98 protein-coding genes, 3 tRNA genes and 1 pseudogene are annotated in these 112755 nt (G+C 61.4%); 62 read left to right on the top strand and 40 right to left on the bottom strand.

Going from position 1 to position 112755, the window contains the following annotated elements; genetic code table 11:
* Window positions 1-297 precede the first annotated feature (297 nt).
* The gene (locus OCW50_RS22540) at window positions 298-918 is read right to left on the bottom strand and encodes a LysE family translocator (RefSeq protein ID WP_262299036.1); all 621 of its coding nucleotides are present in this window, start codon (window positions 916-918) and stop codon (window positions 298-300) included.
* Window positions 919-1039: 121 nt separating this feature from the next.
* On the opposite strand from OCW50_RS22540, the gene OCW50_RS22535 reads away from it, so the two are divergent.
* Window positions 1040-1732: a helix-turn-helix transcriptional regulator gene (locus tag OCW50_RS22535; RefSeq protein ID WP_262299035.1), complete on the top strand. Its 693-nt coding sequence runs from the start codon at window positions 1040-1042 to the stop codon at window positions 1730-1732.
* A gap of 101 nt (window positions 1733-1833) precedes the next feature.
* Here OCW50_RS22535 and glnA read toward each other — a convergent pair whose 3' ends face one another.
* Window positions 1834-3243 carry a type I glutamate--ammonia ligase gene (gene glnA, locus OCW50_RS22530; RefSeq protein WP_262299034.1) on the bottom strand — a complete coding sequence of 470 codons (1410 nt, stop codon included), beginning with the start codon at window positions 3241-3243 and terminating at the stop codon, window positions 1834-1836.
* A gap of 69 nt (window positions 3244-3312) precedes the next feature.
* Entirely contained in the window at window positions 3313-3651 is a 339-nt protein-coding gene (locus OCW50_RS22525; protein WP_036360409.1) for a P-II family nitrogen regulator, read from the bottom strand.
* Between the two features lie 179 nt (window positions 3652-3830).
* Between OCW50_RS22525 and OCW50_RS22520 the strand changes: the two genes are divergently transcribed.
* The gene (locus tag OCW50_RS22520; RefSeq protein WP_262299033.1) at window positions 3831-5318 is read left to right on the top strand and encodes an NAD(P)H-hydrate dehydratase; all 1488 of its coding nucleotides are present in this window, start codon (window positions 3831-3833) and stop codon (window positions 5316-5318) included.
* On the opposite strand, the gene OCW50_RS22515 is transcribed toward OCW50_RS22520, so the two are convergent.
* Window positions 5311-6651, bottom strand: coding sequence for a multicopper oxidase family protein (locus tag OCW50_RS22515; RefSeq protein ID WP_262299032.1), 1341 nt, complete (start codon window positions 6649-6651; stop codon window positions 5311-5313). The genes OCW50_RS22520 and OCW50_RS22515 overlap by 8 nt on opposite strands.
* A gap of 173 nt (window positions 6652-6824) precedes the next feature.
* On the opposite strand from OCW50_RS22515, the gene OCW50_RS22510 reads away from it, so the two are divergent.
* From OCW50_RS22510 to OCW50_RS22480, 7 genes are all read left to right on the top strand, one after another.
* Window positions 6825-6909 (top strand) — tRNA-Leu (locus tag OCW50_RS22510).
* 112 nt (window positions 6910-7021) lie between these two features.
* A complete protein-coding gene (gene tig / locus OCW50_RS22505) occupies window positions 7022-8389 on the top strand; it encodes a trigger factor (protein ID WP_262299031.1) in 1368 nt (455 codons plus the stop codon).
* A gap of 77 nt (window positions 8390-8466) precedes the next feature.
* Window positions 8467-9099 (top strand): ATP-dependent Clp protease proteolytic subunit, encoded by a 633-nt coding sequence (locus OCW50_RS22500; RefSeq protein WP_183450534.1) that lies wholly within the window; start codon window positions 8467-8469, stop codon window positions 9097-9099.
* A gap of 223 nt (window positions 9100-9322) precedes the next feature.
* The gene (clpX, locus tag OCW50_RS22495; protein WP_262270699.1) at window positions 9323-10591 is read left to right on the top strand and encodes an ATP-dependent Clp protease ATP-binding subunit ClpX; all 1269 of its coding nucleotides are present in this window, start codon (window positions 9323-9325) and stop codon (window positions 10589-10591) included.
* Window positions 10592-10821: 230 nt separating this feature from the next.
* Window positions 10822-13248 carry an endopeptidase La gene (lon, locus tag OCW50_RS22490; protein ID WP_262270700.1) on the top strand — a complete coding sequence of 809 codons (2427 nt, stop codon included), beginning with the start codon at window positions 10822-10824 and terminating at the stop codon, window positions 13246-13248.
* Window positions 13249-13442: 194 nt separating this feature from the next.
* Window positions 13443-13721: an HU family DNA-binding protein gene (locus tag OCW50_RS22485; RefSeq protein WP_036352717.1), complete on the top strand. Its 279-nt coding sequence runs from the start codon at window positions 13443-13445 to the stop codon at window positions 13719-13721.
* Between the two features lie 83 nt (window positions 13722-13804).
* Window positions 13805-13880 (top strand) — tRNA-Val (locus OCW50_RS22480).
* 39 nt (window positions 13881-13919) lie between these two features.
* Here OCW50_RS22480 and OCW50_RS22475 read toward each other — a convergent pair.
* Window positions 13920-14438 carry a DUF1003 domain-containing protein gene (locus tag OCW50_RS22475; protein ID WP_262270741.1) on the bottom strand — a complete coding sequence of 173 codons (519 nt, stop codon included), beginning with the start codon at window positions 14436-14438 and terminating at the stop codon, window positions 13920-13922.
* Between the two features lie 317 nt (window positions 14439-14755).
* The gene (locus tag OCW50_RS22470) at window positions 14756-15373 is read right to left on the bottom strand and encodes a DUF4142 domain-containing protein (protein ID WP_262299030.1); all 618 of its coding nucleotides are present in this window, start codon (window positions 15371-15373) and stop codon (window positions 14756-14758) included.
* An 829-nt stretch (window positions 15374-16202) separates the two neighbouring features.
* Here OCW50_RS22470 and OCW50_RS22465 point away from each other — a divergent pair.
* From OCW50_RS22465 to OCW50_RS22450, 4 genes are all read left to right on the top strand, one after another.
* Window positions 16203-16694, top strand: coding sequence for a hypothetical protein (locus OCW50_RS22465; RefSeq protein WP_262299029.1), 492 nt, complete (start codon window positions 16203-16205; stop codon window positions 16692-16694).
* Window positions 16681-17259 carry a hypothetical protein gene (locus OCW50_RS22460; protein WP_262299028.1) on the top strand — a complete coding sequence of 193 codons (579 nt, stop codon included), beginning with the start codon at window positions 16681-16683 and terminating at the stop codon, window positions 17257-17259. Before OCW50_RS22465 ends, OCW50_RS22460 begins: the two co-directional genes overlap by 14 nt.
* A 276-nt stretch (window positions 17260-17535) precedes the next feature.
* The gene (locus tag OCW50_RS22455) at window positions 17536-18075 is read left to right on the top strand and encodes a neutral zinc metallopeptidase (protein ID WP_262299027.1); all 540 of its coding nucleotides are present in this window, start codon (window positions 17536-17538) and stop codon (window positions 18073-18075) included.
* 315 nt (window positions 18076-18390) lie between these two features.
* Window positions 18391-19446, top strand: coding sequence for a hypothetical protein (locus OCW50_RS22450; RefSeq protein ID WP_262299026.1), 1056 nt, complete (start codon window positions 18391-18393; stop codon window positions 19444-19446).
* Between the two features lie 258 nt (window positions 19447-19704).
* Here OCW50_RS22450 and OCW50_RS22445 read toward each other — a convergent pair whose 3' ends face one another.
* From OCW50_RS22445 to OCW50_RS22430, 4 genes are all read right to left on the bottom strand, one after another.
* Entirely contained in the window at window positions 19705-20241 is a 537-nt protein-coding gene (locus OCW50_RS22445) for a hypothetical protein (protein ID WP_262299025.1), read from the bottom strand.
* A gap of 126 nt (window positions 20242-20367) precedes the next feature.
* The gene (locus tag OCW50_RS22440; protein ID WP_262299024.1) at window positions 20368-21531 is read right to left on the bottom strand and encodes a tyrosine-type recombinase/integrase; all 1164 of its coding nucleotides are present in this window, start codon (window positions 21529-21531) and stop codon (window positions 20368-20370) included.
* Between the two features lie 543 nt (window positions 21532-22074).
* Complete coding sequence (locus tag OCW50_RS22435; protein ID WP_262299023.1) at window positions 22075-22353, bottom strand: hypothetical protein; 279 nt, start codon at window positions 22351-22353, stop codon at window positions 22075-22077.
* A gap of 11 nt (window positions 22354-22364) precedes the next feature.
* Complete coding sequence (locus OCW50_RS22430; protein ID WP_262299022.1) at window positions 22365-22898, bottom strand: DUF3102 domain-containing protein; 534 nt, start codon at window positions 22896-22898, stop codon at window positions 22365-22367.
* A gap of 71 nt (window positions 22899-22969) precedes the next feature.
* Between OCW50_RS22430 and OCW50_RS22425 the strand changes: the two genes are divergently transcribed.
* From OCW50_RS22425 to OCW50_RS22415, 3 genes are all read left to right on the top strand, one after another.
* A complete protein-coding gene (locus OCW50_RS22425) occupies window positions 22970-23773 on the top strand; it encodes a hypothetical protein (protein WP_262299021.1) in 804 nt (267 codons plus the stop codon).
* 579 nt (window positions 23774-24352) lie between these two features.
* Entirely contained in the window at window positions 24353-25090 is a 738-nt protein-coding gene (locus OCW50_RS22420) for a hypothetical protein (RefSeq protein WP_262299020.1), read from the top strand.
* A 342-nt stretch (window positions 25091-25432) separates the two neighbouring features.
* Complete coding sequence (locus OCW50_RS22415) at window positions 25433-25840, top strand: hypothetical protein (protein ID WP_262299019.1); 408 nt, start codon at window positions 25433-25435, stop codon at window positions 25838-25840.
* A 737-nt stretch (window positions 25841-26577) separates the two neighbouring features.
* On the opposite strand, the gene OCW50_RS22410 is transcribed toward OCW50_RS22415, so the two are convergent.
* Complete coding sequence (locus tag OCW50_RS22410; protein WP_262299018.1) at window positions 26578-27621, bottom strand: hypothetical protein; 1044 nt, start codon at window positions 27619-27621, stop codon at window positions 26578-26580.
* Window positions 27622-28061: 440 nt separating this feature from the next.
* On the opposite strand from OCW50_RS22410, the gene OCW50_RS22405 reads away from it, so the two are divergent.
* From OCW50_RS22405 to OCW50_RS22380, 6 genes are all read left to right on the top strand, one after another.
* Window positions 28062-28487: a very short patch repair endonuclease gene (locus tag OCW50_RS22405; RefSeq protein WP_262299017.1), complete on the top strand. Its 426-nt coding sequence runs from the start codon at window positions 28062-28064 to the stop codon at window positions 28485-28487.
* 22 nt (window positions 28488-28509) lie between these two features.
* Complete coding sequence (locus OCW50_RS22400) at window positions 28510-29967, top strand: DNA cytosine methyltransferase (RefSeq protein ID WP_262299016.1); 1458 nt, start codon at window positions 28510-28512, stop codon at window positions 29965-29967.
* A gap of 318 nt (window positions 29968-30285) precedes the next feature.
* Complete coding sequence (locus OCW50_RS22395) at window positions 30286-31806, top strand: ATP-binding protein (RefSeq protein WP_262299015.1); 1521 nt, start codon at window positions 30286-30288, stop codon at window positions 31804-31806.
* An 8-nt stretch (window positions 31807-31814) separates the two neighbouring features.
* Complete coding sequence (locus OCW50_RS22390) at window positions 31815-34679, top strand: Z1 domain-containing protein (RefSeq protein WP_262299014.1); 2865 nt, start codon at window positions 31815-31817, stop codon at window positions 34677-34679.
* On the top strand, window positions 34676-35689 hold the full coding sequence (locus tag OCW50_RS22385) for a PD-(D/E)XK motif protein (RefSeq protein ID WP_262299013.1): 1014 nt from the start codon (window positions 34676-34678) through the stop codon (window positions 35687-35689). The genes OCW50_RS22390 and OCW50_RS22385 overlap by 4 nt, the downstream gene beginning before the upstream one ends.
* The gene (locus tag OCW50_RS22380; RefSeq protein ID WP_262299012.1) at window positions 35686-37767 is read left to right on the top strand and encodes an AIPR family protein; all 2082 of its coding nucleotides are present in this window, start codon (window positions 35686-35688) and stop codon (window positions 37765-37767) included. Before OCW50_RS22385 ends, OCW50_RS22380 begins: the two co-directional genes overlap by 4 nt.
* 3 nt (window positions 37768-37770) lie before the next feature.
* Here OCW50_RS22380 and OCW50_RS22375 read toward each other — a convergent pair whose 3' ends face one another.
* Both OCW50_RS22375 and OCW50_RS22370 read right to left on the bottom strand, forming a co-directional pair.
* Window positions 37771-41307, bottom strand: a complete 3537-nt coding sequence (locus OCW50_RS22375) for a sigma factor-like helix-turn-helix DNA-binding protein (protein ID WP_262299011.1) — start codon at window positions 41305-41307, stop codon at window positions 37771-37773.
* A gap of 365 nt (window positions 41308-41672) precedes the next feature.
* Window positions 41673-42011, bottom strand: a complete 339-nt coding sequence (locus OCW50_RS22370) for a hypothetical protein (RefSeq protein ID WP_262299010.1) — start codon at window positions 42009-42011, stop codon at window positions 41673-41675.
* Window positions 42012-42708: 697 nt separating this feature from the next.
* Between OCW50_RS22370 and OCW50_RS22365 the strand changes: the two genes are divergently transcribed.
* A complete protein-coding gene (locus OCW50_RS22365; protein WP_262299009.1) occupies window positions 42709-43479 on the top strand; it encodes a hypothetical protein in 771 nt (256 codons plus the stop codon).
* Between the two features lie 55 nt (window positions 43480-43534).
* Here OCW50_RS22365 and OCW50_RS22360 read toward each other — a convergent pair whose 3' ends face one another.
* Complete coding sequence (locus tag OCW50_RS22360) at window positions 43535-45295, bottom strand: phospholipase D-like domain-containing protein (RefSeq protein ID WP_262299008.1); 1761 nt, start codon at window positions 45293-45295, stop codon at window positions 43535-43537.
* Between the two features lie 26 nt (window positions 45296-45321).
* Window positions 45322-48816: an AAA domain-containing protein gene (locus tag OCW50_RS22355; protein ID WP_262299007.1), complete on the bottom strand. Its 3495-nt coding sequence runs from the start codon at window positions 48814-48816 to the stop codon at window positions 45322-45324.
* A gap of 563 nt (window positions 48817-49379) precedes the next feature.
* Between OCW50_RS22355 and OCW50_RS22350 the strand changes: the two genes are divergently transcribed.
* From OCW50_RS22350 to OCW50_RS22320, 7 genes are all read left to right on the top strand, one after another.
* Window positions 49380-50576: a tyrosine-type recombinase/integrase gene (locus OCW50_RS22350; protein WP_262299006.1), complete on the top strand. Its 1197-nt coding sequence runs from the start codon at window positions 49380-49382 to the stop codon at window positions 50574-50576.
* On the top strand, window positions 50573-51259 hold the full coding sequence (locus OCW50_RS22345; protein WP_262299005.1) for a hypothetical protein: 687 nt from the start codon (window positions 50573-50575) through the stop codon (window positions 51257-51259). The genes OCW50_RS22350 and OCW50_RS22345 overlap by 4 nt, the downstream gene beginning before the upstream one ends.
* Before the next feature lie 63 nt (window positions 51260-51322).
* Window positions 51323-51586, top strand: a complete 264-nt coding sequence (locus tag OCW50_RS22340) for a helix-turn-helix domain-containing protein (protein WP_262299004.1) — start codon at window positions 51323-51325, stop codon at window positions 51584-51586.
* Window positions 51583-51807 (top strand): helix-turn-helix transcriptional regulator, encoded by a 225-nt coding sequence (locus tag OCW50_RS22335; protein ID WP_262299003.1) that lies wholly within the window; start codon window positions 51583-51585, stop codon window positions 51805-51807. Before OCW50_RS22340 ends, OCW50_RS22335 begins: the two co-directional genes overlap by 4 nt.
* A 121-nt stretch (window positions 51808-51928) precedes the next feature.
* Window positions 51929-52285, top strand: coding sequence for a hypothetical protein (locus OCW50_RS22330; RefSeq protein WP_262299002.1), 357 nt, complete (start codon window positions 51929-51931; stop codon window positions 52283-52285).
* A 1-nt stretch (window position 52286) separates the two neighbouring features.
* A complete protein-coding gene (locus OCW50_RS22325; protein ID WP_262299001.1) occupies window positions 52287-53822 on the top strand; it encodes a hypothetical protein in 1536 nt (511 codons plus the stop codon).
* Complete coding sequence (locus tag OCW50_RS22320) at window positions 53806-55566, top strand: DUF3631 domain-containing protein (protein ID WP_262299000.1); 1761 nt, start codon at window positions 53806-53808, stop codon at window positions 55564-55566. The genes OCW50_RS22325 and OCW50_RS22320 overlap by 17 nt, the downstream gene beginning before the upstream one ends.
* Window positions 55567-55857: 291 nt before the next feature.
* On the opposite strand, the gene OCW50_RS22315 is transcribed toward OCW50_RS22320, so the two are convergent.
* Window positions 55858-56697: a hypothetical protein gene (locus OCW50_RS22315; protein ID WP_262298999.1), complete on the bottom strand. Its 840-nt coding sequence runs from the start codon at window positions 56695-56697 to the stop codon at window positions 55858-55860.
* A gap of 882 nt (window positions 56698-57579) precedes the next feature.
* On the opposite strand from OCW50_RS22315, the gene OCW50_RS22310 reads away from it, so the two are divergent.
* Window positions 57580-58719 carry a hypothetical protein gene (locus OCW50_RS22310; RefSeq protein ID WP_262298998.1) on the top strand — a complete coding sequence of 380 codons (1140 nt, stop codon included), beginning with the start codon at window positions 57580-57582 and terminating at the stop codon, window positions 58717-58719.
* Here the strand turns inward: OCW50_RS22310 and OCW50_RS22305 are convergent, their stop codons facing one another.
* The 3 genes from OCW50_RS22305 to OCW50_RS22295 are packed head-to-tail and all read right to left on the bottom strand — an operon-like array spanning window position 58720 to window position 62518.
* Window positions 58720-59613 carry a polymorphic toxin type 44 domain-containing protein gene (locus OCW50_RS22305; protein ID WP_262298997.1) on the bottom strand — a complete coding sequence of 298 codons (894 nt, stop codon included), beginning with the start codon at window positions 59611-59613 and terminating at the stop codon, window positions 58720-58722.
* Complete coding sequence (locus OCW50_RS22300) at window positions 59610-61934, bottom strand: hypothetical protein (RefSeq protein ID WP_262298996.1); 2325 nt, start codon at window positions 61932-61934, stop codon at window positions 59610-59612. The genes OCW50_RS22305 and OCW50_RS22300 overlap by 4 nt, the downstream gene beginning before the upstream one ends.
* Window positions 61934-62518, bottom strand: coding sequence for a hypothetical protein (locus OCW50_RS22295; RefSeq protein ID WP_262298995.1), 585 nt, complete (start codon window positions 62516-62518; stop codon window positions 61934-61936). Before OCW50_RS22295 ends, OCW50_RS22300 begins: the two co-directional genes overlap by 1 nt.
* A 987-nt stretch (window positions 62519-63505) precedes the next feature.
* Between OCW50_RS22295 and OCW50_RS22290 the strand changes: the two genes are divergently transcribed.
* The 4 genes from OCW50_RS22290 (at window position 63506) to OCW50_RS22275 (ending at window position 66006) form a co-directional block, all read left to right on the top strand.
* Window positions 63506-64126, top strand: coding sequence for an HNH endonuclease (locus OCW50_RS22290; RefSeq protein WP_262298994.1), 621 nt, complete (start codon window positions 63506-63508; stop codon window positions 64124-64126).
* Between the two features lie 234 nt (window positions 64127-64360).
* Window positions 64361-65303 (top strand): IS630 family transposase gene (locus OCW50_RS22285; RefSeq protein WP_262298993.1). Its coding sequence is split into 2 segments (ribosomal slippage): window positions 64361-64695 and window positions 64694-65303, totalling 945 coding nucleotides; the frame shifts between segments, so codons are not numbered across the junction.
* A 93-nt stretch (window positions 65304-65396) separates the two neighbouring features.
* Window positions 65397-65675, top strand: a complete 279-nt coding sequence (locus OCW50_RS22280; protein ID WP_262298992.1) for a hypothetical protein — start codon at window positions 65397-65399, stop codon at window positions 65673-65675.
* Window positions 65676-65727: 52 nt separating this feature from the next.
* Complete coding sequence (locus tag OCW50_RS22275) at window positions 65728-66006, top strand: hypothetical protein (RefSeq protein WP_262298991.1); 279 nt, start codon at window positions 65728-65730, stop codon at window positions 66004-66006.
* 21 nt (window positions 66007-66027) lie between these two features.
* Here OCW50_RS22275 and OCW50_RS22270 read toward each other — a convergent pair whose 3' ends face one another.
* Both OCW50_RS22270 and OCW50_RS22265 read right to left on the bottom strand, forming a co-directional pair.
* Entirely contained in the window at window positions 66028-66792 is a 765-nt protein-coding gene (locus OCW50_RS22270) for a hypothetical protein (RefSeq protein ID WP_262298990.1), read from the bottom strand.
* A gap of 1 nt (window position 66793) precedes the next feature.
* The gene (locus OCW50_RS22265; RefSeq protein ID WP_262298989.1) at window positions 66794-67225 is read right to left on the bottom strand and encodes a hypothetical protein; all 432 of its coding nucleotides are present in this window, start codon (window positions 67223-67225) and stop codon (window positions 66794-66796) included.
* A gap of 147 nt (window positions 67226-67372) precedes the next feature.
* Between OCW50_RS22265 and OCW50_RS22260 the strand changes: the two genes are divergently transcribed.
* Window positions 67373-71158, top strand: coding sequence for an SIR2 family protein (locus OCW50_RS22260; RefSeq protein ID WP_262298988.1), 3786 nt, complete (start codon window positions 67373-67375; stop codon window positions 71156-71158).
* A gap of 256 nt (window positions 71159-71414) precedes the next feature.
* On the opposite strand, the gene OCW50_RS22255 is transcribed toward OCW50_RS22260, so the two are convergent.
* On the bottom strand, window positions 71415-71555 hold the full coding sequence (locus tag OCW50_RS22255) for a WGR domain-containing protein (protein ID WP_262298987.1): 141 nt from the start codon (window positions 71553-71555) through the stop codon (window positions 71415-71417).
* A gap of 42 nt (window positions 71556-71597) precedes the next feature.
* Here OCW50_RS22255 and OCW50_RS22250 point away from each other — a divergent pair, with 42 nt between their 5' ends.
* Window positions 71598-72110, top strand: coding sequence for a hypothetical protein (locus OCW50_RS22250; RefSeq protein ID WP_262298986.1), 513 nt, complete (start codon window positions 71598-71600; stop codon window positions 72108-72110).
* Between the two features lie 518 nt (window positions 72111-72628).
* Here OCW50_RS22250 and OCW50_RS22245 read toward each other — a convergent pair.
* The 6 genes from OCW50_RS22245 to OCW50_RS22220 form a co-directional block, all read right to left on the bottom strand.
* Entirely contained in the window at window positions 72629-73069 is a 441-nt protein-coding gene (locus OCW50_RS22245; protein WP_262298985.1) for a hypothetical protein, read from the bottom strand.
* A gap of 139 nt (window positions 73070-73208) precedes the next feature.
* Window positions 73209-73286 (bottom strand) — tRNA-Pro (locus tag OCW50_RS22240).
* Between the two features lie 143 nt (window positions 73287-73429).
* A complete protein-coding gene (locus OCW50_RS22235) occupies window positions 73430-73642 on the bottom strand; it encodes a hypothetical protein (RefSeq protein ID WP_262270704.1) in 213 nt (70 codons plus the stop codon).
* Window positions 73643-73938: 296 nt separating this feature from the next.
* Window positions 73939-74295, bottom strand: a complete 357-nt coding sequence (locus OCW50_RS22230) for a lysozyme inhibitor LprI family protein (protein WP_262298984.1) — start codon at window positions 74293-74295, stop codon at window positions 73939-73941.
* 115 nt (window positions 74296-74410) lie between these two features.
* On the bottom strand, window positions 74411-75067 hold the full coding sequence (locus OCW50_RS22225) for a LysE family translocator (RefSeq protein WP_262298983.1): 657 nt from the start codon (window positions 75065-75067) through the stop codon (window positions 74411-74413).
* 34 nt (window positions 75068-75101) lie between these two features.
* Window positions 75102-76067, bottom strand: a complete 966-nt coding sequence (locus OCW50_RS22220; RefSeq protein ID WP_262298982.1) for a threonine ammonia-lyase — start codon at window positions 76065-76067, stop codon at window positions 75102-75104.
* Between the two features lie 186 nt (window positions 76068-76253).
* Between OCW50_RS22220 and argE the strand changes: the two genes are divergently transcribed.
* From argE to OCW50_RS22175, 9 genes are all read left to right on the top strand, one after another.
* The gene (gene argE / locus OCW50_RS22215) at window positions 76254-77408 is read left to right on the top strand and encodes an acetylornithine deacetylase (protein WP_262298981.1); all 1155 of its coding nucleotides are present in this window, start codon (window positions 76254-76256) and stop codon (window positions 77406-77408) included.
* 153 nt (window positions 77409-77561) lie between these two features.
* Complete coding sequence (locus OCW50_RS22210; RefSeq protein WP_262298980.1) at window positions 77562-79160, top strand: ABC transporter substrate-binding protein; 1599 nt, start codon at window positions 77562-77564, stop codon at window positions 79158-79160.
* A 106-nt stretch (window positions 79161-79266) separates the two neighbouring features.
* Window positions 79267-80247 (top strand): ABC transporter permease, encoded by a 981-nt coding sequence (locus OCW50_RS22205; RefSeq protein WP_262270710.1) that lies wholly within the window; start codon window positions 79267-79269, stop codon window positions 80245-80247.
* A 10-nt stretch (window positions 80248-80257) separates the two neighbouring features.
* Window positions 80258-81214: an ABC transporter permease gene (locus tag OCW50_RS22200; RefSeq protein WP_262270711.1), complete on the top strand. Its 957-nt coding sequence runs from the start codon at window positions 80258-80260 to the stop codon at window positions 81212-81214.
* Between the two features lie 14 nt (window positions 81215-81228).
* The gene (locus OCW50_RS22195) at window positions 81229-82221 is read left to right on the top strand and encodes an ABC transporter ATP-binding protein (RefSeq protein ID WP_262270712.1); all 993 of its coding nucleotides are present in this window, start codon (window positions 81229-81231) and stop codon (window positions 82219-82221) included.
* A gap of 71 nt (window positions 82222-82292) precedes the next feature.
* The gene (locus OCW50_RS22190) at window positions 82293-83222 is read left to right on the top strand and encodes an ABC transporter ATP-binding protein (RefSeq protein ID WP_262299038.1); all 930 of its coding nucleotides are present in this window, start codon (window positions 82293-82295) and stop codon (window positions 83220-83222) included.
* A gap of 78 nt (window positions 83223-83300) precedes the next feature.
* On the top strand, window positions 83301-84239 hold the full coding sequence (locus OCW50_RS22185) for a bifunctional helix-turn-helix transcriptional regulator/GNAT family N-acetyltransferase (RefSeq protein ID WP_262298979.1): 939 nt from the start codon (window positions 83301-83303) through the stop codon (window positions 84237-84239).
* Window positions 84236-85129 (top strand): DMT family transporter, encoded by an 894-nt coding sequence (locus OCW50_RS22180; protein ID WP_262298978.1) that lies wholly within the window; start codon window positions 84236-84238, stop codon window positions 85127-85129. The genes OCW50_RS22185 and OCW50_RS22180 overlap by 4 nt, the downstream gene beginning before the upstream one ends.
* 299 nt (window positions 85130-85428) lie before the next feature.
* A complete protein-coding gene (locus OCW50_RS22175; protein ID WP_262270716.1) occupies window positions 85429-85869 on the top strand; it encodes a hypothetical protein in 441 nt (146 codons plus the stop codon).
* A 122-nt stretch (window positions 85870-85991) separates the two neighbouring features.
* Here OCW50_RS22175 and OCW50_RS22170 read toward each other — a convergent pair whose 3' ends face one another.
* Together OCW50_RS22170 and OCW50_RS22165 are read right to left on the bottom strand one after the other, a co-directional pair.
* On the bottom strand, window positions 85992-88268 hold the full coding sequence (locus OCW50_RS22170) for a CDC48 family AAA ATPase (RefSeq protein ID WP_262298977.1): 2277 nt from the start codon (window positions 88266-88268) through the stop codon (window positions 85992-85994).
* 298 nt (window positions 88269-88566) lie between these two features.
* Entirely contained in the window at window positions 88567-89076 is a 510-nt protein-coding gene (locus tag OCW50_RS22165; protein WP_262298976.1) for a hypothetical protein, read from the bottom strand.
* A gap of 184 nt (window positions 89077-89260) precedes the next feature.
* Between OCW50_RS22165 and OCW50_RS22160 the strand changes: the two genes are divergently transcribed.
* Together OCW50_RS22160 and OCW50_RS22155 are read left to right on the top strand one after the other, a co-directional pair.
* Window positions 89261-89980, top strand: coding sequence for an extensin-like domain-containing protein (locus tag OCW50_RS22160; protein WP_262298975.1), 720 nt, complete (start codon window positions 89261-89263; stop codon window positions 89978-89980).
* Window positions 89981-90044: 64 nt separating this feature from the next.
* The gene (locus OCW50_RS22155) at window positions 90045-91031 is read left to right on the top strand and encodes a L,D-transpeptidase family protein (protein ID WP_262298974.1); all 987 of its coding nucleotides are present in this window, start codon (window positions 90045-90047) and stop codon (window positions 91029-91031) included.
* 299 nt (window positions 91032-91330) lie between these two features.
* Here OCW50_RS22155 and OCW50_RS22150 read toward each other — a convergent pair whose 3' ends face one another.
* Both OCW50_RS22150 and OCW50_RS22145 read right to left on the bottom strand, forming a co-directional pair.
* Window positions 91331-91606, bottom strand: coding sequence for a hypothetical protein (locus tag OCW50_RS22150; RefSeq protein ID WP_262270721.1), 276 nt, complete (start codon window positions 91604-91606; stop codon window positions 91331-91333).
* 462 nt (window positions 91607-92068) lie between these two features.
* On the bottom strand, window positions 92069-92482 hold the full coding sequence (locus tag OCW50_RS22145) for a BA14K family protein (protein WP_262298973.1): 414 nt from the start codon (window positions 92480-92482) through the stop codon (window positions 92069-92071).
* Between the two features lie 465 nt (window positions 92483-92947).
* Here OCW50_RS22145 and OCW50_RS22140 point away from each other — a divergent pair, with 465 nt between their 5' ends.
* The 5 genes from OCW50_RS22140 (at window position 92948) to OCW50_RS22120 (ending at window position 97286) form a co-directional block, all read left to right on the top strand.
* Window positions 92948-93244: a hypothetical protein gene (locus tag OCW50_RS22140; protein WP_262298972.1), complete on the top strand. Its 297-nt coding sequence runs from the start codon at window positions 92948-92950 to the stop codon at window positions 93242-93244.
* Window positions 93241-95385 (top strand): sensor histidine kinase, encoded by a 2145-nt coding sequence (locus tag OCW50_RS22135; RefSeq protein ID WP_262298971.1) that lies wholly within the window; start codon window positions 93241-93243, stop codon window positions 95383-95385. The genes OCW50_RS22140 and OCW50_RS22135 overlap by 4 nt, the downstream gene beginning before the upstream one ends.
* Window positions 95386-95398: 13 nt before the next feature.
* Window positions 95399-96442 (top strand): response regulator, encoded by a 1044-nt coding sequence (locus tag OCW50_RS22130; RefSeq protein ID WP_262270725.1) that lies wholly within the window; start codon window positions 95399-95401, stop codon window positions 96440-96442.
* Window positions 96443-96624: 182 nt separating this feature from the next.
* A complete protein-coding gene (locus OCW50_RS22125) occupies window positions 96625-96987 on the top strand; it encodes a hypothetical protein (RefSeq protein ID WP_262270726.1) in 363 nt (120 codons plus the stop codon).
* A gap of 104 nt (window positions 96988-97091) precedes the next feature.
* Window positions 97092-97286: a hypothetical protein gene (locus OCW50_RS22120; protein ID WP_262270727.1), complete on the top strand. Its 195-nt coding sequence runs from the start codon at window positions 97092-97094 to the stop codon at window positions 97284-97286.
* Between the two features lie 45 nt (window positions 97287-97331).
* On the opposite strand, the gene OCW50_RS22115 is transcribed toward OCW50_RS22120, so the two are convergent.
* Window positions 97332-97541, bottom strand: a complete 210-nt coding sequence (locus OCW50_RS22115) for a DUF2842 domain-containing protein (protein ID WP_009492687.1) — start codon at window positions 97539-97541, stop codon at window positions 97332-97334.
* A gap of 157 nt (window positions 97542-97698) precedes the next feature.
* Between OCW50_RS22115 and OCW50_RS22110 the strand changes: the two genes are divergently transcribed.
* Window positions 97699-98742, top strand: coding sequence for a COX15/CtaA family protein (locus OCW50_RS22110; protein ID WP_262299037.1), 1044 nt, complete (start codon window positions 97699-97701; stop codon window positions 98740-98742).
* A 53-nt stretch (window positions 98743-98795) separates the two neighbouring features.
* Here the strand turns inward: OCW50_RS22110 and OCW50_RS22105 are convergent, their stop codons facing one another.
* Window positions 98796-99203, bottom strand: coding sequence for a DUF1236 domain-containing protein (locus OCW50_RS22105; RefSeq protein ID WP_173946517.1), 408 nt, complete (start codon window positions 99201-99203; stop codon window positions 98796-98798).
* Window positions 99204-99657: 454 nt separating this feature from the next.
* On the opposite strand from OCW50_RS22105, the gene OCW50_RS22100 reads away from it, so the two are divergent.
* Window positions 99658-100332, top strand: a complete 675-nt coding sequence (locus OCW50_RS22100) for an AAA family ATPase (RefSeq protein ID WP_262270729.1) — start codon at window positions 99658-99660, stop codon at window positions 100330-100332.
* A gap of 135 nt (window positions 100333-100467) precedes the next feature.
* Here OCW50_RS22100 and OCW50_RS22095 read toward each other — a convergent pair whose 3' ends face one another.
* Window positions 100468-101751: an O-acetylhomoserine aminocarboxypropyltransferase gene (locus OCW50_RS22095; protein WP_262270730.1), complete on the bottom strand. Its 1284-nt coding sequence runs from the start codon at window positions 101749-101751 to the stop codon at window positions 100468-100470.
* 445 nt (window positions 101752-102196) lie between these two features.
* Window positions 102197-102721, bottom strand: a complete 525-nt coding sequence (locus tag OCW50_RS22090; RefSeq protein WP_262298970.1) for a CoA-binding protein — start codon at window positions 102719-102721, stop codon at window positions 102197-102199.
* Window positions 102722-102770: 49 nt separating this feature from the next.
* Here OCW50_RS22090 and OCW50_RS22085 point away from each other — a divergent pair, with 49 nt between their 5' ends.
* The gene (locus OCW50_RS22085; RefSeq protein WP_262298969.1) at window positions 102771-103208 is read left to right on the top strand and encodes a PaaI family thioesterase; all 438 of its coding nucleotides are present in this window, start codon (window positions 102771-102773) and stop codon (window positions 103206-103208) included.
* 10 nt (window positions 103209-103218) lie between these two features.
* On the opposite strand, the gene OCW50_RS22080 is transcribed toward OCW50_RS22085, so the two are convergent.
* Window positions 103219-103839 carry a glutathione S-transferase family protein gene (locus tag OCW50_RS22080; protein WP_262298968.1) on the bottom strand — a complete coding sequence of 207 codons (621 nt, stop codon included), beginning with the start codon at window positions 103837-103839 and terminating at the stop codon, window positions 103219-103221.
* A 286-nt stretch (window positions 103840-104125) separates the two neighbouring features.
* Here OCW50_RS22080 and rplM point away from each other — a divergent pair, with 286 nt between their 5' ends.
* Both rplM and rpsI read left to right on the top strand, forming a co-directional pair.
* On the top strand, window positions 104126-104590 hold the full coding sequence (gene rplM / locus OCW50_RS22075; RefSeq protein ID WP_009492703.1) for a 50S ribosomal protein L13: 465 nt from the start codon (window positions 104126-104128) through the stop codon (window positions 104588-104590).
* A gap of 4 nt (window positions 104591-104594) precedes the next feature.
* Entirely contained in the window at window positions 104595-105071 is a 477-nt protein-coding gene (gene rpsI / locus OCW50_RS22070; RefSeq protein WP_114946827.1) for a 30S ribosomal protein S9, read from the top strand.
* A 55-nt stretch (window positions 105072-105126) separates the two neighbouring features.
* Here rpsI and OCW50_RS22065 read toward each other — a convergent pair whose 3' ends face one another.
* The gene (locus OCW50_RS22065) at window positions 105127-105633 is read right to left on the bottom strand and encodes a hypothetical protein (protein WP_262298967.1); all 507 of its coding nucleotides are present in this window, start codon (window positions 105631-105633) and stop codon (window positions 105127-105129) included.
* A 287-nt stretch (window positions 105634-105920) separates the two neighbouring features.
* On the opposite strand from OCW50_RS22065, the gene argC reads away from it, so the two are divergent.
* Complete coding sequence (gene argC, locus OCW50_RS22060; protein ID WP_262270735.1) at window positions 105921-106889, top strand: N-acetyl-gamma-glutamyl-phosphate reductase; 969 nt, start codon at window positions 105921-105923, stop codon at window positions 106887-106889.
* A 290-nt stretch (window positions 106890-107179) separates the two neighbouring features.
* Here argC and OCW50_RS22055 read toward each other — a convergent pair whose 3' ends face one another.
* Complete coding sequence (locus OCW50_RS22055) at window positions 107180-108064, bottom strand: fumarylacetoacetate hydrolase family protein (protein WP_262270736.1); 885 nt, start codon at window positions 108062-108064, stop codon at window positions 107180-107182.
* 383 nt (window positions 108065-108447) lie between these two features.
* Here OCW50_RS22055 and OCW50_RS22050 point away from each other — a divergent pair, with 383 nt between their 5' ends.
* Entirely contained in the window at window positions 108448-109779 is a 1332-nt protein-coding gene (locus OCW50_RS22050) for an OmpP1/FadL family transporter (RefSeq protein WP_262270737.1), read from the top strand.
* Between the two features lie 214 nt (window positions 109780-109993).
* Here OCW50_RS22050 and OCW50_RS22045 read toward each other — a convergent pair whose 3' ends face one another.
* Window positions 109994-111799, bottom strand: a complete 1806-nt coding sequence (locus OCW50_RS22045) for a PHA/PHB synthase family protein (RefSeq protein ID WP_262298966.1) — start codon at window positions 111797-111799, stop codon at window positions 109994-109996.
* A 224-nt stretch (window positions 111800-112023) separates the two neighbouring features.
* On the opposite strand from OCW50_RS22045, the gene OCW50_RS22040 reads away from it, so the two are divergent.
* Both OCW50_RS22040 and OCW50_RS22035 read left to right on the top strand, forming a co-directional pair.
* Window positions 112024-112449 (top strand): hypothetical protein, encoded by a 426-nt coding sequence (locus tag OCW50_RS22040; protein WP_262270739.1) that lies wholly within the window; start codon window positions 112024-112026, stop codon window positions 112447-112449.
* A gap of 43 nt (window positions 112450-112492) precedes the next feature.
* A pseudogene (locus OCW50_RS22035) lies at window positions 112493-112755 on the top strand (aminotransferase); the annotation flags it as partial.

Genomic DNA, 112755 nt, shown 5'->3' with positions numbered 1-112755 from the left:
GAGTACGCCTTCACCAACAACCTGTCGGCCAAGGTCGAAGGCCTGTACGTCAACCTCGACCAGGACAACAACAGCATCTTCAACATCGACAACGATGCTGAGTTCGGTGTGGTCCGCGCCGGCCTGAACTTCCGCTTCGGCACCTACTAAGATCCGTCTCCACGGAGACAGACAAGGCCCGGGTCACCCCGGGCCTTGTTGTTTTGGAGTTCCATCAGGCCCGGGTCACCCCGGGCCTTGTTGTGTTAGGGATCCATGAGGAGACCCGACCCGGGCTGCCCTCGCAACCTCGCGCTCTCACCTCACCATCGTCGCGGCGGCAAGGACGATGAACAGCGCTCCTGCGCCCCGACCGATCAGGCCGATGGCGCGCGGGTGGGCCACGAGAAGGTCGCGAGCCCGGCCCGCCGCGACAGCAAGTCCGCCGTAGACCATGAACTGCATCAGCACGGTCATCGCTCCCATGATCAGAGCCTGGAGGGAGATCGGTCCGTAGGCCGGAAGCAGGAACTGGGGATAGACGGCGAGGATGAACATGTAGGCCTTGGGATTGAGAAGGCAGGTCAGGGCGCCCTGCCGGAACGCGACCCAGAGCGATGCGGCGCTCGCTCCGGTGACCGTCTCGATCGTGATGGACCTGCGAAGCAGCGTCATGCCGATCCACGTCATGTAGGCGGCACCCGCATAGAGGAGCGCGGCGACGACCTGCGGCGGCATCGTCGACATCAGGCCCACGCCCACGGCGCCGAAAACCGTATGAGCGGCGCCGCCCGCCATGATTCCGGCCGTTGCGGCCAGCCCGGCCCTGCGCCCTCCGGTCAGGGCATTGGCAAGAACGAACAGCATGTCCATGCCCGGAACGATGACGATGCCGAACAGCAGAGTGAGGAAGAGCCAAAGATTCGTACTATAGGTCATGTCGGTTGCGTGCCGCCTTCAGGCATTGGAGCGTTGGATTGTCCTGTGTTTCCAATGGTATGTTGAGGGATGTGCCAACTTGCTCCTGACAGCGTCATGTCAGTTGAGAAGGACGTGTCAGATGCGCAAGGCGTCCCGCCTTTTCGAGATCATCCAGATCCTTCGGCTCGCGGAACAGCCGGTGACGGCCGCGGATATCGCGCGGGGTCTCGGCGTCACGTCACGGTCCATCTATCGCGACATCGCGGCGCTCCAGGCCATGCGGGTCCCCATCCAAGGTGGGCGCGGCATCGGATACAGGCTACGTCCGGGTTTCGACCTGCCTCCGCTCATGTTCTCCATCGAGGAGACCGAGGCCATCGTGCTGGCGCTGGCCCTTCTGGAGCGGACCGGTGACATCGCTCTCAAGCAATCGGCCGCGCGGGCCGGCCAGAAGATCGCCGCGGCCGTTCCGCCGCCGCTGCGCCAGGCTCTGACCGCCAACACCCTGCATGCCTGGGGCAGCATGGCGCCCGCTCCTCCACGGGTCGATCTGGCGGCCGTCAGGCTGGCGATCCGCGAGGAGCGAAAGATCCATATCGCGTACCGCGATGAGCAGGGACGCGAGACGGAGCGAACCATCTGCCCGATCGCGCTCATCTACTACTCGGAGACCGCCAATATCGTCGCTTGGTGCGAGCTGCGTCAGGATTTGCGCCACTTCCGGGCGGATCGCGTGGAGAGCGCTTCTACGACCGATTCGTCCTTCAAGGGCAAAGGTGACGCGTGGAGGCGCCGATGGGTGTCCGGCTGGAGCGTCGACCAGGGTCTCTGACATCGACCGGGCCGAGACGACCGGCAAAAAAAAGCCGGAGCCCGCAGGCTCCGGCGAAGGAAGGCTGCCGTCAGAGCAGCCGGGAGGATCGTCTTGGTCCGTTAGACGGAGTAGTACATCTGGAACTCGACCGGGTGCGGGGTCATCTCGAAGCGAGCGACCTCCGTCATCTTCAGCTCGATATAGCTGTCGATGAAGTCGTCGTTGAAGACGCCGCCGGCCTTGAGGAACGCGCGGTCCTTGTCGAGGCTGGCGAGGGCTTCGCGGAGCGAGCCGCAGACGGTCGGGATCTTCTTCAGCTCACGCGGCGGCAGGTCGTACAGGTCCTTGTCCATCGCCTGGCCCGGATCGACCTTGTTCAGGATGCCGTCGAGGCCGGCCATCAGCATCGCCGCGAAGGCGAGGTACGGGTTGGCGGTCGGATCGGGGAAGCGGACCTCCACGCGCTTGGCCTTGGGCGAGGTCGTCCACGGAATGCGGCAGGAGGCCGAGCGGTTACGGGCCGAGTAGGCCAGCAGCACCGGAGCCTCGTAGCCCGGGACGAGGCGCTTGTAGGAGTTCGTCGACGGATTGGTGAAGGCGTTCAAGGCCTTGGCGTGCTTGATGATGCCGCCGATGTACCAGAGGCATTCCTGGCTGAGGTCGGCATATTTGTTGCCGGCGAACAGGGGCTTGCCGCCCTTCCAGAGTGACTGGTGCACGTGCATGCCCGAGCCGTTGTCGCCATAGACCGGCTTCGGCATGAAGGTGGCCGTCTTGCCGTAGGACTGGGCAACGTTATGGATGCAGTACTTGTAGATCTGCATCTCGTCGGCGGTGCGGACGAGCGTGTTGAACTTCGTGCCGAGCTCGTGCTGGGCGGACGCCACCTCGTGGTGGTGCTTCTCGACCGTCACGCCCATGGCCTTCATGGCGGCCAGCATCTCGCCGCGCATGTCCTGAGCGGAATCCAGCGGGGGAACCGGGAAGTAGCCGCCCTTGGTCTGGATGCGGTGGCCGAGATTGCCGCCCTCGTAGGGGGTGTCACCGTTGATCGGCAGCTCGGAGGAATCGAGCTTGAAGCCGGTGTTGTAGGGGTCGGCCATGAACTTCACGTCGTCGAACACGAAGAACTCGGCCTCGGGGCCGACATAGACCGTGTCGGCGATTCCGGTGGACTGCAGATAGGCCTCGGCCTTCTTGGCGATGCCGCGCGGATCGCGGTTATAGGGTTCGCCCGTCGCCGGCTCGAGAATGTCGCAGTTGATCGTCATGGTGGACGCCGAGAAGAACGGGTCCATCTGGGCGGTCGTCGGATCGGGCATGAGGGTCATGTCGGATTCGTTGATCGCCTTCCAGCCGGCGATGGACGAGCCGTCGAACATGATGCCGTCCGCGAACATGTCTTCGTCGACCATCGAGACGTCGAAGGTCACGTGCTGCCACTTGCCGCGCGGGTCCGTGAAACGGAAGTCGACGTATTGGACGTCGTTATCTTTGATCGCCTTGAGCACATCCTTGGCGGTCTGCATGATCGTCTGGTCCTCTTCTGCCCTTAGAGATTGTCCTCGGCCCAAAGGCCTCGGCTTGGGAAAGCGAGCTTAGATCGCGTCGGATCCGGTCTCGCCCGTGCGGATGCGAACGGCCTCTTCGACCGTCGAAACGAAAATCTTGCCGTCGCCGATGCGCCCGGTCTGGGCAGCCTTGCGGATGGCCTCGATGGCGCTTTCGGCCATCTCGTCGTTCAGGACGATTTCGAGCTTCACCTTCGGCAGGAAGTCCACGACGTATTCCGCGCCGCGATAAAGCTCCGTGTGGCCCTTCTGCCGGCCGAAACCTTTTGCCTCGATCACGGTAATGCCCTGGAGGCCTACTTCCTGGAGAGCTTCTTTGACTTCATCGAGCTTGAAGGGCTTGATGATGGCTTCGATCTTCTTCATCCCGGTCAACCGTTCTCGTTCGAGGTTTTGCCGCTTTTAGCACCAGCCAGAGGTGCCTTCCATGCGATCGTCGATTCAAAGTGGGCCATTTTGCCGAGTTGATGGGCATATTATGATCAAAGTTTGTGCAGTTGCGGAAAACCTCGCCAAAACCGCCAAAACGGGTCCTTTTTGCCGCCATGACAGCCCCTGAACTCATCCTGACCCCCTCCGAAATGAAGCAGGCCGACCTGGAAGCCATTGCAAGCGGCATTCCGGGCGTCGAGCTCATGCGGCGGGCCGGCCGGGCCGTGGCCGATTCTGCCGAAAAATTAGTCTCCCGCGAAGGCACGATCCTCGTCGCGGCCGGACCCGGCCAGAACGGGGGCGATGGTTTCGTGGCGGCAACCCTTCTGGCCGAGCGAGGGTACCGGGTGAGCCTCACCCTGCTGGGAGAACCGGGGCGGCTGACAGGGGATTCTGCCATCGTCGCGCGCGACTGGACGGGGGAGGTCCGGCCGATCGAGGATGCGGCGTTCCACGGGGCGGATCTGATCATCGATGCCCTGTTCGGCACCGGCCTCTCGCGCGACCTCGACGGTCCGGCCCGTCACGCCGTGGACCGGATGAACGGTTCAGGCAGGCCGATCCTGGCGGTCGATCTCCCGTCCGGAATCGACGGCGATACCGGCGAGGTCCGGGGGCTCGCTGTCAAGGCGGCCCGGACCGTCACCTTCGCGGCCCGCAAGCCGTGCCATCTCCTGATGCCCGGACGAGCGTTCGGCGGGCCTGTCGAGGTGGCCGATATCGGCATCGGGCGGGCGATCCTGGCGGCCAAGGGCGGCCGTCTGTTCGGCAACGATCCGGCGCTCTGGCGGCCGGTGCTGCCGAAACCGGGACTGGCCTCGCACAAATACGAGCGCGGGCACACGCTGGTGGCTTCCGGTGGGGCGACCCGCACGGGCGCCGCGCGGCTGGCGGCCCGGGCGGCTCTCAGGATCGGATCCGGCCTCGTCACGGTGGCGTCGCCCCCGGAGGCGATCGGGGTCAACGCCGCCCATCTGACCGCCATCATGCTGAAGGGCTGCGACGGTCCCGAGGGCCTGCATGCGATTCTTCAGGATCCGCGCTTCAACGCGCTCGTCCTCGGGCCCGCCCTGGGAGTGCACGCCAATACGCGCGCCATGGCGGCGGTCGCCGTCCACGCCAGGCGAAGCCTGGTGTTGGACGCCGATGCGCTCACGTCCTTCGAAGGCTTGGCGTCGGAGCTCCATGGCGCCTTCCGGCACGCCCCGACGGTCCTGACGCCGCACGACGGCGAGTTCAGCCGCATGTTCAAGGATCACCCGGATATCCTTGATCCTGCATCGAAAATCGAGCGGGCCCGGCGTGCTGCGGCTTACACCGGAGCGGTGGTGCTGCTGAAGGGCCCCGATACGGTCGTGGTGTCCCCCGACGGCCGGGCGGCGATCAACGAGAACGGCACGCCCTACCTGGCGACCGCCGGATCGGGCGATACCCTCTGCGGTCTCATCGCCGGGCTGATGGCGCAGACCATGCCGGCCTTCGAGGCCGCCTGCGCGGGAGCCTGGATCCATGCCGAGGCGGGAGCGCGCTTCGGTCCCGGGCTGATCTCGGAAGACCTGGCGGACCTGGTGCCCGGCGTGCTGCGCGACCTCCTCAGGTAACGTCGATCCAGGCCCACAGGCCTGCATCGAACCGTTCCAGGACCGTGGAGGCGAGGAGCCATTTGCCCGGATTGTCCGCCACGAAGGCGATCCGGACGGTCCTGTTCTCCGGCACCTGCGCGGTGTCGAGCCAATAGGGCTCCCAGCCGTCGTCGAGAGGATGCAGGAGCCGGAAGACATGTCCGTGCAGGTGCATGGGCTGGGCGTAGGCCGTCTGGTTGGTCAGGGCCAGAACCACCGGGGTGCCGCGCTTGACCTTGACCAGGGGCGGGCCGGACGCGCGTCCTTCCGACCCGTTGATCGTCCAGGGCGCGCCGGGAACCTTCGGGTCGCCCTTGATCACCACGTCCTTGCGGTTGGCGCTCTGAAGCCTGATCGCATCCGGGAGCTTCGGATTGGCGGGAAGCGGGGCGATCGCGGGAAGATCGGGCCGCCTGTCACCGCCGGTCACGATCTCGACGAGGGGCATGCCGTCACCGATCAGCGCCGTGACGGCTCCGGTCGCGCCGGCGTCCTGCACAAGGTCGACCAGCAGGTCGTAGCGGGTGCCGGGAGCGAAGGGCAGGGAAGCGCGCAGGGGCTCGAACGTGCTGGTCGGCTGCCCGTCGACGGCGATCACGTAGGCCTTCATCCCGTCGAAGCGCAGGCGCATGGCCCGGGCATTGCACGCATTGGCGAGCCGCAGGCGCAGACGGCCTCCGGAAGGCGCCTCGAGACGTCGCGGCGTCGCCGCGCCATTGATGCTGAGCCAACTGCCGAGCCGGCCGGCCGGGGCGGCCGACCCCGGCTTCTCGAAGGCCGCCAGCGAGCCGTCATCGTCGAGGCGCCAGTCGTCCACGACAAGGGCGATATCCTGATCCACCTGGGGCGGACTGCGCTCCTCCACGACCAGCAGACCCGAGAGCCCGCGCTCCGTGGGCTCGGCGCTGCCGCCGAGAACGCAGGGGCGGATCAGGAAGGTGCCGGCGTCGGGCGGCACGAAGCGGTACTCATGGTTGCCGCCGGCGGCGACGGGGTCCTGGGTCAGACCGCCGACCCCGTCTGACGCGTTCGGCCCCCGGACACCGTGGAAATGGAGCGACAAGGGCAGGGACGTCCCGTTCTCGAGCCTCAGGCGGAGTTCCTCGCCCTGCTTGATCCCGACCACGGGGCTCAAGCTCCCGTTGAACGTCCAGAGGTCGGCCGTCGCTGCCGTGTCGGGACGTAGCCTCATGGGCGTCGATCGGGCCGCCAGAACCTGCTGGGGGCCGTCCGACCCCTGAGCCCGGCCCTGCCGCGAGACGGCGATCAGGGTCGTGGCGAGACCGGCGGTAACGGCGCGGCGTGTGATCATGAGGCTGTCTCATCGGGGCGAGGAGGGGCGGGAAACATCGGTACCGTTTTGAACGTGAACGGCCAAGTTTGGTTGCCAATAGGCCGCACACGAACTTTTTTGATGCACACTTCGTCAACCATGCTATAGAGCCGCGTCCCGGAAGAGGGGTGCGCCTCGCGCGCTGCTCCCGCGCGGGCGTGGCGGAATTGGTAGACGCACTGGATTTAGGTTCCAGCGACGAAAGTTGTGGGGGTTCGAGTCCCTCCGCCCGCACCAGTCCCGTCAGGATTGGGTTCCGGAGGCAGCGAGTGGCCTGGTTGACGGCATGACGCCGCATCGGCCGGAACCTGGATTTCAGATTTTCGAGTGGATGAAGGCGAATAGTACCATGCAGGTGACGGAAACACTGTCCCAAGGCTTGAAGCGAGAGTTCAAGGTCGTGCTCCCGGCCACCGAGTTGGAAGAGCGCCTGAACAGCGAATTGACGACCCTCAAGGATCGCGTGCGGATCAACGGATTCCGCCCCGGCAAGGTGCCGGTGGGACATCTGCGTCGGGTCTATGGCCGCTCCGTCATGGCGGACGTGCTTCAGAATGCCGTCAACGAGGCCAACCGCAAGATCGTCGAGGACAACGGCCTGAAGCTCGCCAACGAGCCGCAGATCCAGTTCCCCGACAGCCAGGAAGAGGTCGAGAAGGCCATGGAGGCCAAGGGTGACCTGGCCTTCACCGTCGCCCTCGAGGTCCTGCCCGTGTTCGAGCTGGCCGATCTCTCCGACGTGACGGTCAAGAAGCCGGTGGCCGAGGTCACCGACGCCGAGATCACCGAATCGCTCGAGCGCATGGCCAAGCAGAACCGCACCTTCGAGCCGAAGGACGGCGCGGCGGTCGACGGCGACCGGGTCGTGGTGGATTTCGTGGGCCGCATCGACGGCACCGAGTTCGAAGGCGGCAAGGGTGAGGACATCCGGGTCGAGCTCGGCTCGAACACCTTCATTCCCGGCTTCGAGGATCAGCTCCTCGGCCTGAAGGCAGGCGACACGAAGCTCGTGAAGGTCACCTTCCCGGTGAACTACATGGCGGCCCATCTGGCCGGCAAGGACGCCGAGTTCGACGTGACCGTGAAGGAAGTCGAGGCTCCGGGCGAGCTGACGATCGACGACGAGATGGCCAAGGGCTTCGGCATGGATTCCCTTGACAAGCTCAAGGACGCGATCCGCGACGCCATCAAGCGCGACTTCGACGTTCAGTCCCGCCGCAAGGTGAAGAAGGACCTGCTCGACTCGCTCGACGCCAAGTACAGCTTCGAGCTGCCCCCGACCCTGGTCGAGCAGGAATTCGCCGCCGTGTGGTCCCAGGTCGTCGGCGACATGAAGTCGAACAACCGCACCTTCGAGGACGAGGGCACCACCGAGGACGAGGCCAAGGCGGAGTACCGCAAGATCGCCGAGCGTCGTGTTCGTCTCGGCTTGGTCCTTGCACAGATCGGTGAGAAGTCCGATATCAAGATCTCCGACGACGAGGTGACCCAGGCCCTCATCGAGCGGGTCCGCCAGTACCCCGGCCAGGAGCGGCAGGTTTGGGAGTTCTACCAGAAGAACCCGCAGGCCCTCGCAGAAATCCGGGCTCCTCTGTTCGAGGAGAAGGTCGTCGACCAGATCCTGTCCCAGGTGAAGGTCGACGAAGAGACCGTCTCCAAGGACGCGCTGTTCAGCGACGAGGATGAGGACGGAGAGAAAGCCGGCAAGGGCGAGTAACGCTCCGTTAAGCGTCTCGTTGCTTGCATGAATTGCACGGCCGCGCATCCGCGCGGCCGAATTGGAGCAGTGAGACAATGAGAGATCCGGTAGCGCTCTTTAACAATACGCTCGTCCCGATGGTGGTTGAGCAGTCGAACCGCGGCGAGCGCGCGTTCGACATCTATTCGCGCCTCCTGCGCGAACGGATTATCTTCCTCACGGGTCCCGTCGAAGACTACTCGGCCTCGCTGATCGTGGCGCAGCTTCTGTTCCTCGAGGCCGAGAACCCCAAGAAGGAAATCTCCTTCTACATCAATTCCCCCGGCGGCGTCGTGACGTCGGGCCTGTCGATCTACGACACGATGCAGTTCATCCGCTGCCCGGTTTCGACCCTGTGCGTCGGCCAGGCGGCCTCCATGGGCTCCCTCCTGCTGACCGCCGGCGAGAAGGGCATGCGTTTTGCCCTCCCGAACGCCCGCATCATGGTCCACCAGCCGTCCGGCGGCTATCAGGGCCAGGTCACGGACATCATGATCCACGCCCGCGAGAGCGAGGCCCTGAAGCGCCGCCTGAACGAGATCTATGTGGGCCATACCGGCCGCAACTACGAAGAGATCGAGCGGGCTCTCGAGCGCGACAACTTCATGACCGCCGAGGCGGCCCGGGAGTTCGGCCTCATCGACCAGGTGATCGAGAAGCGTCCGGAGCCGGCCGCCACCCCGGCGTAACCCTTAAAACCTGGGGACAAAATTCCCCTGGGTGCGTCTTTTTGCCGAGTAATCCCGTTTCTATTGATCACGGGCTCTCCCCGTGATTGCATGTGGATTCGGGAAGGCTGGGCGATTTGAGCGTTCAATTCTTAGCGACGGAACATTTTGTTAGCTCCGTCGCTCATAAATTAAAGGTGCTGGGCCGGCAGGGGCTGTCCCGGTACGGATTGGAGATGTGATAATGACCAAGGCTGGCGGCAACGACTCCAAGAGTACGCTGTACTGCTCCTTCTGCGGCAAGAGCCAGCATGAGGTTCGCAAGCTGATCGCTGGCCCGACGGTTTTCATCTGCGATGAATGCGTCGAGCTGTGCATGGACATCATCCGCGAGGAGTCGAAATCGTCTCTCGTGAAGTCCCGCGACGGGGTCCCGACCCCGAAGGAGATCAGCCGCGTTCTGGATGACTACGTGATCGGCCAGGAGCACGCCAAGAAGGTGCTCTCGGTGGCGGTCCACAACCATTACAAGCGCCTCGCCCACGCGACCAAGCACAACGACGTCGAACTGGCCAAGTCGAACATCCTGCTGATCGGACCGACCGGCTCGGGCAAGACCCTGCTTGCCCAGACCCTCGCCCGAATCCTGGACGTGCCCTTCACGATGGCCGATGCGACGACCCTGACCGAGGCCGGCTATGTCGGCGAGGACGTGGAGAACATCATCCTCAAGCTGCTCCAGGCCTCCGACTACAATGTCGAGCGGGCGCAGCGGGGCATCGTCTATATCGACGAGATCGACAAGATTTCCCGCAAGTCCGACAACCCCTCCATCACCCGCGACGTGTCCGGCGAGGGCGTGCAGCAGGCCCTCCTCAAGATCATGGAAGGCACCGTCGCGTCCGTGCCTCCGCAGGGCGGCCGCAAGCACCCGCAGCAGGAATTCCTGCAGGTGGACACCACGAACATCCTGTTCATCTGCGGCGGCGCCTTCGCCGGCCTGGAACGGATCATCTCCGGCCGCGGCAAGGGCACGTCGATCGGCTTCGGCGCCTCGGTCAGCTCTCCGGACGACCGTCGCACGGGCGAGATCTTCCGTGAGGTCGAGCCCGAGGACCTGCTGAAGTTCGGCCTCATCCCCGAATTCGTCGGCCGCCTGCCGGTTCTGGCGACCCTCGAGGATCTCGACATCGACGCCCTGAAGACCATCCTCCAGGAGCCGAAGAACGCCCTGGTGAAGCAGTACCAGCGCCTCTTCGAGATGGAGAACGTGCAGCTCACCTTCCAGGACGAGGCCCTGACCCTGATCGCCAAGAAGGCGATCGAGCGGAAGACGGGCGCCCGCGGCCTGCGCTCCATTATGGAGGGCATTCTGCTGGAGACCATGTATGACCTGCCGGGCCTCGATTCCGTCGAGCAGGTGGTGATCGGTCCCGAGGTCGTGGAGGGCAAGGCCAAGCCGCTGTTCATTCATGGCGAGCGGAACGAGCAGGCCGCAAGCGCCAGCGCTTGAGGGCCACCGGGGGCCTTTCCCATGCACAGATGCATTGCGGGCAATCTTCTTGAAACAGGAGGCCCGCAACGCCACATTATCTCTTGCGCCGGTGCTGTCCGCTCATGTTGCGAGGGGGAGCCCGGCGTACCGGATGCAGCCCATAACAAAAGCCTGAGCATTCCGGTTATCCGTCCGACGTCCAGCTCATCCGAGGGGATTCCCGGACGCAGTCAAAAGGATACCGTCTCATGACACAATCGAAGCCACGTCAGCCTGTCGTTCCAGGCTCGACCGGAACCTATGCGGTTCTGCCTCTGCGCGACATTGTTGTCTTTCCACACATGATCGTGCCGCTCTTCGTCGGCCGTGAAAAGTCGATCCGCGCGCTTGAGGAAGTGGTCAAGGGGGACCGTCACATTCTTCTGGCCACCCAGATCGATGCGACGGATGACGATCCGTCAACGGACGCGATCTACAAGGTCGGGACCCTGGCCAACGTCCTGCAACTGCTGAAGCTGCCCGACGGCACCGTGAAGGTGCTGGTCGAAGGCGCGAGCCGAGCCCAGGTGAAGGCCTATACCCGTACGGACGAGTTCTACGAGGCCGAAGCCGAGGCGCTTCCGGACTCCCTCGGCGACCAGGTCGAGGCCGAGGCGCTCGCCCGGTCGGTCGTGTCCGAGTTCGAGAACTACGTGAAGCTCAACAAGAAGGTGTCGCCGGAGGTCGTGACCGCCGTGACCCAGATCGACGAGCCCGCCAAGCTCGCCGACACGATCGCGTCTCACCTGGCCATCAAGATTGCCGACAAGCAGGCGATCCTCGAGACCGCCACCGTCGCTCAGCGCCTGGAGAAGGTGCTCGGCATGATGGAGAGCGAGATCTCCGTTCTCCAGGTCGAGAAGCGGATCCGGACCCGCGTGAAGCGTCAGATGGAGAAGACGCAGCGCGAGTACTACCTCAACGAGCAGATGAAGGCGATCCAGAAGGAGCTCGGCGACGACGAAGGTCGAGACGAGCTGGCCGAGCTCGAGGAGAAGATCGAGAAGACCAAGTTCACGAAGGAGGCCCGCGAGAAGGCGCTGGGCGAGCTGAAGAAGCTGCGCCAGATGTCGCCCATGTCGGCGGAGGCCACCGTGGTGCGCAACTATCTCGACTGGCTGCTCGGGATCCCGTGGAACCGCCGTTCGAAGATGAAGAAGGACCTCAAGGCGGCCCAGGATCTGCTCGATGCGGATCATTACGGCCTCGACAAGGTCAAGGAGCGCATCGTCGAGTACCTGGCCGTGCAGCAGCGCGCCAACAAGCTCACGGGCCCGATCCTCTGCCTGGTCGGCCCTCCCGGCGTGGGTAAGACCTCCCTCGGCAAGTCGATCGCCAAGGCCACGGGCCGCGAGTTCGTGCGCATGTCGCTCGGCGGCGTCCGCGACGAGTCGGAGATCCGCGGCCACAGGAGGACCTATATCGGCTCGATGCCGGGCAAGATCATCCAGTCGATGCGCAAGGCCAAGACGTCCAACCCGCTCATCCTGCTCGACGAGATCGACAAGATGGGCATGGACTTCCGCGGCGACCCGTCGGCGGCCCTGCTCGAGGTCCTCGATCCTGAGCAGAACTCGACCTTCAACGACCATTACCTGGAAGTCGATTACGACCTGTCCAACGTGATGTTCGTGACGACGGCCAACACGCTCAACATCCCGGCTCCGCTCCTCGACCGTATGGAGGTGATCCGCATCGCGGGTTACACCGAGGAGGAGAAGGCCGAGATCGCCCGCACCCACCTGATCCCCTCGGCCATGCAGAAGCACGGTCTGGCGGAGAAGGAGTGGAAGATCGGCGATGAGGCTCTCCTCATGCTGATCCGCCGCTACACCCGCGAGGCGGGCGTGCGTAACCTCGAGCGTGAGATTGCCAACCTGGTCCGCAAGGCCGTCAAGGAGATCCTGATCTCCAAGGTCAAGGCGGTCGAGGTCACGGTCGACAACCTGCCCGAGTTCCTCGGACCGCCGCGCTATCGCTACGGCGAGGCCGAGACGGAGGACATGGTCGGCGCCGTCACGGGTCTGGCCTGGACCGAGGTGGGCGGCGAGCTGCTCACCATCGAAGGCATCATGATGCCGGGCAAGGGCAAGATGACCGTCACGGGCAACCTCCGCGACGTCATGAAGGAATCGATCTCGGCCGCGGCGTCCTATGTCCGCTCCCGCGCTCTCGATTTCGGCGTCGAGCCGCCCCTGTTCGACCGCCGGGACATCCACGTGCACGTGCCGGAAGGCGCGACGCCGAAGGACGGCCCGTCGGCCGGTATCGCCATGGCGACCGCCATCGTGTCCGTGATCACCGGGATCCCGGTGCGCCGCGACATCGCCATGACCGGCGAAGTCACGCTGCGGGGCAGGGTGCTGCCCATCGGCGGCCTCAAGGAGAAGCTCCTGGCGGCTCTGCGCGGCGGCATCAAGAAGGTGCTGATCCCCGAGGAGAACGCCAAGGATCTCGCCGATATCCCGGCCAGCGTGAAGAACGGCCTGGAAATCGTGCCGGTCTCCATGATGGATCAGGTTCTCCAGCATGCCCTCGTGCGGGTGCCGGAGCGGATCGAATGGGATGAGGCGGCGGAACTCAAGGCTCACAAGCCGGGTGTCGAAGACGACTCGGCCGGGGTCATCGCTCACTAGATTCCGGCGATTGACGTAACGCCAGAAGCCTCCGGACCCGGGTCCGGAGGCTTCTTTTTTGCGGGGAACTGCAAAAAATCGGCTGTTTTCAGCCACTTCGGGGCTTGCTTACGGACAAGCTTTGCGCCAAACGGGTGTCCCTGAAACGGTGGACCATTTCTTTTGCGACGCCGTGATCACTGGAGGATATGACTATGAATAAAGGCGAGCTCGTTGCGGCCGTTGCCGACAAGGTAGGCCTTTCGCGCGGCCAGGCTGGCGATGCGATCGACGCCGCCATCGAGGCGATCACCGGCGCTCTGAAGCAGGGCGATGAGGTCAAGATCGTCGGTTTCGGCACGTTCGTTGTGACCAACCGCGCCGCCGGCGAGGCGCGCAACCCGCGCACCGGCGAGAAGGTCAAGGTTCCCGCGTCCAAGACCCCGAAGTTCCGCGCCGGCGCGGGCCTGAAGGATGCCGTCAACGCGAAGTAATCACTCTTTGAGCGGTGTTCGCTTGCGAAAGAAGGCCGACAATGCTTGCGTTGTCGGCCTTCTCTTTTTATGTCAGGCCGGACGGGCGGTTAGCTCAGTTGGTAGAGCTTCGGTTTTACACACCGCAGGTCGGGGGTTCGAGTCCCTCACCGCCCACCATCTCCCGTCCCATGGCTGCTCTTCCTTGAGCCTACGCCGTCAGGACGAGCGTCCTTCCTCGCCTTCCGTAAGCCTGTCGAGAACCTTCTCGGGGGCGACGTGCCGTTCCAGCTCGCGGAGGGTGGGGTCCCGCGCCTCGTTGATGCCGAGATGTTCGGCGATCGCCCGGGTCAGCGTCAGCAGCCGCGTGATCTCGTGCTCGGAGAGCAGATTCGTCTGGAGATCGAGCTGCGAGCGCCGATCCGCCTCGGCGGCGGCACGATTCTGGCTGATGAGCACGAAGGTGGAGAGGAAGATCGCCTCGACCGACGCGAACGTCGCGAGGATGACGAAGGTCGGATCGAAGGCCGGAACGCCCGGGATCAGGCCGAGATTGGCCGCAACCCAGCCGGCCACCAGAACCAGGTGCACATAGACGAACGCCATGCTGCCGGTGAAGCGGGTGATCGCTTCGGCGATGCGCTCCTGCAGACCAGCCTTGCGCTCCTCCTCGTGCCGCTTCTCACGAAGGGCGTCGATGTTGCGTTCGAGGACAGAGGCCAGAACATTGGGCTCCACGGCGGGCGTGCTCGGGCTGTCCTGGCGTCGGGCTGTCCTGTCCTTCGATCTGATGTCCGTCACTTCGCCATCCTTCGTTCCCGCTCCCGTGGCTGGATAGGAACGGCCACCAGTCCGAAGAAGTTCGGGCTTCCTCGGAGCCTTATGATCACGGAGCGGTGCGGGTGGGTTGGAACGCCGCACCCCGGCTCCTGCAACATTCGCGCTTGGTCATCGTTTGAAGGCATCCCTCCAAGGAAGGCTCCTGAGACTTGAACCCGCTCCGGCCGATGCTGGAGCGGGCTTTTTCTGGCAGGCACCCGGCCGCACGGTGACGCCTATCGGATCGTCTTCTGCATGTCTTCGAGCAGGGCGATGTGCTCGCGAATCTGCCCGCGGGCCAGCTTGGCGACATTCATGTGCTCGCGATTCTGCGGGTTCGACTGGAGGTATCGCTCCTGAACCTGAAGCAGGTCGCGATGGCCCTCAAGCTGAGCCTGCAGGTACATCTTGTCGAATTCGGCCCCGGCCTGCTGATTCTGCATCTTCTGGATCATGTCACGGGCCGATGGGTCCATCTGCATGGGCGGCATGGCCGCGGTGGATGGGCCGCCTGCCGATCCCGTCGCCGCAGTGGCGGCCGGTTCCATCATCGAGCGCAGCACCTCCGAGAGCGTGGTCTGCTCCTGGATCTCGAAATTGGCGAAGCGCTTCAGATCTTCGTTGCGGACCTTGTTCATGGCGATTCGGCTCGATTCCAGAGCCACCATGCCGAGCTGCATGGTCTGCTGCATGTGCTGCATGTCGGCTTGGCTCATCTGGCCGCCAGGCTGGCTCATCGGCATGGCTCCGGAGGATCCCGACGGCATGGCCGGGGAGGAGCCGCCGGTCTGGGCCAGGGCTGGGGCGACAACGAGCGCAGCGGCGAGGCCGCCGAGGAGGGTGCGACGATCCATCTTGATCTCCAACTGAAAGTCCCGGCTCGGCCGCGACACGCTGGAGAAGCGCTCGACTCTGGGCCGCCGTTAGAGGCCGAACGCGATCGATGCTGCTTTGTTTCACCTGCGCTTTAAGCAAGCAGGACCAGATGGGCCCGCAGCGCTCCAGACAGCAGAAAGCCGGCCTCGCGGCCGGCTCGATCGAGCTTAGAGGTTCGAGAAAGTAATGGTCGGAGCGAGAGGATTTGAACCTCCGACCCCTAGTCCCCCAGAACAAGAACATATGCGGCTAAGCAACTGTGAAACCGTACGATTTTCCGCAGCTCGGAATGCCCGTGGGAAAAGGCGTGGGTAAGTCATGCAAGCGAATGGGACAAGGTCGAAGGTGCAAGTACCAGTATACCACAAACCTGCAGTCGCTTTTCTTCAGACACCAACTTGCGACAGAGGGCCTCTGACGCTTTAGCCGATGCATTAGCTTCTCTCGGTACTTTACAGGAACGCTTCACTGCCAGCAGGGGGCAAATTGAACCTTAATGTTACTATGTGACGCACGACTGAGGTGGCGTTGATCTGTGGCCTCTACCTTTTTAGGCAGGTTCGCGGTTGGCGCACGTCCACCCCCGAACGTGTTTCGGATATCTCGCATCCAGAGAAGCTTCGTCATTTCCGATGAGTTCAAAGCCCGCGCAGTATCATTACGTGATGCAAGTGCAAATCAGACGCCTTGGCCGTTCCCTCAATGTTGGCACTACCCACGAATCTCCGCCACACCCACGCTTCACTGCTTCAGCCTTACGTGAGACGATATCGCAAACCATGGGCAGATGAATACCGAGGCTCGCCAATGCGTAGATCTCTACTTTTGGTTCAATTGGCATTAGTGGTTCTGGCTCTACCCATAGAGATGCCAAGAGCCGAAAAACGGCACTCCCTAAAAGAGGCTGGATCAATACGGTATTTGGAGCTTGTACCCACTGGACAGACTGCTCTCGCAGCGCTTGCCGTACAGAAGCCAAACACAAGTCTCTCCGAGATCCTCAGCAAAGCGGGGGACGCTGAAATAAGCAACCTGTTAGAGGATCTGAATTCCGATGGTACGCCTGAGCTGATTGTTCAGCTTACTGGTACGATCACGTGCGGGATTAGGGACTGCGATACATACATCTTCTCACTAGAGAATAACGAATACCGCCCCATCTGGACTGCAACAATGTCCGTATTGGGTGTTGGGAGCGTAAATGTGAACGGGTGGAACATTCTTGTGACAAACCCCGACACTCAAAAAGATAATGGAACGTTCTGGTCATGGGAAGGAAAAAACTATGTCCTTCGCTAGCATCGCAATGCGGAACATTCTCTGTGCATTGGCCCTCTTCTTTTCATACGAAGTTGAAGCGTCAATGAGGACTTATGGAGATTACTTAGAAGATCTTGGCCAGCGCGAGTCAGGTGGTGATTACTCGATAGCAAACAGTTTTGGCTATTTAGGAAAGTATCAATTCGGCGAGGCGGCGCTTCGAAACTGCCGTCTGTATAATGATGATTTAACAAAGAAGAATGACTGGATAGGAACGTGGAGTGCTGAAGCGAATTCTCATGGCGTTGCAAGCAAGGAGGCATTCCTGAGAACCCCAAATTTCCAAGAGTTTTCTATCCGGAGGTACAACACTCTAAATTGGAGTGAAATTGTGCGCCTTGGCCTCACTCAGTACATTGGGCAAACAATTGGTGGACTCCAAATCACTCCATCCAGCCTGCTCGGTGGAGCTCACTTAATGGGGCCTGGCAATGTCCGAAAATTCTTAGAGTCAGCGGGTGGAATCGACCCCGCGGACGGCTATGGCACTCGCTTGTCGGAGTACTTGGCAAAGTTCGCTGATTATGAACTTCCCTTTAAGTGAGAGCGCTGAATGAAGCTCTCGCGCCGTGATTTGCTGGCTGGTGTCCTTCTGACAACCAGCAATCACCTAACTCCACACCTTCAAACGGCGCTTGCCCAACCTCAGCAGGCCTCTCAGCGCGGTTGCGTTCTAGCCGCAAGGAATGACGGGTCAACTCTCGCATCAAGCTGCTCGGGAAGGTTGAAGTATCAGTCAATTCGTCTTGAATGGGTCGTTAGCGATCCTGCGCAGCGACGGCTACTGGAGCTCTCGATCAGTCAAACACATGAGCTTGCGATGTCTGAAATGAACATCGCGGCCACCATCAACGTCCATAACGACGAAATGACAGGGCCAAATGCTTTTGCACAAAAGAGCAACAACCTTGCCGAAGATGGGGAAGTTCTACTTGGAAGACGCTTTATCCGAGAGCGAATCCTTGAGGGGCGCGGATCAGACATCTCGATTTTAGCTGTCATAGCCCATGAGATGGCCCATATCCTTCAATTGAAACGCGGGATTTGCGACGCTCTCATTTGCGGAGGTGGAGTCCGCGATGTTGAGCTGCATGCAGATTTTCTCGCTGGTTTTTGCCTTGGAAGGATGAACGTATCTTTCGATACAGGCCGAGCTGTCGAGTTAACCAACGCATGGGCCAGACTCGGAGATAAGTTCTTCGGAAACTGCAATCATCATGGAACAGCCGATCAAAGGCTCTCATGCTTACTGGCTGGTTTCAATCTCTCGCAATCGGGTGACTCATTCGAAACCTCCATTATAGCAGGCAGAGAACATGTCCTGAACTTCGGAAGATGTGGCATCACTTGCGGAAACTAGGTTCTACATACGTGGCGCGAAACCGTAAGCAGGGATTGGAAGAGTGAAATGAGATACACTCTCTGTGCGTTTGGTATGGGGCTCGCTTTATATTTGTACTGCACTCCATCATTTGCACAATTAGGCTCCAATCCACAGTGTAACTTCAGCGCATGTCAAACGTTGTTTCGCGCGCTGAGCATGGGAGTCGAACTAAAAGCCTTTGCCGTTCAAAGTCAGCTCTCGCTTATCGGTTCGGGCTCGCCGGCACCACCGACCCCCACTCAACTTCAAGCCATTGCAGATCAATTGGACCTACGTGTAAAAGTTAGCGACTTGACCACAGCTGGTCTATCAAGCAGCTCCAATTTCGAGGAAAGCATCCGAGAACTTGTTAAACTAAAGCACTCGCAGCAGGCATCAAATGCATTCGAAATAGGAAGTCGCCTATCGGAGAACATCGCGAGGACAGTAATATTCAGCGAGAGAAAGGGAGCAGCAGTCGGATATCCGACGGAAACCAAAATTGCCGATGGGTGGAGGTCAGATGCACTACTTATTGCTGACACTCTGAAAACATTAACATCCGAGCAGTTCGATTTCGATGAGCGTGCATCTAGCGTTTTGCGTATACAAGAAGCTGCATGCAGGCTCAAGGAGAACCTAGATAGATTTCTCAATTCGGCTGAATGGAGATGCGCGGAATTACTTGACCGTTATAGGGCGATTGCAGCCGCACTGCCGATAAACACAAATCCTCCGAATCTGATAGCAAAACCTGACCCGCCTCGCAAAAGCAGCCCAGTCGATGGCATTCGGATCGTGTATTTTCAGAAAGCTGCGGATTTAGGTCTGGTCGAGAAGGTCTTCGACGATCACGGAATAGTCCCATCGATTCAGAACGGCACGAACGACAAGGCGACAAACGTGTTGACCTGCTCTCCAGCAATGCGTCTTGGTGCAGTAAAATGGTTGGCCACCACGCTTATGGCCGCAGGCGTTCGACTTCAGGGTATAGCTCCTCAGGGGCGGCGTACGAGCTTCATCGGGGTAGAACATTATCCCGAGTTTAGTAGAATGCCTTTTTTAACGGCCTCCGACGTAGACAAATTTCGCGGGTGTAAGGTCTGGAATGACGAAACGGTACCAGCTCCTTACATAACCTTAACCTATAATTGTTCACAGCCATTCGAAGGAACTATCAAGTTCGCAAATCCCTTTACAAAGCGATGGGAAACCCAACGTGTGGAGTTCATGCCCGGGAGAAAGTGGTTTCTAAAGGACGATACAGGGGGCTATCCAACTTCGGCATTCTCGTACGTACAGCTCAACCCCGATTGGGATAGCCGATGGTGGAGAGTTCAGATTGGCACCGAGATCGGATGTCTGTGATGTTACCGATGCTGTTTGTGAAATATGCTGCTTGCGCGCCAGATGTTCCTTAGCTCTGTACCGATGTCCAGAGCACCTGTCCCTGAATCGCGAGTTGTGAGTCCGTCAGCGGGATCGTATACCAGCACGCTGCCCGTTCCAGTGTCCGTCGCAATCGTGTGTCGGATCGGCAAGTCGTAGCTCGGCCTAGTCCCGGATTTTTGCCTTCCCGTCGCAGGCAGGCCCATGATCATTGCTAGCTCAAATTTCATGATGCCGTCATGTAGAAGCTATGCGCCGGACCACCACGGTTAGGGTGAAACAGAGAGCTACCGAGAACACGACCATGGTAGCCGCGTACGCTGGAATGCTCATGGATCCCCAGAGGGATACCGCAAAGGCAAGCAGTGTCAGATTGAGCAGGGCATGCATGCCGAAGGTCTTGGCAGGACGCCACCGCCGAAAGGAATAGAAAGCCACCGATAGTGCAATGTGAATCGGCAGAGACGGCGAGAACCCGATTAGGCTCAACAGCGTCGCGAAATCTAGTTTGAAGATCATCTGAGACATCAAGGCCTTCGAACCGATCTCTAGCAAGCCAATTAGCCCGCCAATGCAGGCCGCCGTCTTCAAGTCTGCTTCCCAGACGAACTTCCGGGCGGACATGTAGCGGGCCGTCTCCTCAATGGCCGGCTGGAGCGCGACCATGACGAACCATGTGTTAGGCGGCACGAAGCTTCCGGCCATAAGGCCCCCAGCCAGGGATAGCGCGGCCATGCTCACGCCAGTGCCCACGATAAGCGTTTTGTTCGTCACACCGATCCGCTCCAGATCAAGCTTATCACCCAGCCGATCAGTGAGAGTATCTATAAAACCATCCTCACACCCAACGGATTCAGGGGGCAAAATCTCTCCGTACCAGCCGCACAGACTTCTGTTTGACTACCGATCCACCGTTGCATCAGAGACGCGAGGGTTGAACGCGGGCGCTGCCGCCTCGACAGCCTCTTGGCCAGCCCGTATATCGTCGAGAAGCACATGCGCGTACCGGGTTGTCGTTTCGATCCGAGAATGGCCGAGTAGCCTCTGTGCCCCTTTGAGATTTCCTGTCGTGCGAACGTAGCGGGTCCCTGCCGTGTGGCGGGTGTCATGCCGTCGGAAGCCCTCCGCAATGCCAGCTTCGCGGACATGGCGTCGCCAGTGCGTCTTGAAGCTGCTATCCGTGATCGGCAGGCGCTCCCCTTTGAGACACCCTTTCCGACCTCGCTTGGCCGGATAGGTGAAGACATGAGTGGGATGATGCCCAGCGCATTCATCGAGGATCACGAGCTGCGCTTTCGTCAGTGGGATCGTGTACCAGTTTGGCTGCCCGTTCCGGGACTTGTTTCGGATGCGGGCCACGCGGTTCACACGGTCAACCTGTGACCAAGTTAGCAGCGCGCCACTTGACCGGACGCCGGTCGCGATCATGAATCGGAACAGGCGGCCGTAGTCCGGTCCGAGCGCCTCCAGGATCCGCACCTGCTCGTCGGGCGCCGCCTCGCGGATCCGCTCCTGCGGCTCGGAGAGCAGCAGGTCGCCCCACCGGGGGTACACAACAGGATAGAGCCAGACGTCCCTGGCGCGGCGGAAGAGCTTGCGGAGCGGCTCGATGGCATAGCGGTTGACGGTCGCGTTCTGCACCCGGTCACATCGGATCTCGACCAGCGCCTTCTTTGGGTCACGCCGGACCCGGATGGTGCGGCGGTGGGCCACCATCTGGGCGATGCGCTCGGAGGTGATGTCCGTGAGCAGTGTCGCCTCCCCGAAGTGGTCGACCAGCCACTCGAGCGCCCACCATGTCGTCTTGGGGGTGCCGTGGAACTGGCCGACCTCGGTCCAGTAGCGCGCCACGACATGGCCCATGGTCGGCGGCTCCTTGCCGCCCCAAGCGGCCCGGCGCGCCTTCTCGGCAACAAGTCTTGCCTTTGCCTCGTCCTTCAGTCGCCGCTCGACGGCTTGGGCGGAGCGGCGTTCAGTCTCGCCCGTAGCGCAGCGAAATCGCTGACCTTGGATCCTGAAGTCGGTCCAGTAGACCGGGGAGTCGGGACGCTTGTAGAGGGACATTCCTGACGACGCTCCGCATTGAGAAATTCGAGCAGATCCATGAGGAGAAACCTCCGCTGAACGCGGGCTTGCCCATGCCCCCAGCGGATGTACTTGACCCTGCCGGCTTTCACCGCCGCCCGCAGGAGCTTCTCGTCCATTTCCAGCGCTGCCGCCGCTTCCTTGAGAGTCAGGACGGTTCGTCCCTGAAAGGCATGGGCGAGCCGATCGGGAACCGCCCGTGAGGCAAGGTTCTCAGCCATGCTGCGAACTCGCATCCCACGGCGAACGGGGGTTCCGGCAGAGGCTTTCCTGCTCCTTCTCCGGGTTCTGTCCGAGACACCCGACACCTTCCCGCTTAATCGGCACACAGGGACTGGTCAGCACTGAATAAAAGTCCCCATCATGATACCGTGCCACTTGATCCTTGAGAGCCCGCCGTTCGGCGGGCCTTTCTGGACTAGGGAGCTCCACCATGTTCGGTTACTCCTTGATGCCCCTGCGGGTGCTCTTCATGCCGAAGCTTCTACTGCATGCGGCGCCCTCATCAGGGGGCGACCGGCCTCATGAGCGACTCAGCGCCAGCAGCGTGTGACGCACAAGCTCGAGACCAGCGATGGTGATAAGCTTGAGAAGGCGGAACGCGTCGGCCTGACCAAGTCGGTTGAGGATCAGCGCAGCCTCGTCCGCCGCCGTTACGGTCCCCTCCCAAGCACTTGGATCAGTCTGCACCGAAGCATTGCGTCCGCTTCCGAAAGCTTGGTGAATACAACTTGGTTCTGCAGGTGCGGCTTCGGGACCGACGGCTTCTGGCGACATGTCCTCACTGGCCGAATCCGACACGATGTCGTTTCTCAGCCCCCCTGGTCCTGCGGCTCGGGCGCGCCTTCAAACAGAACGGTCTGCTTTGCGGCCCGTAACATATCCGGCAAGCGAGCAGGATCCACTCGCTGGCCGGAGCGAAGAGAGGCGATCACCTCGTCGCGAAACCGGGCTGGCGTCGAGCGGGATGCCAAGAGGTAGAGTGCCGTCAGTGGCAGGCTCGCGGCGATTTCTAAATCGTCCGCGAAAGCCCGCGCCACCGACATGTATCGTTCCGCCGTCCTGGCGTCCCACATAAACTCCGCTGCCAGCCAGCGCCCGAAACGCCCGCGTCCTAGCAGGCCCTTGACGGCCAGCAACTCCTGTCCGATTGCGATTGCCGCCGCACTCTCCTGCTTGTGAAACGTCTTGATCAGTGCGCTGCGGGCCCGCACGTTTGCCGCATCGTCAGCAGCGAGCTCATCGTAGGGAAACCCGCTTGCCCCAAGGCATCCGAATAGATGATCCTGGCAAGCGATTTCACCATCAGCAGGCACGGGTAACGGTGATAGAACACCGTCGCGCATGGTTCGTCCTCCAAGCGATAACCTTGTAAACAGAGACATAGCGGCGTGTTATAAGTCCCGTAACGGCAAAAATGGCCTCCCTGAATGGCGCCATATCTGCCAGAGATCACAGCTTCTCATCTTGTCATCCGAAGATTAGACTACCGGATTCCGGTCATGATCTTGCCCTCTCCGGTGATGCCGGAGAACTCGGATGGAACGGGGTGCAAACTGTGCGGCACAATTCTTTACCCCTGATGGAGGTCCGGGAGCCTGATCCGGACTGGCCAGGCAACCTCGACACCGCGTTCGTTGTTCGATGGACGGATGCTGGCTGGCTGGAGCTGGAACGCCGCGGGCTGCGACCTGATATGCGCCGCCGGATGGACATCGATGCCTCGCGTTTTCTGCTCGACCTTGAATATCGGGAGCGGCAAATGGAAACCGGTGAGCTTCGCGAGACGTGGCTCGCATCAGAGAGGCTCGTCCAACAAGCTCTGGCAAAAATCGCGGTGATTGTTGAAGCACATGCCGTGGTCGGCGCTGATCAAGATGAAGCCTACGCGGTTCTGACTGCGCTGCGATCGGCGGAAAGGATATTCGAAGCTGGATATAAGCCGCCCAAGGAGAACCGCAGGACTCGTGATGTCTTCCTCGGTTTTGTGCTGCGAATCGATGTGATTACCCGTCAGTGCCGCATGCCTCTCGTCCGCTCGAATCCATCCATCGAACTCGTCGAATTTATCCTCAAAGCGATAGCGCCGTTTGCCGAGACGTATTTCGCAACACTCACCGAACTGGGTGAGAAGCGTGCCAAGGAACTAGCCAGCGAGATACGCCAAGTAAGCGCAGCGCAGCTTGTCAGGCGTGTAAGCGAGCTGTCACGACCGGGCTGACGCCACACATCAGAACTCCTTAGCTGCGAATTGCCTGCCATACGTCATCGTGTTTGGCATGAGCCAAAAGCCATGGAGACCAATCTCCCCGATTCGGAACGAAAAATCGATGTTTGTGCGCGTCGGTATCCGACGAACGGAACAACACCGCTACGAGCTGCACCGGCAAAAATCGGCCTGACATTCCGATGCAAAGATACCGATGACGGTCAGTGTGGCAGCTGTCAAATGGTTGTGGGCGCAGGGTTTGATGCAGACCAGAAACTTCCTCCTGCGCGCTGCGCAACCAAGTCCACTCCAGCCTTGAAAGGAACATACGATGGACAAGAAGCGGAACATTAAAATTTTTGCCGGGCAAACCCATCATGCCCAAGCATTTCTTGGAGAGCCTTTTACAGCCCTCGGGAGAATGTCATTCCAGAGCGGCTCCTCAAGAGGCTTTTAGGCACCAAGCCGATCATCAGACATCTCTACGCATTTCCGCATTAGCAGCAGGAGTTTTGGATATCAGATGTGCGGTCTGTCGGCATCTCCCTCAAGATCAATCGCCCTGTCCTAGCTCCTGGAAAGGAACTTTATATGCTTGTCGCACCAGAAATCCTCAAGGACGTTTCTGTAAAAGCAAATCTCGCCCATTGCAATCCAGCCCGCGAGTGGATCGATAAGGTCCAAAACGCGTCTCGTTCAGAGGAGCGTTACGATCGAGCCCAAGCAACAGAGTACATCAAGCGGAAGGTCAGGTTCGATTGGCCATCAGATATGCTGGAGATACTTGCGAGGTCCGGTCGTGGGCCGCACTACGAGGAGGACTACATGTCCGGAGACCTGTGGTATCGGCTCAGGGATATAGACGGCTGGCTCCAATATTATTTTCCAGATTTTTTGCCGGCCGACGAGCCTCGCTTTAGGATCGCTGAGTTCCGCTCCCTTAGTCCTGTGCGATGGCTCTACGCAACCGATGTTCGCTACTTCCCGACCACTCTCTCCGAACACCTTGAATGGTGGTGTTGCGATGTAGTTGAGGTTTCAACAGCACTCGGGGCGGCGATGTGTGCTGGGAGTGATGTCGACTCCGCTATCCTGGAGCTAAATTCAAACTTTGATGCGACGATAGTCGTTTGCGAAATACTCAAGCAGCGCAAAATTCCAGCGATCGTCATCGTCAGAGGTGTCAATGATGTCCCGTCAGCAATCTCGGACTCTGCGTATGTGCTTCGGGAAGCCTGCTGCATGGAACAGATAGAAAGAGCGATCATTCAGCACATTGGGTGGCCCGTTATGAGCAGAATGCGAATGTCGGGAGTTCTCGACAATTAGTAATTCTCGTTGTCTCTCTACGCTTGGTACTGCGGCCGGGACGATCTTTCGTCCCGTGCCGGGCTCCAGATGCGCAGCGTTCGAGAACTGCCCGAAAGCCTGACATCTCGTGGCCAGAATTGGCTATCGGTCCCAGTCTATTGGGTCAAACGCTTATTCTTCAAAGAGTCCTGAGCGGAATCAGACAGGTCCACCGATGCTACAAGCACCATTCTCCTGCCGGCCTTGGGGCGACCGCATAATTCATCCAATCGAGTTAGTTTACGGTACCGCCGCTTACTCACAGAGCAGCGAAGTCATAAACTCCGCTACCACTCAAACCGAAATCAAGACACAGCGCTCATGAGCAAATCAAAGCACCTCAATAAAACCGAGCCTGCCATCAGAAAGTTTCTCACGAAGAAAGACGACATGGTGAACGAATTATGTGATCATCTAATCGAAGTTGTACCACTCTTGGCGGAAGTTAATAACTATGACAAAAAACTTGCATCATTTCAGCGTGATTTGACCTATCTTTCAGAGGCCGCAGAAAATAATGCAGAATCTGCTCTTTGCTTCAATATATGCTTGTATCTGAATTTTTCGGTGATGAGTGACGAAAGACCGTTCGAAGGAGAGTTTGACCTTAATGATCTGTTGCTCAAAAGGATCAGAAATCTGTCGGAATGCCATGAGCGTTCCATCCACATAGGCGCTCATGATGGTGACGAAAAAACTGGTAGCGCAGGCCACAGAACGAAACATTGAGCCCGCAATCGCCGGACCGAGAACATTTTCTTGAGTTCGATCGTCAGATTCGGAGCGTCCGGCCCACATTCGTTTGCTAAATAGCAGTATGAGGCGAGCAACCGTCTCTCATGATGGACATAGAAACCGGTGAAACTCCGGGGCTTGTGGCGGCTCTAATCAGTCCACCGTCTCGTCGGCCTGCACAGAGAGGCCGGGGTGCCTGGTCTCTTTTGTGATGAGAAGGTCCCATTGGACCAAGACGCTGGCGATCATGACCAGCACGTCGCCTCCGAGTCACCGGATCGGCCGGGGGCGACCGCCGCCGTTTCGGCCTAATCCGCCGAGCGAACTCGCACAGAAGAAGGGCAACACGAACGGCCTGTCCTACCCTAGGGGTGTGCGGATCCGGAGCTATCCGACGGGACGACCGTCAGGTGTGCAGTTCTCCCCGTGAGGGCGAACTGCACCCTCCGAACGCCCGTCAGGTATCAGGCAAGACTCTCCTCACTCGGAACCGCGAAGCGTCGGCCGAGCGAAGCGAGGCCGACCGATGATCACAAGAAATCGGTTCGCTGCTGATGCCGTACGCAATGCGAGCGCTGATCCTGAATACTTGCTGCGTGTCGCTTCGCTCCACGCAGGCTCGCTCCGCTCGCATGCTAACCGATGTCGTCAGGTTGCCGGCACTTTTGGTCCTCGGCCGACAGTTGCCATTACCAGATGGCATGCGTTGTTCCGACCAACAATGACCACGCTCAGACATGCCCATTGGTTTCGTCAACAATCTCGATGAACCCCTGCTTCAAGGCTTCCACGATGTCCCAGTAAGCCTTTGATCCGGTGAGTTTCATTCCTTGCTGGCTCGCGAACTCAATCGCTTCGACAAGGCTCGGCTCCCGGTCCAGGAACTCGAAGATCCGATAACGTGGACCACCGATGTAACTGTTTCGGCGGGCCATTGCGAAGGTACAGCTCTCCGGCCGCAGCTTGCGAATTCTGGCTCGAGGGGCTCGGTACTCGATCCATTTGATCTGCCCCGGGGTGCACTCGCCTCTCAGTGTCGGGTGAAGTGGCATGCCTGTGTCGTCTGGGGCTTCGTCTACCAACGACCCTCCGACAGGAGTTGAAGATGAATGCCGTGGACGCCGATCTCTTTTGATCCGCGGTGCGATGGCGGCGGCAGACGATCCCAAGCAACGGTCAATGATGTGCCCCACGCGCGACCCGGGTGTCAGCGACACGCCCCGGACCGCTCTTGAGATGAAGAGGCTGCCGTCCACGATATCCTCGCGGCCGGGCCGGAAGCCCCAGGCCTCGACCCCGCGGAGGACAAGCAGCGCGAGCTCATTGCGCCTCGCGCGCGGCACCAGCTCGCGGTGCACGAACCACTTCGTTTGCTGAACGGTAGGAAGCTCCAGGAATCGGCTGGACAGCTCGCCAAAGGAGGACTTGTCGACGCTCGGATATGCGAGAAGCCTCAGGTTGCAGATCTGGTCGAAGGCGACATCGGCGTACGCACCATGTGCCCGGCGCAGCCATCGTACGGCCGACGGTGGAGCCTCGCTGAGGAAGCGATCGCGACTGATCTTCTCCAGCATCATGTCGTAGCAGAAGTCGCGCCACCCGGACCCAAGCGTGCCGTCGTCATCCGAAGCATGTCCCGGATTCAGGGTCAGGTAGAAGACCTTCGCTCTCGACGGGCTCCCGAACCAGGGCTCAGGCGCTCTGTCCAGCCGCAGCCGGTGAAAGGCGCTGGTCAGGAGTGGGTCATCATCAGGGTGGTACGAGAGTCGCCCCACGGCGACCCTCCTCCAGAGGTCAAGAAGAGGACACACGAACGGCATCTTCGAATCCCTTGTGACGGAAGAGCTACAGCCTGTGAATGTGACCGCGCTTGCTCGCCCTCGGGATCATGGAGCTGTCCTCGTCACTGATCACAGCGTGCACCTTGCATCCTATGAACGTCAGTCAGGATTCAGTCAGGGTTCCTCACTATATCAACGAAGTGCCGGCCAAAGGAAGCGAGGCTGATCGAAAGTGAGGAGCGAGGAGCAACCCGGGTGCAGCTAACGTCGCCCGTGATGCGGATACCAAGCTTGCATCGTCGCTGCGTATCGTTCCGCTCGAAACCCGTCTGTCCACCACAGAATCTCCCAGCCAGGATCCCGTACCAAGTTCATGCTTGATACCGGATATGGACGCATCTGAACTACCAATACCGGTACATAGGGCGAGTGAAATGGATATCGTCGAGAAGGCCAAGCGGTCTGCAATGATGGCCCGCATCCGCAGCAAGGATACCCAACCGGAACTGAGGGTGCGGCGCATCGCTCACGCCATGGGCTACCGGTACCGCCTGCACCGGCGGGATCTGCCAGGATCTCCTGATCTGGTGTTCCCGCGACTGCGCAAGGTAATTTTAATACATGGATGTTACTGGCATCGGCATCCTGGGTGCCGTTTTGCCTATCAGCCCAAAAGCAACACGGCTTTCTGGGACGAGAAGTTCCGGAGAAATCAGGAGCGTGATCGGAGAGTCCTTTCGGAGCTCAGGGCTCTGGGATGGGATCCACTCATAATTTGGGAGTGTGAAACCCGGAATCCTGAGACTCTGCGCACGCGAATCGCCGCCCATCTGGAGTATGCGGGAGATAATGAGCAGTAGGACCAGAATCCGGGCCGCAAAGTTGCGGCGCATCAGAGAGGGGCGAGCACCGCGGGTACTGGAGCTTTGCTCCGGATGCGGCGGACTATCGCTTGGCCTGTCGAGGGCGGGCTTCGAACTGGTGGCTCACATCGAGAATGACCCGCTCGCTGCAGCGAGCTACGCAATCAATTTCAGCCCCCCTCCGGGAGTATCTGCCCAAACATGGGCAATCGCACGTGATATGGTTTCACAGAATCCGCATGACCTCAGCCTTGAACTTGGCTTGGGACCTGCCGAAAAGGCGTTCGACGTGCTCGCTGCGGGCTTGCCATGCCAAGCTTTCGCGCGCATCGGCAGGTCGAAGCTGAGATCGATTGCCGGTGACGACGAAGCGTTCAAGAACGATCCCCGGGCGAAGCTCTACAAACGATTTCTCGAATATGTCGAGATCGTCCAGCCCATCGCCATAATCATCGAGAATGTCCCGGACATTCTCAATTTTGGTGGCCACAATGTGCCTGAGGAAATCTGTCAGACGCTGGAAGACCTCGGGTACTCGACGGGCTATACGCTGCTCAATGCTGCCTTTTACGGCGTTCCTCAGATGCGCGAGCGGCTTTTCCTCGTAGCTGTCGACCGGTCCCTTGGGATTCGGCCCAGCTTTCCTGTTCCGACCCACCGCGCCAATATGACCGCTGGCTACGAAGGCGTTCGCACTGTTGCTCTCAGGCATGTCTGCACGGTCAGCTCCCGCTTCGTCCCGATTCCGAAGGCTACGGGGGGACTGCCCGAACAAATCTCGGTTCGAAGCGCCTTGTCCGATCTGCCTTTTATCACTGAGCACTTCCGGAATCCCTTGGAAATGCGTCGGCGGAAAATAGCTGACCGGCTGCCATACCGGAGCTTTGCCGGTCTCACCCCATATGCGCAGCTGATGCGGAAATGGCCCGGCTTCCGATCGGACGGAGAGGTCTCTGGCAATGTGGTCAGAATGACACCGCGCGATTACCCGATCTTCCGCCGGATGGCCAAAGGGACCTCATACCCGGAGGCTTTGAAAGTGGCCGAGGAGCTGTTCGAAGCTCGTCTCACAGCCGAGCCTGTCCGTCCGAGAGCGGGCTCTTCCCGGTGGAAGGAGCTGAGAAAAGAGTGTGTCCCGCCCTACAATCCGGGAAAGTTCCCGAACAAGTGGTGGAAGCTTGATCCAGACCTGCCGTCCCGTACGCTGACTGCGCACATGGGGAAGGACACCTATTCCCATATCCACTGGGACTCGCGTCAGCAGCGTACGCTGTCTGTCCGTGAAGCTGCCCGACTGCAGTCATTCCCCGACGGGTTCCAGTTCGCAGGTGCCATGAATGCTGCTTTCCGACAGATCGGAAATGCAGTGCCGCCTCTGCTTGGACTCGCAGTGGCCAAGGAACTGAAGAGAGTTTTAACGAGCACAATGACTATTGAGCGATCAATAGCCAAGCAATCTAAAGAATATGCAGCCTGATGTCGGACATTCACCCTGTCATTGCCCTACCTTGCAGCTTCTGAACATGAGAATCATCTTTGGATTGTTTTAACTGTCTGTGACACGAACTCGATGATCTTGCTTTTGCCGTTCATTTCTCGACGAGGCGCCCCGAAGACTTGCTGCCAACTTGTTGCTCTCAAACTCCGTCCGGGCATTGCATCAGCATTCCGGCCCAGTGATGCTGCCCGAGTCACCTGCAACAAACAGGCTCATGATCTTTAGACTATCTTGTGAATTCAGGAGGCGATTCTTAGGATTTATGGGTCCGCCGATCCTGTGAACAATTCAGATTGCATGAACAACAGCTACGAGCTTGTCCCGCCTCCCGCCCACGCCATGATCGAGTCCCTGCGGGGAGTTGGATACTCCGTGGAGGCTGCGCTGGCGGACATCATCGACAACAGCCTTGCGGCCGATGCGAAAAATGTCCGGCTGCATTTTGAGTTTGCCGGCGCGGACTCCTGGATTTCGATCCTGGACGATGGCAGGGGCATGAACGAGCCGGAACTCAGGCGTGCAATGACCCTGGGAGGCCGGAGCCCCCTCGATACTCGCACAAGTTCGGATCTCGGACGTTTCGGGTTTGGACTGAAAACGGCCTCCTTCGCACAATGCCGGCGGCTCACCGTTGCGTCGAAAAAGGGGGGCAGCAGGGCGGTCCGAAGATGGGATCTCGATCTGATTGCCCGCCCGGACGTTAACGACTGGCGTCTCCTGTCCGAACCTGCTCCCGGGTCCGAAGACCGGCTCCTCGGCCTTGAGAATGAAGATTCGGGCACTCTGGTCCTCTGGGAGCGCATGGACCGGCTTACGGCCGGCATGCTGTCGGATGACCGTCGGTCGGAGGACGCCTTTCTGCTGATGATCGACAGGGTCGAACAGCATCTTGGTATGGTCTTCCATCGCTTTCTCGAAGGTTCGCATCCGGAACTGAAGATCTTCATCAATGGTACTGATGCGCGCAGCCGTGTCAGACCCTGGGACCCCTTCCTTGCATGGTCCCCGGCCACGTCCATCACCCCTGTCGAGAGAATCCCGACCGCGAACGGGCTCGTCGAGTTGCAGGGATACGTTCTGCCTCACAAGGACCAGCTTACGGAAGAGGAGTTTCGCGAGGGAGCAGGACGCGACGGGTGGACCTCCCAGCAGGGGTTCTATGTCTACAGGAATCGCCGATTGCTCGTTGCTGGTGGGTGGCTCGGTCTGGGCGAGCCGCGCCTCTGGACCCGCGAAGAGCCCTATAAACTGGCGCGCCTCAGCCTTGAATTTCCAAACACCGCCGACGAGGACTGGGAGATCGACATCAAGAAGTCGACTGCCAGACCGCCGCGGGTGCTGAAGGCGAGACTCACCGCGCTTGCAGAAACAGTCCGTTCCCAGGCACGTCAGGTATTCGCACACCGAGGAGCGTACGGGAAAAGGGCACCAACCGCAGACCTGCAGTCGGCGTGGACTGTTGATGAGGCTGGGTCTGGCACGCGGTACCGTATCAACAGAAGCCATCCTGCGATCCTGCTGGTCCTCGAAGCTGCGGGACGTGACCAAGCCGTGGTCGAACAGGCGCTTCGTCTGATCGAAGAAACCGTTCCGGTCCAGCGGATCTGGCTCGATACGGTCGAGAAGGGGGAGATCCGAAAGGAAGCATTCGCAGAAGCTCCACCGCCGGAGCTCGAGGGAATCGCCTGCAGCCTGTTCAAGCATCTGACAACCCGGGTCGGCCTTTCTCCCGAACTGGCGCGCCAGCAGCTCCTCTCAACTGACCCGTTCCAGAACTATCCGGACATCATCAATCGCCTTGTCCCCGAGGCCGCATAGGTAATTCCATGAAAAAGAGCGATGCACAGGCTGTCCTGGAAACGGCCCAGAGCCTCCTTCAGAATGAGCTGGGTGAAGAGCCGCTTACGGTGGAGGAGATTGAAACTGCGGTCGACCGGGTCCTCATGCTCAACCCACGCTGGAAAGCGGCCGTTGACCGGAGCGATATCGTCCGGAACCTCGAGGCCCGTTTCAGCGTCTGGATCGGTCGGACGCTCATTCTGGAGAACAATGAAGACCACATTGCTTGGCTCAATGCCGAGAGAAAAACCGGCTGGCGCCTTTGGCCGCGCTATCGACAGTACCTTGAACAGGAATGGTCTCCTGTCGCAGTCGATAAACTGGACGAGGCGACGGACGAAATCATCAGCCGTCTTGAAGATCCGAGGCGACCAGGACAATGGGACCGTCGAGGTCTGGTCGTGGGGCATGTCCAGTCCGGCAAGACGTCGAACTATACCGGCCTTCTCTGCAAGGCTGCGGACGCCGGGTACAAAGTGATCATCGTGCTTGCCGGAATCCACAAGAACCTGCGAAGCCAGACCCAGATGCGCCTCGACGAGGGCTTCCTCGGCTATGAAACGATGCCAAGAAATGATGCCGACGCCAACAAGCTTCGCTCGATCGGCGTCGGCCTCATCGATCCTGATCACAGCATTCAGCCGGACTGGGTCACCAATCGATCCGACAACGGCGACTTCAAGCTTTCCTTTGTCCGCCACATGGGAATTAGTCCGGGCGGCCGACCGATGCTTTTCGTCGTAAAGAAGAACAAGACGGTCCTCACAAACATCATCCGCTGGGTCGACACGGTCCTGAACGGTCGAGAGTCTCTGCCCGACGTGCCGCTGCTGGTAGTTGATGACGAGGCCGACCACGCTTCCGTCGATACGAGAGAACAGGAATTCGACGAATTCGGCGAACCTGACCCCGAGCACGATCCAACCACCATCAACAGGCTCATACGGACGCTCCTGAAACGTTTCGAGCAGGCTGCGTATGTCGGCTACACTGCGACGCCGTTCGCGAACATCTTCATTCATGACAAGGGTCGGACGAGGGAGGAAGGCGATGACCTTTTCCCGAGAAGCTTCATCATGAACCTTCCGGCACCTTCGAACTATGATGGCCCGGTCCGCATCTTCGGCCTCGACCCCCTCGATGCCGACGATCAGGGGCAGCCCGGCCTGCCGATCATCCGGCACCTGCAGGATCATGCGGAAACATCGAACGATGAGGAAACACGCGGGTGGATGCCACCGGTGCACAACAACGGACACTATCCGCTTGTCGACGGTTCGGACGATGTGCCGGCCTCGCTGCATGAAGCCATTCTGGCTTTCATCATCGTCATCGCAGCTCGAAGGGCAAGAGGTCAGGTGGCCTCTCACAATTCGATGCTGGTCCACGTTACCAGATTTACCAACGTGCAGCGGGTCGTGAAGGCGCAGGTCGAGCGGACTCTGGCGTCCATTCAGCGCCGGCTGAGGCGTGGCGAGTCCGGAGCCAACAGCGTCCACCAGCAGATCAAGAACTTGTGGGAGAAGGATTTTGTACCGACAACGGCTGAAGTCGAGGCAAGTCTTCAAGACCGCACGTTCCAGCCGGTCGGATGGGACGTGCTCGAACCGCTTCTCTCACTGGCAGCCGACGATATTCGGGTACGGGAGATCAACGGTACGGCCAAGGACATTCTTGACTACGACATCCACAAGGCGACAGGCTTCAATGTCATCGCGATCGGCGGCGACAAACTCGCGCGGGGTCTCACTCTTGAGGGCCTGAGCATTTCGTACTTCCTGCGTGCAAGCCGTATGTACGATACGCTTATGCAGATGGGCCGATGGTTCGGGTACCGGCCCGGCTACCTTGATCTGTGCCGGCTCTACACCACCCCTGACCTTGAAGACTGGTTCTGTCACATCACAGAAGCGGCCGAGGAATTGCGTCGCGAGTTCGATCACATGCACGCGATCGGCGGAACGCCAAAAGATTATGGCCTCAAGGTAAAGGCTCATCCGGTTCTCATGGTCACTTCGCGCGTCAAGATGCGCAACTCGACCACCGTTGATCTGGTCTTCGAGGGCGACCTGCAGGAAACCGTCGTCTTCCATCGGGGTGGTCCGGCCCTGACTGCAAATTACCAAACAACATGTGAACTCGTCCGTCGCATCGGTCCCCCGACTGAGACAAGCCCGCGACGAAACAGGTCGGGTGGCGGCGACCACGAGTGGAAGGGATCGAAATTCTGGCGTGGAGTGCCTGGCGACGCGATTGTCGACTTCCTTGAGGCGTTCAGGACACACGAGAGCGCGGTCAAGGTCAACAGCCGCATACTTGCGACCTATGTTGAGCGGCAGATGGCGGCAGGCGAACTGACCAGCTGGGATGTCGCGTTGATGTCAGGTGACGAGGGGAGCCGCGAGGTCAAAATCGATTCGCTGACGGCGCGGATGATCGTTCGCTCGGCCAATCCGCGGATCAGCCTTGAACGACAAAGAGCAGAAAATCGCTTCGTGATTCGCCGCCTCCTTTCTCCTCGTGACGAAGCAATCGATCTGAATGCTGACGAATATGAGGCTGCGCTTCGGAGAACCATAGAGGACTGGCGGCCTGATGCGGCCCGATCGCGCCGGAAGACCGAACCTGATTCTCCCTCCGGCCCCGCGATCCGGCGGGTTCGCGGCCAACATCACCCTGAACGAGGCCTGCTCCTGCTGTACCCGCTCGACCCGGAGAAGGCAGAACTTTCTCCCGAGAGTCTTCCCATCATCGGTTTCGGTGTCAGTTTCCCGACAAGCGGAAAGGCTCATCCCGTGGTGTATGCAGTCAATAACATCTACTGGGATCAGCAGTACGGAGAAGCGGCTTGACCGAGATCGAGAGCGCCTGGGCACAGATCGCCGAAGAAGGACGCGCAAAGCCCGGCTGGCACGCGCGGCGGGTCCGTTTGAACTCCTCATGCGACATCAGGGCGGCTCTGCTTTGCCCAGGCGAGACGCCCGCCGTACTGTTCTCTGTCAGCGCACAGGCTATCCCGCATGGAGCAGAGTACCCTGACTGTGTGGGCTTTACGGTCGAAGCCCAGCCCATTGTGCCGGGTCCGACCGGATCGGTGCGGCTGTGCCTCGTACTCAATGAGCCTCGATATCGCGACGTGTTCGGAACGCTGGCAGAGGACGTGGCATCCGTTGTGGCAAATGCATCGGGCGATTCCCATGCGGTCCGCCTGCTGCTCGGACGTCTTCATACATGGCAACGTTTCGTGACAGAGTACGGAACCGGCAGTCTGTCCGAAGAGGCACAGACCGGCCTCGTTGCCGAACTCATGTTCCTGGAGACCCGCATGCTTCCGGTCGTGCCTGCGGACGTGGCTGTACGGTCATGGCGGGGGCCTTATGGGGATCCCCACGACATGGAGCTGCCGGGCCATTCCTTTGAGATCAAGGCGTCGACAGGCCGCGATCCCGCAACGTTCCGTGTCTCAAATCTCGACCAGCTCGAGCCCGGGGCCAATCGCCCGCTGACGCTCGTCCATGTGCTTCTCGACGGCAATTCGGAAAGTGGGCCCACACTCCCCGAGATGGTTCACCGTCTTCGGGCGGCGATCGCTGCGACTGACCCTGCTGCATCAATCGACTTCGATGCGTCTCTGATCGCGGCAGGCTACATGGATGCTCATGCTCGTTTCTATACTGAAAGGCGATACCTGCAGCGCTCCGAGCGCTGGTTCGACGTTCGCGAAGAGTTTCCTCGCCTGACCCGGGCGACGGTACCGCTTGGCGTCGGAGAGGCCAGCTACACAGTGCGACTTGCCGATTGCGCAGCATTCGAGAGACCTGCCGGCATCGGCACAGATGACATGAACGAGATCGCAGCATGAGTGACCTGCAGCAGTTTATCGCCGACTTCAACGGTGAGCTTCTCAGCCGTTCGACCGGGTCAGACGGATCCGGGCCGGATTTCAAGGAGAATGTCTTTACGGAACTCATGCTTGAAATGCTGGCTGAACAGGTCGGCATCATCGAGAACGAGCGGACCTGCTATTTCGAAGGAACGGTGGACAGAGGACGCTGCAAGATCAACGGCTATGCGACGTCGGACGAGGAGGATACCCTCGACTTGTTCGTCAGCATCTTTCTCAATGCCACGTCTCCGATGAAGGTCCCCGGAGACGAGGTCAAGAAGTCCATCGAGCAGGCTGCACGATACTTCCGCGGAGCCATCAACGGACTGCACAAGTCGCTTGAGCCGGCGACCGACCGGTATGCCATGACTGCTCGCATAGCGGAGATTGGGACCCGGATCAGTCGCGTGCGCGTTTTCATTCTTACAGACGGCGTGACAGGGCTCGCGCCCGGCAAGCTCCCGGCAAAAAAGGTCGGCGAGGTTGAGCTCAGATTTGAGGTCTGGGACATGGAGCGGTTGTCCCGAGCAGTTGGGGCGGGGCCGAGCCGCGAGATCGACATAGATGTCGCGGAGATGAATGGCACGCCCCTGCCATGCGTTTCGGCTCCCCTCGACGGCGAATATGCCGCCTTCGTGACTGTCGTGCCCGGAACCCTTCTGTTCCGTCTGTACGATGAGTTCGGGCCAAGACTTCTCGAGCGAAATGTACGATCGTTCCTTCAGGCGAAGGGGAAGGTGAACCGGGGCATACGCGAAACGCTCAGGCAGTCACCAGAGCGTTTCATGGCTTACAACAATGGGATCTCGATGACCGCAGAAGAGGTTGAAACGATCCTACTCCCGGGAGGGCAGCCCGCGCTCAGCCGCATCAAGGGACTTCAGGTAGTCAACGGCGGCCAGACCACTGCATCCATCCATCGCGCCGGCAAACAGGACAAGGCGGATCTGTCGAAGGTTTTTGTCCAGGCGAAGCTGACGGTGGTCAAGCCCGATCTTCTGGATGATCTTGCGCCACAGATTGCTGCGTTCGCAAACACACAGAATCCGATTCAGATGGCGGACTTCTCGGCGAATGATCCCTTCCATATCGAACTCGAGCGGCTGTCGGACAAGACCTGGATACCGGGGGAACAGGGTCGCTGGTTCTATGAACGGGCAAGAGGCCAGTACCTAGTAGCTCAGGCAAAGGAAGGCACGACGGACGCACGCTTGCGGCAGTTCAAGGAGCGGACACCGCCGCAGCGCAAGTTTACCAAAATCGATTTGGCAAAGTTCATGAATGCCTGGGATCAGCTGCCGCACCAGGTCAGTCTCGGCGGACAGAAGAACTTCGTGCTTTTCATGCAGAGATTGAGAGAAACCCGCCCGAAAACCTGGAAGCCCGATGACACGTTCTTCAAAGAGCTGATCGCGAAGGCAATTCTTTTCAATGAAACGACCCGGATCGTCCGCAAGGAGGAGTTCGAAGGCTACAGGGCCAATATCGTGGCCTATACGGTTTCGATGCTAGCCTTTCAGTCCGGCGAAATGCTTGACCTTCTCCACGTGTGGCAGCAGCAGCGCATCTCGACAGGCCTTGAGAATCTCATTCGCTCATGGAGCCACCAGGTAGCCGCGGCTATTGTCGAATCGAGCGGAACGCGAAATGTCACCGAATGGTGCAAGAAAGCGGATTGCTGGAAGGCTGTTCGAGCCCTTGAACTCGCCCTCCCGGACAATCCTCCACCGGAGTTTCAGAAGGTGGTGCTCCAGGGTGGAGGCTGGGGCGTGAAGCCGACGGAAGTGCGGGTCACGCTGGATCCTGATGAGCTCGATGCCATTCAGCAATGCCGCCGGACAGATCCTGCGGACTGGATCCGCATCATCGAGTGGGGAACCAGCTCCGGACTTCTGGATCCCAGGCAGCGTGAAGTCGCGTCCGAGCTCGCAGCGGTGTCCGCAGGAGGGTGGGCAAAGGACGTCAGTGGCAAGAAGGCGCGTGAAGGGCGCACCATCCTGAACGCGGCTCTTGAAAACGGAATTCTTGAAGCAGATCGGAGGATCATGGCCTGATCGTCAATCAGAGCCGGCATTCTCCTTGAACAGACTGTTCCAGTCATCGGACTCGAATATCTCGTCCAGCTCCTTCAGCTCCGACCCGGCCCTCTCAGGCTGCGTGCCGTGTGAATCTTGCTGTACGCGAAGCATCGCAGAGAGTTCAGCGGCGGGAATCCAGGTGTTCTCGGCTGCCGTGGCTCCTGTGCCAGGGAGCAGTGCGGACAGCACGCCCTCGCTCCAGGAGAGCGATCCGGACCGGCATCGCTCGAGCTCCATCTGCTGCAGGAGCTCCTTTGCCCGGGGGGATGCATGATGCGGCATCTGCCAGTGCGCGGGCGCACGGACCGCTCCGACAGCTGCCAGCAGGGCGAGGGTGTCGGCTGCATCATGATTGTCGAGCTTGTTCTGTGATGTTCGATTAACCGAGAACCAGCTGATCGCGCCAAAGCAGACCAAGTGAACGAGAGCAGCGTACAGCTCGTCGGGCTTTGGGAACCTTGAGCCCAGGACCACTCTTCTGGTCAGCGACAGCTCCCATGAACCGTATATCTTCTTGAGCCGGGCCCACTCCAATCTGACGTGTTCGTCAGCCGGCCATGATGCGGGCTCAGCCACATGAAGCAGCGAGCGGAATGTTTCTGTCGAGGCATTCGCGCGTGCCCAGACACAAAGGCGCCACTCAAGCGACCCGTCCCAGAACGGAAAATAGTTCGGCGGATCCCCTCCAAAGCGAGAGTAAGCATAAAATCTGCACTGTCTCTCACTCAGCAGCGGAACCAAGCGCTCGTCACGGGTACCCGCTGTTCCGGAGTAGACATCATGGACTCCGGGAGCGACCTTCCGGAAACAGGCGTGGCTTCCAAGTATCGCCCTCACGCTCGTCCTGGAGTACTTGGAGCCGAGGGCCGAGGCCGCCATGCGATCCCGAATATCGGTCAGCCTAGACGGACCTTCGTGGCGCAGGCAGCCCACCAGCCATTCCCCGAGGAGGCCCTCGTCAAAACCCCCATCGTCTTCCGAGGCATCCAGCTCGTATGGGATCACTTGAACGCGGTCGCCCGGTGACGCAGGCAGAGCAAACCAGATGCTGTCGAACAGCTGCCCGAACAGGTGAGGAGCCTCGGACATCTGCATGAGGACCATGCGCGAGCTTACTTGGTCCTCCGGATGGGCATCTCGATAGAGCTTAGCCAGTGTCTGCACGTCGAAGAGCCTGCCCGGAACCGACGCGGCAAGGCGATGGAGCTTGATCGTCCTTTTCGCCTGTGCGCCAAGGAAGCCGGCATGAACATACCCGCAGTAGATGTGCATGTCCTTGCTGAGCTTCAAAGCACTTTCGATATCACAGGGCGTGAGGCCGGTGGCAGCCGCTACTGGATCCAGAGACCGCGGAAGCATCAGGCCCTCAAGCGCCTCGACCACGGCTTTCCGATTCCGGCGCATGGCTTCAATGTCATTGGCAGGACCGGCCCATCCACCTGTTGTGCCTGTCGCGTAGGAGCTGATCCATTCATCGAGGCCGTCATGAACAACGGTGACCGCCAGCAGAAATAATGCATCCAGAAGGGGCAGATTGGCCCGCTTCAAGCTCGGCGTAAGGATCGGATGTCCACCGGTCATCGTGTCCCATGCTTCGGCCTGTTCCTCATGGACCAGTCGCTGAAACGCCCACAGACTGCCGGGCAGCCTCAAGGTTTTCAGAGCCTTGCTCTCTACTTGCCGCACACGTTCCCGCGTCACGTAGACAAGCTGGGCAATTTGTCCCAGCGTCTGTGGATAGCGGCCATCCAGCCCAAATCGATGCTCCAGGACGGAGCGCTGCCTTTCGGGAAGTGCGTCAAGCGCTTCGCGCACAGCCTCCCTTGATGATTTCTGCAGGACATCCGGGTTCAGACCAGTCGCGAGCACGTTCTCCAGTGCTTTATGGGCGAGCGTTCCCTCAGCTTCCTGCTCCATCAGGAGCGCTATCTCCTGCATGCCGTCTGAGATGTCAGCTCCGTCGTCAGCACCTGCCGCAAATGGCATTCGAGAGATGGTCCGATCGACGACATCCAGCAGTTCGTCGATAGATTTTCTGCCGAGCGACCAGATGCCCAGAAGACGTCGAACGAACCCCTGGCGATCCTCAACTGCCATCCTCAGGGGAATCGCCGCCGCTTCGGCATCTGATGTGACGCAATTGAACAAACGAGCTGAAACAGCCTCCACACTGACCAGATCACCTACGGTCATGACCGCAATCCGCTCGGGGATCACGGGAGTACTCTGGATCTCATCGTCTGACGGTTCAACCTCTGGAACATCTCCGGCCAACACAGCTTGAGCATACGATCGGACAAGTCGATCAAGTTCGCTTATGGTCGTCCGGCCCATCGCCGGCACTCGATGAAGCTGTTCCTGTATCAGCGCGGTTTCACCAAGGTAATCTCGGACCGTCGCGGACTGGAAGATCTCCCCGTGCTTCGCGCAATTGACAAGTCTTACGGATGCTGACTCGCTGCGGTTAACGAGATCCAAAAGCGTAATCCCCAACTGGCGTATCAGCGATGGATTTCGGTCGGAAGTGGCCGACTGAAGCCGAGCGGTTTCAACAGCTTCCGCATACGATGTGATGAGTCGCTCGAGCTCGGTTACGGTCTTTCGCCCCATGGAGCGCACCCGGTACAGTGCTGCACGGACCGCATCGGGATCCTCAAGGAAGTCTCCAACTTTTGTCAGACGAAACACGCTTCCGTGCCGTGCGCAATTCGCGAGGCGGACGGACACAAAGGATCGGCGCTCCACAAGCTCCGCAAGCGTGAGATCCAGACCTTTCTCAGGCAGCGGGTGCTGTTCAGGTCCGACGGGGTGAGACGAGCCGACTGAAGATGGTAGAGAACAAGCTGCCTGCTGATCGACGTGAGCTCCCTCATCGTGCACCTCCAGGGACTCGGTGTCGGCACGTTCCCCGCCATCGTCTGGATAGAATTGAAGCTCTGTCTCGTCGTCACGAGTATCCGGATCCTCTGAGACTTGAAGCCCGGAGGTTTCCAGCAAGATCTCATTCGCCAATTCATCCAGCGGAGCCGCCGCGCTCTCTGGGACGCGGGCGGGATCCTGATCGAATGAAGGTTCCTCGGATCCGGGTTCAGCAGCTGCATTTTCAGCCATATCCGGGCTGGCGGGATACAAACAGGCCCCTGACTCGCCTGCTCCTTCGATCTTGTTGTCAGAGCTCTCGAGCGAGGCGATGTGCTGTCTGACCTCGTACTCGAGTTCATCACGGAGCTCTTCGGATATGTCTGGTCCCAGGTAGCCTGCGCGTTCGCACCGATCTACCCTGTCCTTGATCTCGAGATGAACACGCTGGGAGAGCTCGATTGTCGAGCGCAAACTGTAACCGAGCTCCTGCAGTTCTTCCCTGGTCCACTTCAGCTCCGACAGCAGATGCGCGTAGCGTTCCTGGTAGGACGATCTGAGATGGCGGGCGGCCCTTTCAAGAGATGTATAGGTAATGCCGTCCAGAAGCTCCCTGCATTCCATGCATATGGGCAGAGATACGGGAACATCTGCCATTCGAGCTTCGGCACCCCGATCCCCGCCTCGTGATATATAGTCGTATGGTACGCGTATTGAGGCCCCTGCGTAGTCACCGCAGAAGATGCATTTAGCCATTTTTGTCTTCAGCCGCCCGAACCTGGAAACACTACGCAGTATGACGAGTGCAGATGCCGGGGGTCAAGCAGGACCAATTGGCCCCTGATATGTGCTCGGGTGTCCCGAAGGTGGAATAGGCCCAGGCGCCCGAGCCTGAGCTCCAAGGATGTAAACAGCCTAATCCGCAGCGTCCCGCTCATTGCAGGGTCAGCCTGAGATGGCTGATCGGAGGGCGAATGCGCGATCTCGCGTGGACACTTCTATTCCATGCCGTGGCAGTTGGATCACTGATCTCTCTTGATCCGTACGGTTTCCCTCCTGGAAGATGCCTCAGCTCCGGCGACAGCGTCATTTACGAAGTCGATGCTTCCGAAAGGCTGGGTTGCTGCCTCATGCGTGCGCCTGATGCACGCAAGCCTGTCCTCGCCATCCGGAATCTGGTTATGCCACTTTTTCATTTCCTCGGCGAGAAGTTCAAAGTGGTCCTTCGTTTCCTGAATACCCTTGATGATCTGGTGCATCACTGGCCACGGGATTAGGGCTCCCTCATCTGTGGCGTAGCCCACGTATCCCATGAGTTCCACGGGCTTGCGGTAGGTTTTGTTCCTAGACCATATCTTCATGAACAAGATCCCAAGTAGTTGAGACGCGTGAGCAGGGACGATAAATTCGTGCGTGGCGATGCACTGGGGCGCCTCCGCTTGAACCGCAAATGCACCGAGTGTTCCGCGCCCAGTTGTATTCAGTCCACTCGCCTGATGTGCAAACAATATTATCAGCCGAAAGCGGCTACAATGCAGCCCATCCGGCCACAACTAAAGATAATATCAGCGATCGCAAGTTGGTCATCAACAATAAAGCGATCACAACCGATCTTTGAGATTCGCAGATCCAATCACATCTAATATTCGCCACGCTATTATTGACACTATTGAACCTGTTATCAGAACAGCCCTGTGACACTGCAGTATCCCGATTCAAAACTGCTCGATTACAGGAGTGCTTGACATCTGACTCGAACAAGGATTCGCTAAATGTTCCTAAAGTTTGACGCGCAGAACGGCGGCTGAACTCTGGCAGGATCGGAATGAAGCGCAGTGACGTTACGGGTTCCCATCGGACCTTCATTTCGGTACCATTGGGTCGCGCACAAAAAAAATTTTGGAGAATGGGCGCCCTCAGCACCTTCACTCCATCTACGTAATATTTCAAGCCGCTCATAAGGCAGTGCGCTGCAGACCAGTGGCATGTGCTCTCATTTATGGTATCGATCAGAGCCCTCTTAAGTGAGCACAAAAGCGTCTTAGGTAGTTTGTATCCATGAAGCGAGATGACCCGATTGGGAGAGAGTACTATTCCCCTCTCAAAAGTGCTGAGTTTTGGTCTGATGCTGCATTCTATATAGCAGGGGCCCTCTCTATCGCAGCCTTATTGGTCGACAAAGCAACCTATCCGCGCGTCAGTGATGCAATCCAGTCGCTTTTCGCCCTGAGTGTATTAGCAATCTTCGTTTCAGGCTTAGCAATTCGCCTCTACTGGTCATCTCGGGCGCGGGACAAAAGAGTCGCCGACTTCCTATCGAACGCTTTCGGCGTCGCCTTAATCCATAAGCAGTCATCGGGCTACTACAACAACACGCAGACCCGGCCTTCCAAACGTCTCGGCGCAGCCCTCCTGGAGAATAGCTTTTTCAGCAAAACGATAGCTCGTGGCATGCTCCCGTATGAGCGGACGAAGATCGCCTTGTATGCTGCGGCTTGGATATTAGCCATGTTGAACAGAGCAACCGACCTTGCTTTGTTGGCAGCTGTCGCACAGGTGATCTTCAGTGAACAAGTTATCGCTAGGTGGGTAAGACTTGAATGGCTTCGGACGAGGTTCGAATACGTTTATGCTTCACTGTATAGCTTGATACAAGCAACGTCTGACTTCGAGTCTAAGGGGTACAAGGCTCGCACAATAGAGCTCTTGCTTGCTTATGAAACGGGGAAAGCACAGGCAGGCATTTCTTTGTCAAGCAGATTGTTCAGAAAACTGAATCCACGCTTGTCCAAAGAGTGGAAAGATATCTCACTAAAATTAGGGCTTTAGGATCCAGAAAGCTGGCATCGGGCACTCCCAATGCAGCGCCCATTATTATAGTATTTTATCGATTCTCCGAGACAAGGTTAATCCAGGAAAGATCAGTCTCCGGTTCATGTTTCTTCGGACGAATATCTACTTTCCCACCTGACGAAAGAGCCAGCTTCTCAGCGAAAATCGTTCTAAGCTCAGGACCTTCAACCAAGAGGCCTAGTTCAGCTCCCTTGGTTCGCCCTCCCTGCACAACTGTCGACATCCAATTAAAGCTTGTTATCGCCATTGCCTGCTCATCCCAGAGCAGAAACTTTGCGTGAAACTCTGGAACGGATTCGATCATCATTCCTCGCTTCTGAATTGCTACCGGATCCGGAGTTCGTCCCTCTTGCGTGAGAAGCTTGCTTGCCCGGTTATAGAATAGAGACACCTTACGGCCTGTTTCAGCAGCACGTTCCATTGGCACAAGTACGGATGTTTCAGCCGCTAGGCCATAGAGATCGCAACCAATCACGATGTTCTCGGCTGCAACATCTCGCGCATGGGTTATACAGGCATAGTGGTCTTGATCCGCAAGCAATCTAATCTCGTGAATTCCATTCTCCGGTATATCTTGTGCTTGTTGACGTAGCCGCGACCACAGGCTGTTCAGCCGCCGAGCAACTGGGGACCAGCTACCTACAGCCGGAAGCTGCGATGCAATTAGTTTCCCAAGCAGCTGTACTGCTAACCGCTGACTTCGAGATCGAATGGATGCCTCTATCCAGTCGAAATCAGACGATAGAAAGTTGCAACTGCCGATGATACTTACCCACGTCCCCGTGCTTCTTTCGTCATAAAGCACGATTTTCGCGTGGGAACCCGACGAGATTGGAGACAACTGAACTCGCGGGCGCAGACTTGCTGGAAGTTCATTCAAAACCTTTTCGGCCTCAGCGATAGGCCGGCGGCTCATAGGATCTTCGGGGTCTGAATGTAGCCCCCATAACAAGTCGACACGCACCTTCCGCCGGGCCGCCCTCTCGATATCCGGCAAGAGTTTCCGTACCGTGTGCGGACTTACAAAGCAGGAGTGGAGAATTAGGTGGGTTTTTGCTCGTTCGAAGCACTCCTGGATAAGTCCAAAATGCTCTGATCCGCCGACGATGATATCGTCACTGGACAATGTGTCTCGCAGCGGGCTTGACCCTAGCTGCTTAGCCTTGGAGGTTAAGCCTAACCTTACATCTTGGATGTTGGTGGAAGCTTCTATGATTGCTTGTTGAAGTCGGAGCGGAGCATAATCTGGGAGTCCAGCCTCCACTTTGTCAAACGCCACTTCGACGCGAGCATAAGGCTTCGAGGGCGTCCTAAAATTCGGAACCGTTGGTTCCAAACTTTCATCCATGTTCAGGTAAAACAACTCGCGCACGCTTCCATCGTTCGGATCATACGTATGGATCCTCGGTTCGATAACTTCGGCGTGTTCGGGAAGATCTTTCTCATAGACCAACTCCAGTTCGTCAGCGCGAAACCATGAGCCGGTCAATCGATCCATGCACAAGGAAATCCATCTTACCTCCTGTTGCAACTCAGCTGGCAAGATTTCATCTGCAGCGCGACGCTTACCCGCGCCAGTAGCCGAGAAGAACACTCCGGCCTCAGTCGACCTAACCTCAACCCAGTTTGCGCGCAGGAGGTTGATCAAAGCTTCGACAATTAATCGATCTGGCATACCGGTCAGTTGTGTCAGCTCAGGCATAGACCGTCGCGACGTGGCGAGCTCCACCAGAAGCAACTGCTCCAAAAGGCTCCAGCGGCGTCCAACGCTGACCGTGTAACTCACGGCCATTCGATACAGTGGCAAATATATTATTTTCACGAGGGGCTAACCACTCTTACAAGGTGACCAGCAGCCTGTGCTTCTTTCATACACTTCATCATTGTACCAATGTACGCGTACTCGTCGTCGGACGAAGTGTGCTCATCACATCTTGAAGCAAAGAAGTCCCAACTTCCCACAATAATAAGCTTATGGCGGGCTCGGCTTAGAAGAACGTTCATTCGATTTGCTTCTTTCAGAAACCCCACGCTTTTCCATGGAACAAGAGCATTGTTTCGAACCAGACTGACGATTACAATGTCAGCCTCACTCCCTTGGAACTCGTCAACTGTAGCCCCAAGTCGCTTGCCTTTCATGATATCAAAGGGCTCTGCAAATAGGGCCTTCAGACGCCCCCCCTGATATGCCTTGTCAACTGCACTGTGAATTGCTTGCAGTTGATCGTTATACGGAGACAGTATCTGAGTCTCACAGGGCACTCCGTCACGAGGCGCAAGTTGCTCTAACACGGCAATGACTACCTGTGCCTCCTTCTCGGAAACAAACAATCCGTCCACCTCTCCCTCAGCAAATTCTTTCTTTTGAACCCAAGGAACATCGCACCAGACTATACGCTGTGCCGGAAGCCATGCTCCCTCCACGAACTTGAAAGGGGGTTCCTTAGCAAATCTTTCGTGCGTTTCATCCGGTGAGTTTAGAATCGTGCCTCCTTGTCCATCCGGATAAAATACCTTCCCGACAAGGTCAGCTATATCGGGGTGCATGCGGTGCTGGTCAGTTAAGGTAGCAGCGGGCGCAGGATGATCTTTGCCCCTAAAGCTGTTTTCAAAGATGTTTCCAAACAATGCCACCATCTCACGCCAGCGACTGCAGCGATTCTCGAATGAATCGCGCTCATCATCTTCATCTACCAAAGACGCGTCTATAAGGCCTGGAGCAAACTGGACACCAGTTTGGATGGCTTTTCGAACCCGAAGCGGGTCTCCTAGTAGGTCTTTAAACAGCCTCGCGTTGAACGGTGGTAGCTGACGGTGATCGCCTATGAGGAGCAAGCGATGGCTTTCTTGGAGTGCGACAGCCATATCGAAGCCATGAGCTTTTCCTGCTTCCTCAATAATTGACCAGTCAAATCGCCGCCCTCTGGTTGCAAGATCCGCCAATTCAGCCGAGTTGGACGTAGCAAAGGTTACATTGGCCGCATCTTGAACCAGAAGCCTCATTGTCCTCAGATCGACATTCTCATTGTCACTGCGCAGTTCAATCTCAGGCAGAACCGCTTCCATGCGGGCCTTAAGAAATTCTGGCGCTTGCTTCATGAGCTCGCTCTGGCTCAGGCGGCGAAGAATTGTCGCTGTGACAGGCTCGATGTCGTGTTCCGTCGGCTCGCGACTGCCCAGCCGAAGGAGAATAGGACGGCTCCGCTCATCTTGATCTTGGAAAAGCTCAGAAAGTTTAGTTCGGACGTCGTCCACCGTATGATGCGAGTGAGCAGTAATAAGTATTTGCGCGCTTTGATCTGCATTGAACAGGCGGTCACCGAACGCTTTGATTAATGTGGTTTTCCCAGTTCCGGGTGGTCCCTGTATGGCAAACGATGGTTCGACTAGCCACAGACGCTCCAAAGCCTCCAGCTTCGATCTGTCTAGCTTGATATTGGCAGCGGCTGGAGGCAAAGTATCGCTTCCATGGCGACTTACAGCGCGAGGATCGGCCAGCATACGAAGCAGACCCTCATGGGAACGCATATCCTCGATCGCCTTATGGCGCCGCCTTATCTGTGCGAGCGTGCCGCCGTGATTGCGAGCAAGGTAGAGCTTTCCCTGTCGAACGGGAACACTACCCTGGGCGCGGAAATGATAGCGAAGGCCTTTAGGATGAGGCGAGGCACCGACAAAGCGCCATGAGACAGAGCTGTTCTCATTCCCGATTGTCCGGCGATCCAGCAATGCGTAGCGATCACGCTTTGGATCATCGTCATCGTCAGCCGTAACAGTCTCCGCTCCCAAATCGAACCAGTCGCGCAATTGTTCAGCCGGAGATTGAAGGCCAAGATGACGGGCCAACTCGTTCCGTTCGATCTCGTCGAAAGGAGATAGATCAATTGTTGTGTCGCTACTTGAACGATGCACCTCAATGACATTGACCGGGCAAATCTGAGCTGCCGTAAGTACAGTTTCAAGCTGTTGGGTTATTCGAAAGAAATCATGCACATCTCTGAGTTCTGCTGGCAACCTTCTCCGCTCTGTTCTAAAAGTGAAGATCTTGTCCCATTGCGCACTACGATCCCTGATGGTTCGCTGGTTCTTTCGCACGTGAGGGTAAAGCTGAACATTAATTTTTCGCAGACCTGTGCTAAAGTGCTGATCATCTGCGGTGGTTCGCGGCACTACTTCAACTGACTCGCAAAATCCGATATCCCAGGTTGTCAAACTATCTGCAGTCCACTGGCGAACTCGATACTCAAGCATTTCTCCCTTGACAACGAAATGAGGATACGGCGTGAGGCGAGCGGTAACTCGAACATCACCTCGAAGGTCATTAGCGATCCAATCTCTTTGCTGAATAGGCTTATCAGCAGGGGCAGTTTTTCCTGAGGCTGCCTCAACAATCCGCTGCAGCTCTAGTTCGGGAGTTAGACGGATCGCCAGCACCAACTCTCGAGTAGCTCCAGCAGTCGTAATGTTAAGCTCTCGAAGTATGTTGCGGACGCTCTGCGTTACGGCGTCGGAGTTGGATAGCCTTTCGTCTGGGTTCTCTTCAAGAAGCTGGAGAATGAATGCTCTCTCAGCCTCTCTAAGATGCGTAAGGCTTGACACCGCGACACGAACTGCTGGACGCTTTTTCAGGCTTTTAATGGAGACGCCAAAGATCTCTGCTGTCAGGAGTCCAAAATCGAACCAGTCTGTTCCTGTAGAGTATTCTCCTTCGCCTTGGTCAAGTTCAGGAGCCTGCAGGAAATTCCGATTAGCAACCTTAGAGGCCGCCCCTTCCCTTCCGGCCAGCCGCAGGGACCATTCGAAGCCACTTAATCTGAAGTCACCCTGTCCGTCTGGACCTACAAAAACAGACGCAGGAGAGATTGAACGGTGTAACGTACCTTCATCATGAAGGATCGATAGAGCTTCAGAGAGCCTTAATAAGCCCTCCCAGAGCATGCGCCTTCGACCTACTTCTCCTAGATTTTGTAGCCATGGGTGTTTGCTGCGGTTTTGTAGAATTTCAGAAAGCAGCATTCTCCTGCCGCCGTCGAGAACGGCATAGAAGTGCTTGGCACTAGTACCAAGATCGCGGAGCTTGACGAAGAGTTCACCAGCGCCAGGATAACCCTGAAGCCGCATTAATCCTCGTACCTCGCGGTTCCATAGCGCTCGAAGATCCGCCCGCTCTTCTCCGCGCCGTCGCCAGAGTTTGATGTAGTAGAGGTCACCAGCGTCTTGTGCTTGCCACAGATCGGGAAGACCCCGAACAGGATCGCCTGAGAGCACCTTTCGGATCAGCCTGTATCGTTCCCCTATAAGCTCTTCGGCCATGCGTCTTCCTGAGCGCTTGTTCTTCAAGTCTAGGATAACGGTTTGGACGAGAGAAGTGCAAGCTGGCTAAGCTTGTCGCTCTGTTCCTATGGCTTCTGGAGCTAAAGACCGAGCACGATGCCCCGGCTTCTGCCCCACAGATACAAAGTCGATATTCTACCAGCCGATGCCATCGGCCCGAATCCAACGTCTGAAGGATAGGGTTATATGGAAGCGTGGGTGAATTCGTGGGTGCTTCGGTACGGACTAATACCGGTTCCGGCTCTTCACTGCCGATGGAAGCCTGTCTGTACCCAGAGCGGCCTTTCACCGAAACCCATTCTTCTCGAAGGGTTTAATGGTCGGAGCGAGAGGATTTGAACCTCCGACCCCTAGTCCCCCAGACATGCCAACCGGGCTGACAGCGCCTGACTGGGAGCGACAGGAACCCTTGTTGCATAAGGGTTTGTCGGCTACTGTCATGACACAGGGCGACGCACGAGGACAGCGTTTCGTGTCCCCAGCGCGTCCCCGGACCGCTCCCGTGCCGTCCCTGTCCGACCCTGAAGCCCGACCCTTCTCCCATGCCCAAGATCGCCCTTTCCGAAGCCGTCATCGCCAAGCTCAAACCGCCCGCTTCAGGACGTGCCGACTATACCGACAGCCGGACGCCCGGCTTGACCTTGAGATTGACCGCCACTGGCCATGGCTCGTGGTCATTGCGCTATCGGCCACGCGGCGGTAAGCCCGAGCGCCTGACCCTCGGCAGCCTGAAGGCTGTCACCCTCGCCGAGGCGAGGCAGCGGGCCAAGGCGCTGAATGGTTCCGTCGCGGACGGCCAGAACCCGCAGGCGATCCGTCGCAAGGCCAAGGGAGCGATGAGTTTCGATGCCCTGGCCGACGCCTATCTCACCGGCCATGCGATGCCCGGCAAGGCCAGTTGGAAGAACGACCTGGGCTATCTCAAGCGCGCCAGGAGCGCTTGGGCGGGCCGCTCGGCCGAATCCATTGTCCGGTCCGATGTCGTTGCACTGCTGGAGGCGATCCGCGCGACCGCGCCGGTCTCGGCCAACCGCACCCGCTCCGTGCTCGTCACCCTATTCAACTGGGCCGTGGAGACAGGACTTATCCCGGCCAATCCCGCCGCAGGCGTTCGGGCCAGAACGAAGGAAACCCCGCGCGAGCGCGTGCTGACCGTGGACGAGGTCCGTGATCTCTGGGCGATGACCGGACCGGACGGCAGCATGGACCCGAACATTGCCGGGGCATTGCGCCTGATCCTGCTCACCGGCCAGAGACCGGGCGAGATAGCCGGGCTGGTGCGAACTGAAATATGCGACCTCAATGACGGGACCCGCGCTCGCATCGAGCTTCCCGCGAGCCGCACGAAAGCGAGACGCAGCCACCTCGTGCCTCTGTGCCCGCTGGCCGCCGCCCTGGTGCGCGAGGGCATCGCCCGCAACGTCGGAAGCGACGCCGTGTTCGCGTCCGCCTTTGCCTCGCGCACCACGCTTGCCCGCCATAGCCTGTCCCAGGCGTTGCGTCGCAAGAAGCTTAGTTATACCCCACACGACTTAAGAAGAAGCTGCCTGACCGGGCTGGCAAGCCTCGGCATCCCGCGCGAGGACCGGCTCGCAGTGGCGGCGCACGCGCCCTCCGACATCCACGGGGCGCACTACGACAAATACGAGAGGATGCGCGAGAAGCGCGCGGCGTTGGTGGCCTGGGAAACCCGCATCGGCGAGATGGTCGGTGCGGGACGGCAGGTGCAAGCCGCGTGAGCCGGATCTCGCCCGATACGAAGGCTGCGTTCACCCGTCTGGGGGCACCGCCTCCACCGGATGTTGAAGGCCCCTTCGCCGATGCCATCGCGAAGCTGACGCTTGGCGGTATCTTATCGAGCTCGGTGGCATCCGCGCGGGCGGGCATGATCGCTCAAATACATGCCGCGATTTCGGCCTTCCGCGAGATAGGGGAAGACCCGTCCGCCCTCGTGCCCCTCGCCAATCTCGCCCGTATCCTGCGCGGCCTCGAGCTTGGCATTAACGATCCCATTGTGACCCCGGCCGCCCGGCCTGCCTCGCGTCCTCAGGATGGGGATCGGGTCTGGGGAATGCGGGCATGTCTCGTCGCGGCTTATGAAATTCGAGTCGCACTCGGGGAAAACAATAGGTCTGCCGCATCGCGGGTCTGCGCTGACATTCGTCAACGAGTCAGTCTGAACCTGGAGGCAAAAACGCTTCTGGACTGGCGCAAGCGGATGGGCCGCACAGGACAAAACGCGGCTCCGCGTGATGGAGAACACCGAGAAATCCTGTCGCTCATCCGGGAGGCCATCGCTCACGCGAGCACACTTCCCATGCCGGAAAGGATGTCACTTCTGGCGCGCAGCTATGAGCCTCTCCTTGAGGCTGCCCGGAACCGCATGCCAGAAGGGCCACAGGCACGAAGGCAGGGTGTTTAACAGCGGGTATTAAACACCTGGGACGACGGTCAGCATGATGGGCTCCATCCCTGGAGACCCATCATGCGCCTCGGCGATTTTCCACTCCGCCACCTGCTGTCCCCGGCACAGGCCGCGCGCTACCTTGGCGTGGCCCCCACGACCCTCAAGACCTGGCGGGACATGGGCATCGGGCCGCCCTGTATCACCTACGATTTCGATCCCGGCATCATCCGCTACGACCTCGGGGCTATCGACGACTGGATGGTCACGAACACGCGGGTTCTGTGCGCGCCGCCCGGCACGTCCCTAAGGCTGAGCGACCGGACGGTGGAGGTGAAGTCATGACCGCGCCGCGTCCGAATGCCGTGCATCCGACCCAATCATTATCCGCAGCCGACCAGCATGCCCCCGCCCGCCTCATCAGCCGCAAGCAACTGGCCGAGCGCCTCGGCATCTCCGAGAGAACCGTCATGCGACTTGAGGCTTCGGGTCACCTGCCGCCGCCGGTCCGGGTCGGGCTGCGCCGGGTCGGCCATTGGGAAGGGACCGTCCCCAGACAACCCTGAAAACGAAACCCGCCGCAGGCCGGGAAGCACCGCGACGGGCAAGGATCGTCTCACGCGCCGACGATCCTAGCGTGATGCTGCTGTCTCGTCACCTACGGCCCTCTCGAAACGGGAGACCGTTATGGCCGCCGAATGCACGCTGCGCTGCATCGCATTCACGCCGCTGCGCAAGAATAACCTCGTCGGTCTCGCCGACATCCACATCGAGCCCCTCGGCCTGCAGGTCAGGGGCGTCACCATTCAGGCCCACGGCGAGCGCCGCTGGATCGGCCTGCCCGCGAAGCCGCAGATCGGTCCCGACGACAAGGTCATGCGCGACGATAAAGACAAGGTGCTTTACGCCGCCGTGCTGCACTTTCCCGATCCCGCCGACCGGCAGGCGTTCGAGAACGCCGTCATCGCGGCCGTGCTGGCCAAGCACCCTGAAGCCTTCGACGGGCTTGCGGCCCAAAAGCCTCTGATCATCAGCGAGCGGTGAGATGGGGCGCAGGCTTTACCTCACCGTGTTCGAATCGAGCACGCCGCTCTCGAAAAGCTACCGTTACGACGAGGCGACCGGCACCATCGAGAAGCGCGCCTCGGCGCAGATGAGCGACGGATGGGCGACGCGGCGCTTCATCGAATGCGGCCCGTTCTGCACGCGGGCGCTGGAGATCCTCGGCCAGCGCCTCGACGGCCTCTCGCACCTGCAAGCCATCGGTCTCGGCGTCATGCGCGACGGCGTCAGGCGCACCCCGATCACCACCCTCGGGCGTCTGGCCAGGATGTCCGGCGACAGCGCCTCAAGCACCCTGGCGCGCTCGCTGCAGCATTTCACGTTCACCGCCGGACCCGGCCTCGTGCTGATCGACAACGACGGCGGCACCGGCACGATGGAGCGCCTTGCCGACATCTGCTCGCCGCTGCGGGGCATGGCTTCCCTGACGCGGGCGGCAATGTCGGCGAGCATCATTCACCCCGGCACCGGGCTCACCATGCCCTCGGCCGGAGAGCACGTTTACGCCGTCATCGACGATCAGCGCCGTACGAAGGAGGTGCTGACGCTCCTGCACCGGGCCTGCTTCGCCTTCGGCCACGGCCGTATCGACTTGTCGAAGGCGGGCAGCTTCTTGCAGCGCAGCGCGGTCGATGTGAGCGTGGGGAGTCCCGAGCGCCTGATTTTTGAGGGCAGGCCGATGGCCGAAGCGCCGCTCGTCGTGCGCGAAAGGCCGATCAGTCTCGTCGCTGGCACAATGCTCGACGCCGACGAGCTTGCCGCCTGGGCCGAGGCAAACCACATCGAGCGGCGCTACCGCGATGCAGTGCACGCGCTTGAATCCGACCCGGAGCTGATCGAGCGGCGGCGGGCCGTGCAGGCGGCGCATGCGGACGAACTGGAGGAGCGCCACCGGCAGGCGGGCATGCCTTCGAGCGAAGCGCGCCGGAGGGCCCGCAGCACGGTGCAGGCGCTGTCGCGCACATCGCTGAAGACCGGCGTCATCTGCCTCGACCCCGACGACGTTTTCGTGACCGGTGATCACAGCGGCGTCAGCTACCGGACGATGCTCGCGGACCCGGCGTCTTGGCACGGCACCATCGGCTTCGACCCTGAGGAAGGCGAGGCTTACGGTCACACCACGGCCATCGTGTACCGGGGCGACCATGGCGGGCTGGTGATCCACAGTCAGGCGCATGGCGGACGCACCTTCATGGTCGATCCCCCGCTGTCCGACGTGCAACTGAAGGCGCTCAAGGACATTCGTCGCGCCCATGCCCGGGCCGTGCGCGAGGGCGGACACGGTCTCGCCGCGCTGCTCCAGGCGGTGCGCGCCAAGCCCGCCGCACTCACCCGGACTATCGCAGATCGGCTCGTGCTCACCGCGTTGAAGAGCGGCTTGCCCCGCACCGCCTGCGTGCATGTGGCCTGCGCCAGCGGCTGCGGTGCGGACGATGCGCGCGCTCTCGTCGAGAGGCTCGCCCGCCGCGCGACGATCCCTCGATCCCTCGGTGAGGCCCATCATGAAACGACAGGCTGACGATACGAACGGTGCGATGTCCGGGACATCCGACAAGGCGACCACCCGGGCGCATGGGCGGGGCAAGCCGGGAACCGGGCGTGGGGACAACGGCAACGACTCCGGCAACGGACGGGATACAGGCGCAAGTGCGAAATCCGACGAACTTGTCCTGGCGGCGCAGGCTCTGCCGAAGGGCGATGTCGCGGCCGTCAAGGCGCTGCTGAAGCGGATCGTGGAAGCGAGGCGGCATGTCGGCCTGGGCTCGGTCGCGCTGCTCGACGCCACGTCCAAGAAGTCGGGTTTCGATGCGAAGGAAATCGGGGCCGAGATCAGGCTGCTCACCTCCAAGGGAAAGTACGCGGAGTGCGACGAGGAGCCCCTCGATCCGTTCGACTATCCAGCCCCGGTGCCGGTGGCGCTCGAGGAGCGGCGTCCGTTCGGTGAGGTGCTGTCCATGGGCGTCGGTCTTGTGCAGAAACGCGTTGCCCTGTCCCGGCCTCAGGCCGTGGCCTGCGTTCTGTGGGGGATCGGCACATGGGCGTTCCAAGGGCATGGCAGCGACCGGGGACCAGCCTATTATAGCCGGCTGAACATCCGGGCCGGGTCGATGAATTCGGGCAAGACCACGCTGCTGGAGACGGTGGCGGTGCTGTGCAAGAAGCCGTTCATTGTCGATGCCGGATCGGCGGCGGCTTTGCGCGATCTCGTGCATGAGGAGCAAGCCTGCATCCTGGCCGACGAGGCTGACGGTCTCGTCAAGTCGGCTCCCGAGCTGCAGACCCTGTTCAACTCCGGCGTCCAGCACGGAAAGAAAATGATCAAGCAGGTGCAACTGCCGGACGGGCGCTGGAAGCCAAAGACCTACCGCACCTTCGCCCCGGCGGCGATCTGCGGCATCGGCGCGACGTGGCGCACGGTCGAGAGCCGCTCGGTTCGCATCCATCTGCGCAGGAGCCCGCCGCCGAAGGGGCAGATCCCATCGACGGGCCTCGCGGCAGAGCGCGAGCGGATTGCGCCGCAGATCGCGGCCTGGGAGGACGACATCACCGCCGCCCTGGAGCGAGACGATGTCTCAGACCTGCTGCCTGGCCTTGCCGACGGGCGCGAGCGGCAGATCTGGGCGCCGCTCCTGGCGGTTGCGGCCCTGGGCGGCCCGGAATGGCTGGCCGAGGCACGGGCCACCTGTCTGGCGCTGGCGGGTGATGCCAAGGGTCCGTCCCTGAACGAGACGCTGCTCATGGAAATCGCGGTCATGATCCGGGACCAGCGCATAGCGGTGGTTCGGGAGTATAAGCGTTGGTGTGAACTGTGGCGGCGCGAAGGGAAGCGGCGTTATCCGAGGGAGGGTCGCGATCCGCGCTATGGCGTGCCGACGCTGCCGCCCGATGTCTTTGACCGGTTCGGCCTCGGCCGAGAGCCGCCGGGCGCGAGCCGTCCGGGCCTGTCGCCTCCGGTCCTGCTGGCGACCATCGACATCGCCAGGCATCTCATGCAGCCGGATGTGCTGTGCCCGTGGTTCGATCATGCGTTCGAGCGCAGGCCGCCCGACGACCAGGGGCGTTCGATCCAGATCAGGGTAGCACGCGTGCTGGCCGAGTTCCGAATCGCACAGGCTGGGCTGATGCGCTTCCCCGGCGCGTCGCGGGCATGGCAACCCGTGCGGGCCTATCCGTTTGCCGCGCTCAAGCGCCTGATCCGCGATCAGGGGATCGCCACGCCTGCCGTCGAGCCATTCTTCTGGAGAGTCGGAATCGGGGATTGAATAGAGTTTTCCCCCAACCCCATTTCGACTCGTTACACGTTACATGGGGGTTTTTATCAAGCGGTTCCAAAGACTTACCGTGTAACGAAGCGATCGAAACCAAAACCAGCATCAAATGACTTCGTTACACGGTAACTAACTGATAAAAAAAGATTCTATGCCTCGTGTAACGTGTAACGAGGTGTTCCAGGAGTTGAAGGGTAATCTGTGTGTATCGATGTGTGTGCGTCGTATCGTACACGCTGTCCCTCGATGCTGAAGGAAGCCCTGTCGCGAGTGGGGTAGGCGCGGTCAGATCTCGACCGACCCGAGCGTATCGAGATAGGTTTCCTTTTCGAAAGTCGCATTTGAGCGGTACTGGCTGTAGAATGTCTTGTCGTCGCCGTAGAAGACGCTGAAGATGCCGTATTCGTCGGTGTCCTTGAAATGGATGCCGAGGCGACTTTCCGCAACGTGCGGCACGGGAAGGACGGCGAGTTGCCGGGTCTCGTATCGCTCCCTCCCACGCGTGAGGATTGTTGTTCCAGATCCCTCGTCGAGCCCTTGACGGTATGCAAAATATTCCTTCTCGGCCTCGATGATGCGCCGCTTGAAGCGCGTGTCCTTGATCTTTCTGACATACTCTCTCAGGTGCTCCAGAGCGCGTTCGCTTGTGGCAGGAAGATCCTTCCAATGCTCCTCCATGGCATGTTGCAGCGCGTGGAACTCGACGATCGCGAGGTAGTGCTGCTCGATGTCTTCAAACGAACGCCAGCTTAAAGCGTCGGCGTACAGGACGTGGTCGTGGGTGCCAACAATGTCGAAATCGGTGTAATACGGGATCCGGTCGGTGAGCACTTTCCGCCGTGCCTGCCGGTTGGCGTTGTCCGCCTTCTGAATGTCGAGATCCGTCTGCCGTGCTCGTTCGGCAACCCGCAGGAAGCGGTCAGGATCCTCGCGGATGAGAACGTTCGCTAGTTCACGCCGCAGAGCGGCAAGTGCGAGGGCGCGGTCCTGGGCCGATGCTCGCTCCACTCGCCAATCCTGTGCTGTCTGCGCGTCTCGCCGCAAGGCCCGCACATTGGTACTCCACCTCCACGCGGCATATCCGCCGAGCGCCAGCCCCACGACCCAGACCCAGGTCCACTCCATTGCTGCCCCCTTGCTGCAGGACCTGCTGACCTATTGTGTCTCGCCTGCGTCGCGCCGAAGCGCCTTGTCGCTGTAGACCACGACTGTGCAATGAGTCGAGGATTCCATCGATGAGGCCTCCGCCGGGAGATAACCTTCCTGCTAGAGCCCGACGCTGATGTGCCGGTATCCTCGGCTATTGCCGTCTTCGACACGGTGGCCCGCAAGCGATGTGATCATGCGCGAGGGGTATCTCTTCAAATCAGGCCCGCCGAGTCCAGGGACGGCGATTTAAGGGGCATCGGGTGGAAGGGGTGCATCCACCGCCCCAACCGCCCTCATGCCCGATTTCGCGACCTGACCAGTCGCATGCGCTGACATATGGCCGGCACGAGCTGAATTCGCCGCCGTCCAAGGATCGTAAGGTCGGGGCGCAGCGGAGATCTTTTCTCAGGCCGGCAAAACATTGGCCTGCGACAGCAATACAATCGCGGCATCGCGCGTGTAACAGCGGCTCATATTCCGACACGGCGCCTCGACCCTTTTTCATCGACAAACCACGGCAATCGACTCCGTCGCGGCGACGGCTGGAGAAAGCTGGATTGTCAATGGGCCACCGCTTGAGCAGCGTGCAGAATGAGGCTGCGAGGCGTCTAGGGACGACACCGGCAAAAGCAATATCGCCGCCGCCGACAGCGGGTCGTCGCGGCGAGCCGACTGTCGCCCTAGGGTTACCCCTCCTGGGACAAGGACTGCCTCGACCGGTCGCCGCTCGGCTATTCCCCCTACGGGGATAAACGCTGACGCCCTACACATTCACCCACGACAATTTCCCGCCCAAGACGGCCATTGCTTTTCTGTATTTCGAGATCGATGCGCGCAGCATCGAAGGACCGCTCATCCATGGCCCTCTATTCGGCCGGTGGCGTAGAGATCGGAAGAAGAAATTTCTCCGCAGGTTTAAGTGAAGAGCTGCAGTACATCCATCGGCGAGGCCGTTGGCTCAGCGTAACAGTCGTAGTAGTTTTCAATTGGCTGTATTGCACCATCAGGTTAGGAATAGGCATGAGGTCGGTGCTAGGAATGTTCACCGAAGCAGCGACACTGGAGATGACGTTGCTTCTCGCGCTTGCTACTATCCCAACAGTCCATGCTGCGGACATATGCCACGGCCGGAATGCAAATGAGGATATGTTCGTCGGCTCGGATGCCGAGCTTGTCACATGCCTCAATGCCGGGGGCATAAGCGGTCTCGCAATAAATAGCGATCAGCTTACCTATGCTGTCCGAAAAACCACTTCGCCTCTGCGTTTGCGCAATGTGATGATCTTAGAGACCTTCAGCACAGCCCGTGCGGCCTTCGTGTCCCAGCCGCATCAAACTTATCACCAATGCGCCGTAATATATGATCCGATAAAGCGTGGCAGTTGCTCCGAGCTGGCCGCCTTGCCCAATGACGTTGATTTGGAAAACGTCTGGTCCAAGAGCCCTCTCGACTTCTCGAAGACAGTCTTTCTCGGGAAAGTTAGGTTGGCCGATGTCACGGCAAAAATGCTCTGGCTGGACGATTCGGTTTTTTCGCAATCCTTACAAATCTTGCGCCCCAGGACAGCTAATGGGCTAAGCCTGGGCGGTATCGTTGCTCAAGATAGAATAGAACTCGTTGATGTGACTGACGATCTTAGTATCATCGGGAGCGAATTTAGCGGACCCTTTGCAAGCAGAATGCTGAACATTGGGCAGTTCTATGTGAAGCAGGCATATTTTTGGGGAGCTACACAGTTCGCTTTATCGACATTAAAGGATGCGTTTATTTACGAATCAACATTCAAAAGTGACTTAGATTTGAAGAACGCACGCATTGGCACGCCAGCAACTTCGGCAAGTTTGAGTATTGCGAATTCAGAGGTCGCGGGACAGTTAGATCTGCGTAACGCGTCCATAACTGGCGAGCTTCGATTAAGTAGCAAGTTGGCAGAGAAAGCACGGTTGGACGGCCTTACATCAGCGACTAGGTGTACGATCAACGTAGACTGCAGGTGACTAGCGAAGCGGCGCGATGTCCGTTTCCTTCGTGTCGTCGCTGTTGCGCGGTTCCCGATTGTCCTCCAATTTGTTGTCATCGTGCTGGGGTAAGGCTTCCATATTATTGACATTCGTATCGGGAAGATCAAAAGGATCATATGCGTCATACTGATCGATATCGCTGCGTTCGTCGTTCCATCTTTCAATTTGTCGATCAAGTAACATGTCCCAAAACGGCGTGTTGAGTGTTTTCAAATATTCGTATTGCGTTGAAGGTGATGCGTTGGATTGGTCTGCGGACCCTTGTGCCTCCATACCCGCAGGAGGTGTAATGTGCGTGCGCAGATACCAGTCGTACCCGGCCTTTATACTGACTGCATCGCTCGGATCGTCGTAGAATGCGGATGGACCATAGTAGAACGGAGAGATTCGGTCCCATGCAAGTTTTAGGCGCCCGCCTGTGGGACCTATGCCGAAATCCTCCACCCGGAATTTCGAGAACCTATAGTTATTCTTCTCGATGGCGTAAACCTGTGCCATACCGGCAAGGAACTGTGCCTCCGGATACGTTAAGCCTAGTGCCGCAGCGGTCACACCGAAGTTGAAGTTTCCGGAAGCCTCGAGCCGAGTGAACTCCTGGGGAGACCGAAGATCTTTCTTATAATCCCAAATCCCGCCTATCCGAACATTCCAAACCCACACAAAGAATGCCGCCGTGGAGCTTACTCCAGCCAAAGCCTCGATCTCGTTTGCATTTTCTCGATAGGACGCCTCGGCTGGTGGAGTCGGGATGTAGCCCTCAACCCAAGGGCCCGGCCGCAAACTGTAATTAGGAACAGAGTCGGTCGACTCACCTGCGAGCGCAGTCGTCTGAAGAGCGATTCCTATGCAAGCAGCGGCAATGAATTTCATTGGGCCACCATGCGCCTCCAGGAGAAGTCTATCTCGGCTTGTTCCGCTTGCACAGGATCGGCAACTTCAATCGACATTGCTACTTTGCTGTCGGCTCCAATTGGACCGAGAGGAAATGCGCATAGTGACGTATCAACGCTATCTCCAGGACGGCAAAGGAAGCCAAGATCGCTCAGCATGACGCCCTCACCAACGGTAACGCTGAAGGTGTCCGGCACGTCGGCGATTTTGAGTTCGAGTGTCGCTCCATTATCTGTCTGCGCAACAGTTGTGGCATTTGCTCCTACGCCTTGCATGATCCGCTCGTATATTTTCGAGAGGTGAGCACGCGATAACCTAGGGGAAGAACTTGAGAGGATTTTTCGGCGTGCTTCGTGCGATAGCGGGGGGAGCCCTGTCGAACTGAACTTGATTCGGAACCGCGTACCAACAGGCAGCGAACCTAACCGGACTCCGGCATCCGACGCAGACTCTACAGTTACACGAAATCGCGATGTCGCCTCAGCTATAAGCAGTGGCTGGCCTACAGTAACCATGTCCTTTTCACGCGCAACTGTGGAAATGGTTCTGATTGGCTCCTTAACCCAGATTCGGCCGAAGTCGTATTCAGTTTTGATATCCTCTAGGCGAAGTGCAATCCGCTTCCATTCAAAGTGCATTGTCGTCGCTAAGCGCTCTTTCTCAGTGCGGGCTTCAAGCGCGAGGGCCGCCGCGTCCGACAGGGCAGCGATTCGCATATCTATAGGGCGCGATCTGTCGTCGAGGCGCAGAAGGCTGTAACCAAGGCGGCTGTCTATTGCCTGAAATGCTCTGTCGTAATCTGAAAGGTTCGAATTGGTCCGCTCATAGCCATTTGGAGCTAGATCCAAAGGGAAAACCGCAGGCGGCATCTCGTCGACGGAGAGGAGCTTACCCCGAAACCTAAGCACTCCAACACTTGCGACTGTTTGCTTCGACAGGGCCGTCGTTAACGTCTCAACCTCGAACTTGCTCAGACGCCTTTGGTTTCCTCGGAACTTGAAGCTGTCCCACTTCAATTCCTCAAGATGATCTAATAGGTTATGCCGAATAACTTGAGCATCTGCCACGGAGACGACGCCTTCGTCTACGCCGGATTGGCGGGCATGTTCCACGAGCCTAGTCGGATCAAGCTCAAGCGCGAATCTCTGCTCATTCCGCTTCATTCCTAGATCAAATTTTACAGCATCCGGAAGCAGCCGTGGATAGTACTGTTCTTCGTAAAAGAGGCCAGCCTCGACATCAATCAATGCCACGCTGTGGACCGCGATACTCCGCATAGCTTTCAACCGAGCGAACTCCTCGTGAGCTTTGTCGCATTCCTCCTCTATCTCGTCACCAATCAAAGGGATCGTCTCACCATACCGTGTTACATAGGGCAACTTAGCATTCGTCGGCCAGTCGTCTCCAGTTAGTCTACGCGCGAACGTCGCGTCTGCAGCAGTCCAAAGAGCATTAGACTCAACGTTACGCCAATAGGAGGCAAGCTCCTCGCAGTTTTGCAAGCCCTCGTTGAACGCAACTTGCAGACCAATCGTGGAACCTATCAGCAACTTTTCGCTGTTGGGAATACGGGGTTCAACATCATTAGACGATTGTCTCACCCGGATCTTCTCAAGGCCAAGCCGCGACCGCCTCACACGCAACGAAGCAGTAGCTAGCTCGAGCGCGATCTCTGCATCCGTTGCGATCGCGCGGCCGCCGAGAAGGCGTCTGGTCAAGGCGAGAGCTCGACTTAAGCGCGCGGACTCAACTAGCGCACTTAAGCGCATTGGATTGACGTCGTTCGTTCCCCAAGGATCAATAAGGTTCGCATTGAAGATATCTTCTGCAAGGGACTCGTCCTGACTGATGGCACTCCGGGCCGCTTTTTCAACCGGAGCATACTTGGATGATGGAAGAGCATTCAGTGCGAAGTAGTTCTTATCCAAATCAGCATAGAAGTATCCGGCGGTTTCGAGTGCGGATTCAATCGTATGAAGTTGTGACTCGTCATTAGCAATTTGTTGCTCAACAGCAGTTACAAGAACGCGTGCTGCGCTAAAGGGATGGTATATTTCTGTTAAACCCGTCGCTGGATCATTCCGGGTGAACCCGGTCATGTGGTCGGATTGGAGCAACTCGATTACCTTGCCATCGCCGGGCGCTGTGAGGGTTAGCCGTATTGGCTCTACGGCAGATAGTGACTCCACCGGGAATTGCTGTGCATTGGCAAAAGCAATGGGTAGGACCATAAGGATCAGCGGTAAACGCCAGAAGACCCTCTCAATTCGCGATATCATACCGTAGCGTCCGACGGTCATCACTTAACGTTCTCGAATGGATCGTCTGGAAGTTCACCGACAATTGGGCGAACAGCCAGATAGAACCCGGCCGGCGTCCAACGGCAGTACAACACAAGCGGCGGATGGCTAATTCTAGTAGGTTTCGGTTCTGGCACCGGCTTAGGATGCCACTCTAAGTGCTCTTTGTACGCGAACTGCTGCTCAAATGAACATTTGCGCAAGTCGTCAAAAGTAAACGAGAACTTCTGGAAGAGCTCTGACGCCCTCCCCATGTAATCCTTAACCAAAGAGTCAATTTTTGGATTTGGGAAATTGTGATTGAAAGTTATTATGTCATACCTGATATCCATGAGCAGAGCGTCATCAGCTGCGGCTAGGCGAACCTCCACATCCGTACCCTTATAGACGCAGTAGCCGAGTTCTTGACCATACCCTACACGGTAACGCCCGTCCGTGGAGCAGCTGGATTCTCTCGGGGATGCACTTTTGACCGCATTCAGTGCGGCGAACTTGTCGCCGAACATCTCGGCCCGCGCTGCTTCAACCTCAAGCAGAGTCGTCACGCTTATCACAAGTGCCATCGTCCAGCCAGCTAGTGCCACGGACGCCGCCTCCTAGCAAACCAAGTTAATGTAGCCCCTGTCCACGCTCAATATCAAAAATATTGTTTAAGTCTCAGCTTGAGATGACATAAATGCGGCAAGTCAACTCAACTAGACTATTTTTCCGGTGACTTCCAAAGAAGTAACCCTTACGGAATGAGTGCCAATTTGATACATTGAGTTCATCGTTCCACGTCAGCCGGGGTGATCCCGTCCTATCTTTCAGGGACAACAACAAATTCGCACGCGAATTAGGTGGCCTATAATATTGGGGGGAGACCGGAGACGCCCATTGTTGGCTGCGAGGTACTACACCTGAACCATATTCTCCTCTTAACCTATGCGTAAAAATTGAGTGAGTTGAGCCTGAATGGGTGGGCGGCAAAGGTCGAGACCGCAAAAATGACGTACTGGTGTTCGAATGGGATCTCTGAGGAAGAAATAAATAGCGGCTTTGTATGGTTGCCCCGGCGGGAGGGCCACAGTCATCCTACACCGGGAGATCAAGTATTCTCGGTCATCGATAATGAGGTCCGCCACGTAGGTTATGTCCAGGCACCAGTTATCAAGCACGGGTCTGTTCTAGATGGCAAACAACCTGTATCTGCCCGTATGCTCCGTAGGTGGGTGCTCAACACCGCAGGTGGCAATTCCGACAACGTACGTTTCAAGCCTCTCATGGAGAGCATTAGAGCCGATGCAGTGCCAGGAAAGCCATTGCCCTTTTTGAGGACTGGGGAAGGCAAACGTGCCGACATAATGAAGGTTTTGATTGGTGACGGATCGGACTTGCTCCAAAGCCGTACACTCACAGAGTTCCTCCGATACAGTGTCAAACTGGGTGCAAGCCGCTTTGAGGTTGAGGATCTATTGGCGGCGCTCAATGGCGGGTTCAGCAGAAGCAGCAGGTACTGGGGAAGGGCCTACATCCAGCTTGTAGTCAGTGCCAATCCGACAGAACAGACACACACGTCGCAGGATTGGCGCATGCTGCCGGTCGAATGGGTGGAAGCCGAACAGATCATTCCCGCCGGCGATCTGACTAAGCAGGGGACTACATCGGCTGTGCCTGTTCGTATTGACGATGGAGAGGCTGAATCTCTCCTAAGACGTCTCACTCTTACCAGAGGATTAGCTGATAAGGGCGACGGGCTCACAGATATCACTGAAGATGAACTCGAACATATGATTAGTGCTGATATCCAAATTGATCACACCGAGCGAGAGGCAGTGATTAAAGCTCGCCGTGGTCAAGGCGTGTATCGGATGAACTTGGAGATGATAGAAAAACGCTGTCGAGTAACGGGCGTAAGTGACCCCCGTCTGCTCCGAGCCAATCACATAAAGCCGTGGCGAGCCTGCAAAACAAACGAGGAGCGCCTGGACGGCTATAATGGGCTTCTACTAACCCCAAACGTCGACCATTTGTTTGATCAGGGATATATCACCTTTGATGACGATGGCGGCATGCGGGTGTCGTCATTGATCCAACAAAAGCAACTTCGGAAATTAGGTCTCGTCCGTGAACTCATAAATAGACCAAGGCCGTTCCGGCCAGAGCAAATACGGTACTTGGAATATCACCGTGAATATATCTTCAAAGGCTAGGCAGATGGGGGCATGAGAGATGCACACCGTGTGACGGATGCCCTCAGCAAGGCCCGTCCCGAGTCCAGAGACGGCGATTCGCGGGCATTTTGTGAATCATGACGGCCCGGCCTCAACCGGCTCCACGGTCCGATTTCTCGATCCGGCTAGAGCCTTTTCCGACTATTCCGAGTCGGAGGGATTCCGCTTTGAGATCTGATGTGGCCTGCTGGCGTCCAGACATGGAGGCACGGCATGGCACGCGCTTACAGTCAGGATCTGCGGGACCGGGTGATCGAGACAGCCCTGGGTGGCGTCTCAGTGCGACAGGCCGCCGCCCGCTATGGGGTCGGCATCTCAACCGCCGTTCTGTGGGTGCGCCGCGCTCGATCCGGCGAGGTGGCTGCCCGCCGGCAGGGTCAACCCAGGCACTCCAAGCTCGACGCGCATGCGGCTTTTCTGCTGGAGCTGATTGAAGCCTCCTCGCATATCAGTCTTCACGAGATGCAGGCGAGGCTGAAGCAGGAGCGCGGCGTCTCGGCTGGCATCGGCACGCTCTGGCGCTTCTTCCACGCGCGGGCGATCACCGTCAAAAAAAACCGCCCACGCCTGCGAGCGCGACCGGCCCGATGTCAGAGCCGCGCGCCAGGCTTGGTTTGACGGGCAGTTGGATCTCGACCCGGAACGATTGACGTTCATCGACGAGACCAGCGCCTCGACCAAGATGGCACGCCTGTATGGACGCTGCGCGCGAGGTCAACGCTTGCGGGTCGGACTGCCGCACGGACATTGGAAGACCACCACCTTTGTGGCCGGTCTACGCTTGAGCGGGTTTACCGCGCCGATGGTGCTGGATGGGCCGATGACCGGCCCGTGGTTTGCGGCTTATGTCGAGCAGATCCTGGTGCCGACCCTCCGGCCGGGCGACGTGGTGATCCTGGACAACCTGCCGCCGCACAAGAGCGCGACGGTGCGGGAGCTTGTCGCGGCAACAGGGGCGACGTTGAGGCGCCTGCCGCCGTATTCCCCTGACTTCAACCCAATTGAAAATGCTTTCGCCAAGCTTAAGGCACTGCTGCGCAAGGCGGCTGCCCGCACCAAGGACGCGCTCTGGCAGACCATCGGTGAACTGTTAGACGAGTTCTCGCCCGAGGAATGCGCTAACTGCTTCAGGGCCGCTGGATATGAACCGGAGTAAGCGGAAATGGCTCTAGTCGGATGCCTGAGTCAGCCTGATCGACATCGGACCTTTCGCTGCGGTACCGTTGCGTCAGGAGCATCTGAGATACCCATGGACGAGATCGTTGTCACCCTAAGACCAGGACGCAAGGGCACCCTCTTCGCCTCCTGGAATGGGACTGAACTGCTGTGCTGGCCGTCGCGCAGGGCCCATGTGGAAGCGGCAAGCGTGCTGCACCACAGCCACGCCGTCGCCCTTGAGCGCTCAATCGCCTTCCGGCACGGTGATGGCCCGGTGTGCATGCGGGCCACCATGGCCGATCTGATCCGGGCGGCCCGTATCCCGCCGCTCGAAGTGCCGCGCGAAGGGCTCGCCCTGGTGAAGGATTAGAAGAGTAGGCGTCCCGGTGCTAATGTCGCCGCGTGACAGGAGCCAAGGGCCCATGACAGACGCGGCGTCACTGACATCGCTGACAGGGCGCACATCCGATGGGCGCTTCACCTCGGGGCAGCACGGTCCTGGCCGTCCCCTGGGCTCGCGCAACAAGCTCGCCGAAGCCTTCATCCGCGACGTGTTCGAGGCATGGCAGGCGCACGGCAAGGAGGCGCTGGAGCGTGTCGCCCGGGAAGATCCGGTCGCCTTCCTGCGCCTCGCAGGAGCCGTGGCGACGCAGTCCTTGCCACGGGCCCGCGCTGTCGTCTTCGACGCGGACGATCCCTGATCGTCACGCGGTTACATGCGGTCAGCTATCCGCGCCATTCAAGTCGGCCTGATGCGAAAGCCATACCCGGCCCGCGATGAGCCGCACGCGAGGGCTCTTGTGCCCCCTGAAGGCCGACAGGACGCGCTCTAATAACCGCCGCGAGACATAGCTTTTCAAGCCTGCCGCATCGGCCTCGGAGGCCGCCCCGCCGCGCAGCAGCAGCACGCCCTGCCATTCGGGAATCGTCAACCTCAGGAGCGATGCCGCCGCCTCGATGTCGGCAAGGGACCACACGATTGGCCTGGGCCGGACGGGCACCACGCCCGAAGGCTCCGGGATTGGCGATGACTTCGGCACCAGCCGCAACGACGTGCCCGTGGATGTCGTGCGCGGTCCCGGGCTTCTGCGGCCCTTAAGGTTGTTCCTCCGCTTCACGCCCAGCAGGCGCGTCAGCACCCGGTCGGCAGCGCGGACCCGCATCTCGTGCCGCACAGCCTCACGGCCCGCGACCTGCCACGCCAGGACGTTGAAGGACAGGATCTTGGCGGGATCGGCCAGGGGTGAATCGATGATGTGCCTGAGCGCCTTGGCGTGCAGGGCGTCCCGCGCGTCCCTGATCGTGTGGCCGCAGCGCAGCAGCAGTTCCCGCCGCGAGATGCCCATGAGCCGCGCGGCGCTGCCGATGCCGTCCGGCGCGGGGCCGATGGCGAGGTTGAGCAGGCCCGGGTCGAGCCGCTCGCGCATGGTGTAGGGCTCACCGGGCTCGCGGGGCGGCAGGGTCGTGAAATGCGGCATCCCCGCCATGTCATTCCTCCCCCGCAGCCTGCATACGGCGCTCCAAGCGCGCGATCTCGTCATTAAGGGTGGCGAGGTCCATGTCGTCGATCTGGGACGCGGACGGCAGGGCGTCGGTCATCGGCTCGCGCCAGGACCGCACGCGGGTTCCAAGCACGGCCTGATTGGCGCGAAGCGAGACCCCCAGGTCGGCGCGCTGGTGGGCCAGGAACAGCATGTTCGAGGCCGCCTCGATCAGGACGCGGTCGGTGCCGTAGGCGAGTTCGTCGCGGTAGTGGCGTTCGAGGTCGGAGCGGTCGATGCCAATCAGTGCCGCGATCCGGTCGGCGGGCAGGTTGTTGAGGCTGCCGAGGACGACGATCTGGCGGGACTCAGGCGTCGGCTCGTGCGGGGCTTCGCCCGAGCCTCCGACAAGCGTGAGGGCGGTCTTCCTGCGGGGCATGGATATCTCCCGTGGCTGATGGCTCCAGTTTACCACCCAACCAACTGATGATGGACAGGAAGCGTCCCAGTCATGCTAGCGTGCGGTTGGAGCAAATAGGGCAAGTGCCGCCGTGTCAGATTTCGCATTCGACCTTCCTGACCTGACATGAAATTTCTTTCCAATGGACCAGACATCCCGGATGACCTCCTCGTCGCGCGCGATGCTGGCGACGTCATCCTGTTTTGCGGAGCAGGTGTCAGCCAGCAGAGCGCAAAACTGCCGAATTTCCCCATGTTGGCCGACCGGGTCGTCCAAAGCTTGGGCGCGGCTCTGGACAGCCGCGCCCGTACCCTGCTCAAAAAGGCGTCTGAGATCGAGCCAATGCCAGATATCGGCGGCCTCGTCGCAACCGACCGTGTATTCGGGCTTCTTGAGCAGGAATTTGAAGCAACAGATGTTCGGGCAGCTGTTGCTGAGGCCATCCGGCCCGGCCCTGAGGCCAAGCTCGATGCTCATCGCGTGCTGCTCGATCTTGCCACCACGCATGGCGTCACCCGTCTGGTAACGACGAACTTCGATCTTCTGTTTGAGGCGTGTGACCACAACCTACTCAGCGCCGGACCGCCCAATCTGCCCGATCCCCATAGCGACCGTGACTTTCGAGGCATCGTACACCTGCATGGCCGCGTCGATGCCAACTATCGAGCTGCTGAGGATGAAGAGTTTGTCGTCTCAAGCGCCGACTTCGGCCGCGCCTATCTTTCGGTGGGTTGGGCGACGCGCTTCATCCAAAGGCTTCTTTCACGGTACCAGATCCTCTTCGTCGGCTACACCGCCGACGATCCGCCAGTGCAGTATCTTCTGGAAGGGTTGAACCTCAGTGCTGGCACGCGAAACAGGCTCTACGCCTTTCAGAGCGGTGAACAGCGATCCGCCATTGCCCTCTGGGAGCATCGGGGTGTCCAGGCCATCCCGTTCGACGCCAGCCAGGGCTTTGCGCCCCTGTGGGATACGCTCTCGGCTTGGGCCGACCGGGCTCGAGACCCCCGACAGTGGCATGAAGCGGTGCTGTCCCGAGCGTCAGCCGGTCCCCAACACCTCACGCCCCATGAGCGCGGGCAGGTGGCCCATATCCTGTCAACCCGCGAAGGCGCTCGCCGTCTGGCGACGACGGCTCATCCGCTCGGCGCTGAATGGATCCTCGTCGCTGATCCGGCTCAAAGATATGCCAATCCAGAGCGAAAAGGCTCGGGCGAAGAGGATCGGCCAGCTTTCGACCCGTTTGACGCCCTTGGCCTCGACGGCGATCCGGCCCCTGAGCCGATTCATCCAGATGACATCTCGAAGAAGCGGGAGGCCGCTTCCGGGGCTCTCGATCTTCTGGTGCCAAACCTCTCGGACCGAGAGCAAGGAGCCCATCACTTTCGGCACGGGATACGGGGATCTCCCACTCGCTTCGACGCAGACCTTCCGCCCCGGCTGCTCGCCCTGGGATCGTGGATGAGCCGAAAGGCGCATGAACCTGTTGTACTATGGTGGGCAGCCCAGCAGCCCGGGTTGCACCCCTCGATCACGCGAGACATCGAACGGCGCTTGCTCCGTGACACTCGGCATTTCCCTGATGCGGTCCGGCGTGGGTGGCGGCTGCTCCTCGCTGCGTGGCGCGATCAACGCGTCGATCCCATGATGCGGAGATATAACATCGAGCTGAGAGGTGAGCAGGAGGGTTGGACCCACTCTCTCGTCCGTGACCTCGTCCACATGTACCGTCCCAAGCTGATCGTGGGGCCTGCTTTCAGCCACGCGCATCCTCTTCTCTGGGCGAGCGAGGGACTGCCCGATGACGTCATTCACGTTCATGTCGACTATCCGCGACCCCACCAGGGCGTCGCCGTGCCAGACGAGTTCTTGCCGTATGCGGTCGACTGCTTTCGAGAGAACCTCGATCTTGCCCTCGCTCTTGAGCGTGAGATCAGTGGTTCCGAATGGGTCTACCTTGCCCCGAGTCGTGGACCAGAGGGGTGTCCCGAGGAGTCGCGCGCAGATTTCGAGCTGACGGGACTCCTCGCCCTTTTTCAGAAACTCCTGACCCGACTTGCGAGCGTGAACTGCGAGGCGGCTCTCAGTCAGGTTCGCTCCTGGTCGACGCAGGACAATTACGTTTTTGCGCGCCTGCGGATTTGGGCAGCGGGCACCGGATTGCTGAGCGTGACTGAGGCCGGAGCAGTGTTCCTGACACTTTCTGAGCAGGCCTTCTGGGATCCAGCGCACCAACGTGACCTGTTGTACGCTCTGAAAGATCGCTGGCCGGAACTCCTCCTGGAGGATCGCACAGCGTTGGAACGCCGCCTGCTGACGGGATCGTACCCCAGGAACGCGGACAGTGTGAGAAGTGAGGAGGTGGAAACACACGCGCGAATGGACCGACTGCAGTGGCTGTCGTCCCATGGAGTGACGTTCACCTTTGACATCAGTGAAACCCTTCGTGCGCTGGGCTCCGCCGCTCCACAGTGGACGCCCCGTAGCGGTGACGCGGCGGCCGATTCGTCCGAGCCGGAGGTTTTCTCAATCACGACCGACAGCAGGCCGGACTCAATCCGGGAGACGCCGATCCCCCAGATTCTCCCCCGTGCCGAGGAACTTCGAGGCTATGACTTTACCTCGAGAACCGAGCGTGATCCGTTTCGGGGCCTCGCTGAACAGAAGCCCGTGCGCGCCCTGGGGGCTCTAACCCACGCAGCGAGGTCGGGCGTTGTACAACGATGGGCTTGGTCGGCATTTCTACACGCCGAAGGCCGAACGCATGATCGACTTCGCATGATAAGGGCGATTGCGGCGCGCCTGGGCAGGCTGCCCCCCGACAGGCTTGAGGATATTGCCTATCCGGTTTCCGAGTGGATGAAGGCGGTATCGGACAGGTTCTACACCGATGCTGCAGAGGTGCTTCCGAGCCTCTGGACAAGCCTGATGGTGGCGCTTCGCAGCGCCGGAACCGAGACGCGTCGCCGCGATAAACGCTCCTGGGCATACGATGCCCTGAACGCGCCGGTTGGGAAGCTGTGCGACCTCCTGTTCAAGGATCCCGCCAAAGACAACCTTGCGGAAGGGATAGGTTTCCCTCGTCATTGGACAAATCGATTCGAGGACCTGCTCGCACTGCCAGGTGACATGCGGCGGCACTCATTGGTTATGTTGGCGCATCAATTGAGTTGGCTGTTCGCGATTGATCCGCACTGGACCGAACAGCACCTGCTTGCGCATGTGGGGGACGAGGGACCCGATGGCGATGCGATCTGGGATGGCATTCTGTGGTCCCAGCGCGTGTCGCGGGCGCTGTATCCGGCCGTCAAGGATGCACTGGTGACGCGTACCAGACGATCTCGTCGGCGTGAGGAGAGCACGGTTCTGGCAGGACTGCTCCTGATCGGGTGGTCGTGGACGACCCCATCCGGGGAGCCTTTGGTCAGCGACGTTGAACTGCGCGAGGTTCTAATCCACGCCGACGACCAGTTCCGCCAGCACCTCCTCTGGCATCTCGAGCGATGGTGTTCGGAGCCCGTCACCGATGGGCGAGACAGAGTTATACCCTTTTTCGCCAACGTCTGGCCCAAGCAACGAGCCCTGCGCACGCCAGAGATGTCTGCGCACTTGGCTAACTTCGCTCTGGTGAGCGGCGACCTCATGCCACGCGTCGTCCAACTGATACTGCCCAGGCTTGTGCCCGCGCGTGGCACACCCCTCCGGCTGAACCTAGAGGAACTGGAGCCAGATGGGCATCCCGTCATCGCGCATCCGTCCGCGACGCTCGATCTGCTGTGGGCCGTGCTCGGCGAGGACACAGCGGCGTGGCCCTACCGCATTGAACCAGTCCTGGACGTCTTAGCCCAAATGCCGGAGACCGCATCAGATGCGAGGTTGTCCGAACTCCGGCGACGCCTCGATCTGCCCTGATGCTCAGTTCCCGTTGGGCATCAGATCTGAATCAACAGCAGCGTTCGCAGCCTCTGTGACTAGCAGCAAGTCCGCGTTTCTTCCGTAAATAACGAACGTCAAGACGTTCATCATCGACGCGCCGCGAATAGGTTCATTCTCCCAGGGATTGCTCATTGTGGAATGCCAAGTGCCTGTATGTGACCTAGGCTGAATCTACGCTCTCCCGGGGATAGCCCTCAAGTCGCATTATAGCCCGGGCCAATCACGCCCTTATCTACAGATCCCGATACCGTCTCCGCCGCTTCGTCTGAGCGACAGCCTCCAGCGCCTCTCCGGCCTCAATCTCGCTGGCGAAGACCTCGACCAGTTCCTGCCCGTTCGTGCCGATCCGGCCCCAGTTGCGCACCAGGCGCACGAGGCCGTAAACCAGGCTGCTGTGTCTACAGCATCTGCGACCATGCAAGTGGGCATTACAAACGTCAAGGGCTACCAGTCTGCCATGCCGAGAGACGCTATCATCGACGCGATTATGCGCCACCTACAAACCGACTCGGGCTTTGCGACCGATCTCCCACCAGGGGAGCGTGAACGCCTGATGGCCGACGTGGACGAACTCTCTGATACCGTTTTCAGCGATGCGGCCAGCGTCCTAAACTTGGGATGGGACGCAGGAACGATGGCGGCATCCGGCTACCTGTCGATCCGAGAATGGTATAGCGTCTACTTCATCACGTCGTCGGATCACGATCCTGCCGGTCCGTTCGCCTCACTGAGCGAGGCGCTCGGCCATGACTATCTCTCAGGTCCCATTCCCGGTCTGGAGCTTGTCAGCCACGTTGTGCCCCACGAGGAATTGGTGGCCCTCGGCGCGCGGCTACTCGGCGCTGGGGAGACCGAGGGGACGATCAACAATCGCCTCTATGTGCGCGGCGACGATGGGGCGCTCGTCGAGCGAGAGCCTATCGCCTGACGAAGGACGTCACTTCATCGGCCGCTTTAGCCGCGCGGTTGTCTTGAGCTTGCGTCAACGGGCTCGCTTTTGATTGGGATCGACCCGGAGGTCGCCAAGGCCCGCGAAAATGCCGGTGTAGGGTTCGCCAGGGGTCATGCCCCATTGGTCTTCGCATCGGACGAACGAGTCTTGCACGAACGTGGAGTGCGACCATTCGACGTTGCGCTGCCACGCGAGGGCAAGGCTCTCGCTGTCGAGAACATCGCGAAGGGCCCTCATCTCAGCCCGCCGCGCCTGGATTTCGGCTTGAAGGCGCGTGGCCTCGATCCGGCACACGAGGGTGACCGTCGCAGGCTCGGCAGATGCCGTGGGTATCAGTGTCACCAGCGAGACAATCAGAAGGGCGAGAGACGCCGCCGTTGGCCGCGTGCGTAGGCAGCTTCCATCGGAAGTGGTTAGGCGGCGGCGAACCCTGACAGTGCAGCCCCTCTGCCTGCAACAAGGTCCTTGAACGGACTGATCGACGCGGGGCTTAATCATCTCGGCTGCATGGGGCGCATCGTCTGGATCGGCACGACGTTGCAATCGTAGTTGACCCGCGTTTCCGGCATCTCGGGGAAATTCTTCGAGCGTTCGACCCGGGTCGCCCGAGCCTTCCCATCGCCGGTCGCACTGATGGCAATCGTGCCGCCGTAATACTGGCCCCTGTCATAGGTGATCGCCAGCGATGTCGTAGTGGCCGCCAGGGACGTCACGAGCCCCTGTTCACCCTCGCTGAGCACCGATGCTGCAAGAGGCGGCTTAGACCAAACCTGCGTTGTGATGTACAGCGTCCAGATCGTTGCGAACTTGTCGCGATCCTCTGCTAACCGGCCGGTGCAGACGAATGTATTGCTATGGTCGAAGCGGTCGGCCGCCACGGCGGGCGTGACGAGGACCGTCGCCAGCATGGCGAGGCTGACCAGAAACGGCCTCATGATTCGGTGCCCTCATTGCCGCAGCCGGTAGCGGGTCCAGGCGGGAGTGCGTCCCCGGCGTGTCCCCGAGGGTTCGAACCTCGCCATCAGCCCACCCCACTTAAGGGGTATAACTGGCTGATACTCTTCAGGAAAATAATGGTCGGAGCGAGAGGATTTGAACCTCCGACCCCTAGTCCCCCAGACTAGTGCGCTAACCGGGCTGCGCTACGCTCCGACTGCCGAAAGGCTTGGTTCCTCTAACTTTTAACGCCGGCTCGCGCAACCCCTGAAATGGAGCGCGGCGCGGAAAGACGATCTTGCCGAGCGTTCGGCTGCGTTTCGGGGCCGGGCCGGGCAGGGGCCGAGGAGACCATCGGCTCAAGCCCCGGGATGGGTCCACGCTTCGACGGCCTGCCGCAAACCGTCGGGCAGATCGGTCACGCTTTCGCCGTCCGGCGCCCCGGAGGAGGCGAGCTCGGACAGGAGCGCCCGATATTTCTCGGTCTTTTCCTGGGCCGCGTCGAACCCGTCGGCGGGCGCATCGTCCGGCAGACCCGAGAAGAGGCAAAGAAGTGCGAGGATGGCGCGCATGGTTCGACTCCGTTCGGGTGTCGTAAGGGAAGCACGGCCAAGGTGGCATTTTCACGATGAAAGAGGTGTGCGCGAAAACACGTCTGCCGCGAACCCCGCTTTCGGACGAGACGAAAGGTTAACCATCCGCGGGAAGAAGAGTAGGTAGATGTCGCGAGCCGGGATACACATTCCCGTGAGAGCGTCCCACGGTGCCCCCAGTGCCACGGCGCTCTCGGCGGCCAGCTTCATCGCGGCTGCCCCACTCCGTGTCTGTGCACACCCCCGCCCTCGCGCGGGGTTTTTTATCGACGGTTTCAGAAGGGGCCCCGTTTCGCCAGCGCCTCGAAGCCGTTTCTCAGCTGCAGCACCCTTTCCTCATAGGCTTTGCTCAGGCAGGATCGGTCCTCGGCGCAGCCTTCTCGCCGCTTGAGCCAGGCCGCCTGCGCGTCTTCCAAGTCGCCGCGGGCCCCCATGCCGAGAAGAGGCTTGAGCTGCCTGTAGAGCACGGCCATCTCGACATCCTGGTCGTTCAGCGCGCGATCCGCGCAGACGGCTTTCTCATCGCCTGTCCGGGCCTTGGCGCAATCGAAGCTCGCGGCCCGGGACGGCTGCGAAACGTTGGCCAGGAAGAGGCTGGCGGCTGCCGCGATGCAGTAGGCTTTCCCGTTCATGGAACCCGTCCTTGGAGACCTCGAGCTTGGGGAGGAACGGTTATCGCCCGGTAGGGCTCCATAACCAGGTCGGACTTTGCAACCCTTGGCTAATGGACGGTTAACGGCTGTCAAATCAGCGGCGGATCGCCGAGGCGTCTCCCGAGAGGGCGAGGCGAAGGCCCAGGCCGACCATGACGAGGCCGGCGCATCGCTCCTGCCAGGCGATCAGGCCCGGCCGCCGCGACAGCCACTCGCCGATCGTTCCCGTTCCGAGCGCAACCGCTCCCAGGACAAAGAACCCTGAGACTTTCTGCACGCCCCCCAGGAACAGCAGCTGCGCCGTGACAGGCCAGTCGCGGCCGGGGTCGACGAACTGGGGGAGGAAGGCCAGCATGAACACCATGGCCTTCGGGTTGGTCAGGTTGTTGATCATGCCCTGGCGCAAGGCTGCGAGATCCGACACGGGCTTCGGAGCCGTGCGGACGAGGCGATGCGGGCCGAACGAGCCGATCAGAAGCTTGGCGCCCAGCCACACCAGATAGGCGGCGCCGGCCCATCGAAGAAGCTCGAAGGCGAGGGGGGAGGCCTGGATCACGGAGGTCACTCCCAGGGCCAGGAGCGGCAGCTGAACGAGGCCGGCCAGAAGGGTCATGCCGATGGCGGTCAGGACGGCAATGCGCCGACCCTGTCCGACTCCGCGGCTCAGCAGAAGGACCATGTCGGGGCCCGGAGCCAGCTGCAAGGCCAGAACAGCGGCATAGAAGGTGAGAAAAGTCGGCAGATCCGGCATGTCCTGGTCTCTTCAGGGCGCTCGAGAGGCCATCCTATGGGGACGGCCGGCGCCATGCATCCAGATCGTCCAGGGACAGGTTGGATCCGCAGAGCACGAGGCCGATGACGCTGTCGTCCGGCAGAGACGGAACGACCATCTCAGCGGCCGTGAGGACGCAGGCCGCGGCCGGCTCGCAGAGCAGTTTCTCCGTCTGGAGCAGCCAGCTCACATCGGCCACGACCGGCGGGTCCTCGACAAGCAGGATCTCCTTCAGGAAGAGCCTGGCGGCCGCCATGGTCCGGCGGGTGGCGAAGGGCGCGGCGAGGGTCCGGGACAGGGAGGTCGGGCGAATGGTCACCGGCTGATCCGCCCTGAGGGCCTCGGTCATGGTCGGCGCGCCGGTCGGCTCGACACCGTAAACGGTCAGCGACGGCCGCCTGGCCTTCAGGGCGGCCGCCACGCCGGACATGAAGCCGCCGCCCCCGATCGAGACGAACACATGGGTGAGGTCGGGGATGTCGTCGAGAAACTCGAGGCCCAGCGTGCCGTGGCCCGCGATGATGGCGGGATCGTCGTAAGGATGCACGAAGAGGCGGCCCTGGCGCTGGTAATCCTCGGCCTTGGCGAAGGCTTCGGCGGCATCGTCGCAGAGCTCCACGTGGGCGCCGAACTTGGTGGTGAGGTCGATGTTGAAACGGGCGGCCGTCTTCGGCATCAGGACGAGCGCGTCGAGCCCGAGCGTTCCGGCGACCCGCGCCACTGCGATGGCGTGGTTGCCGCCCGAGACGGTCACGAGTCCGCGCCGGCGCTCGTCGTCGCTTAAGGTCAGCACCTTGTTGAAGACCCCTCGGACCTTGAAGGAGCCGGCAAGCTGCAGCGCTTCCATCTTCACCGCGCCGCGCCGCCCGAGCCGCGCCGAGATGTCGCCACTCTCGTACGCAGGAGTGCGCCTGACGCGTCCGGCGATGCGGTCGCGGGCAGCTTCGATGTCGGAGAGCGTCACGTCAAAGGCGGTCATGTGGGTGTCCGTCGGGCGGCATGTGAGATGAGACGGCCAATGGCGCCGTCGCGGGCGACGCGATCATGCGAGCGACGTCTTGGCTTCGTCAACGGGCGGCGATCGAATTTCCTGCTGATAAAAAAGCGACTTGACCGGCGGCTCGATAGGATTGGATGCTCACGCTCAACCACGGAGTCGAGCACGATGTCCATGTCACCCCGCGAGATGCTCGCGCGTCTGATAGCCTTCCCGAGCGTATCCACCAGCAGCAATCTCGATATCATCCACTTCTGCCGCGACTGGCTGAACGGCCACGGCGTCGAGAGCCATCTCGTCATGAGTCCCGAGGGCGACAAGGCCAATCTCTACGCCACGATCGGCCCCCGGGTGGAGGGCGGGATCGTCTTGTCGGGCCACACGGATGTCGTGCCGGTCGAGGGACAGAACTGGTCCACGGATCCCTGGACGCTCACGGAGAAGGACGGTCGCCTCTACGGTCGTGGCGCAACCGACATGAAAGGCTTCGACGCGCTCGTTCTGGCGCTCGTGCCCGAGATGGTGCACGCGCCTCTCAAGCGCCCCATCCACATCGCGCTGTCCTACGACGAGGAGATTGCCTGCCGTGGAGCACCGTCGATGGTGCACGCGATGGCTGGATCCATCCCGGCGCCGTCCGCCGTGATCGTCGGCGAGCCGACGCGCCATGCGGTGGTGACGGGGCATAAGGCGTCCGTGCAGCTGCGGACCCAGGTGACGGGATATGCGGTCCACTCCAGCCGGATCGACCAGGGAGTGAGTGCGGTCATGAACGCCGCTCGCCTGATCGCATGGCACGAGGACGTGATGGAGGAGAACCGGCGCAGAGCCGATCCGGACAATCCGTTCGAACCGCCCTACACCACGCTTCATTGCGGCATGATGGTCGGCGGCAATGCCGCCAACGTGGTGTCGTCCTCGGCCTGGTTCTTCAGCGACATCCGGGCGGTCCCGACGGAGAGCCCCATGGACTATCTGGCCCGCTACGAGGCCTATATCCGCGAACGGATCGAGCCTCGCATGAAGGCCATCGCTCCCGAGGCGCGGGTGGATGTCGAGCTCGTCGCCGAGGTGCCGGGACTCCGGCCGGAGACCGATGGTGCGGCGGAGCGGCTGATGCGTCGGCTGACAGGCGACAACGGCACTCATGTGGTGTCCTACGGAACGGAGGCGGGGCTGTTCCAGCGGGCCGGCTGGTCGACGGTGGTCTGTGGCCCCGGCGACATCGCGCAGGCCCACCAGCCGGACGAATATATCGAGGTCGGCGAATTCCAGGCCGGGGAGGCAATCCTGCGCCGCCTGATCGGGGACCTCTGTGCCTAAATGCTGAGCAGGACGGTCCACGTCGGGGCTAGACCACCGGCCACTTTCCTGCCTAAGTTCATTCCTCAGCGGAAGGAACGACGACAACAGTCGCGCTTCCGACAAGAGGAACACCGCGCAAAGACGCGGGCCTCCAGAGGAGAAGGACAGACAATGACGATCCGTTCGAAGTTTCTCGTCGCGGCCGCGGCGACCCTGATGGCCGGCGTAGCTTTTCCGGCCATGGCGGTGACCCTGCGCTATGCCAACCAGGGCGACCTGAAGTCGCTCGACCCCTATACCCTGAACGAGACCACCACCATCGCGCACCACGGCCACGTCTATGAGGGCCTGACGAAGCGCGGCAAGGACCTTGCGATCGAGCCGGGCCTGGCTGAGCGCTGGGAGATCAGCGAGGACGGCCTGACCTGGCGGCTCTTCCTGCGCAAGAACGTGAAGTTCCACAACGGCAATCCCTTCAACGCCGACGACGTGATCTTCTCCGCCAACCGCGTCCGCGCCCAGGGCTCGAACTTCCAGACCCGCGTTCCCAGCGGCTCGGAATGGGTGAAGGTCGACGACTACACGGTCGACGTGAAGCTCAAGTCCCCGAACCCGATCATGAACGCCCAGTGGGACACCTGGTACATCATGGACAAGGAGTGGTCGGAGGCGAACAACAGCGTCGCGCCCACGCCGGCCGCCGCGACGACGCCGAGCTTCGCGTCCCTGAATGCCAATGGCACCGGACCGTTCAGGATCGAAAGCCATCAGCCCGGCGTGAAGACCGTCTTCAAGGTGAACAAGGACTGGTGGGGCAAGGTCGAGCATAACCTCGACGAGATCGTCTTCACCCCGATCGCATCCGACGCCACGCGCGTTGCCGCCCTGCTCTCGGGCGAAGTGGACGTGATCGAGCCGGTTCCGTTGCAGGACGTTCAGCGCGTCAACGGCACGGCGAACGCCAAGGTGCTGGCCGGTCCCGAGCTCCGGACCATCTTCCTGGGCTTCGATCAGACCCGCGACGAGCTCCTGTTCTCGAACGTGAAGGGCAAGAACCCGTTCAAGGACAAGCGCGTGCGCGAGGCCTTCTACAAGGCGATCGACATCGAGACGATCAAGTCCCGGGTCATGCGCGGCATGTCCACCCCGTCGGCGCTGATGATTGCCCCGCAGCTGTTCACCTATTCGGCCGACTTCGTGCGTCCGAAATACGATCTCGAAGGCGCCAAGAAGCTGCTGGCCGACGCCGGCTACCCGAACGGCTTCGAGGTCGGACTGGATTGCCCGAACGATCGCTACGTGAATGACGAAGCTATCTGCCAGGCCGTGGTCAGCATGCTGGCCCGTGCCGGCGTCAAGGTGAACCTGATGGCTCAGCCGAAGGCGCAGTACTTCGGCAAGGTGCTCAAGTCGGGCAATTACAACACCTCGTTCTACCTGCTGGGCTGGACCCCGGGCACCTTCGACAGCCACAACGTGCTGTTCGACATCGAAGGCTGCCGGAACGATCCGCAATCCTCGCGGGGCGAGTCGAACCTCGGCAATTTCTGCAACAAGCAGCATGACGAGCTGACCGACAAGATCCTCGTCGAGAGCAACAAGGAGAAGCGCGACCAGCTGATCAAGCAGGCCTTCCAGATCACCTTCGACGAGTACGGCTATATCCCGCTGCACCAGCAGGCGCTCGCCTGGGGCGTGTCGAACAAGGTGACGCTGCCTCAGCGGGCCGACAACCAGGTGCTGCTCTACTGGGCGCAGAAGAAAGAGTAGTCCGCATCTGATCGCTTATCCCGGACGGCCTCCGCGCCGTCCGGGACAGTTTTTCGAAGGTTCGGGCCGTTGGGTCGCCCGGGCCGCAGCGATCAAGAGATTGTGCATGTTCGCATTCATCATCCGGCGCGCCCTTCAGGCCATCGGCGTTCTTCTGGCCGTCGGGATCATTTCATTCGCGATGTTCCGCTTTGCCGGCGATCCGGTGAACCAGATCGTCTCCCTCGATACGCCCGCCGCCGAACGGGAGCAGGTCCGGCGCTCTCTTGGGCTCGACGATCCGGTGCCCGTGCAGTTCCTGCGTTACCTCACCAGCGCGGCGCAGGGCAATTTCGGCGTCTCCTACCAGTTCCGCCAGCCCGTCTCGGATCTCCTGGCCGAGCGCATGCCGGCCACGCTCGAGCTCGCATTCTGTGCGACCGTCTTCGCCACAGGTTTCGGTGTGCTCATGGGGGTCTATTCGGGATTGAAGCGGGACAGCTTCCTGGCAAAAGTGTTCCAGACCGTGTCGCTGATCGGAATCTCGCTTCCGACGTTCCTGATCGGCATTCTGCTGATCTATCTCTTCTCCGTCACCCTCGGCTGGCTGCCATCCTACGGCCGCGGCGACACGGTTCGTCTCGGCTGGTGGACGACGGGGCTTCTTACCCTGTCGGGCCTGAAGGCCCTGATCATGCCCTCCATCACGCTCGGTCTCTTCCAAATGACGCTGATCATGCGCATCGTCCGTGCCGAGATGCTGGAGGTGCTGCGCACCGACTACATCAAGTTCGCGAGGGCGAGGGGGCTCACGACCAGGGCCATCCATTTCGGGCATGCGCTCAAGAACACCCTCGTGCCGGTCATCACCATCGTGGGCCTTCAGTTCGGCTCCGTGATCGCGTTCGCGATCATCACCGAGACCGTGTTCCAATGGCCAGGCATGGGCCTGCTGTTCGTCCAAGCCGTGCAGAATGTCGATATCCCGATCATGGCGGCCTACCTCATGCTCGTGGCGCTCATCTTCGTGGCGATCAACCTCGCCGTGGACATCCTCTACACCATCGTCGATCCTCGCCTGAGGACGACGATCCGGCAGCCGGCCTGAGGAGGCAGAGATGGCAGACGCAATCCAGGCAGCGCCCGCGCCTCACTCCCAACCCACAACCTGGGCCGGCCGCTTTTTCGACAGCGACGTCTGGGCGAGCTTCAAGCGCTCGAAGCTGACCATGGCCGCAGCCTTCCTGACGCTCCTTTTCGTCGCGGCAGCCCTGCTCGCCGGGCTGGTCGCACCGCAGGATCCCTTCGATCCTGCGCAACTCGACCTGCTGAACAGCCGCTTGCCGCCGCTCTGGGACGCGGAAGGGCAGGCGCCCTTCCTCCTCGGCACGGACGAGCAGGGCCGCGACATCCTCTCGGCCATCCTGTACGGCCTGCGGATCTCGCTTGCCGTCGGCTTTCTCGGCGTCGCCTTCTCGGCCACGCTCGGGATCGGCCTCGGTCTCGTCGCAGGCTATATGGGCGGCACGACCGATGCGGTCATCATGCGCATCGCCGACGTGCAGCTGACCTTCCCGGCGATCCTGATCGCGCTCCTCGTGGACGGGGTGGTGAAGTCGGTCCTCGGAGGCCAGCTCGACGGCGTCACGACGCTGTCCGTGCTGGTCTTCTCCATCGGACTGAGCTTCTGGGTGCAGTACGCCCGCACGGTGCGCGGCTCCGTGATGGTCGAGAAGAACAAGGACTACATCGCGGCCGCCCGGCTCATCGGCCTGCCGGCGCCGGTGATCATGCTCCGCCACGTCCTGCCGAATGTCCTTGGCCCGGTGCTCGTCATCGCGACCATCAATCTGGCGCTCGCCATCATCACGGAGGCGACCCTGTCCTTCCTGGGCACCGGCATGCCGGAAACCATGCCCTCGCTCGGCACGCTGATCCGTATCGGCAACAACTACCTGTTCTCCGGCGAGTGGTGGATCATCGCATTCCCCGGCGTCGCACTCGCGCTTCTCGTCCTTGCCATCAACCTCCTGGGCGACTGGCTGCGCGACGCGCTCAATCCGAAGCTGCGATGAGAGAGGGAACTCCCATGCCGCAACCCGTCCTCTCCGTCCGTGACCTGCGCGTCGAGTTCGTCACCCGGCGCGGGATTCTGAAGGCCATCGACGGCATCTCCTTCGACATCGCCAAGGGCGAGGTGCTCGGCGTCGTCGGCGAATCCGGGGCCGGCAAGTCGGTGACGGGATCCGCCGTCATCGGCCTCATCGATCCGCCGGGCCGGATCGCCGGCGGCGAGATCCTCCTGTCCGGCAAGCGCATCGACAATCTGCCGCCGGAGGAGATGCGCCGGGTGCGCGGCAAGCGCATCGGCATGATCTTCCAGGATCCGCTCACCAGCCTCAACCCGCTCTACCGGGTCAGCGAGCAGCTGATCGAGACCATCCGCACGCACACCAACCTGTCCGCCTCGGCGGCCAGGAAGCGGGCCATCGACCTCCTGGCCGAAGTCGGCATTCCGGCGCCCGAGCGGCGGATCGACAGCTATCCGCACGAGTTCTCGGGCGGCATGCGCCAGCGCGTGGTGATCGCCCTCGCGCTGTGCGCCGAGCCAGAGCTGATCATCGCGGACGAGCCGACCACCGCGCTCGACGTGTCGGTTCAGGCGCAGATCATCGCGCTGTTGAAGCGCCTCGGACGCGAGCATGGCACGGCCATCATGCTGGTCACGCACGACATGGGCGTGATCGCAGAAACGGCCGACCGGGTCGCCGTCATGTATGCGGGCCGCATCGCGGAAATCGGGCCGGTGCGCGAGGTGGTGCAGAACCCGCTGCACCCCTATGCCAAGGGCCTGATGGGCGCGATCCCGTCCCTGGAGACGGACGCGGAGCGCCTCGTCCAAATCCCGGGCTCCATGCCGCGGCTCTCGGCCATCCCCCCGGGATGCGCCTTCAATCCGCGCTGTCCATTCGTGTTCGACCGCTGCCGGGTCGAACGGCCGGAGCCGATCCAGCACAGCGAGCATCGTGTGGCCTGCCATCTCTACGATCAATCTTCCGTCCGGTCGGAGGCCGTCGCGTGACCGAGCACTCTTATGTCGAAGTCAATGACCTGCGCCGCCTGTTCGACGTGTCCAAGCCGTGGCTCAACCGGATGCTGGAGGGGGGCGAGAGGCAATACCTCAAGGCGGTCGACGGCGTCTCCTTCGACATCGCGCGGGGCGAGACCTTTGCCCTGGTCGGGGAATCGGGCTCGGGCAAGTCGACGGTGGCCCGGATGGTCGTGGGTCTTCTCCCGCCGACGAGCGGCACCGTTGCGATCGACGGCGTCTCGATGACGTCGGCAGCCGCGTCCGCGGAGCGCCAGCGCCTGCGGCGGCGGATCCAGATGATCTTCCAGGATCCCTATGCCAGCCTCAATCCGCGCTGGCAGGTCGACCGCATCGTGGCCGAACCGATCAGGGCTTTCCGGTTGATCGAGACCGAACGGGACATCGCCAGCCGGGTCGGCGAGCTTCTCTCCCTGGTCGGCCTCCATCCGGCGGACGGCGGGAAGTACCCGCACGAGTTCTCCGGCGGACAGCGCCAGCGCATCGCGATTGCCCGTGCGCTCGCATCCAATGCGGAGTTCATCGTCTGCGACGAGCCGACCTCCGCCCTCGACGTCTCGGTGCAGGCGCAGATCCTGAACCTCATGCGCGATCTGCAGGACCGGCTGGGGCTGACCTATCTGTTCATCAGCCACAACCTCGCCGTGGTGCGCCACATGGCCAGCCGAATCGGCGTGATGTATCTCGGCCGCATCGTCGAGATCTCCAACGGGCGCGAACTCTTCGCCCGTCCGAAGCATCCCTACACGCGCATGCTCCTCGATGCGGTGCCCGACGTGGGCATGACCGGCCGGCAACGCATTCCCGTGCGCGGCGAGATCCCGAACCCGATCAACCCGCCCTCGGGCTGCACCTTCAATCCGCGTTGCCCCTTCGCCAACGATCGCTGCAGGATGGAGATTCCGCCGCTGCTGGGGGGCGTGGCCTGCCATGCCATTCACGAGGGACGTCTGGCCGTCGACGCGGCCGCCTGACGCGGCATTGCCGCTTCCTCCGCAAAATAGTTGACTCAGTCAACAATATGCCCGAGTCTGTGCGCCAGGGAGCCATCCATGTCGCACATGCCGAAATTACCGACGGACGAGCAGATCGAGCGGGTCCGGAGCTTCAACCGGTTCTACACGCGCCATATCGGCCTTCTGAACGAGGGATTGCTCGAGAGTGCATTTTCGCTGACCGAAGCCCGGGTGCTCTACGAGCTTGCCCATCGGGGCCCGGTGACGGCGGCGGATTTGGGCCGGGAACTGGGTCTCGACGCCGGCTATCTCAGCCGCCTCCTGAAGAGGTTCGGCGCTCACGGCCTGACCCGGCGCACCCCGTCGAAGGATGACGGACGGCAGTTCCTCCTGTCGCTCACCGACAAGGGCCTTGCCGCCTTCGAGCCCCTGAACCAAGCCTCTGCCGCTCAGGTCGCCACGATGCTGTCGCGCCTGTCGGCGGGCGAGCGGGAGCGGCTCACGCAGGCCATGACGACCGTCGAGCATCTGATCGGCGACGGCCCGCGTCCGGATCGGCCGTACATCCTGCGCCCCCACCGGCCTGGCGACATCGGCTGGATCGCCCACCGGCAGGGGATTTTGTACGCGCAGGAATATGGTTGGGACGAGACGTTCGAGGCGCTGGTGGCGGAGATCGCCGCCGCCTTCGTCAGAAACTTCGATCCCGCACGGGAGCGATGCTGGATCGCGGAGCGGGACGGCGAGATCGTCGGGAGCGTCTTCCTCGTGCGGTCGTCGGACGAGGTGGCCAAGCTCCGGCTGCTGTATGTGGAGCCGTCCGCCAGAGGGCTCGGCCTCGGGGGTCGGCTGACGGAGGAATGCATCGCCTTCGCAAGGGACCGGGGCTACAGGACCCTGACGCTCTGGACCAACGACGTGCTCGTGGCCGCCCGCCGCATTTACCAGGCGAAGGGATTCCGGCTGGTGAAGGAAGAGCAGCATCACTCTTTCGGAAAGGACCTGGTCGGGCAGACCTGGGATCTCGTTCTGTGAGGCGTCGGGACGGGCTCGCCCTCGCGGCTGCGGCCGCGACGGGCGTCCAGGTGGGTGCGGCCCTGGTGGCCACGCGCTTCGTCGTGCATGACATCGGTCCGGCATCGCTGGCCTTCCTGCGCTACGCCATCGCGGTCCTCTGCCTCGCGCCGCCCCTCTGGATGAGCGCACGGGTGAGGTTCGCGCCGCGCGATCTCCTGGCCGTGATGGGGCTGGGCGTCGTGCAGTTCGGGGTCCTGATCGTTCTCCTCAATCTCGGACTGCAGTCCATCGCCTCCACCCGTGCGGCGCTCCTCTTCTCGACCTTTCCGCTGATGACGATGTTCATCGCGGCAAGTCTCGGTCGCGAGCGCCTGAGCCGGATGAAGGTGGCGGGCGTCGTGCTGACGATCGGTGGCGTGGCGGCGGCACTGGGCGAGCGGTTGACCACGCAGAGTGCAACGGGCGAGTGGCTGGGAGCCCTTCTCGTGCTGGCTGCCGCACTTTGCGGTGCCGCATGTTCCGTGCTCTACCGACCTTACCTCGCCCGCTACCCGACCCTCCCGGTCGGCGCCTGGGCCATGCTCGCATCGGTCCTGTTCCTGGCGATTCCCGCGGGCTTGGAGGGGCTCTTCACGGACCTGCCGCCCCTCGATCGAGCCGGCTGGCTCGCGGTCCTGTTCATCGGTCTGTCGAGTGGGGTCGGTTATGTCCTCTGGCTCTGGGCGCTCAAGAACGCCACGCCGACGCGGGTCACGGTGTTCCTCTCCCTGAGCCCGATCACGGCGGCTCTGCTTGGCGTGTCGCTGCTCGGGGAGCCCTTCACGTTCGGCGTGCTGGTCGGTCTTGCCGGCGTCGTTGCCGGGCTCTGGCTCGCCACCAGAATGGAGCCGTCGCCCGAGGAGCCATGACACGCGCCGGCGTCAGCCGCGAGCCCGTCATGTCGAGACTGTGATGAACATTCGATTCGAAGTTTGGAACAATCGTAGTCTATGTCCACGGACAGCCGGCTTATCCGAGAGTAGAGCATCCGGGACCTGATGATCTCTGCATATTCGAGGCTGGGCAATTCAAAAGCTTTGCTTTTGATGCCGCGACAATCACAAGTCTGTGTGGTGAAATTACGTTGGGAAACGATCCGCCCCGACCGCGTTTAGCCTCTGTCATATGTGGCGATCGGCCATGTTCAAGGAAAGCACAGGAGACATTGATGAAGAAGCTCGCGATCTTCGCCGGCGCTGGATTTATGGTACTTGGCGGCATGGGCGCCGCTCTGGCGCAGTCATCGCCGGCGATCTCCGGAACGCCCGGATCCCTGTTCCCGGATGCGGCTCCCCATGAGATCCGCTGGATCAACGGCGTTCCCTGCCGGACCATTCTCGATCCGAACACCCGGGATACGCGTATCCCGATCGCCTGCGCCGGACAGGTCAGCGGGGTCGTGGCGGCCCCGATGCCCGGCGACGTCGTTTCGACCGGAAGCATCGTTCCCGCTCCCGTCGGTCCGATGATGGGCGCCCCGGCTCCCGTCGGCGCAGCCGATCCCTATGCCGCTCCGCACGAGATCCGCTACATCAACGGCGTGCCGTGCCGCACGGTGCTCGATCCGAACACCCGGGACACCCGTATCCCGATCGCCTGCGGTCAGTAAGCGAGTCTCACGGGAAATAGCGCGGGTCGTCCGACCCGCGCTAATTGATGAGAGCGTGACACAGGAAAGCCCCACACCACGGAGCGTGGTGTGGGGCTTTGGCCGTGCCGTGAGGTTGCGTCCTACTCGGCGGCCTGCCGGAGAGGGAGGAAGCCGATGGATTGCCTCTGCGGTCCCTCCTGTTTCAGGGTCCGGACCATGTCCTCGTATTCCCGCTCCATCTCGGGCGTGACGGAGGGACGGGTTTCGCGCAGAGCCTGCTCGAACTGCGCCATGGTCACGTGCTCGGCCTGAAGCGATTCCCTGAGGGCGAGGAGACCGGCCCGGCGGGTGAGATCCTCGAGATCGGCGCCGGTGAACCGGGCGGTCCGCTCCGCGATCATGTCGAGGTCCACATCGGGGCCGAGGGGCATGTCCTTGGTGTGGATCCCGAGGATGTGCCGGCGGCCTTGAGCGTCGGGAACCGGCACGTAGATCAGCTCGTCGAAGCGTCCCGGCCGGAGGAGGGCAGGGTCGATCAGGTTCGGCCTGTTCGTGGCCGCCATGACGACGACGCCCTGCAGTTCCTCCAGGCCGTCCATCTCGGCCAGGATCGTGTTCACCACCCGCTCCGTGACCGCAGGTTCGCCGAGGCCGCCGCCGCGCACGGGGGCAAGGGAATCGATCTCGTCGATGAAGATCACCGTCGGGGCGACCTGCCGGGCGCGGGCGAACAAGCGGGAGACCTGCTGCTCGGATTCGCCGTACCATTTCGACAGGAGGTCGGAGGATTTCGTCGCCACGAAATTCGCCTGGGCCTCGCGGGCGACCGCTTTCGCCAGGAGCGTCTTGCCGGTGCCGGGAGGCCCGAACAGCAGGAATCCCTTGGCCGGGCGGATGCCCAGGCGCCGGAAGGATTCCGGGCTCTTGAGCGGCAGTTCCACGCCCTCCCGCAGACGGGTACGGGCCTCCTCGACACCGCCGATGTCGTCCCAGGTCACGTTGGGCACCTGGATCATGATCTCGCGCAGGGCGGAGGGCTGGACGCGCTTCATGGCGTTCATGAAATCCTGTCGCGTGACCTGCAGGCTCTCCAGCACGTTGGACGGTATGCCGTCCCTGAGATTGACGCCCGGCAGGATGCGCCGAAGGGAATCCATGGCCGCCTCCCGGGAGAGGGCCGCGAGATCGGCGCCGACGAAGCCATAGGTGGTGCGGGCGACCTCGTCGAGATTCACGTCCTCGGCCAGGGGCATGCCGCGCGTGTGGATGCCGAGGATCTCCCGGCGCCCCGGTTCGTCCGGAACGCCGATGACGATCTCCCGGTCGAACCGTCCGGGACGGCGGAGGGCTTCGTCGATGGCCTCACGCCGGTTCGTGGCGCCGATCACCACGATGTTCTGGCGCGGCTCGAGGCCGTCCATCAGGGTGAGCAGCTGGGCCACGATGCGCCGCTCGACCTCACCCGTCACCTCCTCGCGCTTGGGAGCGATGCTGTCGATCTCGTCGATGAAGATGATCGCCGGCGCGTTCTGCTGGGCTTCCTGGAAAACCTGGCGCAGCCGCTGTTCGGACTCGCCGTAGTGGCGCCCCATGATCTCGGGTCCGGCAATATGGAAGAACTGCGCCTCCGTCTCGTTGGCAACCGCTCGGGCCAGCCGGGTCTTGCCGGTGCCGGGAGGGCCGTAGAGCAGGACGCCTTTCGGCGGATCGATGCCGAGGCGCTGGAAGAGTTCGGGATGGCGGAGGGGGAGTTCCACCATCTCGCGGACCTGATCGACCGTGCTGCCGAGACCGCCGATGTCGTCATAGGTCACGTCGGCCCGGCGGGCCTCGCGCGGCTCCTCGAATTGCGGGCGCAGCTCGATCTCGGTCTCGGCCGTCACGTGCACGATGCCGCGCGGCTGGGTCGAGACCACGACGAGGCGGATCTCCTGCAGGCCGTACGCCGGAATGTTGAGAAGCCCGCGCATCTCCTCGGGCATGCGCGGGTCTGCCGAACGCTGCGAATAGACCGACGTGGAGATCACGTCCCCGGCGGTCAGCGGACGCTGGTAGAAAGTGCGCTTCAAGGCATCGCCCGAGCCCTGCAGACGGAGCCCCTTCTGGGCCGGAGCGAGCACGACGCGCGCTGCAGGACGGACCTCGGCGCGCTTCACTTCCACGTGATCCCCGCTGCCCACACCGGCATTCACCCGCTGCAGACCGTCGAGGCGAACGATGTTGAGGCCCTCGTCCTCCGGATAAGGCGCCACGGCGATGGCCGTCGTATGGCGCTTGCCGATGATTTCGATGGCTTGGCCTTCCTGGAGGCCGATCTCGCCCAGGGCCTGTCGGCTCATGCGTGCGATGCCACGGCCCGAATCGTCCGGCCGGGCGTTCGCGACCTGGAGGCGTACACTCTGCCCATCCTCTGCCATTGCTGTTCTTCCCATCGTTCGAGCGCTGTTGGTGCGATGGCAGATGAGGGGAAAGCCAAGGCTCGCGCTTCCCGGGTGCCACGCGTTCGAGGCTTCGCAGGCTGCTGCAATCGACAAGCGACGAAACCGCAGGGCCAACGCAACATGCCCGGAAATGTTGCAGAGGGAGCCGGGCGGCCGCGCGCTCTAGCATCGGACGTGAAAAGTGGACCCGCTTTTGGGATCGATTCCGATGCTCCACTCTCGGCTGGCGCATCGTTCGGGTCGCTGACGCGGCCCGCTGGGTCCGCACGATGCGCTAGGACGAGATGCCCCCGGAGGGCGACCAGAGCCGTCTCAGGGATGCCTCCATCTCATCCTCGCTGGAGCGCAGCTCGACGAGATCCGTGCTCGCGGGCATGAAGGGAGCAATGGTTGGAAGCTTCGTGGATCCTTCGGCGCCCTCCACGGGCGGATCGATGAGTTCCCAGCTGTCGAACAGGTCCATCGAGGAATGGCCGGGAAGGTTCGGCCCGAGATAGGGCACGATCTCGATCCAAGGCCTGCCGTTGCCCCGCGGCGTGACTTTGGTGACGCGGCCGAAAAAGCGCGTGAGCGGGCAGCGGACGAAATCGCCCGGCACGGGCATGCGGGTCTTCTCCAATTCGAGCGCCGCCTCGGCCTCCTGCAGCTCCGCTCGAAGCTTGGCGATACGCTCCACCAGCTCGGCGACGCGTCTGGTGCAGGGGCTCTCATGCGACTCCGACATTGCCGAGACCAGGGACAAGCTCCTGTCCAGACTGATCCCCATCACCGGGAATGTGCTCACGCCGGCTCTCCTCTGATGAACGATTTTGGAGCTTCGGCGCGCGAGTGCAAGGCGCCCGGAAGACTGAGATGGAACTGAACCTTGGCGCATGAGGGTTATACAGGCAACGAGCTTGAGAATAGGAGACGGAATGGGTCTTCGAGGCCGCATGATAGGATGTCGTGCAAGCGTCATCGGACTGACGTTGCTTGCCTCTGCCGCCTCGGCCCAGGATCCGGTGCCGCCGCTACCGCCGCCGCGACCGGAGCGTCCGGTGGAGCCGCTGCCGCCGCCGAGGCCCGCCGAACCGGCTGCGCCGGAGGCCGAGCAGCGTGCCGAAAAGGAGCCGCGGAATGAGACGCCGCCTCAGAAGGCAGATCTCGACAACGCCTCGGATGGTGCCTGTCTCCAGCGTCTGACGCAGCTCGGCCTGAGGTTCGAAAAGCGTCCGCCGGTCAAGGAGAATACCTGTTCGGTCGACGATCCGGTTCTCGTCTCGGCGCTTCCGGGCGGCGTCGCGGTCGTCCCGGCCTCGCTGATGAATTGTCCGGTGGCCGAGAGCATCTCACGCTGGATGAGCGAGGTGGTAGCGCCCGAAGCCGAGCGGCGGTTTCAGAGCGCGCCGACGAAGCTTCTCATCGGCACCTCCTACCAATGCCGAGACCAGCGCAATGGCCAGAAGCTGAGCGAGCACGCCTTCGGCAACGGCCTCGATGTCATGGGGTTCGAGTTCGCCAAGAGATCCGCCCTGACGATCGGCCATCAGACGGAGGGCTCCTCGGAAGCGACCTTTCAGGAGAATGTCCGGAAGGCCGCCTGCCCGATCTTCAATACGGTGCTTGGACCGGGCTCGGATTCGGACCATGGCGATCACCTCCATCTCGATCTGCGCCAGCGCAAGGGCGACTATCGGATTTGCCAATAGATCGGCGGGAACACGGGCGCAGCCAGGGCTTTGTCTGTCCACGGTAGTGCCAGTGGAGCTTTTCATGAAGATCGTTGCGTATGTGGCTGTTGGGATCCTGGGTTTCTCGACTTCGGTTCTGGCCGCCGATCGGAACCTCAATCTCGAATCCGTCAACAAGGCCGAATGGGCGCCGAAGGAGGGCAGGGGCAAGGAGATCGATCCGGTTCTGGTCAAGGCGCAGGTCCTGCTCGATCGGGCCCGCTTCTCGCCGGGCGTGATCGATGGACACGACGGCGACAATCTCCAGAATGCCATCAAGGCTTTCGAGAAGGAGCGCGGCCTCAAGCCTGACGGAAGCCTCGACGAGGATGTCTGGTCCAAACTGAAAGAAACGTCATCGGACCCGGCCCTGACCGAGTATTCGATCCGCGACGAAGATGTGAAAGGGCCCTTCGTGACGATCCCCGACAAGCTGGAAGACCAGGCCCGTCTCGACCGGCTCGGCTATTCCAGCCCCGAGGAGCTCTTGGCCGAAAAGTTTCACATGGATGTGGATCTGCTCAAGGCCATGAACCCCGGAAAATCCTTCGACAAGGCCGGCACGTCCATCACCGTGGCCAATGTCGAGGCGAAGCCCGGGTCCGAGAAACCCGAGAAGGCCGGAAAGATCGAGATCATCAAGAGCGAGCATGTCCTGCGCGTCCTCGCCAAGGACGGCGCTCTGGTCGCGGTTTACCCGGCCTCGATCGGCAGCGAGGAGAAGCCCGCACCGAGCGGCTCGCACAAGGTGCGTGCCGTGGCCCCCAACCCGAACTACACCTACAATCCCGATTATGCCTTCAAGGGCGTGAAGGCGAAGGAGAAGTTCGAGATCAAGCCCGGTCCGAACAACCCCGTGGGGAGCACCTGGATCGACCTCTCCGTCGAATCCTTCGGGATCCATGGGACGCCCAATCCGGAGAAGGTCGGCAAATCCCACTCTCAGGGCTGCGTGAGGTTGACGAACTGGGACGTCGAGGAACTGTCGAAGATGGTCGAGAAGGGGACCCCGGTCGAGTTCATCGACTAGAGCCTCGGACGTGAAAGGTGGACACCACTTTTGGGATTCATCCGAGGCTCCCTCTCTTGACCGGCGCATCGGATGAACCGGACCCGGAGGGCCGCGTCAGCGACCCGAAGGGCCACGCCAGTGACCTCAAGGGCCGCGCCAGCGAATACCGGGTCCACTTTTCGCTGACGCGGCCCGCTGGGTCCGTCCGATGCGCTAGAGCATCGGATCCGATGCTCAATCCCTGAAGCGACGCATCGGTCGGCGCGGCCCTCTGTGTCCGCTCGATGCGCTGGCGCCGTTCTCCGCCGCGGCCCTGGTCAGTCGTCGTTGGCGGAGTTCAGCTGATCCGGCCGGAGGCCCTCGTCGACCTCCTGGTCGTGCGCTCTGACGAGCCATTCCAACTGCTCCTGGACGAAATCGGGATCGCTGTGGAAACGCATGGCGCAGGCCACGAGAAAGATCGCGACCTCGGGCAGATCCTCGTCGCCCAGATCAGGAAGAATCAGCTCGAGGTCCGTCATGTTGCCCGAGGTCAGAATGGCGGCCTCATTGGGCGGAACGACGGTGCCGGCACTGTCAGTGTCTTGAGCCATTGCGGTGATCCTAAGCCTTTCGTCTGGCGGGAATGCAGGGGCGGGAAGAGTCTCGCCGGGTCGGCGGCCCCCCGCCTACGGTCGGTCTCGCCTTGTTCTAGCGCATCGTGCGGAAAAGTGGACCCGGTATTCGCTGGCGCGGCCCTCCGGGTCACTGGCGTGGCCCTTCGGGTCGCTGACGCGGCCCTCCGGGTCCGCCCGAACGATGCGCCGCTCAAGGAGGTGAGCATCGGATCCGCTGCTCTACGGCGCACGTCCGTCGGGCAAAGGTTCGGCGTCCTGTCGAGGACAAGACGCCTACGAAAAAGCCCTGCCGCAAGGCTGCGGCAGGGCCGTGATGCGGCGGAGCCGCCAGATCGCTCAAGCATCGAACGTGTCATCGAACTCACGCCCGATGTATTTACCTTTTGTTGTGGAGCATCTTTTCACGCAAAACCGGTTCCCACTTTTGCGCCCGATGCTCTAATAGGTGCAGACGTAGCGCATCCCGTTCGTCGCCAGGAAAGTTCCCGTCCCCGGATCGTACGACCGGTACTTGCGGGCGCAATAGGCGGCGAGCTGCGGATCCACCGTGCCCGGAGGCGGAGGGGCAGCAGGCTGCGCCTGAGCCTGGTTGGCGATGGCGCCGGCGATCAGCGCCCCGGCTGCGAGCCCCGCAACCCCGGCGGCAACGGCTGCGCCGTTGTCGCGCCGATAATAGTACCGGTCACGGTCATAATAAGGACGGTAGCCGCGACGGTAATACTGGGCGTAGCTCTCATTCGGGTACGCCCGGTCGAGCTGGGCGAGGGTCCGGTTCGGAACAGGGCTGGCGCTCGCGGGCAAGGCCGACACCAGCATTGCGGCGCCGACGAGGGCCAGTATGGGTTTGCGCATCGTGTTTCTCCACATGTGCGGGAAAACGCCGGCAGAGGACCTGCTGACAGTCGGGCGCAAATATAGCGCCACCTGCCAAGCTCGCACAATCCCGTTCTGCTGACGTCCATAAGGTGATCGTCTCAGGACTTCGTGTAGTTTTCGACGGGCTGCGAGACGATTCAGAAAGGTCGCCGACGAAGTATAATCTGGCTTCCGGTGGAAACCGCAATGATCGTGTCTCTCCCGACCGCAATATTGCTGGAGTGCGAATATCGTGAAGACATAGATGTAAATTCATATGATTATGCTTGTTCCTTGAGAAAATGCCTCATGGAAAGAGGGCGTGTCTTTCTCAAGCGCGGCACTGGATTTTTTCCAATAAATCGCCAATGATGCGCATGTATTATTGTATCCCTCCGGGGTCGTGGGCTTATGCTGAACCTCATGTTCCTTGTTCCGGTGACGGCTCGTCTGGGGAGCGGAATGCATTTCCCCGATGGAGTGCCGCTCCCTTCTGACAAGGGAGCGGTCGGACGGGGTGATTTGACCAAGACCGGACGGATCGTCTCGACAGGTCGTCCGGCATCGGGCGGAGCCGCGTCGGAGGTGCTCGAGAGAAGGTCCCTCGTGCCGGTTGCGAGCGCCCAGGCCATCGATGGAAGCGCCGAGCGGGCCTTCATGGAGGATCCGTTCGGGGCCCATGGCTTCCCGCCGCGCGACGCCACGCGCACCTTCTGCCGGGAGTGGCGGCTCGAAGGGCCGTCGGTCGTGCCGCCATGACGCTCAAACTGAGAAACTACAAGGCTTCCCTGGTCACTCTCGCGGCGATCGCGGTTCTCGCCATCTCACTCACGTTCACCGTCTGGCGATTGCTGCACGTGGAGCAGGATTCGCCGCACGGTGATCGCTACAGCAACCTGTGGGAGATCTCTCAAACGCAGTTCGAAGCATCGGCCCTGGCCGAGACCCTGGCCCGAGCCGCCAAGGGTGAAACATTCTCCGCTCCCGAACAGACTCCAGCCTTCCGAACGGCCATCCTGATCAGGCGGCTGTCCTTTCTCCTGGAGGGCGATCAGAGCGAGGTGATTGCCCGGGTCGGTGGCCTCGAGACCCTCAGGAAGGCCCATCGGCAACTGACCGAGGCCGAACCGCTCCTCGAGAACGCCGTCGACCCGCAGGCCGCCGCGGGCCTGGGGATGCTGGCCCACGATCTGGCCTCGGAGCTGCGGGGAATCGCCAACAAGGTCATGCTGCTCAATCATGAGGAAAGGGCCGAGCGGCACTCGCTGTATCTCCGCTATGTTTTGGAGAGCTTCGCCTACATCATCGGGATCGCCATCAGCACGGCCTTTCTGATCGCTCGCCTGTTCAGGGGCGTGCAGGAGACCACCCAGGCCCGGCAGCTGCTCAAGCAGGAGCAGGAGCTCTCCGACCTGGTCATCAACAACATCAGCGATCAAGGCATTGTCATGTTCGATGCCCAGCTTCGATGCCTGCTCTGGAATCCCGGCATGGAAGACCTGCTGAACATCAAGCCCGATCAGGCGGTCGGACAGCACATGCGGGAGCTTGACCCGATCTTCGCCCAGGAAGACGTGATCGGCTCGCTCCTGCGGGCCACGGAAGGAATGAGCTCGGTCTTCGAGCACGAGGCGGTCTCTCCCGACGGACACGACCGATGCCTGGAGATCAACTGCTTTCCTGTCTCCATGGCCGAACGCAAGCTCGGCATCGCGTTCATGCGGGACGTGACGGAGCAATGGCTGGCCCGCAAGCAGGCGGAGCGCCAGAACTTCGACCTCGAGATCAAAGTGCTTCAGCGCACGGCCGCCCTGCGTCAGGCCGAACGCCGCCTGATCGCGGCCATCAAGTCCGCGTCGGAGGGCTTCGCGGCCTTCGACTGGACGGGAAAGCTCCTTTTCGCCAACGAACAGATCTGGGCTGCCGCTCCCGTGTCCCTGTGGTGCCAGGACGAGATGACCCTCTCGGACTTCCTGCAGGGCTTCGCCATGTGCGAGGGCGCGGACGCGCGCCTTGTGAACGCGCAGCCCCCCTTCGAGGAGATCGAGCTGGATCTTCTGGTGAGCAAGGACACCTGGGCTCGCCTCTCGCTGACAAAGGCCGATGGAGCAACGATCTTCGTGCGGCTGACGGACATCTCCGGATACAAGCAGGTTGCGAAGGCTCTTGAATCGGCCCTCGACCGAGAGCGTGAAACGACGAGCGCGTACCGGAATTTCGTGTCCATGGTGTCTCACCAGTTTCGGACGCCGCTCGCCATCCTGGACTCCAGCGCCCAGCGCATTCTGCGGCGTGGAACGGATCTGACGCAGGACGAGCTCGTCACCCGGGTCCAGAAGATCCGCAATGCCGGCACCCGGTTGACGCGCCTCGTCGAGAGCGTCCTGAATGCGGCCAAGCTCGACGCCGGAACGATCGAGGTCAATCCGGCCTCCTACAATCTGGTCGACCTCGTCATGGACATCTGCGAACGGCAGCGCGAGGTCAGTGCGCGGGCCGAGATCCGCTTCGATGTTCCGGATGTCCCGGTCAGGGTCTTTTGCGACGGCATGCTCATCGAGCAGGTCGTCGTCAATCTCCTGTCCAATGCGATCAAGTATTCGGGCGAGAAGCCGTTCGTCGAGATCAAGATCTGGATGGAGGGGTCGCGCGCGTTCTGCTCGGTTCGCGACTGGGGCATCGGAATTCCGGCCGACGAACTGCCGAAGATCTTCGATCGATTCTACCGGGCCCGAACGGCGTCCGGGATCGCCGGCACCGGGATCGGATTGAATTTCGCCCAGAGGATCATGCACTTGCATGGGGGCGAGATCCAGGTTGAGAGCGATGAGGCGGCCGGATCCTTGTTTACCTTCGACCTTCCCATAGCGAGTGCCGATCAAACGCAACAGGCTGCATGAGTGACAGACTCCAATGAACCATCAAAAAACAATACTTTGCGTTGAAGATGAAGACGACCTGAGAGGCGATATCGCCGAGGAGCTGGAGGCAGCCAATTACCGCGTGCTCCAGGCCGCCAACGGAAGCGAGGCGCTCAGCCTGCTCGAACGGCATCGTCCCGATCTCGTCCTCTGCGACATCACCATGCCGGGCCTCGGCGGCTATGATGTGCTCAAAGCGTTGCGCGACCAGGGCACGATGGCCGATATCCCGTTCATCTTCCTGACCGCCTTGGCGGAACGGAACGATGTTCTCAGCGGCAAGCAGGCGGGAGCGGACGACTATCTCGTCAAGCCGATCGACTACGAGATCCTGCTCGCGACCATTGCGGCCCGTCTGGACCAGGTCGTCCGGGTTCAGACGAGCGCCGTTCATCGGGCCGAAGAATCCTGGCAGGAGATTCTGAAATCCGCCAAGGGGCGCACGGTCGATGCGCTCTACAAGGCCACCTTCGCGTTCGACCGCTTCCTTGTCGGCGTCGTGATCGTCGACGAAGCGGGCGCCGTCCGCGTGATGAACAAGGAGGCGCAGCGAATCCTGGCCGAGGGCGACGGCCTGAGCGTCTCTCAAGGGATCCTGAAGGGATCGGTGGCGAAGCAGAACAGCAAGCTCCATTCGTCCATCGAAAAGGCCTTCGAGGAGGAGTCGCTCGATGAGATCGTGTCGTTCCCGCGCATATCGGGCGGCCGGCCTTATCTCGTCCTGATTCCGGGGCAACGGTTCTCCGCCGAGGAGAGGCCGGAGGCCGTCGTCCTGCTGGTGATCGACACCGAGCAGCGGGCCAAGGTCTCGGGTGACACGCTCGTGAGGCTCTATGGCCTCACCCCGTCGGAGACGCGGGTCGCTCTCATGCTGATCGACGGCAAGCGCCTCGATCAGATCGCCGAGGAACTGGAGGTTGCTCAGACCACGGTGGTCTTCCATCTCAAGAACCTGTTCCGGAAGACAGACACCAACCGCCAGGCGGATCTCGTGCGGGTCCTGCTGTCGGTTCCGCTGCGCAGCACCAGCGCTTGAGGCGCCCGCTCGGATCTTGAGCGGCGGATGTATCCGTTAAGACCTTGATCACCATTCCGACAAGTTTGGCCCACGCCCAAGCTTTGCCACATTCTGTTCAGCTTTCGGAGAGGTTTTGAACAGTATATCTCATGGCATGAAGAGGAAGGCATGCGGCCTTTCTCCCCTCGTAGGTGATGATCATGAAGGTCTTCCGTCTTGTTTCCGGGACTGCCGCGGCTCTGGCGCTCGTCACCGGCTTGGCTGCCGCCCAACCGGCCGCAGCGCGTGATCGCCTGTCTCCTGGGGCCGCCGTGGCTATCGGGGCACTGGGAGGTCTCGCCGTCGGTGCTGCCGTCGGATCGGCCATCGCCCAGCCTCAGCCGCCGGTCGTCTATGCGGCACCTCCGCCGCCTCCGCCGCCGGTTTATGTCGAAGAGGCCGCACCGGTTTATTACGAGCGACCGGTCCGCGAGGTTTATGTGGAGCGCTGCTTCACGGAGCGTTACCGGGAATGGGTTCCCGGCTGGGGCTGGGAGCATCGCAACCGCCGGGTCTGCCGCTGAAATGGTCGAGATGGCCCGCTTCCGGCGGGCCTTTTCTTTTTTCGGGACAGAAACCCGGATTCGGCTGCCGCGTTGATCGCATGACATCTCATGCGAGCTTAGCCATGACCAGCACACCGAAAGATCAGGCCGGTTCCGATCAGACAAAGCTCAATCCCGGTGATCAGGCCGAGCCGGGAACGCCGGGCGCAGGGGAGAACGTCTGCCCCGAATGCAAGGGCAGCGGCCGCATTGGCGCCACGCCCTGTCCGATCTGCGGCGGCACGGGCACGATCATCGAGGGGATCGGCGGAGCTTAGGATCGAGCCCGGACCGGCAGCCGTTCGTCCCGGCCGCGGGATGGGCTAGGACTTGTCGGGCTTCGCCATCCAGCGGACCAGCGGCATGAGCGGGACGATCCAGATCAGGCCGAGCACGATATAGGCTACGGTCTGAAGAAGTTTCGGCGCCTGCGTGATCCGGCCCTCGGCGATCGCCATCGCGAACAGCGCGTAGAAAATGATGAAAGCCAGCATCACGACTGTGCCGATCAGCTTGCGCAGGCGAATGCCCATGGCGAAATCCTCACATCGTCACCATCGGGTCGGGATGGTGCGTCACCGGCATGAATTGCCTCGTCGAGGCACAGCCTCTATGTGACGTCCATATCCCGGGTTCAAGCCCTAAACGACGATGAGAGTGAGCATGGCTGTCGCAGCCTCCCCCGAGGGCATGCCGTTGGCGCGCGTGCCTCGAAGCCGGTCCGTGTCCGCCGTTCGCGCCTGGATCTACTGCCTTGCGGCGCTGGTCGTCCTGATGGTCGCGGTCGGCGGCGCCACGCGTCTGACCGGCTCGGGTCTTTCGATCACGGAATGGAAGCCCGTCACCGGCGCCATTCCGCCGCTCACCGAGCAGGCCTGGATGGCCGAGTTCGAGAAGTACCGGCAGATTTCGCAGTACGAGCTCGTCAACAAGGGCATGAGCCTGTCGGAATTCAAGTTCATCTATGCCTGGGAATGGGGACACCGGCAGCTCGGCCGCCTGATCGGCCTCGTCTTCTTCCTGCCTCTGGTCTGGTTCTGGGCCAGGGGAGCCATCAAGGGCCGGCTGGCCCTGACGCTCCTGGGGATCGGAGCCCTGGGTGGTCTTCAGGGCGCCATCGGGTGGATCATGGTGGCATCGGGCCTGGAGCCTGGCATGACCGCCGTCGCGCCGATCAAGCTCGCCCTGCACCTCACTGTCGCCAGCGTCATCCTGGCCTGCCTCGTCTGGGTCGCGTCCGGGTTGAAGGACCGTTCCGGGGCGATGGGCCTGGAAGTCCCGACCGGGCCTGCACCCCGCATCCTCGTCGGACTGATCCTGTTCCAGATCGCCCTCGGGGGGCTCGTCGCAGGCTCCAAGGCCGGGCTGACCTACAACACCTGGCCGCTCATGGACGGGTCTCTCGTCCCGCCGGCCTCGGGCCTGTTCGTGGTCAAGCCCTGGATCGAGAACTTCGTGGACAACGTCCTGCTCGTCCAGTTCAACCACCGTCTCGTGGCCTATGCCATCGTGGCTTTCGCGGTCTGGCACGCCTGGTCGGTTCGCAGGCAGGACCCCGGCTCAAAGACCGCCGGACGCGCAACCGGCATGGCCGGGCTCGCGCTGGGCCAGATGGCTCTCGGCATCGTCACCCTGCTGCTGGCCGTGCCGCTCTGGGCCGGCCTGGCCCATCAGGTCTTCGCCATGGCGGTTCTCGCCATGGCGGTCGTTCATGCCCGCGTGAGCAAGGCCTGATACAAAAGCGAAGGGCGGCCGCAGAGGCCGCCCGAACGCCATGTCCGCGAAGCTTAGCGGACGATCTGAACGATGCGGCGGGTGCCGGGCTCGACCAGAACCGGGGTGTCGTTCACCACCGTGTAGCGATAGTTCTTCACGCCGTACTCGGCCGGAACCTCGTAGTACTGCACGCCGGAGGCCGGGAGTGTCGCGCCGACGCGAACCTCTTCCTGGTAGCGGTAGGACGGGACGCCCTGGGTCACCACGTACTGGCGGAACTGCGGCTGCTGCTGGTCGGCCAAGCCGCCGACGATCGCGCCCGTCACGCCGCCGACCACGGCGCCCACGGGGCCGCCCACGATGGCGCCGCCCACGGCGCCGGTGGTGGCACCGGCGGCCGCGCCGCCGGACTGAGCGAAGGCGCCAACCGGCGCGAGAGCCACGAGCAGGGCACCTGCAAACAAGATCTTCTTGGACATTTGTCAGCTCCTAAGACTTGTGAAGTCTGGAGCTTAACGGCCAAGCGGAGCGGTGGTTCCGCGCCCGAAAGCGTGCGGCGGACCAAGAAAGCAAGCCGGACAGCGGGGACGTCGGCGAGCCGCGACGCTCGGCCGGAATCCCGCGCAGGACCCAGGGCGGAAGGCGGGACGGGTTAGTTTCGGCGTGCGTCACGGGCGCCGCGAGGGACGGAAGCCGCGAAGGGTCGCGTGCTCGCCGCGCGAGGATTTTCGAGGCTTTCGTGCGCGGGAGGATCCCGCCCGCTGCGGCTCAGCCGCTCGGCCAAGGGCCGGCAGGGCCGTCGATCCGCAAAATCGCAGTGGGAATACGGCGAGAAATAGGAAATCAGTACTTGCTCTGCTACAGGTGAACAATATTAAGATAGGGTTAACCCCTAACGCAGGGCTGTCGGAAAAGGCTTATGAGGAGTCAGGCATGAATGTGCTGGTCTTTGCTTCGCGGAAAGGCGGCTCGGGGAAGAGCACGCTCGCTGCTCACCTCGCGAGTTATATCGCCAATCCTTCACGCCCCACGTTGCTGATCGACAACGATCCTCAAGGCTCCCTGTCGCTCTGGCACAAGATCCGCAATCAGGAGTACCTGGGCCTGAAGCACAACGTGCGCAACATCGCCGAGGCCATCCGGGACGCCAAGCGGGAGGGCTACGAGTGGGTTCTCGTCGATACGCCGCCGAACAAGTCGGCGATCGTGGCCGAGGCGATCAAGCAGGCCACCCTGGTGATCGTTCCGACCCGCGCGAGCCTGTTCGACATCGCGGCCCTGCAGGACACGGTGGCCATCGCCCGTGAGCACCGGAAGCCCTACGCGGCGGTCATCAACGCGGCTCCGGCCAAGCACGGGGAGGCCGAGGCCCACGTGGTCGCCGATGCCCGCGGCGCGCTCAACGCCCTCCAGGTTCCGGTCTGGGCCGGCCAGATCACCCACCGGCCCGAGCTGACGCTGTCGCTCGCGACGGGCGAGGGTGCGCGGGAATACGATGCGAATTCGCAAGGGGCCGAGGAAATCGGCCGCCTCTGGACGGCGCTGGAGCGCTCCCTCAACGCGATCCACAACACCTACAAGAAGGCCGGCGCGTCGCGGGCCGCGTAGGTCACGGCTTCATCTCGGCGGAAAGGGCGGCTCTCGGGCCGCCCTTTCTGTTTGATCGCTCTCGCTGGCCCACACAATCGTCACCGGCACGGGCCCGGCCACGATGGGCCGGGGACCGGAAACGGAAGCGCTCGCTTACGCTGCGTCGAGCGCCTGGTTCAGGTCGTCGATCAGATCCTGCGTGTCCTCGAGGCCGATGGAGAGGCGCACCACCTCCGGGCCCGCTCCGGCCTGGGTCTTCTGCTCGTCGGTGAGCTGGCGGTGCGTGGTCGATGCCGGGTGGATGACCAGGGAGCGGGTGTCGCCGATATTGGCCAGGTGGGAGAACAGCTTGAGGTTCGAGACCAGCTTCACGCCGGCCTCGTAGCCGCCCTTGAGGCCGAACGTGAAGACCGCGCCGGCGCCCTTGGGGCAGTACTGTTTGGCGAGGTTGTGGTAGCGGTCCGAGCGCAGGCCCGGATAGCTGACCCAGGAGACCTTGTCGTGACCCGCGAGATGCTCGGCGACCGCCAGGGTGTTGTCGGAGTGGCGCTGCATGCGCAGCGGCAGGGTCTCGATGCCGTTGAGGATCAGGAAGGCGTTGAAGGGCGAGAGCGCCGGGCCGAGGTCGCGCAGGCCGAGCACCCGGCACGCGATGGCGAAGCCGAAATTGCCGAAGGTCTCGCCCAGCACCATGCCGGCATATTCCGGACGCGGCTTCGACAGCATGGGATAGCGGTCGTCGCCGGCGAAGTTGAACGAGCCGCCGTCCACGATGAGGCCGCCCACCGAGTTGCCGTGGCCGCCGAGGAACTTGGTGGCCGAGTGCACGATGATGTCCGCGCCGTGCTCGAAGGGCCGGATCAGATAGGGGGTCGCCATCGTGTTGTCGACGATGAACGGGATCCGATGCTTCTTGGCGATCGCGGCGATCGCCTGAAGGTCGACGATCACGCCGCCCGGATTGGCGATGGATTCGACGAAGATCGCCTTGGTCTTCGGAGTGATGGCCGCCTCGAAGGAGGACGGGTCGTCCGAATCGGCCCAGACCACGTTCCAGCCGAAGTTCTTGTAGGCATGGTTGAACTGGTTGATCGAGCCGCCATAGAGCTTGCGGGCCGCGACGAACTCGTCGCCGGGCTGGAGCAGGGTGTGGAAGGTCAGGAACTCGGCCGCGTGGCCCGAGGCAACCGCCAGGGCGGCCGTGCCGCCTTCGAGGGCCGCCACGCGCTCCTCGAGCACGGAGCAGGTCGGGTTGCCGATTCGCGAATAGATATTGCCGAACGCCTGCAGGCCGAAGAGGGAGGCCGCGTGGTCCACGTCGTCGAACACGAAGGAGGTCGTCTGGTAGATCGGTGTCGCGCGGGCGCCCGTGGCAGCATCGGGAGCCGCTCCCGCATGGATGGCGAGCGTGTTGAAGCCTGGCAGGCGGTCGGTCATGGGTGGACGTTCCTCAAGGATAAGAATGCGTTCTATTTAAAGAACGGCTTGTTCGTCCGTCAAGGAGCGTGTGACGCGAGCCGGGTCCTGCGCGGGCGAGCGGCCGGAACGGGAAGCGCCGCTTCAGGCCAACGCCGGGCTTGTGCCGGTTCCCTCCCTGGGAACCCGGCGCTTTTCCGGCCGGTGTGGCCGCGACAGGCCTGGCCATGGTGTCTGAAAGGTCGCGCCACTCCGACGGTGACCCTTCCACCGTCATCACCGGGCTTGTCCCGGTGATCCCGATACGAGAGGCGCCGCGCTTGTCTCCACGTCATGGCCGGGACAGGCCCGGCCATGACGTGGAGGGTTGCACGAGCGGACGACCAGGCACCACGTCATCACCGGCACAAGGCCGGTGATGACCTGCGGAGCGTCACCGGACGGGGCGCCGCCGGCCGTGAAGCCTTCAAGGCCGGTTGAGGCTGAGCTTCTGGAAGCCCTTGCCGGACAGGACCGGTTTCTTGGCGCTCAGCATGCGCGAGTTCACTCCCTGCCAGGAGATCTCGCCGGACAGGCGGCCGAACTCGATCTTCGGGCAGCGGTCCATGACGACCTTCAGGCCCCTGGCTTCCGCCCTGGCCGCGGCCTCGTCGTTGCGCACGGAGAGCTGCATCCAGAGCACCTTGGGCAGGGGATCGAGCGCGAGTGCCTCGTCGGTGATCGGACCGGCGGCTTCCGAGTTGCGGAAGATCTCGACCATGTCGATGGGGACCGGCACCTCCTTGAGGGAGGCATAGACCGTCTTTCCCAGAAGCCCGCCGCCGGCGAGCCCCGGGTTGATCGGGATCACGTCGTAGCCGCGCTCCAGCAGGTACTTGGTGACGATCCAGCTCGGACGGGCGGGATTCGACGAGGCGCCGACCAGCGCGATGGTCTTCACGCTGTTGAGGATGCCGCGGATGTAATCGTTCGGGTAATTGCTGTGATCCATGGCGGGAACGTATGGGATAGGGCAGGGCAGTTCAATGAGCATTTGACGCATGGCTTCGCATCACCCGATCATGACCAAGGACGACCTGACGGCGTTTCTCGACCAGGAGTTCCCGCAGATGCACGCGGGAGGCCGGACCTATTTCGTCGACGAGATCGGCCCGCTCTCGGCCCGCATGCGCATGACCTGCCACGAACGCCATCTGCGGCCCGGCGGCACCATCTCGGGTCCGTCCATGATGGGGCTGGCGGACCTCGCCCTCTATGCGGCGATTCTCGCCCATATCGGTCCCGTGGCGCTCGCCGTCACCACGAGCCTCACCTTCAACTTCCTGCGCAAGCCCGAGCCGCGCGACCTCATCGCCGAATGCCGCCTGCTCAAGCTCGGCAAGCGTCTCGCCGTGGGGGAAGTGTCGATCCGTTCGGAGGGCAGCCCGGACGTGGTCTGCCACGCGACCGGGACCTATTCGATCCCGGACCGCCGGTAGCCAATTCGCCTCATGCCTTCTGAGGCGCGAGCGCGTCATCGATCTCGCGCGCCCGGATGGCGGCGGGGCGCGAGCCGATCCGCTGCCAATAGGCCTCGAAGGCAGGGCGCTTCTCGAGAGTGCCGAACATCATGCCCCAGCCGATCTGGGAGCCCACATACACGTCGGCGGCGGTGAACCGGTCGCCCGCGATGTATTCCGACTGAGTGACCGCATAGTCCAGGGCGTCGACCACGTGCTCGATGCTGCCGTAGCCGATGGCCCGCTGGCGGTCCTCCGGAACCTCGAATCCGAAGGCCTTGTTGCTCAGGGCCGCCTCCACGGGGCCGGCCGCGAAGAACATCCAGCGGTAATAGGCGGCGCGGTCCTGGAGCGGCGGGGCGAGGCCGGCCTCGGGAAAGGTGTCGGCCAGATAGGCGCAGACGGCCGCCGCCTCGGTGACGATCCGGCCCTTGTGCAGGATCGCCGGCACCTTGCCCATGGGATTGACCGCCAGATAGCCGGGCGACTTCATGTCCGGGCCGAAGGCGAGCACCTCCGTCCGGTAGGCGCAGCCCGTTTCCTCCAGCATCCAGCGGGCGATGCGGCCGCGGGACATGGGATTGGTGAAGAATATCAGATCGTCGGTCATCGGGAGCCCCTCCGGAGCGGCACGGATCCTGTGCGGCCGGGCAAGCATAACCATAGTCCGGCCGGATCCCAAACGTGCTGTGGTGCCCTAATACCGTTCATGTGGTAAAAAAATACCACTCTCTGCTAAGGCTTGTTTTATAAGGGTTTTGTGTGCTCCTGGGGCTCGAAAACGCTGTTGACTTGCCCGGCCGATGTGACTAAACAGCCGTCACTCGCCGCCGCATCTCGCGGCGGTTTGTCGTTTTCAGAACCTGAGCCATCTGGCTCCAACGGGATACAGCGCAATGAAGACTACGACTTCGCTGAAGCCCGCCGAGGTCGAGAAGAAGTGGGTTGTGATCGACGCGAAGGGCCTCGTGGTGGGCCGTCTCGCTTCGGTCGTCGCCATGCGCTTGCGCGGCAAGCACAAGGCGAACTACACGCCCCACGTCGACTGCGGCGACAACGTCATCGTCATCAACGCCGACAAGGTGGTGTTCACCGGCCGCAAGCGCGAGCAGAAGGTGTACTACCACCACACCGGTTATCCGGGCGGCATCAAGGAGCGCACCGCGAAGTTCATCCTCGACGGCCGCTTCCCCGAGCGCGTGGTCGAGAAGGCTGTGGAGCGCATGCTCCCCCGCGGCCCGCTTTTCCGTCAGATCATGGGCAACCTGCGCGTCTATGGCGGCGCTGAGCATCCGCATACCGCTCAGCAGCCGGAAGTCCTGGACGTTGCCGCCCTCAATGCCAAGAACGTGAGGGCTTAAACCCATGGCGACCCTTCAGTCTCTCGCCGATCTGGGCCAGAACGCCCAGGCTGCCGCTCCGGAAGCTCCGAAGCACGTCCAGAAGCTCGACTCCCTCGGCCGCGCCTATGCCACCGGCAAGCGCAAGGACGCGGTTGCCCGCGTGTGGATCAAGCCCGGCTCCGGCAAGATCGTGATCAACGGCCGTTCGGCCGAGGTCTACTTCGCCCGTCCCGTGCTGCGCATGATCCTCGCCCAGCCGCTTCAGATCGCCCAGCGCGAAGGCCAGTACGACATCACCGTCAACGTTGACGGCGGTGGTCTCTCCGGCCAGGCCGGCGCGGTCCGCCACGGCCTCGCCAAGGCGCTGACCTACTACGAGCCGGAGCTTCGCGGCCCGCTCAAGAAGGAAGGCTTCCTGACCCGCGACCCGCGCGTCGTCGAGCGCAAGAAGTACGGCAAGAAGAAGGCCCGCCGCAGCTTCCAGTTCTCGAAGCGCTAAGGCTTATCGGCCATATGGTTTGGAATGGGCGGCTCTTGGGCCGCCCTTTCTGCGTTCAGGCGAGGGCGCGCTCCAGCTCCGCCTTGCTCATGCGCGAGCGGCCCGGGATGTCGCGCTTGCGCGCCCTCTCCATGAGCTGCGCCTTGGTTGTCGCGGCTTTGCCGGTGCTCGTGCGCGCGGCCGCGGCCTTCCGGGCCACGTCGCGCGGCTGCTTCGAGAACTGCTTGCCCTTGCGGGTATCGGCGCGCTTCTTGTCGCTGGAGCGCTGGTATTCGCTGTCGCTCAGCGCCTTGCGGCTCTTGGCCGGAAGGTAGCGTTCGCCGGTCTCGCCGCTCGTCTTGCCCGACTTCGTGCCCCAATCCTCGTCCTGCCATTGCTGGAGGTGATTGTCGGCGGACTTGCGGCCCTCGTAGCCGCCGCCTTCATTCTTGTACTCGGCCACCGCCATCTGGGCCTTGCGGGCCGACCATTGGCCCGGCTTTCCGCCCTTGGCGCCCCTGGTAACCTTCGCCTTCACCGTCTCCCAGAGCCTGGGATTGGTCTTCTTCGCCGTGCCTGCCATGAGAACCGCCCGTCGTGATCCGGATTCCCAGGGGAACCGCGGGATCGCGGGAGGGTTCCGCTGTTCGTTTCTTGACAAGCATGGCCGTCGGGCGCCATAGATCCGGCATGACGATTTTTTCGGACATCCGACGTTGCTTCTCCGCCGCGCCTGCGCGCCTGCGATGAGGGCTCTTCGTCCGCTCGTCTGCCAGCCGCGCCCTCTGCGCGGCTTTTGTTTTTCCGACATCTTGCGGGGCTGAAGCGTCCCGCCCTATCTCCCAGCATCGACGACAGATTGGATCGACCATGACCGCGACGCTCGACAGATCATCAGGCCTCGATCAGCAGACCCGGACCGTGTTCATCGACGGAGAGGCCGGCACCACCGGGCTCGGCATCCGCGAGCGGCTGAAGGACGTTGCCGGCGTGGCCATCCGGAGCATCGATCCGGAGCGGCGCAAGGACCCGGCGGCCAAGCGCGAGATCCTGGCCGAGGTCGATCTCGTGGTGCTCTGCCTGCACGACGCCGCCGCCCGGGACACGGTCGCGCTCGTCGACGGCCTCAGCGGCCGCAAGCCCCGGATCCTCGACGCCAGCACGGCGCACCGGGTCGCGCCCGGCTGGGCCTACGGCTTCGCCGAGCTCGATGCCGGGCAGCGCGACGCGATCGCCAGGGCGGACCGGGTGGCCAATCCCGGCTGCTACCCGACCGGCGCGATCGCACTCATCCGGCCGCTGGTCGATGCGGGCCTGATCCCGGCCGATTACCCGATCAGCGTGAACGCGGTGAGCGGCTACAGCGGGGGCGGGCGCTCGATGATCGAGGCCTACGAGGCCGGCACGGCCCCGGCCTTCGAGCTCTACGGTCTCGGCTTCGAGCACAAGCACGTCCCCGAGCTGCAGACGTACACCGGCCTGGCCCGGAGGCCGATCTTCATCCCGTCGGTGGGCAATTTCCGGCAGGGCATGCTGGTGAGCGTGCCGCTGCATCTCGACCTCCTGCCCGGCAAGCCGAAGGCGGCGGATCTCGAGGCGGCGCTCCTGAACCACTATCGGGACGGCGGCCTCGTCAGCGTCGTGCCGACCATCCGGGACGGTAAGAAGATCGAGCGGATCGAGCCGGAGGCCCTCAACGACACGGACCGGCTGGAACTCTTCGTCTTCCAGCACGAGGGCTACAATCACGCCGTCCTGGTGGCCCGGCTCGACAATCTCGGCAAGGGCGCCTCGGGCGCCGCCGTGCAGAACATCCAGCTCATGCTGGGACTGGTCTGAAATCGTCCTCCCACGTCATCACCGGCTCTCATCATCCTCCCATGTCATCACCGGGCTTGTCCCGGTGATCCCGCTTCTGAGAGGCGCCGCGCTTCACCTAATCGGGATGGCCGGCGAGAGGAGGGTGATGACTGGCCGGCCATGACGTGGGAGGGTGGAGCGCGAACCGAACGATCACCCTCCCACTGTCATCACCGGGCTTGTCCTGGTGATCCCGATCGTTTGGAACGCCGAGCCCTTCCGATCGAGATGGCCGGCACAGGGCCGGCCATGACGACAGGGTGGGGCGACTAGTGCCCCCTCCAGCTCTTGCTCGTGTCCACCGCATTGCCCTCGAAGGCGACGAAGCGCTGGCGCTGCTCGCCGAGGCCCTCGATGCCGAGGCTCACCACGTCGCCCGCCTTCAGGAAACGCTGCGGCTTCATGCCCATGCCGACCCCGGGCGGGGTCCCGGTGGTGATCACGTCGCCGGGCTCCAGGATCATGAAGTGCGATACGTAGGAGACGATCTGCGCCACGTTGAAGATCATCGTCTTGGTCGAGCCGTTCTGCACGCGCTCGCCGTTCACCTCGAGCCACATGGAGAGGTTCTGCACGTCGGCGATCTCGTCCTTCGTGACGAGCCAGGGGCCCAGGGGGCCGAAGGTCGGGCAGCCCTTGCCCTTGGTCCAGGTGCCGCCGCGCTCGATCTGGTACTCGCGCTCGGACACGTCGTTGCAGACGCAGTAGCCGGCGACGAAATTCAGGGCCTCGTTCGCCCCGATATAGGAGGCGCGCGCGCCGATCACGATGGCGAGCTCCACCTCCCAGTCGGTCTTCTGGGATCCCCGCGGGATGACCACGTCGTCATTCGGGCCGACGATGCAGGACGGGGCCTTGTTGAAGACGATCGGCTCCGCGGGAATCGGTGCTCCCGTCTCGGCCGCGTGATCGGCGTAGTTGAGCCCGATGGCGATGAAGTTGCGCACCTGGCCGACACAGGGCCCCAGGCGCTGGCCCGACGGGGCGACCGGCAGGGTGCTGGGGTCGGTGTTGCGGATGCGGTCCAGGGTGTCGGACGACAGGGTCGCCCCGGTAATATCGGGCACGAGTCCCGAGAGGTCTCGGATCTGTCCGCTCGAATCGACCAGCCCCGGCTTCTCCCGTCCAGCGTCCCCAAATCTCACCAGCTTCATCAAGCGCTCCTCTTGTTACGGCATGGGCATCATCGGCCCGAATGCGCCACGGTACAATGCACGTTCTGGGCGCAAATATGTTGCTGTTATGCCACGACGGCCCACAAAGTACCGGATGTCCACTCATCCGTCCGAGGTATCCTGGCTCAAGATGTCAGCCGACTATACATCGGTTTACATGTGAACCATTCGTGCATACTTTCCTTGTATTTGTGATTAACAAAGCAAAAGGAAGATCATTTAAGTAAGCGCCAGCAGTTTTTAGGAAAATTTAAGGCCTGGGCGGAAGCTCAGGAAAAGATTGCGGCCAAATTTAAGCATTGGCACATTGCCCACACGACGGGATTCTCCCGTATCAAGAATACCAAGGGCAGGAAAACTCCATGGGTCGTCTCTCTCGTTCGTTGTCACTGGCTGCGGTGTCCCTCGCAGCCCTCATCGCCGCTCAGGGCGGTGCTCAGGCCGGAGCCTTCGCGCTCCGCGAGCAGAGCGCCACCGCGCAGGGATATTCCTTCGCCGGCGCGGCCTCGGGTTCGGGCTACCTGTCCTCCATGTTCTGGAACCCGGCCGTCATCACCATGGCGCCGGGCTGGCAGAGCGAATGGCACGCTTCGGTGATCATTCCCCGGGTCGACATCAACCCACTGCCGTCCGTGCCGACCTTCGTGTTCGGCGGTTCAGGCGACATCGGCGAGGACGCGGTCGTTCCGGCGGGATACAGCTCCTACCAGATCAACGACACGCTCTGGCTCGGCGTCTCCAGCACGACGCCGTACGGCCTCGTCACCGACCCGCGCCAGAACTGGTCCGGCCAGCTCTATTCGCGCTCGTCGCGGATCTTCTCCGTGAACGTCAACCCGGTGCTCGGCGTGAAGGTGAACGACTGGCTGTCGGTCGCCGTGGGTCCGTCCCTGCAGTATTTCGACATCCGCCTCAAGCGGGCGGTGCCCTTCCCGGGCGGTCCGGCCACCTCGGCGGTGCTGCCCGGCGCGCCGAGCGCGATCCTCGACGGCGACGACGTGGGCTTCGGCTTCACGGCCGGCGTGACGATCACTCCGTTCGCCGGAACCACGATCGGCGTCGGCTACCGGTCGCAGGTCGAGCATGAGCTCGAGGGCGACCTGTCGGCGCCGTTCGGCTCCATCGGGCCCTTCGCGCAAATTCCGATCACCGCGAAGCTCAAGACGCCGGATCAGCTCACCATCGGCCTCTCGCAGGTGATCACGCCGAACATCACGGTTCATGCCGGCTTCGAGTGGACCAACTGGAGCGTCCTCAAGACGCCTCTCGTGATCGGCCCCGGCGGCGTCGCCGTCACCGACATCCCGCTCAACTACGAGGACGGGTTCTTCTACTCCCTCGGCGCGGATTACCGGCTGAACGAGCAGTGGACCCTGCGCGCCGGTCTCGCCTACGAGCAATCGCCGATCGACACGGAGATCCGTTCGACGCGCCTGCCCGACAACGACCGCATCTGGGCGTCGCTCGGCGCCAGCTACCAGTGGAACGACCGGCTGTCCTTCGACCTGGCCTACACCCACATCTTCGCCAAGGAGACGGATATCCGGATCCTTCCCGGACATCAGGACTACGCCGGGCTTCCCTACGTGGCCGATGTGGATTCGGACGTGGACATCGTGTCGGCGGCGGTTCGCTACCGCTGGGACGACCCGAAGGTCGCCATCCCGGCGGTCCCGCTCGTCCGCAAGTACTGAGCGCTCGCAAAGCGACGACCCGAAGGCCGGCAGAGATGCCGGCCTTTCCTGTTTGGGGTTGAGCTCGCTCCCTCGACGTCATCACCGGCCTCGTGCCGGTGATCCCGATTTTTCGAAACGCCGAGTCTCACAGGACCGGGATGGCCGGGACGAGCCCGGCCATAACCTGGGAGATTATCAGGGCCAGCGACCGAGCGCGTTCCTCAGACGCGATTCAGGATTTCTCCAGGACGTAGGTTCCCGGCGCGTCGCAGAGCGGCTCGAGCTTGCCGCCGCCAGGCTCGCGGGCGGACACCATCCGGGGCGCCTGCGCCTTGATCCAGTCGAACCAGTAGGGCCACCAGGTGCCGGTGGTTTCCTTGGCCTGCTTCAGCCAGTCCTCCAGTTCGCCCTCCACGGGGCCGCCAGTCCAGAACTGGTATTTCGCCTTGCTCGGCGAATTGACCACGCCGGCGATATGGCCGGAGCCGGCGAGCACGTAGTCGACCGGCCCGCCGAACGCCTTCGAGCCTGCGAACACGGACCGGGCCGGGGCGATGTGGTCTTCCTTGGTGGCGAGGTTGAAGATCGGCACCTTCACCTTCTTCAAATCCAGCTTCACGCCGGCAAGCTCCATCTCGCCCTTGGCGAGCCTGTTCTCGAGATAGCAGTTGCGCAGATAGAAGGCGTGATTGGCCGCCGGCATGCGGGTGGAATCGGCGTTCCAGTACAGCAGGTCGAACGGGAAGGGCGACTGGCCCTTCATGTAGACGTTGACCACGTAGGGCCAGATCAGATCGTTGGGCCGCAGCATGTTGAAGGCGTTCGCCATCCGCGAGCCCTCGAGGTAGCCGCGCTTCTTCATGGTGGCCTCGAGGCTGCGCACCTCATCCTCGCCGGCGAAGACCTTCAGGTCGCCCGCATGGGTGAAATCCACCTGCGCGGTGAAGAACGTGGCGCTGTCGATCCGCTTGTCGCGCTTGGCCGCCATGTAGGCCAGGGTGGTGGCGAGCAGCGTTCCGCCGACGCAGTAGCCGATGGCCGTCACCTTCTTCTCGCCGGTTGCCTGCTCGACGGCGTCGAGCGCGGCGAAGATGCCGTCGACCATGTAGTGCTCGAAACCCTTCTCCGCGTGCTGCTCGGCCGGATTGACCCAGGAGATGCAGAACACGGTCAGGCCCTGCGCGACCGCCCAGCGGACGAAGCTCTTCTCGGGGTTGAGGTCGAGGATGTAGAACTTGTTGATCCAGGGCGGGACGATCAGCAGGGGCCGCTTGAGCACTTTCTCCGTGGCCGGGGCATATTGGATCAGCTCGATCAGGTCGTTGCGGAAGATCACCTTGCCGGGCGTGGTGGCGATGTTCACCCCGACCTTGAACTTGCTCGTGTCCGACTGGCGGATCTTCAGCTCGCCGCCGCCCGCCTCGATGTCCTCCGCCAGCATGCTCATGCCGCGCACGAGGTTGGCGCCGTTCTCGCGCAGGGTCTCCCGGATGAGCTCCGGATTGGTCAGGAGAAAGTTCGACGGGGAGAGAGCGCTGGAGAGCTGCTTGAGATAGAACTGGGCCTTGTGGCGGGTGCGCTCGTCCAGGCCCTCCGCGTCCTCCACGAGGTCTTCGGCCCAGCGGGACGAGATGAGATAGGCCTGTTTCAGAAAATCGAAGATCGGATTCTCGGACCATTCCGGGTCCTTGAAGCGGTTGTCCTTGGGCTCGGGCTCCGCCACCGGGTCCACGGGCTCACCCTGGGCCCGCTTCAGGGTCGAGGCCCAGAGCGACATGAACTGCGTCCCGAGACGGGACTGAGCCTCGAAGCTCCTTTGCGGATCGCTCATCCAGGCTTCGGCCACGCGGCTGAGGGACTTGATGGCCTCCGAAGCGTCGCTCGACAGCTCCGGCGCGGCCTGACCGTCCTGAACGGGCTTGAGGTAGGCGGCCGCGGCCTTGCCGGCTCCCTCGATGAAGCGGGCCATGTTGTGGGAGAGGGCCTCGAAGTCCGGCATCTGGCCTTGGGTCTTCTCCTCACCGTATGGCTTGTCCATAAGGCGATCTCCCTCTATCGCAGCAGCGTTGCTCCCAGGCTGCATTTCCGACATCTTAGAGCATCGGACCCAAAAGTGGATTCCACTTTTGGGATGGATCCGATGCTCACGCCTCCGAGCGGCGCATCGTGGGACCGGAAAACCGGGGCCACTTTTACCGCACGATGCGCTAGCGTTCGGCTCGTCGGATATGCCAGAGCCATTTGCAGATCTTAGGTATCACAATGCGTACGAAGCCCTTTCTGATCCGCCGCATCCCGGCTTTTGCCGCCGCGGCCCTTGCCGCCGGGGCCCTTGCCGCCGGTCTCGCCGGCTGCAACGGCAGCTTCAATCCCGTCCGGGACGTGGCGACGGCCGTGGGAGCGGGCCCGCAGACGGCCGCGACCCCGGATTTCGTGGCCCGTTCGAGGCCCGCCAATCTGGAATACATGCCGATCGGAACGCCCGCCCCGGCGCGCCCGACGGCTGCGCGCACGGCCGATCAGGTCAAGGCCGCCGAGGCGGAGCTCGATGCCATCCGGGCGCAGAACGAGGCGGCCGGCGCAGCGGCGGCCGAGCTCGGCAAGACGCCGCCCCCTGAGCCCGTCAGGCTTCCGGCCAACACGTCGCAGCCGGCGCGCCAGAAGACGAATTCCAAGAGAACGCCTTAGAACCTATACCGGAACCCCGTGATTCCGCCCGAGGACGAGACCCATGCCTGATTTCTACCGGATTAAGCGCCTCCCTCCTTATGTGTTCGAGCAGGTCAACCGCATCAAGGCCGCGGCCCGCGCCAACGGGGCGGACATCATCGACCTCGGGATGGGCAATCCGGACCTTCAGGCTCCCCAGCACGTGATCGACAAGCTCGTCGAGACCGTGGGCAAGCCGCGCACCGACCGCTACTCGGCGTCGAAGGGCATCGGCGGCCTCCGCCGGGCCCAGGCGGGCTATTACGAGCGCCGCTTCGGCGTGAA

Origin of the sequence: Microvirga sesbaniae, from assembly GCF_025460805.1 — a bacterium.
Lineage (GTDB): Bacteria > Pseudomonadota > Alphaproteobacteria > Rhizobiales > Beijerinckiaceae > Microvirga > Microvirga sesbaniae.
Note: the sequence above shows the minus strand (reverse complement) of the source record. Positions and strands in the feature narration are given on the sequence as shown.

Bases quoted from the DNA above. Each gene is read 5' to 3' on its own strand.
- OCW50_RS22540 (WP_262299036.1), bottom strand. From the start codon at position 918: ATGACCTATAGTACGAATCTTTGGCTCTTCCTCACTCTGCTGTTCGGC.
- OCW50_RS22535 (WP_262299035.1), top strand. From the start codon at position 1,040: ATGCGCAAGGCGTCCCGCCTTTTCGAGATCATCCAGATCCTTCGGCTC.
- glnA (WP_262299034.1), bottom strand. From the start codon at position 3,243: ATGCAGACCGCCAAGGATGTGCTCAAGGCGATCAAAGATAACGACGTC.
- OCW50_RS22525 (WP_036360409.1), bottom strand. From the start codon at position 3,651: ATGAAGAAGATCGAAGCCATCATCAAGCCCTTCAAGCTCGATGAAGTC.
- OCW50_RS22520 (WP_262299033.1), top strand. From the start codon at position 3,831: ATGACAGCCCCTGAACTCATCCTGACCCCCTCCGAAATGAAGCAGGCC.
- OCW50_RS22515 (WP_262299032.1), bottom strand. From the start codon at position 6,651: ATGATCACACGCCGCGCCGTTACCGCCGGTCTCGCCACGACCCTGATC.
- tig (WP_262299031.1), top strand. From the start codon at position 7,022: ATGCAGGTGACGGAAACACTGTCCCAAGGCTTGAAGCGAGAGTTCAAG.
- OCW50_RS22500 (WP_183450534.1), top strand. From the start codon at position 8,467: ATGAGAGATCCGGTAGCGCTCTTTAACAATACGCTCGTCCCGATGGTG.
- clpX (WP_262270699.1), top strand. From the start codon at position 9,323: ATGACCAAGGCTGGCGGCAACGACTCCAAGAGTACGCTGTACTGCTCC.
- lon (WP_262270700.1), top strand. From the start codon at position 10,822: ATGACACAATCGAAGCCACGTCAGCCTGTCGTTCCAGGCTCGACCGGA.
- OCW50_RS22485 (WP_036352717.1), top strand. From the start codon at position 13,443: ATGAATAAAGGCGAGCTCGTTGCGGCCGTTGCCGACAAGGTAGGCCTT.
- OCW50_RS22470 (WP_262299030.1), bottom strand. From the start codon at position 15,373: ATGGATCGTCGCACCCTCCTCGGCGGCCTCGCCGCTGCGCTCGTTGTC.
- OCW50_RS22465 (WP_262299029.1), top strand. From the start codon at position 16,203: ATGCGTAGATCTCTACTTTTGGTTCAATTGGCATTAGTGGTTCTGGCT.
- OCW50_RS22460 (WP_262299028.1), top strand. From the start codon at position 16,681: ATGTCCTTCGCTAGCATCGCAATGCGGAACATTCTCTGTGCATTGGCC.
- OCW50_RS22455 (WP_262299027.1), top strand. From the start codon at position 17,536: ATGTCTGAAATGAACATCGCGGCCACCATCAACGTCCATAACGACGAA.
- OCW50_RS22440 (WP_262299024.1), bottom strand. From the start codon at position 21,531: ATGTCCCTCTACAAGCGTCCCGACTCCCCGGTCTACTGGACCGACTTC.
- OCW50_RS22430 (WP_262299022.1), bottom strand. From the start codon at position 22,898: ATGCGCGACGGTGTTCTATCACCGTTACCCGTGCCTGCTGATGGTGAA.
- OCW50_RS22425 (WP_262299021.1), top strand. From the start codon at position 22,970: ATGGCCTCCCTGAATGGCGCCATATCTGCCAGAGATCACAGCTTCTCA.
- OCW50_RS22420 (WP_262299020.1), top strand. From the start codon at position 24,353: ATGCTTGTCGCACCAGAAATCCTCAAGGACGTTTCTGTAAAAGCAAAT.
- OCW50_RS22415 (WP_262299019.1), top strand. From the start codon at position 25,433: ATGAGCAAATCAAAGCACCTCAATAAAACCGAGCCTGCCATCAGAAAG.
- OCW50_RS22405 (WP_262299017.1), top strand. From the start codon at position 28,062: ATGGATATCGTCGAGAAGGCCAAGCGGTCTGCAATGATGGCCCGCATC.
- OCW50_RS22395 (WP_262299015.1), top strand. From the start codon at position 30,286: ATGAACAACAGCTACGAGCTTGTCCCGCCTCCCGCCCACGCCATGATC.
- OCW50_RS22390 (WP_262299014.1), top strand. From the start codon at position 31,815: ATGAAAAAGAGCGATGCACAGGCTGTCCTGGAAACGGCCCAGAGCCTC.
- OCW50_RS22380 (WP_262299012.1), top strand. From the start codon at position 35,686: ATGAGTGACCTGCAGCAGTTTATCGCCGACTTCAACGGTGAGCTTCTC.
- OCW50_RS22375 (WP_262299011.1), bottom strand. From the start codon at position 41,307: ATGGCAGATGTTCCCGTATCTCTGCCCATATGCATGGAATGCAGGGAG.
- OCW50_RS22370 (WP_262299010.1), bottom strand. From the start codon at position 42,011: ATGAAGATATGGTCTAGGAACAAAACCTACCGCAAGCCCGTGGAACTC.
- OCW50_RS22365 (WP_262299009.1), top strand. From the start codon at position 42,709: ATGAAGCGAGATGACCCGATTGGGAGAGAGTACTATTCCCCTCTCAAA.
- OCW50_RS22360 (WP_262299008.1), bottom strand. From the start codon at position 45,295: ATGGCCGTGAGTTACACGGTCAGCGTTGGACGCCGCTGGAGCCTTTTG.
- OCW50_RS22355 (WP_262299007.1), bottom strand. From the start codon at position 48,816: ATGGCCGAAGAGCTTATAGGGGAACGATACAGGCTGATCCGAAAGGTG.
- OCW50_RS22350 (WP_262299006.1), top strand. From the start codon at position 49,380: ATGCCCAAGATCGCCCTTTCCGAAGCCGTCATCGCCAAGCTCAAACCG.
- OCW50_RS22340 (WP_262299004.1), top strand. From the start codon at position 51,323: ATGCGCCTCGGCGATTTTCCACTCCGCCACCTGCTGTCCCCGGCACAG.
- OCW50_RS22335 (WP_262299003.1), top strand. From the start codon at position 51,583: ATGACCGCGCCGCGTCCGAATGCCGTGCATCCGACCCAATCATTATCC.
- OCW50_RS22330 (WP_262299002.1), top strand. From the start codon at position 51,929: ATGGCCGCCGAATGCACGCTGCGCTGCATCGCATTCACGCCGCTGCGC.
- OCW50_RS22325 (WP_262299001.1), top strand. From the start codon at position 52,287: ATGGGGCGCAGGCTTTACCTCACCGTGTTCGAATCGAGCACGCCGCTC.
- OCW50_RS22320 (WP_262299000.1), top strand. From the start codon at position 53,806: ATGAAACGACAGGCTGACGATACGAACGGTGCGATGTCCGGGACATCC.
- OCW50_RS22315 (WP_262298999.1), bottom strand. From the start codon at position 56,697: ATGGAGTGGACCTGGGTCTGGGTCGTGGGGCTGGCGCTCGGCGGATAT.
- OCW50_RS22310 (WP_262298998.1), top strand. From the start codon at position 57,580: ATGGCCCTCTATTCGGCCGGTGGCGTAGAGATCGGAAGAAGAAATTTC.
- OCW50_RS22305 (WP_262298997.1), bottom strand. From the start codon at position 59,613: ATGAAATTCATTGCCGCTGCTTGCATAGGAATCGCTCTTCAGACGACT.
- OCW50_RS22300 (WP_262298996.1), bottom strand. From the start codon at position 61,934: ATGACCGTCGGACGCTACGGTATGATATCGCGAATTGAGAGGGTCTTC.
- OCW50_RS22290 (WP_262298994.1), top strand. From the start codon at position 63,506: ATGCTGCCGGTCGAATGGGTGGAAGCCGAACAGATCATTCCCGCCGGC.
- OCW50_RS22280 (WP_262298992.1), top strand. From the start codon at position 65,397: ATGGACGAGATCGTTGTCACCCTAAGACCAGGACGCAAGGGCACCCTC.
- OCW50_RS22275 (WP_262298991.1), top strand. From the start codon at position 65,728: ATGACAGACGCGGCGTCACTGACATCGCTGACAGGGCGCACATCCGAT.
- OCW50_RS22270 (WP_262298990.1), bottom strand. From the start codon at position 66,792: ATGGCGGGGATGCCGCATTTCACGACCCTGCCGCCCCGCGAGCCCGGT.
- OCW50_RS22265 (WP_262298989.1), bottom strand. From the start codon at position 67,225: ATGCCCCGCAGGAAGACCGCCCTCACGCTTGTCGGAGGCTCGGGCGAA.
- OCW50_RS22260 (WP_262298988.1), top strand. From the start codon at position 67,373: ATGAAATTTCTTTCCAATGGACCAGACATCCCGGATGACCTCCTCGTC.
- OCW50_RS22250 (WP_262298986.1), top strand. From the start codon at position 71,598: ATGCAAGTGGGCATTACAAACGTCAAGGGCTACCAGTCTGCCATGCCG.
- OCW50_RS22245 (WP_262298985.1), bottom strand. From the start codon at position 73,069: ATGAGGCCGTTTCTGGTCAGCCTCGCCATGCTGGCGACGGTCCTCGTC.
- OCW50_RS22235 (WP_262270704.1), bottom strand. From the start codon at position 73,642: ATGCGCGCCATCCTCGCACTTCTTTGCCTCTTCTCGGGTCTGCCGGAC.
- OCW50_RS22230 (WP_262298984.1), bottom strand. From the start codon at position 74,295: ATGAACGGGAAAGCCTACTGCATCGCGGCAGCCGCCAGCCTCTTCCTG.
- OCW50_RS22225 (WP_262298983.1), bottom strand. From the start codon at position 75,067: ATGCCGGATCTGCCGACTTTTCTCACCTTCTATGCCGCTGTTCTGGCC.
- OCW50_RS22220 (WP_262298982.1), bottom strand. From the start codon at position 76,067: ATGACCGCCTTTGACGTGACGCTCTCCGACATCGAAGCTGCCCGCGAC.
- argE (WP_262298981.1), top strand. From the start codon at position 76,254: ATGTCCATGTCACCCCGCGAGATGCTCGCGCGTCTGATAGCCTTCCCG.
- OCW50_RS22210 (WP_262298980.1), top strand. From the start codon at position 77,562: ATGACGATCCGTTCGAAGTTTCTCGTCGCGGCCGCGGCGACCCTGATG.
- OCW50_RS22205 (WP_262270710.1), top strand. From the start codon at position 79,267: ATGTTCGCATTCATCATCCGGCGCGCCCTTCAGGCCATCGGCGTTCTT.
- OCW50_RS22200 (WP_262270711.1), top strand. From the start codon at position 80,258: ATGGCAGACGCAATCCAGGCAGCGCCCGCGCCTCACTCCCAACCCACA.
- OCW50_RS22195 (WP_262270712.1), top strand. From the start codon at position 81,229: ATGCCGCAACCCGTCCTCTCCGTCCGTGACCTGCGCGTCGAGTTCGTC.
- OCW50_RS22190 (WP_262299038.1), top strand. From the start codon at position 82,293: ATGCTGGAGGGGGGCGAGAGGCAATACCTCAAGGCGGTCGACGGCGTC.
- OCW50_RS22185 (WP_262298979.1), top strand. From the start codon at position 83,301: ATGTCGCACATGCCGAAATTACCGACGGACGAGCAGATCGAGCGGGTC.
- OCW50_RS22175 (WP_262270716.1), top strand. From the start codon at position 85,429: ATGAAGAAGCTCGCGATCTTCGCCGGCGCTGGATTTATGGTACTTGGC.
- OCW50_RS22170 (WP_262298977.1), bottom strand. From the start codon at position 88,268: ATGGCAGAGGATGGGCAGAGTGTACGCCTCCAGGTCGCGAACGCCCGG.
- OCW50_RS22155 (WP_262298974.1), top strand. From the start codon at position 90,045: ATGAAGATCGTTGCGTATGTGGCTGTTGGGATCCTGGGTTTCTCGACT.
- OCW50_RS22150 (WP_262270721.1), bottom strand. From the start codon at position 91,606: ATGGCTCAAGACACTGACAGTGCCGGCACCGTCGTTCCGCCCAATGAG.
- OCW50_RS22145 (WP_262298973.1), bottom strand. From the start codon at position 92,482: ATGCGCAAACCCATACTGGCCCTCGTCGGCGCCGCAATGCTGGTGTCG.
- OCW50_RS22140 (WP_262298972.1), top strand. From the start codon at position 92,948: ATGCATTTCCCCGATGGAGTGCCGCTCCCTTCTGACAAGGGAGCGGTC.
- OCW50_RS22135 (WP_262298971.1), top strand. From the start codon at position 93,241: ATGACGCTCAAACTGAGAAACTACAAGGCTTCCCTGGTCACTCTCGCG.
- OCW50_RS22130 (WP_262270725.1), top strand. From the start codon at position 95,399: ATGAACCATCAAAAAACAATACTTTGCGTTGAAGATGAAGACGACCTG.
- OCW50_RS22125 (WP_262270726.1), top strand. From the start codon at position 96,625: ATGAAGGTCTTCCGTCTTGTTTCCGGGACTGCCGCGGCTCTGGCGCTC.
- OCW50_RS22120 (WP_262270727.1), top strand. From the start codon at position 97,092: ATGACCAGCACACCGAAAGATCAGGCCGGTTCCGATCAGACAAAGCTC.
- OCW50_RS22115 (WP_009492687.1), bottom strand. From the start codon at position 97,541: ATGGGCATTCGCCTGCGCAAGCTGATCGGCACAGTCGTGATGCTGGCT.
- OCW50_RS22110 (WP_262299037.1), top strand. From the start codon at position 97,699: ATGCCGTTGGCGCGCGTGCCTCGAAGCCGGTCCGTGTCCGCCGTTCGC.
- OCW50_RS22105 (WP_173946517.1), bottom strand. From the start codon at position 99,203: ATGTCCAAGAAGATCTTGTTTGCAGGTGCCCTGCTCGTGGCTCTCGCG.
- OCW50_RS22100 (WP_262270729.1), top strand. From the start codon at position 99,658: ATGAATGTGCTGGTCTTTGCTTCGCGGAAAGGCGGCTCGGGGAAGAGC.
- OCW50_RS22095 (WP_262270730.1), bottom strand. From the start codon at position 101,751: ATGACCGACCGCCTGCCAGGCTTCAACACGCTCGCCATCCATGCGGGA.
- OCW50_RS22090 (WP_262298970.1), bottom strand. From the start codon at position 102,721: ATGGATCACAGCAATTACCCGAACGATTACATCCGCGGCATCCTCAAC.
- OCW50_RS22085 (WP_262298969.1), top strand. From the start codon at position 102,771: ATGGCTTCGCATCACCCGATCATGACCAAGGACGACCTGACGGCGTTT.
- OCW50_RS22080 (WP_262298968.1), bottom strand. From the start codon at position 103,839: ATGACCGACGATCTGATATTCTTCACCAATCCCATGTCCCGCGGCCGC.
- rplM (WP_009492703.1), top strand. From the start codon at position 104,126: ATGAAGACTACGACTTCGCTGAAGCCCGCCGAGGTCGAGAAGAAGTGG.
- rpsI (WP_114946827.1), top strand. From the start codon at position 104,595: ATGGCGACCCTTCAGTCTCTCGCCGATCTGGGCCAGAACGCCCAGGCT.
- OCW50_RS22065 (WP_262298967.1), bottom strand. From the start codon at position 105,633: ATGGCAGGCACGGCGAAGAAGACCAATCCCAGGCTCTGGGAGACGGTG.
- argC (WP_262270735.1), top strand. From the start codon at position 105,921: ATGACCGCGACGCTCGACAGATCATCAGGCCTCGATCAGCAGACCCGG.
- OCW50_RS22055 (WP_262270736.1), bottom strand. From the start codon at position 108,064: ATGAAGCTGGTGAGATTTGGGGACGCTGGACGGGAGAAGCCGGGGCTG.
- OCW50_RS22050 (WP_262270737.1), top strand. From the start codon at position 108,448: ATGGGTCGTCTCTCTCGTTCGTTGTCACTGGCTGCGGTGTCCCTCGCA.
- OCW50_RS22045 (WP_262298966.1), bottom strand. From the start codon at position 111,799: ATGGACAAGCCATACGGTGAGGAGAAGACCCAAGGCCAGATGCCGGAC.
- OCW50_RS22040 (WP_262270739.1), top strand. From the start codon at position 112,024: ATGCGTACGAAGCCCTTTCTGATCCGCCGCATCCCGGCTTTTGCCGCC.